Below are 112,739 nucleotides of genomic sequence, written 5' to 3'. Positions count from 1 at the left end.
ACCAGAAGCAGCACCTGGAGCTGACCCGCGATATCTGCACCCGTTTCAACAACCTGTACGGCGAGGTGTTCACCATGCCGGAGCCCTTCATTCCGACCGAAGGGGCGCGGGTGATGAGCCTGCAGGATCCGACCAAGAAGATGTCCAAGTCAGACGACAACGAGGCCAATTTCATCGGCCTGCTGGAAGACCCCAAGCAGATCGTCAAGAAGATCAAGCGTGCGGTTACCGACTCCGACGATCCTGCCGTGGTGCGTTTCGATCCGGAGAACAAACCAGGAGTCTCCAACCTGCTGACCCTGATGTCCGGGGTGACCGGCCGCTCCATCCCGGAGCTGGAACAGCACTTCGAAGGCAAGATGTACGGTCACCTCAAGACCGAAACTGCCGAGGCCGTGGTGGCCTTGCTGGAGCCCATCCAGGCCCGTTTCCACGAACTGCGTCAGGATGAGACTCATCTGATTGCTATTTTGGCGGAAGGCGCACAAAAGGCGCGCGAAAGAGCTGAAAAAACCCTGACCAGCGTATATGATGTAGTCGGCTTCGTTCCTCGAGCCTGACATACTGGGAAGGTGTAGTAGAAGAGAGCTGGGTATTTGCCTGGCTTTCTTTATTTTCCCTGCTGTTAATTGTTTAATTATTTCCCTTTTTCAACCCGGGTTATTTCCCCAAGAGCAAGTATGTCCGTTCAATCAAATGTCTCCGTTGAAGAGCTGAGTGACAAGGGTCACTGGCTGCGTAAATTCCGCAAGGCTAAAAACCTCAATACCCTGCAACTGATGGTTTCCAATGCCATCGACAAGCATCACAAAACTCCCGCCATTGCTGCCGCCATCTATCTGGCCGAATGCCAGCGTGAACGGGAAATGGAACAGGGTCGTTTTCTCGACCGTTAATTCTCGGCCACTGGTTATCACATGCTGTTATTGATCGATAACTACGATTCCTTTACCTGGAACCTGGTGCAATATTTTGGCGCCCTGGGACAAGAAGTAGTGGTCAGGCGTAATGATGAGCTGACTCTGACCGACATTACGCAATTATCTCCCCGCTATCTGGTTATTTCTCCCGGCCCCTGCACGCCCAACGAGGCGGGTATTTCCCTCGCCGCTATTACCCATTTTTCCGGCCGATTGCCCATTCTCGGTGTCTGCCTTGGTCACCAGTCCCTGGCACAGGCGTTTGGTGCCCGCGTGGTGCGAGCCCGTCAGGTGATGCATGGCAAGACCTCGCTCATTCGCCATCGGGGCGAGGGGGTCTTCAAGGGGCTCAAGGATCCGCTGCGGGTGACCCGCTATCACTCGCTGGTGGTAGAGCAGGCAACGCTACCCGATTGCTTCGAGATCACCGCCTGGAGCGAGCATGCCGATGGCTCGTTTGACGAGATCATGGGGCTGCGCCACAAGACGCTTGATGTCGAAGGAGTTCAGTTCCATCCGGAGAGCATTTTGAGTGAGCAAGGCCACCAGTTACTGGCCAATTTTCTCGCTCGTTCGTAAAAATTCGTGATCACCCTCTCAGAATCGAGAGAAGGCAAAAAAAATTTCCCTGATAGTTTATTCACTGCCCCTCCTGCCCAAATTATCTCTTGCCAAGCCCCCTTGATACGTTATGCAATGCGGTTGCCTAAAATCTCAAGGCTAATCGAAGATTGTTCCCCATAGTCCGTTTTGTTACAGACTTTTTACTTTATTTCTGTGATAATCCCGTCACGTTTACACGGATTTAACTTTTGGGCGGTGGATTATTCTGCTGCCAGTTCGAAGGAGAGCTATATGTCAGAGTTGTTGGCAGTGACACGTGAAGTGTTTGATGAAGTGATGGTTCCCAACTATGCGCCGGCCAAGATCATCCCGGTGCGTGGTGAGGGGTCGCGTGTCTGGGATCAGGAAGGCCGTGAATATATCGACTTTGCCGGCGGTATCGCGGTCAATGGTCTGGGTCATTGTCATCCCAAGCTGGTCGACGCCCTGAAAACCCAGGGCGAGAAGCTGTGGCATCTCTCCAACGTGATGACCAACGAGCCGGCCCTGCGTCTGGCCAAGAAGCTGGTCGCCGCCACGTTTGCCGACAAGGTCTACTTCTGCAACTCGGGCGCCGAGGCCAACGAGGCGGCCCTCAAGCTGGCCCGTCGTTACGCCATCGAGAAGTTTGGTCCCCACAAGACCCAGATCATCGCCTTCCATCAGGGTTTCCACGGTCGTACCTTCTTTACCGTGAGCGTGGGTGGCCAGGCCGCCTACTCCGACGGTTTCGGTCCCAAGCCTGCCGACATCACCCATGTGACCTACAACAATCTGGAAGAGCTGGCTGCCGTCATCTCCGACAATACCTGCGCCGTGGTGATGGAGCCGCTGCAAGGTGAGGGTGGCATCATTCGTCCCACCGACGAGTTTGCCAAAGGGGTGCGCGAGCTGTGCGACAAGCACAATGCACTGCTGGTTTACGATGAGGTGCAGTCCGGTGTCGGTCGTACCGGTGAGCTCTACGCCTATATGGGCCTGGGCGTGACGCCGGACATCCTCACCAGCGCCAAGGCCCTTGGCGGCGGCTTCCCCATCGGCGCCATGCTGACCACTACCGAGATCGCCTCCTACCTGAAAGTGGGCACTCACGGCTCTACCTACGGCGGCAACCCGCTGGCCTGTGCCGTCGCCGAGGCAGTGCTCGACGTAGTCAACACCCCGGAAGTGCTTAGCGGCATCAAGCAGCGCGAGCAGCTGTTCCGCGACGGCCTTGAAGCCATCAATGCCAAGTACCGTTGCTTTAGCGAAGTGCGTGGCCAGGGCCTGCTGCTGGGCGCCGTGCTGAACGAAGACTACAAGGGGCGCTCCCGCGATTTCCTGCTGGCCTCCATCGATCAGGGGTTGATGGCGCTGGTCGCAGGGACCAACGTGGTGCGTTTCACTCCGTCTCTGGTGATCCCGGAAGCGGACATCAAGGAAGGGTTGGCCCGCTTTGAGAAGGCGGTTGCCCAGGTGGTTAACGCCTGATCCAAATTGAGGTGGGGAGTCCTCCCGGCTGGAGCCGGGGCCCCACCTGTCGTCAATGAAAGGGAGTTGTCATTTATGTTGGTTATCCGTCCCATCGAGCAAAAAGATTTTGCCGGGCTCAAGACCTGCGCCGTCGAGTCCGGCACCGGCATGACCTCGTTGCCCGTCAACGATGAGTTATTGCAGCGCAAGATCGATGCCTCGACCCAGACTTTTTCGGACAAACCGGCGGGCAAGGGGGATTGCCTCTACTTCTTCGTGGCCGAGGATCTGGAGACCGGCGAGATGGTCGGTACCTGTGCCATCGACGCCGCGGTCGGCCTGTCCCAGCCGTTTTACAACTATCACATCGGCAAGGTGGTGCACTCTTCCCCCAAGCTCGGTGTCTACAACGTGGTGGAGACCCTCACCCTCTCCAACGACTACACCGGCAATTCCGAGCTCTGCACCCTGTTTCTGCGTGAATGCGCCCGCGAGGGGCTCAATGGCCGCCTGCTCTCCAAGCACCGTTTCCTGTTCATGGCCGAGCACCCAGAACTGTTTGACGAAACCGTCTTCGCCGAGATGCGCGGCGTTTCGGACAGCGATGGCCACAGCCCCTTCTACGAGTGGCTGCAGACCCACTTCTTCTCGATGGATTTCCCCACCGTCGACTATCTGACCGGTATCGGCAAGAAGCGCTTCATCGCCGAGCTGATGCCCAAGTACCCCATCTACGTCAACTTGCTGAGCAAGGAGGCGCGTGCCGTCATCGGCCAGACTCACGAGAAGACCCGCCCGGCCATCAAGATGCTGCAGGACGAGGGGTTTGTGAACCGTGGCTACGTCGACATCTTCGACGCGGGCCCGGCGGTGGAGTGCGAGCTGAAGAACATCCGCAGTGTGCGCCGCAGCCAGAAGCTGCGCGTGCTGATCGGCGAGCCCATCGGTGGTCACCCTTACCTCCTTTGCAACACCCGCTTCGAGCAATACCGCGCCTGCTACGGCAATATCCGGGTCGATCACGACAAGCAGGAAGCCATCATTCCACCCAAGATGGCGGCGGCGCTCAAGGTGCAGGATGGCGACATGGTGCGAGCCGTCGATCTCGACTGATCCGGCTGGCGGCAATACCGAATATGAAACAGGCAGCCTCGGCTGCCTGCACACCACAGGGAGTGAATGGATGAGTCATTTAGTGCAGTTTATCGATGGCCAGTGGCTGGCCGGTGAAGGCAAGCCGTTCGAATCAAAGGATCCGGCCAAGAATCAGGTGATCTGGCAAGGGGAGGCCGCCAGCGCCGCCCAGGTCGATGCCGCCGTCAAGGCCGCCCGCCATGCCTTCTATCATTGGTCCGATCTGGCCCTCGACGAGCGTCTGGCCATCGTGCGCCGCTACGCCGACCTGCTTGGCGAGCACAAGGAGGCACTGGCGCTGACCATCGCCCGCGAAACCGGCAAGCCGCTGTGGGAGACCCGCACCGAGGTCGCCGCCATGCAGGGCAAGATCGCCATCTCCATCCGCGCCCATGACGAGCGCACCGGCACGGTCGAGAATCCCATGCCGGGTGCCAAGGCCTTCGTGCGCCACAAGCCTCACGGCGTAGTCGCCGTGTTCGGCCCCTACAACTTCCCGGGCCATCTGCCCAACGGTCATATCGTTCCGGCGCTGATCGCCGGCAACACAGTCGTGTTCAAACCCTCCGAGCTGACCCCCATGGTGGCCGAGGCCATGGTCGAGGTGTGGCAGGAGGCGGGGCTGCCCAAGGGCGTGCTCAACCTGGTGCAGGGTGAGGTCGAGACCGGTAAGGCGCTGGCGGGCAACCCCGGCATTGACGGTCTCTTCTTTACCGGCTCTTCCCGCACCGGCCACCTGCTCCATCAACAGTTTGCCGGCCAACCCGGCAAGATCCTGGCCCTCGAGATGGGCGGCAACAACCCGCTGATCGTGAAAGACGTGAGCGACATCGACGGTGCCGTCCATGCCATCGTGCAATCCGCCTTCATCACCTCCGGCCAGCGCTGCACCTGCTCGCGCCGCCTGTTTGTCGAGCGTGGTGAGCGAGGCGATGCCTTGGTTAAGCGTCTGGTGGAGGTGGTCGGTCAGATCAGGGTCGGCCATTACGATGATGCGACTCAACCCTTTATGGGCGCCATGATCAGCGAGAAGGCGGCGCTGGGCATGGTGGCGGCACAAGCCAACCTGCAAGCGCTGGGGGGAGAGAGTCTGCTCACCCTCAAGCACCTGGAAGCGGGTACCGGCTTCGTCTCCCCGGGCATCATAGACGTCACCGGTGTCGCCGCGCTGCCGGATGAAGAGTACTTCGGCCCACTGCTGCAGCTCATTCGTTACGACGACTTCGATGCCGCCATCGATCAAGGGAACGCCACCAGTTTCGGCCTCTCGGCCGGCCTGCTTGGCGACAAGGAAGCTGACTGGCAGCACTTCTTCAAGCGCATCCGCGCCGGCATCGTCAACTGGAATAAGCCCATCACAGGCGCCTCCAGTGCCGCGCCGTTTGGCGGTATCGGAGCCTCCGGCAACCACAGGGCAAGCGCCTATTATGCCGCCGACTATTGTGCGTATCCGGTAGCCTCCGTCGAAGACAGCAAGGCGAGCATGCCGGAGCAGCTGTCCCCCGGCCTGACTTTCTGACAATAACGAAAAAGGGGCACCCTTTGGGTGCCCTTGTCTGTACCCGCAATCAAAGGAAAGAGAGATGCAAAAGGATATCGATACCCTGTTCAGTCATCTGTGGGACAACTACATCAAGGTAACGCCGAGCGCCCTCAAGGTGCATGCCCTGCTGGGCGGCGGCGAGCCCATCATCAACGACCATGTGGCGTTTCGTACCTACAACCTGCCCACGCTGGGGCTGGAGAAGCTGGCGGCCCACTTCCTGGCGCTCGGTTACGAGCAGAAGGGGGAGTATGAGTTCAAGGCCAAGAAGCTCTACGCCAAGCACTTCGAACATAAAGATCCGGATGCCCCCAAGGTATTCATCAGCGAGCTGAAGGTGGAGGAACTCTCCCCGGCGGCCCAGGACATCATCCACAAGCTGGTGGATCAGGTCCCCGCTCACCTGACCGATACCCATGCCTTCCTCTACGCCGGTGCGCCCTGGCAGGTCTCCTGGGCCGACTACCAGACCCTGCTGGCGGAAAGCGAGTACGCCGCCTGGATGGCGGCCTGGGGCTATCGTGCCAACCACTTCACGGTCAACATCAACCAGCTCAAAGAGTTCGACACCATAGAGCAGGTGAATGCGGCGCTGAAAGCGGCCGGGTTCGTGCTCAACTGTGTGGGTGGCGAGGTGAAAGGGGATCCGCAGGTGATGCTGGAGCAATCCTCCACCATGGCCGACAAGGCCGATGTGGCCTTCAGCGACGGTGTGCACACCATCCCGAGCTGCTTCTACGAATTTGCCCTGCGTTACCCGCAGGCCGACGGCACCCTCTACCCGGGTTTCGTCGAGGCGTCGGCCGACAAGATTTTCGAATCCACCAACGCCATGTAATGGCGCTCTCGTCGCACATGTGGCGATAGCCAGAGTGACATAAGCAACGCCTCCTTTCGGGAGGCGTTTTTATTGCTGGCGATAGAATGGGGACAGTTGTCGAGAATGGGAGAGAGGGAAAGGCTCCTGCACTCCTGCAAGTGTGTCCATTTTGTTGGCCAAATTGTGAAGGGGATCACCAATTGCGTCCCGGGCAGGGATGGGAAAAGGGGTAGAATGGCGCTTTCTTTTTAGGGGGTCGTTCGATGCCTTATTATCATTTTTTCAAGCAAGGTCAGGCTCTTACCTATCTCGATGCCAATGCGCCCAGCTATGGTGACGAGCGTGGCCATCTGATTGAGCAGGGTTTTTCTCCCCTTGCGGCCCCTACCTTTGCCGACAGCCCGGCAGCCGCCCTGGCGCAACTGCAAGGTCAGGAGGAGATGGAGAACGCGCTCGGGGCACATGACGACTTTTATGTGGCCAACTCGCACCCTGCTACCATAACCGGCGTGTCGGGAGTCTGATCCCGCCTTCCCGGCCAACCGCCGCTCTTTTCCTCGCTTGTGGGGAGCATTCGCTCAATCTGTACTATCGCGGATCCGGCTCTCCCTCAATCACCAGCATGGTTTCCATCCCTGCCGCCTTGCCGGCTTCGATCCCGATCTGGGTGTCCTCAAAGACCAGGCAGTTGGCCGGATTGACCCCAAGTTGTCTGGCCACCTCCAGGAAGGTGTCCGGATGTGGCTTGTGGTTACTCACATCATCGGCGCTCACCACCACCTGGATATAGGCATCAAGCCCGGTGCTCTTTAAGATCGACTCCGCCTGATTGCGCGGCGACCCTGTGCCAATGCCCATAGGTATCTTGCCGTGGCACTGCCGGACCAGCTCCCACATGGCAGGAAAGACGCTGACCCGATCGATCTGTTCCAGATAGAGAGCAATCTTGCGCCGGGCGAAGGCCTCGACGTCGACCGTCAGCCCCTGCTGCTCGGCCAGCATGGCGATGATCTTGCGGGTCGGAATGCCGCCATACTGGTAGAGCTGAGCGCGCTCGAAGGGGATGCCGAATTCGGCGCAGGTGAGCGCCCAGGCGTCCAGATGCAGGGGCATGGAGTCCACCAGGGTGCCATCCATGTCGAAGATCAGGGCGTCGTAATGAGCAAAACTGTCGTAGGCATGCATGGCGGTTCCTCGGAGCAAATGGAGCAGACTAGCAGATTGGGTGCGGCATGAGTGGGATCTGCTTCATGGTTGTGCGGGAGAGGGCCATTTTTGTCCTCTTGCTGATTTGTGTGACAATGATCTGCCCGTGATAGGCCGAGTTGGCCAGCCTGAATAGCGAGTCGTTCCATGTCCCCAAAAACCATCTTCTCGAGCGTGGCGCTGGTGATCGCCCTGGGCTCACTGGAAAAGAGCATAGTCACCACGCCGCTGCCGATGATAGGCGCCGAGCTGAACGCCGGTGCCGCTCTCACCTGGGTGGTCACCGCCTACTTGCTGGCTGCCACCGCAGTGCTCCCTCTCTACGGCAAGCTGAGCGATCAGTTCGGCCGGGTGAGAATGCTCAACATCGGTATTGGACTGTTTCTGACAGGTTCCGTCGCCTGTGCCCTGGCCCAGGATCTGCCGACCTTGCTGGCTGCGCGAGTGCTGCAGGGGATGGGAGGAGGGGGGCTGATTGCGCTCGCCTTCACCGTCATCGCCGACACCATACCGCCGCGGGAGGTGGGCAAATATCAGGGCTATATCTCGATGGTCTATGCGGTTTCGAGCATCGCCGGGCCCCTGCTCGGCGGCTACTTTACCGAGCAGCTGAGCTGGCGCTGGATCTTCTGGATCAACCTGCCACTGGGGGCGCTCGCCCTCTGGCTCATCAACCGCAACCTCAAGCAGCTCAATGTGCGTCGCCACAGTCGCTTCGACTGGAAGGGGGCGGGCCTGCTCATCACGGTCACCACCCTGACTCTGTTGCTGCTGTCGCCCGAAACCGCCCTGCCCGCCATCTGGCTGGCCGCCGCCCTGGTGCTCGCCCTGTTGTTGCTGATCCAGATCGAACGCCGTGCCCACGACCCCATACTGCCGGCCCATCTGGCGCGGCTGCCCGGTTATCTGGTGAGCGTGCTGCTGGCGATGCTCTCTCAGCTGCTGATGTTCGCCATGCTGGTCTATCTGCCCCTCCAGATGCAATGGCAAAAGGGGATGAGTGCCAGCGAGAGCGGGGTGAGCCTGGTGATCTTCATGGTTTGCATCACCGTCGGGGCCTTTGTCGGTGGCAAGCTCATTAGTCACACCGGCCGCTACAAGCGCTTCGTGGTGGTCGGGTTTGCCCTGGCGGCGCTGGCTCTGTGGCAAATCCACTTCGACGCCTGGGTCAGGTTGGCCCTCGGCTTTGCGGGCCTGGGGTTGGGACTGGTGCTGCCCGCCCTCTCGGTGGTGGTGCAAAATGCCCTGCCACGGGAGGATCGCGGCATCGGCATGTCGTTGTTCAACTTCGGCCGGGAGCTGGGGGGCGCGGTCGGGGTTGCCATCTGCGCCGTGCTGTTCCATTCCGCCCTGCCAACGGGCTCCAGCCACAATTTGGCCAGCCTGAGCCCGACCGTGCTGGCCCCGGGTTTCAGCACCACCTATATCGGCATGGCGCTGATCGCCAGTGCCGCACTGCTCATCACGCTACTGGCGTTGAAACGCCACGAGCTGGCCGACATGCACGCCTGATGGCAAGGCAATAGATAAAAAGGGCTCCTGCGGGAGCCCTTTTGTTATGGTGTCGGCACCAGGCTGTTGCACTCAGCCGGCCAGTCGCACCGGGCGCAGGGCGAGGATAGCCCCGCCAAACAGCAGCAGGGCCAGCAGGGCCATGGCCATGAGGCCGGCGCTGTAGGCAAAGCCGGCGACGGCGGACCAGAGCGCCACCCCGAGGTGCATCAGGGTCATGGCCAGCGACATCAGCATACCGCGCTGGGCCGGGGCGAGCTGGGCGATGTAGCCCTGCAGTGCCGGCGAGCCGATGCCGCCGGCCAGCGCCCACAGACCCAGCGGCAGGGCGAGGCTGGCCAGGCTGCCGGCCGGATAGAGGTAGAAGAAGGCGCTGACCAGGGCGCACACCACCAGGGCGCCGCGCATCAGGGGGCGGCCGCTCTCCACATAGCCGGCCAGGCGCGGCATCAGCACGTTGCCGACCACGCTGATCACGCCAAGGGCGCCGTAGAGCAGCCCCACCGACCAGACGGGCAGCCCCTGGCTGTCGTGCAGGTGCTGGCCGACCAGGTTGAACAGGCCGATGCCGCCCCCCAGCCCCAACCCCATGGCGAGCAGGGCGCCGAGTGCCCCCGGAATGGCCAGCACCGAGCCTTGCGGCGCGGGGGGCGTGCCGTTCGCATGAACCTGCGGCGTGCGCGCCGTGAGCCAGGCCAAGGCGCCGGCCACGGCCCAGGCGCAGAGGCCGAGCACGATGAAGGGGGTGCGCCAGCTGCTGAGCTGGGCCAGCAGGGCGCCCACCGCCGGGCTCGAGATCATGCCGAGGGTGAGTCCCGACTGCACCCAGGCGATGCGCTTCATGGCGTCGGCCGGCGCGCCGTCCGCCGCCATGGCGAAGGCGATGGGGAGCATGCCGGCGCTGGCCAGCCCGGTGATCACCCGGGTCGCCAGCCCAACCTCGAAGCTCGCCACCAGGCCGGTGGCCACCGAGGCGGCGCCAAACAGCAGGGAGGCCGGCAGCATCACCCGCAGCCGGCCGTGGCGATCCGACAGGCCGCCGAGCAGGGGGGCGATGAGGGCCAGCGCCACGCTGTAGGCGGTGATGAACAGGGTCACCCGTTCCGGGGCGACGCCCAGCTCGGTGCCGATGGGGGCGAGCAGGGGGCCCAGCATCAGCTCGTCGGCCCCGACCAGAAACGCAATCAAAAACAGCAGTACTTTCAGTAACATAATTTTTATTCCTTAAGCTTGGGTCGACACGGCGGCGAACTGCTGGATGTCCACCACCCGATCCGGCCAGTCGGCCACAAAGGCCGGCTCGTGGCAGACGGCGAGCACGCTACCCGGGTAGTCGCACAGGGCCTGACGCAGGGCGGCCTTGGTGCCGGCATCCAGGTGGGTGGTCGGCTCATCCAATATCAGCAGATGAGTGGGCTGCAACGCCAGTCGGCACAGCTTGACCCGGGTCTGCTCACCGCCGCTCAGGGCACTGATGGGCTGGATGGCCAGCTTGCCGCCGATGCCAAGGCGCGCCAGCTGCTGGCGGGCACCCTTGTCATCCAGCCCGGGGGCGACGGCCTTGACCAGAGCCAGCGGGGTGGCCGCGGGATCGGGCCAGTGCAGCGCCTGCTCGAAGTAACCCGATTTGAGGCCGGGGGCCAGGGCCAGCTCACCGGCGAGCGGGACGAGGCGGCCGGTCAGGGTGTTGAGCAGGGTCGACTTGCCGATGCCGTTGAAGCCGGCGATCACCACCTTCTCGCCGTGGCGCAGCTGCAGGCTGAGCGGCGCCAGCAGGGGCTGGTGGTAGCCGATCTCCAGCTCGCTCGCGGCCAGTAGTTGCGGGTGGCCTCCCTGGGCGGCGCGAAAGCTGAGGGTGACCGGTTTGGCCTGCTCGGGGGGCGCCAGGCGCTCGATGCGCGCCAGCTGCTTCTTGCGGCCGTTGGCGATGCTGGCGTTGACCCCGGCCCCGTTCTTGGCGATGAACTGCTCGAGCCTGTCGATCTGCCGCTGCTGGGCCTGGTATTGACGGGCGTGCAGCGCCTCGGCTGCGCCCTTCTGGGCCAGCGCCTGGTCGAGGTTGCCGCGATAGGTGTGGATCTGCTGGCGGTCGATGTCGGCGATGGCGGTGGCGATGCGATTGACGAAGGCGCGGTCGTGGGAGACCACCAGGAAGGCGCCGGGGAAGCGCTCCAGGTAGCCCGCCAGCCAGTCGACGTGGGCCGTGTCCAGGTAGTTGGTCGGCTCGTCGAGCAACAGCACCTCGGGCGTGCGCAGCAGCAGGCCGGCCAGCATCACCTTGTGGCGCTGGCCGCCGCTGACATTGGCGAGCAGGGTCTGCATGCCGAGCTGGGTCAGGCCGAGGCCGGCCGCCACCTCGTCGATGCGCGGATCTAACTGGTAAAAACCCTGGCTCTCCAGGTGCGCCTGCAGATCGGCCGCCCGGGCCAGCTGCCGCGACCCCAGTTCGGGGTCGGCGTAGAGGGCCAGCATCTCGGCTTCCGCCTCATAGAGATCGGCGAACACCGACTGCAGGTAGCCCCGCAGGGTGAGGTGGCCATCCCGCGCGGCGTGCTGATCGAGATAGCCCGCCTTGATGCCGGGCTGCCAGAGGATGTCGCCGCCGTCTGGCAGGCGTTCCCCCTGGATCAGCTGGAGCAGGGTGCTCTTGCCGGCGCCGTTGTGGCCGGTGAGGCAGACATGCTCGCCGGCGTGGAGACGAAAGCTCGCCTGCTGGTACAGGGTCTTGTCGCCGATGTGATAGGTCAGGTTGTGGATAGTGAGCACACTCATGGTTGTAACATCCATAAAAAACGGGGGGCAGGTACGCGACGTACCGGCCCCCCGTCTCAGCAAGGTGAAACGCTGCCAAATGGCAGAGACAAAAAGGCCGGCGATGAAGCATCTCGCCGGCCTGTGTCTCCTGTTTTCATCAGATGCGGGGCGGCCTCCCAAAGAGAGGGCATTCGCGCAGCTGATGAAGATTCAGTCGATGGGCTCCGGGCAACACTTCATCGTGTTAGTGCACGGAGCACAGCCTCCTGACCGAGCATTTGAACAGGATGTACAACATTGAAAGCAGTCCTACAAAAATTCTGGTCGCAAAATACCCAGCTTGCGCCCGTGCGTCAACCCGTGAGTTTTTTCGCCGCCAGGTTCGGGGTGGCAAGGCTTGCCGCCATATCAGGTTTTCTGCTGCTCGCGCTGCTCCTCGAGTTCCTTGCCGAGAAAGTAGTTGAGAAAGGTGCGGATCACCGCGATCACCGCCAGGCGGATCAGCTCTTCCTGGCTCGGGGCTATGGTGGTGGCCAGGATATCGGCGGCGAGCTGGAACTCCAGCGCCAGAATGAGCCAGCTGCCGAAACAGAGGCGAATACGCGGAAAGCCGGGTTCATGATCCCGTTCCCGGGCCGCCAGCCAGAGGGTTTTGCCAAGGCCGATGACCACGCAGGCCACCGAGATAAGTTCGAGGGAAAACTGAACCAGCTCCACGCCGTGCAGCATGCCCTCCTTCCACTGGGCTAACGCCAACCAGTCTGTCACTTGGCATCCTCCTGATAAAAATGAGTCCAATGTTATTAACATATTGATCCATAAAGGCCAAATGCCGTACGGCTCGGAAAAGGACAATGAGGATGAGCAAAAGGGCTCAAAGATAGAGTTCCACTTGACTGCGAACAATCTCCATCGCGACAATCCAGATTCTGAAATGGACTCAACATACGTAGAGGTATCGTCATGACAGCGGTTCCGACGCCGGCCATCGGCATCGATCTGGGGACAACCAACAGCGCGATTGCCGTGTGGCGGGAGGGCAAGGCTCACCTCATTCCCAATGCCCATGGGGAGGAGCTGACGCCATCGATCGTCTGTATCGGTGAGGACGATACCCTGCTGGTGGGCCAGGCAGCAGCCACCCGCTTGCTGACTCATCCCTCCAATACTGCCTCCCACTTCAAGCGTTTTCTCGGCAGCGAGCGGCGCTACCGGTTGGGCAAGGAGCAGTACAATCCGACCGAATTGTGCGCCTTGATACTGGGTAGTCTGAAGGCGGATGCCGAGGCCTGGCTTGGCCACGGGGTACGCGAAGTGGTCATCTCGGTGCCGGCCTATTTTGGCGATCAGCAGCGCAAGCAGGTGCGGCTGGCGGCCGAGCTGGCCGGGCTTGATGCCGTGCGCCTTATCAACGAGCCGACGGCCGCCGCCATGGCTTACAGCCTGCACGAGCAGCACAGCCGCCGCTTTCTGGTGTTTGACCTGGGGGGCGGCACCTTCGACGTGACCGTGGTGGAATATCAGGATGGCATCATGGAGGTACGCGCCTCGGCGGGGGACAACCGGCTCGGTGGCGAGGACTTTACCCAGGATCTGGTCGATGCGGTGCTTGGCAGGCTCGACACCGATCGCGGCGAACTGACGCTCTCCCAACTCGGGCAAGTTTATCTGGCCTGCGAGCGGGCCAAACGTCATCGCAGTGGTAGCGGCCTTGAGGTCGAGCTTGGTGCGGAGTGGAACCGGACGCTCGGGTTCTCCGAAAGCGAGCTGGCCGACATCTGGCGCGAGACCCTCAACCGGCTGCGCAAGCCGCTGAGCCAGGCGCTCTCCGATGCGCGCCTGCGGCCCGACGAGGTCGACGAACTGATTTTTGTCGGTGGGGCGAGCCGCCAGAGCGAGGTGCAGCAAACGGCGGTGCGCCTGCTCGGTCGCTTTGGCCGCCACGAGCTGGATCCGGATCGGGTGGTCGCCATGGGGGCCGCTATCCAGGCAGCCTGCCGCCTGCGCGACAGTGCGGTGGAGGAGCTTATCATGACCGACGTCTGTCCCTTTACCTTGGGGATTGCGGTTAATCAAGGGGATCAGAGTGGCGTGTTCAGTCCCATCCTCGAGCGCAATATAGTGGTGCCGGCCTCACGGGTAGAGCGCTACCACAGCGGCCATGAACAGCAAAAGTCCGTCTGCATCAGCATCTATCAGGGGGAGCGGTTCTGGGTGCGGGACAACCTGCATGTGGACGATCTCGAGATCCCGTTGCCGACCGGCAAGGGCATTCAGGAAGTGGACGTGCGTTTCAGCTATGACATCAACGGCATGCTGGAGGTGGACGTGACCCTGGTGAGTTCGGGTGAGCAGTTCCAGAAGGTGATAGACCGAAGTCCGGCTGGCGTGACCGAAGAGGGCAAGCGCGAGAGTCGCGAGCGGCTCGCACGCCTCAAGCAGCATCCGCGCGATGCGTTACCCAATCTGACCCTGAGCGAGCGATTACAGCAACTCTATGAAGAGAGCATCGGTGACGAGCGGCGCCAGGTCGAACAGTGGCTGCTGCAGTTTGAACGGGTCCTGGCCAGCCAGGACCCGCAAGTCATCAACTCGTTCCGCCAGCAGATGAACAAACTGCTCAAGCAGTGGCACTAGTCGAGGATGTCGCTCAGCGACATCCTGCCCTGCTTGTAGAACTCCCTGGGCCAGCCACGGTGCAGTGCGCCCGGTCTTAGCCGGCTGCTCATGACGAGGTGGCCGAGCCACAGGGGGACCGCCAGCCAGGCGCTGTTGATGTAGAACGCGATGGCTAGCCAGATCAGGCTCCAGAGCAGATAGTTCCGACTGGTACGCGGACGTGTCTGGGCTCGGCAGATATGCCACATCAGATAGAGATTCATGAACAGCATCGCCGCCATATCCAGACCGAGGGAATAATATTCCACCCAGTAGGGGGAGCCGGAGGCGAGGACTTCGCGCAGGGATGGTTCCAGTGGAAACACGAAGTAGGGCAGGATGGCGGACAGTATGCTGACGAACATCAGCTGTGCACCGCTTTGTAGCCTGAAACGCTTTCTGGCGTGTGCCCTGTCATGTTCAAGCTGGGCGTTGAGCTTGTCCTCCAGATAGCCCTGCACCAGAGAGCGCACCTCCTGCTGGGCTGGCGTGAGGTCGTCCCGTTGCTTGTAAAGCGGGTCGAGCTGACGGGCCTGAAAGCCATTTCTGCCAAAATCATGAGCCAGCATGGCCAGAGCATAACAGACGGGATAGACAAACTTGGCCGCCGCTTCGTTCGGGTGGTGTTTCTCAAGTTCTTCCAGCGTGGTGATATTGTCGGGGTCCTGTTGCAGGTAAGCGTAAATCAGCGACTCTTCGGCGTAGGGGTAGACTTCCAATGCTAACCCCTGTGCCTGGCGCAGTTTTTCGAGCCGTTCGCGCAGCGGTGTCAAAATGTAGCCATAGGACTCGTTGCTTGCCTTGTGGCTGAGCAGCAGGTTCCACAGCACTATGGTGCAGGCCAGATCCGGTTCGTTATCCAGTCGTCGGTCGATCAGGGCGGCCAAGGCGGGCAGTTCGTTCAAGCGTGCGCGTTCGAGAAGCGCCTCGTCGCCGACATCGGAGCGTTTGAGGAGTTCGGTCTGGTTGCGCAGCTCCAGCGACAACACGTACTGCTGCGGCCAGCGGGCGCAGGCGTCCATGATGGCAGCCTGGTATAGGGTGGGCTGGGCACAGAGACGCAGGAGGGTGGAGAGCGGCGTGTCCTCCTGACTGGCCGGCAGTGAGCCCATCGACTGGCGAATGGCGTCGAGATGCTGTTTCGGCGTCCAGGGCCGGGCATAGTAGAACTGCGCCCAGCGAAAACAGCCTGGCCAGCTCTCGCCATGCCAGGCATCGCTGAGCACCGTTTCGCTGTAGTAGCGTTGATGGGAGAGACGGGCGCCCAGATGCATCCCCTGCATCATCCGCTCATCCCATCCTTCATTGCTGGCACGCTGGGCGATGGCTTTGAACCAGGCGTCCGGCAGCAGCGGATAGCGGCGCAGGCACTCGAGCCACTGCTCCGGCGTTGCGCAGGCAATCTGTTCGGCACTGGGTGGCGAGGTGGCTAGCCAGTCATCGCTGCCATAGCGGGCAAGCAGTGCGTCAAGCAGGGGCAGTGCTGGCCGCTCGGCCAGTTTGCGGTGAGCGTGGCGTTGCAGCAGGCGTGCGAGGTACTGCCAGCCGCCCTCGGCCTCGGTCAGCTCGGGCTGTGTCAGTGCCGCTTCCAGTGCCTGCCAAGTGCCGTATTCGCTGTGCCACCAGAGGCGGGCCAGGGCACCGCGTGTGCCGGGTAGTGCGTCCAGCGCCAGGGCGGTGAGCGGCATATTGTCAAACCCCAGCATCTGGTCGTGCAGCCACTCTTCCACTGGGTCCGGTTGCTGCCAGGGCAGCATCAGCCACTGGGGCTCCCAATAGGCGCTGCGCGAGGTGGGCCACTTCTGGGCGGTGGCAAATGCCTGCAGCCAGCGGGACAGCGCCTGATCGCTGCCCAGGTGCCACTGGATGAGGTGATTGGCGAGCAGCGCCTCGTGGCCCTTTTCTTCCAGTGCCCCGGCAACCTGCATCACCAGCTGTTCCTTGCCGCAGCGCAGGCTGGCGTCGGAGAGCAGGTGCCAGTCATCTTCGCTGAGGTGATCCTGCTCGAGCAGAGCCAGGGTGAGCGCAAGGCGGTGGGTGGCATCACCGTCAGTACCGGCGGTATGGAGCGCGCGCAACTGCAGCCGGAGCAGATCCGGGTGGTCACCGACGATGGGCAGGGCATAGTGATAGATGAGCCCCAGCACGCCGTTGCGATCACCGGCCTCCAGTGACAGCAGCAGTGGTTGATAGAAGGCCAGCACGGCGCGCTGACGGGCGTGGTCCAGGGTGGCAAGCCACTCCAGAGGGGCTGCCAGCGGCGCCTGACGCCACCAGTCGAGAAATTCCCCCTTCTTTTGCATGTCGCCGGCGAGGCGCAGCAGTGACGCCCAGTCGAGCGCTTGCCAGAGACGCTCGATCACCGGTGCTGGCAGCCATTGCCATTGAAAGATGCGTTGCAGCACCTCGTCCGACAGCTGGCTCTGCTGGACCAGCGAAAGCGACTGCAGCGATGTCTGCCACTTATCCCACTCGGTCATGACAAAGCGCCGGCTGGCATCGCCAAGCAGTTCAAACAGGGCGGTCAGTTCAGCAGCGTCGGCCGGACGAACCAGCTCGGTCTGTGGCTTCGAGGCGTCACTCATGGCCGGACGCGGCCGGCTGGCTTCTTCATAAGCCTCACGCAGCAGGCGGAAGCCTTCGGGATCGTCTTCCGGGTGGCAGTCACGCAATTTGATATGGTAGGCGCGCTTGATAGCGGCCAGATCGTCGGTCTCTTGAAGCCCGAGTCGTTGCCAGATATCCATGATTTATTCCTGCGGCTCGCTGTTGAGGAGGTCAATGAGGCTTTGGGGCTGTTCTATGTCGGGTAGGGGGACCTCGTACCAGCTCTGTCCGTGGATCGGGTTCTCCTTATCCCTGAGCGCATCGGCCAGCATTGTCCTCATCTCCCTGGCAATCCAGCCGTGCAGCAGAGCCTGGGCGGCTTGCTCCGGCTCCCCCTCTTCATGACTGAATTTCCATAGGCAGCGGCCGGCATACCAGGCCTGGGTGTACTGTTCCCAGGAGCCATAACGCCGACGAGCCTGGTGGGCGAGATGGTTGTGGATAAAGCCGAACTCCTCCTCGCTTACCCAACCTAATCTAAGTCCTTCCCGGGTCAGATAGGATGCGCGCCCATAGTCCCACGCCTGCACACCATGAGGGCCGATATAGGGGGCGGTACGAGCCACGAAGTCGAGTGAGGCGCGGTGACGCGGCGAGGTTGCGCGCTCTCGCATGGCTTGCCACTGGCTTGGTTGCAGGCAGTGAAAGGCGCCGTACTCCTCGAGCATGAGATGCCCGTGACAGTCGCCAAAGGCCAGCTGACGGACCTGCCGGTGCAAGTCGAGACGATTCTCAATGCCCCAGTCCTCTGCGAGTGTATCGGGTTCTTCGAGCCCCTCTCGCAGGGAGGTGGGCTTGAGGTATTCCCGCCACTCGGTCTGGAAGGCGATCTGCGGCGAGGTCAAAGTCAGCCACCATCTTTCGTGGGGAGCAAGGTTGGCACTATTAAGCATGGTCGGAAGCCAGTCGCGTTTGGAACAAGTTGTAGACTATAAAGTCGGACCAAAATGGATGCAATTGCAGCTGTTTTATAACTCCTTTATCAGTGCCGCGAGCCGGGCGATAAGTTGGCGAGCCGCCGGGCTGACTCCTGCCAGCTGGAAGAAACCATGAATCACTCCGAGTTGCCGCTGGCAGGTGGCGCTCACTCCTGCTTGCAGCAGCTTGTGATAGAGGGTCTCTCCTTCGTCCCGCAGGGGATCGTATTCGGCGGTCACTATATGGGTCGGGGGCAGGCCTTGAAGGGCGGGGTGGCGAAGCGGACTCACCTGATGGTCACTAGCGGGCAGTTTGCCCAGATAGGCCTGAAAACCGCTTAACAGCATGTCGCGGGTGATGAGGTAGTGGTCACCGAATTGGCGATAGCTTTCGCTCTCTCCCAGGGCATCGAGCATCGGATAGATGAGGATCTGGGCGGCCGGCAGCGGGGCGCCTCTCTTCTTGAGGCGCAAGGTGGTCACGAGGGCAAGATGGCCGCCTGCGCTGTCCCCGGCGAGCGCGATGCGGTTCGGGTCTCCCTGCCACTTTGTGATATCGGCCATGATGGCAAGGGTTGCCGCCAGGGCATCATCATGGGCGGCCGGATAGGTATGCTCGGGGGCGAGGCGGGTGTGTATGGCAAACACCAGCGCATTGGCCCGGTTGCATAACATCCGCATCTGGCGGTCGTGGGTTTCGAACTCTCCGCTGACAAAGCAGCCGCCATGAAAGTAGATCAGCGCAGGAGAAGGGGAGTGTGAGGGAGCGACAGGCTGGTAGAGGCGGATGGCGTAATGCTCTGCCAGCCACTCTTCGATGCAGCCTACTTCCTCCCGTTCGCCACCCAGTTCGGCAGAGGCGAGGTAGCCTGCCCGCCTCTCTTCCCAGCTCAGATCACTCGCTTTGGGGCAACCCGCTGCAATGAAGTCTGCCACCATGGCCGCAATGGCCGGTTCAAGTTGTTTCTCCATGATGCACAATGCCTGTATATAAAAACAGGTATTGTGCGCTTCCTATTCGGGAGCACAAGCGAAGCGGCATGCGGCGGTTCACAAAATCAGGCTTCAACCAGTTTGAATTCAATTACATAGAGTGGCGGCAGCGCGGGATAGATGGCGCGGATCACCTCTTTCAGTTCGGCCAGGGTCATATTCTCCTGGCGGGCGTGTGCCTCGCTCAGGGCGTCGAAGGCCACCGGCGTGACCGACAGCACCTCTATGGTGCCAAACGGCTGGTGCTCCGGGTTGGTGAAGAGGGCGAGGTGCTGGCCCGGTTGCCAGCCCGCCTCGCTCTCGTCGCGGATGGTGATGGTCTTGCGGCCCGCCTGGATATCGGCCACGAAACGGCTGAAGAAGGTGAACTCGGGGTAGCTGGAAACAGACATGGGGACTCCGATGGTGATTAAACGTCAAAGGTCGAGATAGGCGCGCAGCTTGGCGAGATCGGCGATGGCGGGTCCGTCGGGCCCCTCGCTCAGGATCCCCTGCTCGATCAGCTCCTTGAGGGCGCGGCGATAGACCCGCTCCGTGGTGCCGAAACGCGCCGCCTCACGGGCCCGTTTGCGCGACCCCAGCATGGGGGTGCGCTGGCGCTCGCGCCATAGCTCGAAGGCGATGTTGTAGGCGATGGGGTGCAGCAAGCGGCTGGTGGTGATCTCCAGGGTATCCAGGTAGTCACTGGCCAGGGCCGAAGCGAAGAAGAGGGTCAGTGCAGGTTCGTCCAGCAGCCGCTGGGCCAGCTTGTGAGCGCAGATCACGCTGGCATCCAGCTCGGTCTCGGCCACCACGCTCCACTGCACCGGGGTGGCGCTGAAGAACTCCATCTCGCCGAAGATCTGGTGATGGCAGGCGATTTCCCCGAGCTGGAAGATGCGCCCCGAGTGCACAGTGCTGTTGAGGGAGACCCGCCCACTCTCCACCAGATAGAGGCATTCACTCTGCTCCCCCTGGCACATGATGGCTTCCCCCGGCAGGTAGCGGCGTAGATGCAGGCTGCACTCGGCCAGCGCCGCGGCAAAGCGGGGTTCGAGGGCCTTGAGTTCGGCGTGAAAGCGCCCGATGGGGTAGGGCTGTCGCTGCATGGCAAACCTGATGAACCTGATGAAGGGGCATGAGGCTAGCAAGAGCGCGGGCCGGATACCAGCCCGCGTCAGGCGGGATGTGCCGCAGTTAACGGTTTGCGGCGTTATTGCACCAGTGCCTCGAGGGCAGCGGTGGCGGCGAGCCGCTCGGCAGCCATCATGGCCTGCTCGGCGCTGGCGTAGTCGCCCACACCCTGCTGCACATCCTGTTCGAACGGCACCACGTTGCAAAGCACGGCGGCGACCCGCACCTGGCGAAGGCGCCCCACCGTCAGGAGCGATGCGGTCTCCATGTCGGCGCCGAGCACGCCCCGCTGATGCCAGTAGCGGCACACTGCCAGCTCGTCATCCCGGTAGAAGCTGTCGTGGGAGCGCACCAGCCCGTGCCAGTGGGGATGACCGCTGGCGGCGATATGGTCGAGCAGGGCGGCTTGCAGCCGAATATCGGCGCAGGCGGGGTACTCGGCGGGCAGATAGGCCAGGGAGGCGCCGTCATGACGAATGGCCCCTTCCACCACGATAAGATCCCCCAGCGCTATCTTATGCTGCAGGGCACCGGCGGAGCCGACCCGGACTAGAGTGCGAGCGCCGGATTGCACCAGCTCCTCCAGGGCGATGATGGCAGAAGCCCCGCCGATGCCGGTACTGCAGACGGTAATGGCTTGCCCCCGGTAGTGACCGTTGATCAGGCGAAATTCCCGATGCTGGCCGAGCGACTCGCACTGCTCTAGCTGGCTGGCGATGCGGTCGACCCGGGCCGGGTCGCCGCACAGCACCACCCGTTCGGCAATCTGATCCGGGCGGCATTGCAGATGGGGTAACAGGGTCATGGCTCAGGCCCCTTGTTGCTGGCGTTTGGCGGCCAACACCCAGAGGCGGGTGCCGTTGGCGGCGATGAACAGCAGGATCAGGTACTCCAGGGACATGGCGTAGACCCCCTGGGCGGCATAGATGCCGACGCTGATGATGTTGATGACGACCCACAGGATCCAGTTCTCCACGTATTTGCGGGTCATCAGGATCTGGGCGACCACGGAGAGCACCGTCATGGTGGCATCCCAGAACGGGAAGGCGTCGGGCTGTGGCTCCGGCAGCGTCAGACCGGCGCCGAAGGCGTTGAGCAGGGAGACAGAAGTGCGAGCCAAGGCGGCAAAGACAGGGTCGATATAGCGGGTCAGCAGGGCGATGGCCAGCACGCTCACCAGCGCAGTGGCGATGAGCTTGGGTTTGCTGAGCCAGCGGATCTGCAGGTGGTCACCCTGATCGTTGGTCGGGCGGGTCCAGGCGTACCAGCCATAGAGGTTGGCGCAGAAGAAGAACAGTTGCAGCAGCAACAGGCCGTAGAGCTGGATCTGGAAGAAGATGATGGCGAACAGGGTGACGTTGATGAGACCGAACAGGTAATTGATGGTCTTCTCCTGGCTGGCCAGCCAGATGCAGGCCAGGCCGAACAGGGTGCCGATGGCCTCGATCCATGACATGGCGTAGCCACCGCCCAGGGGGATGGTCACCAGGGTGTGATTGATACTGAACCACTCGAATATGCTCATTTGCTTGTCCTTGGCAGTGTGGAATGACGCGAGGTGGCCATTCTAGGGCCGATGCGGATCGCGGGGCAGGACTTTTGTCCGCCCCCGGCTTGCGTCATATCAAAGAAATCGCCAGTGATGTTCCTATTCAAGCCTTGATGAGTTATGGCTCATCAGGGGCCGGGGTTTATTGATATGTAACAAGACGATAGCGCTCAGGCTGTGGTCTGATAGAGTCCACTCTTCGGGAGGATAAACCGGGCGGTAAAAAGGAGGTGTCATTGAATTCCGAGTTGATCTGGGTGCTCTGCCTGCTGGCCGGGGCCATCTATCTCTTCATGACCAACAAGGTGCGCATGGACGTGGTCGCCCTCGGTGTGGTCATCCTGTTCGTGCTGAGCGACACCCTGACCCTGCAGGAGGCGCTGGCAGGCTTCAGCGACCCCAACGTCATCCTGATCGCCGCCCTGTTCGTGGTGGGGGAGGGGCTGGTACGCACCGGCATCGCCTATCAGGTGGGTGACTGGCTGGTGAAGGTGGCGGGAAACAGCGAAACCCGCTTGCTGGTGTTGCTGATGGTGGCAGTGGCGACCCTCGGCGCCGTGATGAGTTCGACTGGCGTGGTGGCCATTTTCATTCCCGTGGTGCTGAGCGTGGCGAACCGGATGGAGATACCGGCAGGCCGGCTGATGATGCCGCTCGGCTTTGCCGGCCTTATCAGCGGCATGATGACGCTGGTGGCGACGCCCCCCAACATGGTGGTCAACAGCGAGATGATGCGCCATGGCATCCACGGTTTCACCTTCTTCAGCTTCACCCCTCTTGGGGCCCTGATTCTGGTGTGCGGCCTGGGTTACATGTTGCTGGTGCGTGACTCTCTGGTGCGGCAGGGGGAGTCCGGCGTCAGCAAGGGGCCGGGGCGGCGAACCCTGCGCGACCTTATCCGCGACTATCGCCTGACCGGTCGGGCCCGCCGGCTGGGGCTGAGGCCCGATTCCCCCCTGATTGGCCATACCCTGGACGAGCTGCAGCTGCGCGCCCGCTTTGGCGCCAACGTCATCGGGGTGGAGCGCTGGCGCAAGTTTCGCCGAGTGATGGTGCCCGTCTCCGGCATCAGCGAGTTTCAGGCCCGGGACGTGCTGCTGATCGACATGTCCGATCCCGGGGTGGATGTCCGTCACTTTTGCAGCGAGGCGCGGCTCGAACCCATGATACTGCGCGGCGAATACTTCTCGGATCAGGCGCGGGAGGTGGGTATGGCGGAGGTCTCCCTCATTCCCGAATCCAATCTGCTGGGCAAGAGCATCCGCGAGGTGGCGTTTCGCTCCACCTATGGCCTGAGTGTGGTGGGGATCCGCCGCGACGGGGAGGCGCTGGCGGGCAAGCTGGTGGACGAGCCGCTGCTGATGGGGGATACCCTGCTGGTGGTGGGCAACTGGAGCCATATCCGGCAGTTGCAGACCCATAGCCGCGATTTTCTGCTGATGGGGCTACCGGCCGAGGTGGACGAGATGGCGCCCGCCCGCAGCCAGGCCATTCACGCCCTGATCGCGCTCGGGGTGATGATTTTGCTGATGGTGACCGATCCCGTGCCAAACGTGATTGCAGCCCTTATCGCCTGCCTGTTGATGGGCAAGTTCCGCTGCATCGACATGGAGAGTGCCTACAAGTCCATCCACTGGCCAACCCTGATCCTTATCGTCGGCATGCTTCCCTTTGCGCTGGCACTGCAAAAAACCGGTGGGGTGGATCTTATCGTCGATGGCCTGATGGCGCTGGTGGGCAACATGGGGCCCAGGGTGATGCTGGCCAGCCTGTTTGCCCTGTGCGCCGTGATCGGGCTATTTATCTCCAACACGGCGACGGCGGTGCTGATGGCACCCATTGCGCTGGGGACGGCCCAGCAGATGGGGGTTTCGCCCTATCCGTTTGCCATGACCATCGCTATTGCCGCCTCGGCTGCCTTCATGACGCCGGTCTCGTCACCGGTCAACACCCTGGTGCTGGGGCCGGGCAACTACAGCTTCGCTGACTTCATCCGCATCGGCGTTCCCTTCACCCTGCTGGTGATGGGGGTGAGCGTGGTGGCGATCCCCTGGTTTTTCCCGTTCTGAACTAGAACCTGAACGATGGCGGCCTGCGGGCCGCTTTTTTATGGACAAGCCGGACGATGGGCGTCGTGACAATCGAAAAGGAGAAAAAGAGAGAACAGGGGGGAAGAGGCAACTGCCAGATACAAAAAAACCAGCCTGGGCTGGTCTGTTTGATGACGCTTTTCAATGGTGCGGAAGGAGAGACTCGAACTCTCACGCCTAGGGCGCCAGAACCTAAATCTGGTGCGTCTACCAATTTCGCCACTTCCGCAAATTGATGGTGGCTATGACGGGATTCGAACCTGTGACCCCCGCATTATGAGTGCGATGCTCTAACCAACTGAGCTACATAGCCGTTTGTTATCGACCACAGACGTGGAAGAGAACAGAAAAATGGCTGGGGTACTAGGATTCGAACCTAGGAATGGCGAGATCAAAACCCGCTGCCTTACCGCTTGGCGATACCCCAACAGCGTTCTTCACAATCATGAGATTGAAAGGAACATTTTAAAATGGTGGCTATGACGGGATTCGAACCTGTGACCCCCGCATTATGAGTGCGATGCTCTAACCAACTGAGCTACATAGCCATTTGTTATCAACCACCTGAGTGGAAGAGAACAGAAAAATGGCTGGGGTACTAGGATTCGAACCTAGGGATGGCGAGATCAAAACCCGCTGCCTTACCGCTTGGCGATACCCCAACAGTGATGCCTGACAGAGACTATCAAACATCTTTCAAAAATGGCTGGGGCACTAGGATTCGAACCTAGGTATGGCGAGATCAAAACCCGCTGCCTTACCGCTTGGCGATGCCCCAACAGCGATGCCTGACAGAGTCTATCAAACATCTCTAAAAAGTGGCCGGGATACCAGGATTTGAACCTGGACACATTGACAAGTTCAACACTCATCAATGCTTCCCTTGACCTGTTACCGGCACCTGAATGCCGACAACTGAAATAATGGCTGGGGTACTAGGATTCGAACCTAGGAATGGCGAGATCAAAACCCGCTGCCTTACCGCTTGGCGATACCCCAACTAGAGATGGTGGCTATGACGGGATTCGAACCTGTGACCCCCGCATTATGAGTGCGATGCTCTAACCAACTGAGCTACATAGCCAACCTTGCTTCCGGTGAGTCGTTACCTCGTCACCGTGCGGGCCGAATTATGCGTATCTGGCTCTGGGGCGTCAACCCTTTTTTTGCCAGAAAAACTCAATTTGAGTGCGTTTGACCAGTTATTGGCCTCTGTTGCGCAAAAGCCCAACAATCTGCATTTTTTTAAATCATTCCCACTCTTTCGGCAAGCAGGATACAGCAAAACTCGGGCGTGGAATTGCTGCACTGTCATGAGGTTAGGGTGAAGAGAGCGAGCTTGCAGCCCTTTGCCATGGATTCTGTCGTCACAATGATCATTCTCCATGAGTCGCATCGTTTAAAATCAGCCGTTTGGTGCCTCCGGCTGGGAGATAAATGCGCTTTGTATCGGGTTGCTGTAGGCAAATATGCTGTGAGGCCGTTTTTGCCTGCTTCAATCGGGCAGAGGGGGTGGGGATTTTCGCTGCTCCTCTGGGCAAGGTAATAGAGGGCTCAGTGGCAGGGGGGCGGATCCCGTGCTGGCCTGCTGTTGGATGTCGCTCTCATCCGTAGGGCTGTCCTCACAGTAAACGCAGGGTAGCAGGGGTTGCTCAAGGGGCTGGGGGATAGGGAGGATGGAGAAGAAACAGGGGGAATCGCTAAAGAAGAAGCCCATCCGTTGCCGGATGGGCTTCTGGTTGTCTGCCGTATTACCTTGGTCCGGGCCTGTTGACCCGTAGTAAAGGGAAACGCGATTAGACGTTGAACAGGAAGTTCATGATATCGCCATCCTTGACGATGTAGTCTTTCCCTTCGGCGCGCATCTTGCCCGCTTCCTTGGCGCCCTGCTCACCCTTGTAGGTGATGAAGTCTTCAAAGGCGATGGTCTGGGCACGGATAAAGCCCTTCTCGAAGTCGGTGTGGATCTTGCCTGCCGCCTGCGGGGCAGTGGCGCCGACCGGGATGGTCCAGGCGCGAACCTCTTTCACACCGGCGGTGAAGTAGGTCTGCAGGTTCAGCAGCTGGTAGCCGGAGCGGATCACCCGGTTCAGGCCCGGCTCTTCGATACCCAGATCAGCCATGAATTCGGCGCGGTCTTCATCATCCAGCTCGGCGATGTCCGCCTCGATGGCGCAGCAGACCACGACCACGACCGCGTTCTCGGCGGCGGCGATTTCACGCACCTTGTCCAGATAGGGGTTGTTCTCGAAACCATCTTCCGCCACGTTGGCGATGTACATGGTGGGCTTCAAGGTCAGGAAGTTGAGGTGGCTGACGGCGGCCAGCTCTTCCTTGTCCAGCTTCATGCCACGGATCATCTGACCGTTTTCCAGGGCCACCTTGATCTTCTCCAGCACTTCCACTTCCAGCTTGGCATCCTTGTCGCCGCCTTTGGCCCGCTTGGCCTGACGGTGGATAGCGCGCTCGCAGGCATCCAGGTCGGAGAGGGCCAGCTCGGTGTTGATCACCTCGATGTCGTCGGCAGGGGAGACCTTGCCGGCAACGTGAATGATGTTTTCGTCGTCGAAGCAGCGCACCACGTGGCCGATCGCTTCGGTTTCACGGATGTTGGCCAGGAACTGGTTGCCCAGACCTTCGCCCTTGGAGGCACCGGCAACCAGACCGGCGATGTCCACGAATTCCATGGTGGTTGGCAGGACACGCTGGGGCTTGACGATCTCGGCCAGGGCATCAAGGCGGGGATCCGGCATCGGCACCACGCCAGTGTTCGGCTCGATGGTGCAGAACGGGAAGTTGGCGGCTTCGATACCGGCCTTGGTCAGCGCGTTGAACAGGGTGGATTTGCCTACATTGGGCAGGCCCACGATACCGCATTTAAAACCCATGGATTGTTACCTTATTGATGGATGCTGTAAGGGACGCCCGCAGGCGGCCCGTGTCATGCTTTATTCGGCCTTGAAGCTGTGCAAGCGGTTCATGGCCTTGGTCATATCTTGTTTGAACAGGATGTCGGTGGCGCGCAGGGATTCATCCAGCGCGGTGTCGATCAGGTTCTGTTCGCTGCTCGGTGCCTTGGTCAGCACGAAACCGGCAACTTGCTCCTTGGCGCCGGGATGACCGATCCCGAGGCGCAGCCGGAAGAAGTTATTGTTGTTGCCCATCTTGGCGATGATGTCCTTGAGGCCGTTGTGGCCGCCGTGGCCACCGCCCTGCTTGAACTTGGCGATGCCCGGGGGCAGGTCAAGCTCGTCGTGGGCAACCAGAATTGCTTCCGGTTCAATCTGATAGAAGCGTGCCAGCGCGGCGACCGCCTTGCCCGAGAGGTTCATGTAGGTGTTCGGGATGAGCAGCCGCACATCCTGCCCCTCGACCTGGATACGGGCTGTGTGGCCGAAGAACTTGGGCTCTTCACGCAGGTTGGCATTGTGCCAGCGGGCCAGTTGCTCCACGTACCAGGCACCCGCATTGTGGCGGGTCTTGGCATACTCCGGGCCGGGATTGCCCAGACCCACGATCAGTTTGATTTGGCTTGTCACGCTTGATGTCTTCACTCGCAGCTGTCCTGGGTACACTACCCAGGGCAATAGGACGCAATATTCTAGCCGCCGAGTGGCGATCACTCAACCGATGTGCACGGGGTGCCCATGAAATGGCGGGATCTGCCCGCGATTTGGCGGCCAACGTTCGGCAAACGGGCCTCTTGCAAGAGGCCCGTGCCGGTTCATCTCGTGGCGCCTTTATTTGGCGCGCAGCAGGGTGACCGTCTCCTCGTCCAGGGCGGTCAGGTTGGGGCGCGCCTCGCGCACGTACTGCACGAAGGAGGCGGCGTCAGTGCCGCAATCCACCCCTTTTGCCTTGCAATCGAGCGCCTTGCCGTCGGCATAGATGGCATTGAGCCGCTCGCCGCTTTGCCCCACCTTGAGCACCGGGAAGGCGGCCAGCTTGCCGTCGACGCTGGCGATGTCGACCCGCTCGCTCTGCTGGCGCTGGGCATCGGCCAGGGCCTGCCAGCCATCATTGCCATTGGCGCTGTAGGCATTCATTACCACCCGGTAGCGCTGGTCATCCATCAGATCCTGCCACTGGCCATCGGCCGTCTGGTATTGCAGTTGGGTGAGGGTGCCCGCCTTGCCTGTCTCTGTCTCCTGGAAGGTGTAACGCAGGTGGCCGCCATAGGGGAACTTGCCGGCGTGGGCGCTGGCGGGCAGGGTGGCAGTGATGGTTTCGCTCAAGAGGGCACGCACATCGGCACCGGTCAGGCTCAGCACCGCGAGCTGGTTCTTGAACGGCAGCAGGGTGAGGGCACTGTCCCCTTCGCGCCATTCGCCGGCCGGCAGATCGGCGCGCACGCCACCCACCGCCACCAGGGCGAAATCCACCGGACCACCGGTCAGGGCTTGCACCGCCGGGGTGTTGGCCCAGTAATACTGCCCTTCGGCGACCAGGGGGGCGACATCCGAGCCGTGGCTGTCGCTGCCGTTGTCGCCGGGGCGACGGGCATTTTGCAGCTGGGCGGGGATGGTGCCGATCACCGGGCCATAGGCTTTATCCAGTGCCGGTTTGTAGTGGCTGTCGATGATGCCGCGCAGGCGCGGATCCTCATCTACGGTCACCAGGTTGGGCTGGTTGTCGATGAACTGGCTAGCCTTTTTACTGCCCTGCTTGTCGAGGGGTTGGCTGCGGGCCGGATCGGCGAAGAAGTCGTGGCTGGCCAGCAGGCTGTTGTTGCCCTGGCAATCCTGCACCTGCCCCTGGCTGTCGAAACTTACCTGGGCCAGACCGATGGCCTGGGCGTAGGAGCCCGCCTGCACCACGCAGGTCTTGCCGATGCCGTCCGGATTGGTCACCAGCTTGGCGTACTCGCCGGTCTTGCCCCAGCCGATATTGCGAAAATCGCCGAGCAGGCTGTGGGAGTGGCCGCCGACGATGGCATCAATACCGTTGACCTTGGCCGCCAGCGCCAGATCCCGCTCGTTGCCGATGTGGGTCAGGGCGACGATCTGGTGAATGCCTTTGGCCTGCAGCATGTCGACCGTGGCCTGGGCCGAGGCCACTTCCTTGTCAAAGCGCAGTTTCCCCACGTTGGGGGCGATATTGCCCATGTCTTCCAGCACCAGTCCCATCACGGCGACCAGTTGCTTGCCTTGCGGCAGGTTGTTGAGATCGGTGACCGGGCTTTTCTGGTTGCCGTCGAAGGCATAGACGACAAAGGGCTTGAGATTGCTGACCTTGCTCAGGGCCGGATCGTCACGGGTATCCAGGTTGGCAGCCAGCACCGGGAAGTTGACCCCCTCGATGAAGCGGGCCAGCTTCTGGTTGTCGAGATCGAATTCGTGGTTGCCGAGCGCCATGGCATCAAGGCCGAACTGGCTTAGCAACTCGGCGTTGGCCATCCCCTCGTTGAGCTTGAAGTAGCCGCTGCCCTGCCAGGCATCGCCGCCGTGCAGCAGCAGCAGGGGCTGGTTCTTGGCCAGCGCTTCGGCCTGGTAGGCCTTTGCCATGGTGAGCAGGCGCGGATAGCCGCCAAAGCGGGTGTAGAGGGTGTCCGTCTCCTCGTCCTTGTTGAAGATATGTCCCGTCAGCTCGGCGTTGACCGGATCGAACTGGGAGTGGGTGTCGTTCATGTGTGCCAGGGCCAGCACGAAGGGCTGGTTCTCTTTGGCTGGCTGACAGGCGAACAGGGCGGAGGTGAGGGTTGCGAGCAGGAGAGGACGCAAGCAATTCATGGACAAATCCTTAATCCTGCCGGGGGCAGGGTAGTACCAGATATCAGGGTGCTAGAAAGACGAAAACCGCCGGTAGGCGGTTTTCGTTGATACAGCATCCATCAATGCTCGAACATGGCAGAGATGGACTCTTCGTTGCTGATGCGACGAATGGCTTCGGCCAGTACGGTCGAGAGGGTCAGTTGCTTGACCTTGCCAACCGCCTTCATCTCCGGGGTGAGCGGGATGGAGTCGGTGATGATCAGTTCGTCGATCACGGAGTTCTTGATGTTGTCGACGGCGGAGCCGGAGAAGACCGGGTGAGTCGCGTAGGCGAATACGCGCTTGGCACCACGTTCTTTCAGGGCTTCGGCGGCCTTGCACAGGGTACCGCCGGTGTCGATCATGTCATCGACGATGATGCAGTCGCGGCCGGCAACGTCACCGATCAGATGCATGACCTGGGAGACGTTCGGGCGGGGACGGCGCTTGTCGATGATGGCGATGTCGGTGTCATCCAGCAGCTTGGCGATGGCACGGGCACGGACCACGCCGCCGATGTCCGGAGAAACGACAACAGGGGCCTCGAGGTTCTTGGACTTCATGTCTTCCAGCAGCACCGGGCTACCGAACACGTTGTCTACCGGAACGTCGAAGAAGCCCTGGATTTGCTCGGCATGCAGGTCAACGGTCAGCACGCGATCCACACCGACGCTGGAGAGGAAGTCGGCGACAACCTTGGCGGTGATGGGCACACGGGCGGAGCGGACGCGGCGGTCCTGACGGGCATAACCAAAATAGGGGATAACGGCAGTGATACGGCCAGCTGAAGCACGACGCAGTGCATCCACCATGACGATCAATTCCATCAAATTGTCGTTGGTCGGGGCACAGGTGGATTGAATGATGAAGATATCGCCACCACGTACATTCTCGTTGATCTGTACGCTGATCTCGCCGTCGCTAAAGCGACCTACGGCAGCATTGCCGAGTTTGATAAACAGGCGATCTGCGATCTTCTGGGCTAGTTCCGGCGTTGCGTTACCAGCAAACAGCTTCATGTCAGGCACGGTTTGAAACCTCGGGGTTGCATCCAGTATGTGGGGGAGTCTGAAATCAGACCCGGATCGTTTGGGAGCAAACGATTTATCAAGATAACGAGCAAGATGTCTGCCGCAGTGAAACGGAGCACTTCAGGTCGGTGGGCGAGCACGACATCGCCCACGCTTCCTCGCTCAAATTGGCTGGGGTACTAGGATTCGAACCTAGGAATGGCGAGATCAAAACCCGCTGCCTTACCGCTTGGCGATACCCCAATCATTTGAACTGTTGCAAAGTGACAAAGAGTGGTGATATGTTCTCGCCCTTGGCGACAAACCCATCCAGCCCCTTCGGCACTTTGGCCAACACTTCCCGAGCAGTCACTTCGTCTTCAAACTGAGCAAAGACGCAGGCTCCTGTGCCCGTCATTCTTGACGGCGCGTATTCTAGCAACCAGCCGAGCGCATTGGCAACCTCGGGGTGGCGCTTTTTCACCAGTAATTCGCAATCGTTTTTCCACTCCCCTTCCAGCAGATTGTGCAATGCCATCTTCGGGGTATCTCTCGGCAGGTCCGGATCCTGGAACACGGCGGCGGTTGCCACATGGCAATCTGGCTTGAGCACCAGATACCAGGCAGAGGGCACCTCGACCGGTTGCAGCCGCTCGCCCACCCCCTCGGCAAAGGCGGCTCTGCCGCGCACAAACACCGGCACGTCGGCTCCCAGCTGGACGCCGAGATCCGCCAGCTCGTCTTCGTTCAAACCTGCCTGCCAGAGATGGTTGAGGGCCACCAGGGTAGTGGCCGCATCCGATGAGCCGCCGCCGATGCCGCCGCCCATAGGCAAGACTTTTTCCAGCCGGATATGCGCTCCCTGCGGGCTCGGCAGTTTTGCCTGCAGCAGGCGGGCGGCGCGGATGATGAGGTTCTGTTCATCGGGTACGCCGGGAATGGCCGGGCTCTGGGTCAGCAGAGTGGTGCCGGGGAGCGGGTCGAATTCCAGCCAGTCGCCGTGATCGAGGAAGATGAACAGGGTCTGCAATTCGTGATAGCCGTCCGGACGACGGCCATTTACGTGGAGAAACAGGTTGAGTTTGGCCGGTGCCGGCCAGCGGGTCGGGTTCATCAGCGAGCGAGAGTCCATTGGTTGATCTGAAGCTTGAGGCGGCTGCCCTGGCCGGTCATGGTGAGCTGGTGCGGCAGGCGGTAGCCATCCTGATCCCGATAGTCGCCATAGGCTATCTGCCACTGACCGTCACGGACGCTGGCCAGGCTGGCGTCGGGATTGAGCTCAAATTCGGCCTGGCCCGGCAGCCCCTTGATCCACTCCGGCAATCCGGCGACCGGGATGTGCCAGCCGGTGAGCTGATAGACCAGCGCTTCGGCATCCTGGCTCTGGTGGCGGTTGCCATCGCTGTCCAGCAGGGTGATCTCGCCCTTGCTGCGGGAGAGCTCCAGAATGCTGGTGCCGATCAGGCTGGTGAGGTTGAGGCGATAGTCATCGCCGTCCTGCTGCCAGTTGAGGCGGGCGCTGCCCTTCTGCTGGGGGGTGATGATGGCCATCTTGCCGGAAAGCTGCCAATGGGTCAGCTGCTCGAGCCGGGTACGCTCCTGGTTCCAGTTCACCTGGTCCCGCTGGGGCTGGGTGGTGGCACAGCCGCCGAGGATCAGCAGGCAGGCGAGGGTGAAAATACGTAGCAGCAAGGCAAGGCTCCAGAGAGGGGAATTTGCCACAGTATACGGGGCGGCCGTATTGCTTTTAAAGACTTACCCTTTCTCGTACAATTGGCAGCCTTTGCACCCAGCGTATGAAATGACCGTCGCCCACTCATGAGTTTGCTTGCCCTCGGAATCAACCACAACACCGCCAGTGTCGCCTTGCGAGAAAGGGTCGCCTTTGGCCCGGACTGCATCGATCGCGCCCTGCGTGAGCTGGTGAGCCAACCCGGCGTCAGCGAGGCGGTGATCGTCTCCACCTGCAACCGGACCGAACTTTATTGCAATCTGGACGGGGAGCAGCAAGAGGCAGTATTGCGCTGGTTGCAGCAGTTTCACGGGCTGGATGCGGCCGAACTGGTCAGCGCCATCTATCAGCACCATGACGAAGAGGCGGTGCGCCACCTGATGCGGGTGGCCTGCGGTCTCGACTCCCTGGTGCTGGGAGAGCCGCAGATCCTGGGGCAGATCAAGCAATCCTACGCCCATGCCCAGCAGTCGGAAGCGATCAAGGGGGCACTGGAGCGCCTGTTCCAGAAGTCCTTCTCGGTGGCAAAACGGGTGCGTACCGATACCGAGATCGGGGCCAGCGCCGTGTCGGTAGCCTTCGCTGCCGTCAGCCTGGCGCGGCGGATCTTCTCCGATCTCTCCCAGACCAAGGTGCTGCTGGTCGGCGCCGGCGAGACCATCGAACTGGTGGCCCGCCATCTGCGCGAGCAGGACGTCACCCAGATGATGGTGGCGAACCGCACCCTGCAGCGGGCCCAGACCCTGGCGGCCGAGTTCGGCGCCCAGGTGATGACCCTCGAAGAGATCCCGGATTACCTGCACGAGGCGGACATCGTCATCAGCTCGACCGCGAGCCCCTTGCCCATCATCGGCAAGGGCATGGTGGAGCGGGCCCTCAAGGCGCGCCGCTTCAAGCCCATGTTCCTGGTGGATATCGCCGTGCCGCGGGATATCGAGGCCGAGGTGGACGAGCTTTCTGACGCCTATCTTTACACCGTGGACGATCTGCAGGGGATCATCGAGCAGAACCTCGAGACCCGCAAGCGGGCGGCCGCCGAGGCGGAACTCATCGTGCAGGAAGAGCGCGACGAATTCATGGGCTGGTATCGCGGCCAGAATTCGGTGGATCTCATCCGCGACTATCGTCAGCACTCCCAGCAGGTCGCCGACGAGGAGCTGCAGCGGGCCCTGCAGGCCCTGGCCCAGGGCGAGAGTGCCGAGCAGGCGCTCAAGGCGCTGGCCCATCGCCTTACCAACAAGTTGATCCACGCGCCGACCCAGGCTCTGCGCCAGGCGGCCTCCCAGGGTGACGAGAGCGCCCTGTCCCGGTTGCGCCAAGCGCTGGGGTTGTCACAAGAGTCATAGTGTTCGGGCGGCCAGCCGGTCGTCCTCTCCTCCATTGAGATTGCAAGAGTTATGAATCCGTCACTGATCAGAAAGCTGGAAGGCCTCATCGAGCGCCACGAAGAAGTACAGGCCATGCTCGGCGAGCCGGACGTGGTCTCGGATCAGGAGCGTTATCGCGCCCTGACCCGGGAATATGCCCAGCTGGAGGATATCGTTCACGCCTTCCAGCGTTTCCGTCAGGCCCAGGAGGATCTCGAGACCACCCAGCTGATGCTGGAGGAGGAGGATGCCGACCTGCGCGAGATGGCGCAGGAGGAGCTGCCGGTCGCCAAGGCGGCGCTGGAGGCACTGGAGCAGGAGTTACAGGTGATGCTGCTGCCCAAGGATCCCAAGGATGACAACAACTGCTATCTGGAGATCCGCGCCGGTGCCGGTGGTGACGAGGCGGCAATTTTTGCCGGCGACCTGTTTCGCATGTATTCGCGCTTTGCCGAGCGCCAGGGCTGGCGCGTCTCCATCGTCAGCTGCAACGACGGGGAATATGGTGGCTACAAGGAGGTGATCGCCAAGATCGATGGCGAGCACGTCTACGGCCGTCTCAAGTTCGAGTCCGGTGGTCACCGGGTGCAGCGGGTACCGGAAACCGAATCCCAGGGGCGGGTGCACACCTCCGCCTGTACCGTCGCCGTACTGCCGGAAGTGCCGGAGGCCGAACAGATCGAGATCAACCCGTCCGAGCTGAAGATCGACACCTTCCGCGCCTCCGGTGCCGGTGGTCAGCACGTCAACAAGACCGACTCCGCCATTCGCATTACCCACCTGCCGACCGGCCTGGTGGTGGAGTGCCAGGACGAGCGCTCCCAGCACAAGAACCGCGCCAAGGCGATGTCGGTGCTCTCTGCCCGTCTGCAGGCGGCCGAGGATGAGCGCCACCGTGCCGCCGAGCAGAGTACCCGTCGTAACCTGGTGGGGTCGGGGGATCGCTCCGAGCGCATCCGCACCTACAACTATCCCCAGGGGCGTCTCTCCGAGCACCGCATCAACCTCACCCTCTATCGCCTCTCCGAGATCCTGGAAGGGGATCTGGACTGCGTCATCACCCCGCTGGTGCAGGAGTATCAGGCCGATCAGCTCGCCTCCCTGGCCGAGAGCAATTGATGCAAATGCAGATCCGGCAAGCTCGCATTCAGAGTGGGACGAATAAGGTGGGGGGAAACTGATGCAAATCCAGCAAGCCCGCGCCCACATCATGGCGACCCTGGCGGGGGGGGAATCTCCCCGCGCCGATGCCGATGTGCTGCTCTGCCATCTGCTGAAGTGCCGGCGCAGCTACCTGATGACCTGGCCCGAGCGCGAACTCGATGACGCCCAGCAGGCGACCCTGCAGGGCTGGCTCGCCCGTCGCCTCAATGGCGAGCCCATCGCCCACCTGCTGGGGGAGCGGGAGTTCTGGTCGCTGCCCCTCAAGGTGAGTCCGGCGACCCTGATCCCGCGCCCCGATACCGAGGTGCTGGTCGAACAGGCGCTGGCACGGTTGCCCGCTGGCCCCTGCGCCCTGCTGGATCTGGGCACCGGCACCGGCGCCATCGCATTGGCGCTCAAGTCCGAGCGGCCCGATGCCGATGTATGGGCGGTGGACAGGATGGCGGATGCCGCGGCCCTGGCCCGCGAGAACAGCGCCGCGCTGGATTTGCCCATCCAGGTTCGCGACGGCAGCTGGTTCGCGCCGCTTTGCGATCCGCTCTTGGGTAAGGCCCCCCGTTTCGCGGTGATTGTCTCCAACCCGCCCTACATCGACGGCGCCGATCCTCATCTCGAGCAGGGGGATGTGCGCTTCGAACCCCGTTCGGCCTTGGTGGCCGACGAGGCGGGGCTGGCGGATATTCGCCACATAGTGGCCGAGGCGCCCGCTCATCTGCTGGCGGATGGCTGGCTGCTGCTGGAGCATGGCTGGGAGCAGGGTGCCGCCGTGCGTCAGCTGTTGCTGGCGCGTGGCTATCGCGCCGTGACCACGGTGCGCGATTACGGGGACAACGAGCGGGTAACCCTGGGCCAGTGTCCGGCCTGCTAAATCCTTTACAACCGGTTTGACGAGTCGCTGGGTGATGACCCAGCGGCCAAGGATTGAATATGTATTTTGTGCTCAAGCATCTGCACCTGACCCTGATTGCCGGGGCCGTGCTCTTGTTCATGGTTCGCTTTTACTGGGTTCAGGCCGGCTCTGACCGGGCCTATAGTGTCCCCGTGCTGAAGGTGAGCGGCCTGCTCAATGGCCTGGTAGTTCTCTCGGGCGTGCTGCTGTGCATGGTGCTGGATCTCAACCCCTTCAACAACGGGACTCCCTGGCTCAGCGAAAAGCTGATGGGCATCCTGGTGCTGGTGTTCCTGGCCGCCATGGCGTTGCGGCTGGCCAAAAGCAACCTGGTGCGCTGGTGCTCCTTTCTCGGGGCACTGGGATGGATCTATTTTATTGCCAAGCTGGCACTGCTCAAACAGGCGAGTTTGTTCGGTTAAGGCATGAAGACGATGTTACGTATAGACGAATGGACCGACTTTGAAGCCCATGACCTCACCGAGCTGGCGCTGGCGGTGAGTCACGAGGTATATGGCTCGGCCGGGCAGGGGCTGCGCGAGCTGGACTTGCTCGACGAGTGGCTGGATGAACAGATAGCCGAAGGCACCTGTGACGAGGTGCGCCAGCAACTGCTTGAAGGCTTCTACCACAGCCTTGGCTTTTACGGCGACTGGCAGGATTATTTCTCGGCGCAGAACTGCGACATCAACCAGGTGCTGATGCAGCGCAAGGGGATCCCGGTCAGTCTCGGTATCCTCATCATCCAGCTGGGGCGCAAACTCGGGCTGGATGTGGAGGGGATCTGCTTCCCCGGCCACTTCCTGGTGAGCTTTGCCGGTGGTGAGGGGGAGGTCTATGTCGATCCCTTCACCGGTGACGAGTTGACCCTGGCCCGTATCGAACTGCTGCTGCGCGGTGCCCTGGGGGATCTGGCGACCCTGACCCCGGATTATTTGCAGCCCTCCGGTCAGTGGGAGATCATCGAGCGGCTGCTCAACGTCAGCAAGGGAGCCCTGCTGCGGGAAGATCGCATGGCCGAGGCCCTGCGCTGCAGCGAACTGCTGCTGCGGATGAAACCCGGCGATCCCCTGGAGACGCGGGATCGCGGCTTCATCTACGAGCAGCTCGACTGCCCCCGCCAGGCGGCGGAAGATTTTGAATATTTCATTGAACAATGCCCGGATGATCCGGTGGCAGATGTGCTGAAGGCACAGCTGGCCGCGCTGGATCTGACTCCCAAGCCCCTCCATTGAGGGGGGCTGGGAATTGAAACAGAAGAATATCAAGGCCGGTGTGCCCAAGCCTCTTCACTTAAGGATGCCCGAGATGGAACAGAAGAATATCAAGATCAACCAGATCGACGTCGCCAACGACAAGCCGTTCGTGCTGTTTGGTGGCATGAACGTGCTGGAATCCCGCGACATGGCGATGGCGGTGTGCGAGAAGTACGTGGAAGTGACCAGCAAGCTGGGCATTCCATTCGTGTTCAAGGCGAGCTGGGACAAGGCCAACCGCTCCTCCATCCACTCCTACCGCGGTCCGGGTCTGGAAGAGGGGATGAAGATCTTTGAGGAGCTGAAAGCGACCTTTGGCATGCCGGTCATCTCCGATCTGCACGAGCCGTGGCAGGCCAAACCGGTGGCCGAGGTAGTGGATGTCATCCAGCTGCCCGCCTTCCTGGCGCGCCAGACCGACCTGGTGGAGGCCATGGCCCGCACCGGCAACGTCATCAACATCAAGAAGCCGCAGTTCCTCAGCCCGAGCCAGATGAAGAACATCACCGACAAGTTCGAGGAGTGCGGCAACGATCGCCTGATCCTGTGCGAGCGCGGTGCCAACTTCGGTTACGACAACCTGGTGGTGGACATGCTGGGCTTGGGCGTGATGAAGAAGAGCACGGGCGGCTACCCGGTCATCTTCGACGTGACTCACTCCCTGCAGTGCCGCGATCCCATGGGCGCCGCATCCGGTGGTCGCCGCGAGCAGGTGACCGAGCTGGCCCGCGCCGGCATGGCGGTAGGTCTGGCGGGTCTGTTCATCGAATCCCACCCGGATCCGAAGGTGGCCCGCTGTGATGGCCCGAGCGCCCTGCCGCTGGAGAAGCTGGAAGGTTTCCTCAAGCAGATGAAGGCTATCGACGATCTGATCAAGGGTTTCGAGCCCCTCGATACCTCTGCCTGATATTGGCAATGGATAGCAAAAGGCCCCGCGATGCGGGGCCTTTTTGTTTGGCGAGCCTGGCTTGTGGCCATGAAAAACGGCCCCCGGGGGCCGTTTTTGAGGGCAGGCTGTGCAGCCCGCCGTCACGACAGAGTGTGGATCACAGGCTCTGGGTGAAGGTACGGGTTACCACGTCACGCTGCTGTTCCGGGGTCAGGGCGTTGAAGCGCACTGCGTAGCCGGACACACGGATGGTCAGCTGCGGGTATTTTTCCGGGTTGGCGATGGCGTCTTCCAGGGTTTCGCGACGCAGCACGTTGACGTTCAGGTGCTGGCCACCTTCAACGGCCGGCTCGGCCTGAACCGGCAGCTCGCGGTATTCGAACTGGCCCAGCTCGGCGATCTGGACTTCCTGATCGGCAGTGAAGGCATCGCCTTTGGCGCAGATGCAGCGAGCCTGTTGCTTCTCTTCGTCCAGCAGCCAGAAAGAGTTCAGCAGAGCGGTGTTGGCGGCCTGGGTGATTTGAATGCCTTTGATCATGGTATGACTCCTCAATGGGAAGCGGATCCGACTGTAAGGAAATTACCCTGATGTAGTTAAGCTACCGCGAATTTCGATGGCTTAAAGGGGCCTTGCCTTACACCTTTACTTTGATGGGGTCATATATACCACGGTGGGATTATTACGAAAATTGATCCAAATCAATAAAATCCCACTTAGCTTGCGCCAAGTAGGATTAAATTATTGAGTTGAATCAAAAATAGGTCATTTTTCTGATTTCGTAAGATATCCAAATCATACATCTTTTATCTGTTTAATCTAGTAATTTAACTACATGTTTTGTCTTGTTTTTAAGATAAACGGGTAGCCGGCAGATGGCTGATGGAAAGGAAATTGGCGGTGAAGGAAGCGGTTGCAGCGCGCGACTCCATCTGCAGCGGTTGCCAGGGAGAAAACCCGATATCTCCTGATCGGATGGGGCCTGTGTGTGGTGATGTCATGTGATCGCAGGCAAATGATGCTGTCCATCATGCCCTGCCACGGTTGCGTCTTGCGGGCTGGCCCCCTATCCTGAGCCCTTCGCCGTATCAAGTGAGGAGTTCGGGGTGCTGACCTGGAGTGATGTGATTGGCTCGGAAAAAGAGCAGGACTATTTCAAGAGTACGCTGGCGACGGTGCGCAGTGAGCGGGAAGCGGGCAAGGTGATCTATCCACCCGCAGCCGATGTCTTCAACGCGTTCAAGCTCACCGAACTGGATCAGGTCAAGGTGGTGATCCTGGGCCAGGATCCGTACCACGGCCCCAATCAGGCCCATGGTCTCTGTTTCTCCGTGCTGCCCGGGGTGCGCACCCCGCCCTCGCTGGTCAACATCTATAAAGAGATGCAGCGGGATCTGCCAGGGTTTGTCACACCGGATCACGGCTTTCTCGAATCCTGGGCCAAACAGGGGGTGCTGCTGCTCAATACCGTGCTGACGGTGCAGGCCGGCCAGGCCCACTCCCACGCACATCTGGGCTGGGAAACCTTCACCGACCGGGTGATCGAGCAGATCAATGCCAGCTGTCAGGGCGTGGTCTTCCTGCTCTGGGGTGCCCATGCCCAGAAGAAGGGGCGTTTCATCGACCGGCAGCGCCATCACGTGCTGACCGCCCCCCATCCCAGCCCGCTCTCTGCCCATCGTGGCTTCATCGGTTGTGGCCATTTTTCCGAGACCAACCGGCTGCTGGAACAGCAGGGCAAACAGCCCATCCAATGGAATTCAGTCTGCGGCTGACTTGATTGAGTGCAAAGTTTGGTCGGCAGATGACCGTATACTCAGGGAAGTGACAGTTTATTTCAGCGAAGGAGTGCCTATGTTATCCAGTCTGCACAAGGATCATCTCAACATCGCCCGGCTACTGGGGCTGCTCAAGCACAAGCTGGCAGCCATTCAGGCCGAGCAGCCCATCAGCTACTTTCTGATCCGCGATGTCATCGACTACCTACGGGAAGTGTCTGACAAGTACCATCACCCCAAGGAAGACATGATCTACGAGTACTACCTCAAATACCGGGTCGTGGAGGGAGAGGTCGCCAATCGTCTGCAGGAGGAGCACGCCAAACTGCTGGAGGCGGGCACCGAACTCAAGGAGATGGTGGAGATGATCCTGATGGATGCGGTGATCCCGCTCGACCAGTTCACCGGTAAGCTGGAACGTTTCGTGGCGCTGCAGGAGGCGCACATGAACTACGAGGAGGGGGTGATCTTCCCCCTGCTGCGGGACACCCTGACCGAAGATGACTGGCGTCATCTGGAGCAAAACTGGCAAAACCGTGCCATCGGTGATCCCCTGTTCGGGGCCGAGGTGAGCCAGAACTTTCAGGCGCTGGCCCAGCGTCTCTCGCTGCCTCCGGTGAGCGTGTAATAAGGCCAGGTTGCACCATCAACAAATAGATAAACGGCAAAAGGCCTCCATCCGGAGGCCTTTTCATATCTGGCAAACACCAAGCAGCTTGGCCATCTCGACTACCCATGTGCTAGCCGGGGGCGTCTTTCTCGGGGCCGGATTGCGGGGGAGGGACAGGTTTGTCGATATTGGTGCGGGGTCAGGCCGAACTCCTGCTTGAAGCGGGCGGCGAAGCGACTGGGGGAGTCGTAGCCGCAGGCGAGAGCTACCTCCAGCGGAGTGAGGGATTGCTGCAGCAAGGTGAGGGCATGACTCATGCGCACCTGGGCCAGCAGTTGGCGAAAACTGCGTCCTTCGCTGGCCAGCTTGCGCACCAGGGAGGCGCGACTCATGGCGAAGTGGGGAGCAACCCCCTCCAGAGTATGGTCGGCGCCGGGCTCCACGCCGAGATAGCGGGCCAGCCGCTCCCCCAGCGTTATGGTGCGGGCCGGATAGAGCAGATCGAGAGCCCGGGCGGCGTGCAGTTCGGCATAAAAGCCCTGTAGCAGCTCGGCTTGGGTTGCCTCGCTCACTCCTCGCTCGGCCATGGTGGTGACCAGTTCGAAGCAAAATGCCAGTCCGGGGGTCACTTTTACCCTGGGTTCTCGCAGCCTCTGTGGAACCGCGGCGATGGCCGATAGCCAGGCATCGGGCGGCTGCGCCAGCAGGGTCAGGGCATGGGAGCGGAATGTGCCCTGCTCCGGCTGGTTGACGAAGGTGAGCTGGTGGCCCGCCGGGATCAGCAGCCAGCTCTCCCTGTCAAACGTCAGGCGCCGCTCTTTCCACCACAGCTGCTTGTGCCCTTGTTTCACCCAGATGAGGGTTGGGGCATAGATGAGCACCCGGTGCAGGGGCTGCTGGCGGATCCCGAGGTAGTGGTGCTGTTGCAGCAGGGGCGTGCTCATCCGGCGGACTCCTAGGGGGTGACGAAGGTGGCGGTCAGGGTAGCCTTGCCAAGGGCCATGGCGTTGAGCATGTAGCCTACCATGGCGGGCGGGGTATCTGCCTTCACCTCCAGATCCTGGGGCAGGGCCCAGGCGGTGAACTGGTAGCGGTGCATGCCGTGGCCTGCGGGCGGGCAGGGGCCGCCGTAGCCCTGGCTGCCGAAGTCGGTTCTCAGCTCCAGCCCCTGCTTGAGCTTGCCGGAGGCGTTGGTCGGCAGCTCGCTCTGGCTGGCCGGCAGATTGACCACCAGCCAGTGCCACCAGCCGCTGCCGGTGGGGGCATCCGGATCATAGGTCGTGATGGCGACGCTTTTGGTGCCGGCGGGCAGATCCTGCCAGCTCAGCTGGGGCGAGCGGTTCTCGCCGCTGCAACCAAAGCCGTTGAAGCTGAACACCTTGTCCATCGGCTGGCCTTCGCGGATGTCGGTGCTGTTCAGGGTCATGGCACCTGCAGGCAGGGCGGCCAGACAGAACAGGGGCAGCAAAGCGGAACGCAGGGGTAATCTCATAAGGTGACTCCTCGTGTGGTAACGGGTTCACTTTAGCCAAACAGGGATAAATGGAAGTTACGTAACGGCTCAATGAGGCGCTATCCAGGCCATTATATGAGTCGATATGTCGTTTGTGAGATTGGTGAGGGGGAAGAGAGAGATAAAAAAACCGGCATCCAGAATGCCGGTTTTTATGTGCCGAGAGGGCGGGCGACTTAGCGCAGGATCATCTCGTCACGACCCGGGCCGACGGAAACCATCGGAACCGGTACGCCGAGCAGCTGTTCGATGCGCAGCACGTACTGCTGGGCAGCCTTGGGCAGCTCTTCGAAGGTGCGGCAGCCGCTGATGTCTTCGCTCCAGCTTTCCATCTGCTCGTAGACTGGCTTAAGGGCGGCAGTTTGCGGCCAAATCGGGTTTTCGGTGTGGGCACCTTCGTAGGCCACGCAGATCTTCAGATCCGGCAGACCGGTCAGGCAGTCCAGCTTGGTCAGGGCCACTTCGGTGGCGGCCTGCAGCTCGACACCGTTCTTGGTGGCCACGGCGTCGAAGTAGCCGACGTCACGGGGACGGCCGGTGGTCGCGCCGAACTCGTTGGTGATCTTGCGGAACTCGTCCTGGTTCTCCATGGCGGTCAGCAGGGTGCCGGTACCGACGGAGGAGCTGAATGCCTTGGCCACGGCGATGACGCGCTCCGGGCGCAGACCCGGCAGGCCGCCACCGATGCCGGCGTAGGCGCCGGAAACGTGGGAGGAGGTCACCCAGGGGTATTCGCCGTAGATGAGGTCACGGCCGGCGCCCAGCTGGGCTTCGAACAGCAGGGTCTTGCCTTCGGCCTGCAGGGCCTTGAGCGGCATGCTGACGTTGCAGACGGCGTCGATCCAAGAGGCGGAGACTTCCAGCAGCCAGTCGGCCATTTCCTGGGCGGTCTGGGCAAATTCGAAGTCCGGGTAGAGGGCCTTCATCTGCGGCAGTTTCCAGTCCAGCATGAACTGGATGCGCTCGACCAGCACGTCCGGCTGTTTCAGCCAGCCAACCAGGATCGCTTTCTTCATCACGCGATCGCCGTAGGCGGGGGCAATGCCCTGACGGGTGGAGCCATAGGCGCCGTCACCCAGACGCTGCTCTTCCAGGGTATCTTCCAGTGCGTGCAGCGGCAGGCACAGGGTTGCGCGGTCAGAGATGGCCAGCTTGGGAGTGATGCCGGAGGCTTTCACTTCGTCGAGTTCGGCGGTGAGCTTCTCGGGGCTGATCACCATGCCCGGGCCGAGCACGACCAGGCAATCCGGGTTGAACACGCCACTCGGGACCTGGTGCAGCTTGAAGGTGCCAAGATCGTTGACCACGGTGTGGCCGGCGTTGTTGCCGCCCTGGAAGCGAATGCTGGCACCGGCTTGGCCTGCCAGATAATCCACGATGCGGCCCTTGCCTTCATCACCCCAGTTGGCACCTACGACTACGATAGACGACATGACTCTTTCTCCTAAGACGTTAGGCATCCATCCTAGGAGCCTGATGTGGATTAGAAAAATTAATTATCTTTATAATTCCGATAATAAAACCATATAATTGTGGCCATTTTAGCGGCAACCTCTCCCGCTGTTGCCGTGCAAAACCCCGCAAGACGGGAGTGGAGGAGCCACATGCTGGATATTCACTGGCTGCAAACCTTTGTCACCCTGGCCCGGTTGCAGCACTTTGGCCAGACCGCCACCGAGCTGCACATGACCCAGCCCAACGTCAGCCTGCACATCAAGCGGCTGGAGCAGGCGACCCGGGTACGACTCATCGAGCGCAGCCCGTTTCGCCTGACCCAGGCGGGGGAGCGACTGCTGCAAAGCGCCGAGCGTGCCATCGCCGAGTTGCAGCTGTGCCAGTCCGACCTCAATGCGCTCAATCAGTTAAGCCAGGGGACGCTCGCTATCGCCGCCAGCGACATCATTTCCCGCCTGTTGCTGATCCAGCCGTTTCAGCGCTTCAAACGGGAGTTTCCCGGCATCGACCTCACCCTGTTCAACACCACCTCGGATCAGGCGGCGGAGCTGGTCAAGGCGGGCAAGGCGGATCTCGGCTTCGTGATGGCGCAAAAGCGCAGCGAGCCGCTCTTCTATACCGAACTGCAACAGGTGACCTGGTGCGCCCTGGGTCACGGGCTGGCCCGCTGGCAGGCGAGGGCGCAGGTCGGGGCTGGGGGGGATGAGAGAAAGAGCGATCCCCTCGACGAGCCGACCCTGATCCTGCTGGGGCACGATACCCGCACCAGGGCGCTTATCGACCCCTCCCTGCCGCTGCTGGGGTTGCCCCCCTGCCGCATCATGGAAGTTGGCAGCGTGGATGCCCAGCTGGATTGGGCCGAGGCGGGATTTGGCGTGGCCATAGTGCCCGACTTCTCGCTGCACCCCAGGCTCAACCTGACCGCCCCCGTCACCAGCCTGACCGATTTTCCCGGTACCAGTCTGGGGTACGTGGTGCGCCAGAATCAGGTGCTGTCGCGGGCCATCAAGCAGTTGCTGGTCTGGGTGGAGGAGGAGATCCAAAAACCCAACCCCTATCTGGCGCGAGAGGCGGGGCAGTGATCAGAACGTCATAAATCAAAGGGGCAGCTGTGGCTGCCCCTTTGATTTTATTGGGTTTGCCCGTTTCAGGGCTGCGACGGCGTCGTGTCGCCGGCGGCAGCTTCCGGCACAGATTCATCTGCTGGAGTCGTCCCTTGCGCCGCGCTGGTGGTTGCTTGTTCCCTGTTATCCGGCGTGACGGCCTCTGACGGCGCCGCTGCCGACACCGTATCCGGAGCCTCGGTATTTGGGGCAACCTCGTCCGGGGTCGCCCGGGTAGGTGAGGTTTCGCTGGCGGGCTCGGTGGCAACGGCGGCGCTGGCGACATTGCCTGCGTCGGCAGGGGGCTCAGTGGTGGTCGGTTCGGGAGTATCCCCTTTCGGGGCATCCTGCAGCGAATCATCCGGCATCAGCAGTTCAGGGGCCAACGGCAGGGGCTCGGGCGCCTGAGCCGACATGCCGGCATGGAGGGGCAGCTCGGTCTGCGCCTGCAGACGCTCCACGGTAATCTTGCTCAAGGCCGGGTGTAGCCGGCTGAACTGCTTGACCCGTGCCAGCAGGGTGTCACGCACGGTGCGCACTATGGGATCCGGCAGGCTGGCCAGCGCCACCAGTTCGGCGCTCATGCCGATGTTGTTGATGGCGGAGATCTGCCCCGGATAGAGGTTGGCAGCGATGCGGCTGCGCTGGTAGTAGGGATGCTCCTTGAGCAGGCGATCGATCTGATCCCCCTCGATGGGGATGAGGCGCACCTTGCAGCGGCCGGTCAGATCGCCGATCGCCAGGCTGGGGTGCCCGGCAACGATAAAGGCGGCATCCAGGCTGCCATCGCACAACCCTTCCAGCGGATCCCGGCCCGGGGTGAGCTGATAGGTGGCAAACTGGCCGGAGTGCCACCCCATGGCGTTCATCAGGGCCTGGCTGGTAGTGGGCTCGCCGGCGCCGGGTTCACCCGGATAGACCCGCTTTCCTTCGATATCTGCCAGGGTGGTGATGCCGCTGGTGGGGCTGGCCAGCAGGGTCAGCGACTCCTGATAGAGGCGAAACAGACTGCGCAGTTTGTGGTTGGCGCCTTGTCCGCTGAAAGGTCCGGTGCCGTGCAAGGCGTGGTGGAGGATATCGGACTGCACCAGCGCCAGCTGCACGTCCCCCTCTTCCAGCGCCTTCAGGTTGGCCAGAGAGCCGTGGGTACTCTGTACCGTGCAGCGATCGCCGCGCAGGGCATGGTCTGCATTGAGCACCCGACAGATGGCGCCTCCGGTGGGGTAGTAGACGCCATTGACCGGCCCGGTACCTATAGTCAGCGCCTGGCTGGTGACAGGCAGCAGGGCGCAGAGGGGGAGCAGAAGGTGACGCAAGATCCGTAAATGCATAGTTGACCGTCAACTGGGGAGTGGGATGAAAGGGATGGGCCATGCCCATCCCGCTTGCTGGGGTATCAGGCTTTGCCGCGACTCAGGATCGCTTTTTCCATTCGGGCCAGCGCCTTGGTCAGGGTAGCACGGGTACAGCCGAAGTTGAGACGCACGAACTGGCCGTCGCCAAACTGGGCGCCCGGCGAGAGTCCGACCCCGGCCTGCTCGAAGAAGGCGATGGGATCATCGAGCCCAAGGCCACTGACGTCGAGCCAGGCCAGATAGGTGGCCTGATGGTTCGCCAGGGTGACACCGAGCCAGCGGGCGACGGCCTGTTCGATCAATGCCAGGTTGGCGGCCAGATACTCGATCTGCTCGCTGAGCCACTGCTCACCGCCCTCGTAGGCGGCCTCGGCTGCCACGAAGCCCAGCAGGTTCACGTCGGCGCTGATGCCGCGCATCGCCTGCTGCAGCTTGAGGCGCAGACGGGCATTGGGCACCACAGCAAACGAACAGCACAGACCCGCGATATTGAAGGTCTTGCTCGGGGCCATCATCACGGCCGAGCGTTCGGCGGCGTCCGGGCTGATGGCGCCGTAGGGGATGTGGCGGGCGTTTTTATCCAGCAGCAGGTCGCAGTGGATCTCATCGGAGCAGATCACCAGATTGTGGCGCGCGGCGATGGCGTCGATGGCCAGCAGCTCTTCGCGGGTGAAGACGGTGCCCCCCGGGTTGTGGGGGTTGCACAGCAGCAGCAGATCGGCGGAGGGGGCCTGACGCTCCAGCTCTTCCAGATCCAGTACCCAGCGGCCCGCCTCTTCTACCATGGGCACGGTGAGCAGGGGGCGGTCATTGAAACCGGGGGCCTGCAGGAAGGGGTAGTAGACCGGCTTGGGGGTGATGATGCCGCGGCCATGCTGGCTCCAGGCCTTACAGGCGAGGTTCAGCCCCGGCACCACGCCGGGCAGGAACACCAGCCACTCTGGCTGTATGGTCCAGCCGTAGCGGGTCGCCAGACGTTCGATGATGAGTTCGATCAGGCGGGGCGAGGGGCGTGAATAGCCGAAAATGCCGTGGGCGACGCGCCGGGTGAGCGCCTTGATGACGGCGGGAGGGGCGGAAAAATCGGTGTCGGCAACCCACATGGGCAGCACGTCCTGACCCTTGTACTTGTCCCATTTCAGGCTCATGGTGCCACTGCGGTCTATTTCCCGATCAAAATCAAACATGCGAACTCCTTGTGCTGGCCGGATGGGCTTTCACTCTACGGGGTCGCGGCCTTGCTCGCAAGGCGCAAGCGGCGGGAGGCCAGCCTTGAGTCGCCTGTTGATAATGGCATAAGATGACTGGCGTTATTTTGAACGGCGACAGCCGTGAATCCCTTCCTTAGATTCTCCAGCCAGTGGTAATGCTATGAGCTTGTCGATAGCGGCGGTTAAACGCCCGGATCCCGTTTCCCTCTCGTTTCTGGCCGTGACTTTCATGACCGGGGTCACCGTCGCCCTGCAGGTGCCGACCCTGAGCCTGTTTCTGGCCGAAGAGGTGCAGGTGCGCCCGTTTTTGGTGGGGGCATTCTACACAGTCAATGCGGTGATCGGCATCCTCATCAGCCAGTGGCTCGGCCATCGCTCCGACAACAGGGGGGATCGCAAGCAGCTGATCCTGCGCTGCTGCTTTGCCGGCGTGGCGCTCTCTTTGCTGTTTGCCTGGAACCGCAACTACTGGCTGCTGGTGAGCCTGGGGGTACTGCTCGCCAGTCTGGCCGCCACCGCCAGTCCCCAGTTGTTTGCCTTGGCGCGGGAGTATTCCGACAGCCGCAACAAGCGGGCCGACATGTTCAGCTCGGTGATGCGGGCCCAGTTTTCCCTGGCCTGGGTGATAGGGCCGCCCATCGCCTTTGCCCTGGCCATCGGCTATGGCTTTGAACTGATGTACCTCGCCTCCGCCCTGGCTTATCTGCTCTGTGCCCTGGTGGTGTGGCGCTGGCTCCCCTCACTGCCCCTGCCTGCCGCGAGCAGTGACCAGGAGCGGGTGAGCAGCTGGCGGGATCCGGCAGTGCGCGCGCTCTTCATCGCCTCCACCCTGATGTGGACCTGCAACAGCATGTACCTCATCAATATGCCGCTCTACATCACCCGGGAGCTGGGGCTGGACGAGAAGCTGGCCGGCATCCTGATGGGCACGGCGGCGGCGCTTGAAATTCCCTTCATGCTGCTGCTGGCGGTAATGGCTGGCGTCGCTTTTTACGGCGGACTGGTGACCCTCTCCAGTCAGTACGCCCTGATCGCGCTGCAGCTGTTCAACGCCATCTTTATCGGGATCGTCGCCGGGATCGGGATGTCCTACTTTCAGGATCTGATGCCGGGGCGGGCGGGGGTGGCGACCACCCTGTTTGCCAACAGCATACGGACCGGCTCCATCATGGCGGGGGCCATCGCCGGTACGGTGGCGGAGCTGTGGGGTTTTCACGCCGTCTTCATGGTGGCGCTGGGATTGGCGCTGGTGGCACTTGCCGCCTGCTGGCGGGTACCCGAGGTCTGAGGGTTCAGCCCTCTTGCCGGGTGTCGCTCTGGTATTCACTGCGCAGGCAGCGCAGCAGCAACTCGGTGGCGGGGCCCAGGGAGTCGGGAGAGAGGGTCAGCAGATAGGTATAAAGATGGCGCTCGCCGCCATTTTTCAGATCCAGCTGTACAAGGGATCCTTCGCTTAGTTCGCGTTCCACCAGATGGCGCGGCAGCCAGGCATAGCCCAATCCCTGGTGCAGCATGGCGATCACCTCGTGGTAGTGGGTCGCATTCCAGCCGGTATCGTCTGCATCGTTCCAGTCCACCGAGCGGTGAATGGGCGGATGCAGGCTGATCCGGTTATGACCGGTCAGGGCATCGTTGCCCAGTGGTTGTGGCAGGGTGGCCAGGGGGTGATGGGCGGCGCACAGGGGGATCAGGCAGATCTCATCGAGCAGCAGACCGGTACGATCGCCGGGCAGGTGCTCCGAAATCATCAGATCGCCGGGTTGTAACGCATTGAAGTGACAGTGAATACGTTCATGCAGGTTGACGCGGCAGCCACGGCTGCGGGGGTAGAAGTGGGCCAGTGCCCGGTAGAGCCGCTCCCTTGGCTGCAGCGCCGAGACATAGAGGTTGATCTGCGGCTCCCACTGGCGCTCCAGGTTGTTGGCCAGGTTCTCCAGCTCCTCCACCTGCTGGCTCAGCTGGCGGGCACGCTTGAGGAAGATCTCCCCCGCCGCGGTCAGCACCGCCTTGCGCCCGCGCACCTCCAGCAAGGGCACCCCCAGACTCTGTTGCAGCTTGGCGACTGCATGGTTGAGGGAGGACTGGCTCTTGTTCAGGGCTTCTGCGGCCTGGGCGTAACCACCACAATCGACCACTGCCTGAAAGATCCGCCATTGCTCAAAGGTGCTTTTGGGACGAAACATAGTTCAACCTGGTTGGGATGGAGTTGCCGGGGAAATCATACAGGGGGCCGTGAACCCCTATAGAATTTAACCCCTGCAACAAGTATGGCTCCGGATATTGTATTGATTTATTTGGGTTGGGCCACGAAGGTCTGGCCGGTTTGACCGCGGCTGTCCGGCCCCATCAGATAGAGATAGAGCGGCATCAGGTCGGCCGGGGTTTTGAGGGTCTGCGGATCTTCCGCCGGGAAGGCGCTGGCTCGCATCCGGGTGCGGGTGCCACCCGGGTTGAGAGTGTTAACTCGCACCTTGGTGTTCTCCAGCTCGTCCGCCAGCACTTCCATCATGCCCTCGACGGCGAACTTGGAGATGGCGTAGGTGCCCCAGTAGGCTCGTCCCTTGCGGCCCACGCTGGAGGAGGTGTAGACGATGGAGGCATCGCCGTGCTCCTTGGCGGTCTGGCGAATGAGCGGCAGCAGCGCCTGGGTCAGCAGGAATTCGGATTTGACGTTGACCTGCATCACCTCGTCCCACTCCTTCTCCTGGATGTGTTCGAATGGTGACAGGGTGCCCAGCAGGCCGGCGTTGAACAGCACGCCATCGAGGCGACCAAACTGCTGGGCAAAGGTCTCGGCCATGCCGCGATAGTGGGCGGCGGTGGCCCCTTTCAGATCCACCGGAACGATGGCGGGCAGGGGATAACCGGCGGCTTCAATCTGGTCATACACGGCCTCGAGCTTGGCGCTGGTGCGGCCGAGCAGGATCACGGTGGCGCCGTGAGCGGCGTAGGTGAGGGCCGCCTCGCGGCCGATCCCGTCTCCGGCACCGGTGACCAGAATGACCCTGTCCTTGAGCAGATCGCGGGGTGCCTGATAATCGAGCATGACAACTCCTGTTAACAAATTCTGGGCATAAGTGCATGGCAATCGGGGGCAAGTGTACTGATCCGGGCGCCTGTTTGGCCAGTCGATGACAAGAAAAATGTGAAGAAAATAGAGAGGTTGTGTTGGTCAAGTTGGTTTTTTGACGCGCTGGCCCAGAGTTTTTGCGCCGCTCTCGCAAACTCCCTAGAATGTGACAAAACCGATCCCTTCTGGAGTCCACAGTGACATTTTTGACCGAATACGGCCTGTTTTTGGCCAAGACAGTGACCTTCTTGCTGGCCATCGGTGCCATCATCCTGATGATCGTTGCCAGCCGTCAGCCCAAGGCTCGCAAGGGAGAGCTGGAGGTGAGCGATCTCTCCGCCGAGCTGGAGCGTGGGCGTTTTCAGCTCAAGAGCGCCCTGGCCGGCAAGGCGGAGCGCAAGTTGCTGGAGAAGCAGCAGAAAGAGGAGCAGAAGCAGCGCGCCAAGGCTGGCGATGAGCGTAGCCGTCTGTTTGTGCTCGATTTCCATGGCAGCATGGATGCCAAGGAGGTCGCCTCCCTGCGTGAAGAGGTGAGCGCCGTGATTGGCGTGGCCCAGCCCGGTGACGAGGTGTTGCTGCGGCTCGAGTCAGGTGGTGGCGTGGTGCACGGGTATGGCCTTGCGGCCTCCCAGTTGCAGCGTCTGCGCGACAAGGGCATCAAGCTCACCGTGGCCATCGACAAGGTGGCAGCGAGTGGCGGCTACATGATGGCTTGCGTGGCGGATCAGATCCTGGCTGCTCCCTTTGCCATCGTCGGTTCCATCGGGGTGATCGCCCAGATGCCGAACTTCAACAAGCTGCTGAAAAAGCACGATATCGAATTCGAGATGCACACTGCGGGTCAATACAAGCGCACCATCACCATGTTCGGTGAGAATGACGATCTGGGGCGCGAGAAGTTTCGCGAGGAGCTGGCCGCCATCCACGAGCGCTTCAAGGCATTCGTGGCCGAGCACAGACCCGCGCTCGAGATCGACAAAGTCACCACGGGCGAGCACTGGCTGGCGAGCCAGGCCAAGGGGCTGGGATTGGTGGATTCCCTCTGCACCAGCGATGACTATCTGCTGGCGCAGGCCGGTCACCACAAGGTGGTGGGCATTCGCTATCGCAAGCCCAAGAGCCTGACCCAGAAACTGGGTCAGCAAGGCGCGCAGGCGCTGGAAGCGGGCCTCGGCCGCCTCTGGCAGCAGAGTCCCTGGCGCTAGCTCGGGTGCTTTGCGTGTGCGTCTGGGGGGCGGACACGCGGACCAACCAGCAGGCCAGTCGGAGAGATCCGGCTGGCCTCTCTTTTTATTGAGGGGAAAGCTGGGAATGAAGTTGCCTCCATTGAATCCCCTTGCTACAACTGAACGCTTTCCCCTCTTCATCGTTGCCCCCGTAGGGCAGGGAGCATAGGCCATGCAATGGAGCACCTTAAGGCAATTTACCCCTCTGGTCTGGATCGTCATCCTGGGTACCTTCATGGTGCGTACCAGCTACTACATGGTGTGGCCGTTTCTCTCCATCCTGCTCTATCGGGACTATGGGTTGTCGGCCACCCTGATAGGTTTGCTGCTGGGGGGCTCGATGGCGCTCTCCACCCTGGTCAGCTTCTACGGTGGCTGGCTCTCTGATCGCTTCGGGCGTCGCAGCATACTGCTGGCGGGCTGTCTGGTGGCGATGCTCTGCTTCGGGCTGCTCGGCTTCTCCCACGCCGTCTTCTGGCTCGGCGTCGGGGTGATGGGCAGTGGCCTCTCATCCGGGCTCATCGATGCCCCCGGCAAGGCGCTGATGGCCGACAGTCTGGCGTCGGCCAAGGCGCGGGAGCTGGCGCTGCATCTGCGCTACTTCCTGCTCAACCTGGGGGCGGCACTGGGGCCGCTTCTGGGAGTGACTCTCGGCATCAATGCCCAGCAGGAGACCTTCGTGGTGCTGTCGCTCAGTTATCTGCTGCTGGGGCTGGCCTTTGTCTGGGGCTTTCGTCAGGTGGCCGCCACCGGCAAGCGCAGCATGGGCGGCCCGGGTCTGCGCGATGCCATCAGGGTCTTGTTGGCAGATCGGGCCTTTTTGCTGCTGGTGATGGCCAACCTCCTGATGGTGCTCGTCTACTCCCAGTTTCACTCGCCACTGGTGCAGTATCTCACCCGTGCCGGCATGCCCGAGGTGGCGGAGCTGGTGGCCCTGCTGGTGACCACCAATGCCTTGACCGTGGTGGTGCTGCAGTTCCCGCTGCTGCGGCTGCTCTCGCGCTGGCCAGTGCGGGTTCGGTTGCATATCGGCATGGCCCTGTTTCTTGCGGCCCAGCTGTTGTTTGCCATGGGGGATCCCCTGGTGCGCAGCCACTGGTTTGCGGCCGTGCTGCTGCTCAGTCTCGGTGAAACAATCCTGTTTCCGCTGCTCAACGTGCTGATCGATCAAATGGCGCCCGGCCACCTCAAGGGCAGTTACTTCGGGGCCAGTGCCCTGGCGGGGTTGGGCGGTGCGGCGGGGGCCTTGCTGGGGGGCTGGATCATCGAGCGGTGGAGCGGGCAATGGCTCTACCTGCTGATGACCCTGCTCTGTGTCGTGACCTTCATGCTCTATGAATGGGGAGCCAGGTTGCAGAGGCGCAGGCCGTCGTCCCCCGTGCTGGAGCAGGGTTAAGAGATCAGTGGGTGTTGCCCGGGGTGACCTCCTTGAGCGCCTTCTTGGCGGCATACATGCGTTCGTCGGCAAGGCGGATGAGACTCAGGCCATCGTCGTAGCGCTCCGGGCCTGTCTGCACTATGCCGATGCTGAGGGTGATGTCTTCCAGCTGTTCCTTGAGAGTCTTGGTGAGCCGCTTGAGGTAGATGTCGCGGGCCTGTGATTCGCTGCAGTTGGGCAGGATCAGGCAGAATTCGTCCCCGCCATAGCGAAAACAGCTGTCTTCGGTGCGAGAGACTTTGCGAATGCAGTTACCCACGACCCGCAGGATCTCGTCCCCCCGCTGGTGCCCCTCCGTGTCATTGATTTGCTTGAAGTTGTCTATGTCGAGATAGGCGATGGCCACAGGCTCGGCCCGGCGCTGGCAGGTGCGCAGGGTCAGCAGCAAGCGCTCCTGCAGATGGCGCACATTGAGCAATCCGGTCAAGGCATCGGTGCGATTGAGCTCCTCCAGCTGCTGGGTACGCTCGCGCACCTTCTCCTCCAGCAGTCTGGCGTAGTTGTCCGATTTCTCCTTGGAGGATTCGATCTCCGATACCAGGCTGCGGATATAGGTCTCGAATACCAGGGTAATGTCGAACAGAAACAACTTGTCGAGAGCGGTCAGCATGGCGACGCGATCCGCCTCTTCGCCTATCTGGTCGAAGATGTCTTCAATGAGCAGCGCCTTGAGGGTGTTGATGGCGGCAAGATAGAGCTTGGGTTCCACTCCGATCCGCTTGTGTACCAGCCCGATCCGCAGCCGGTTGTTGACGTACTCCAGATCGTAGAGGCCGCTGAACAGGTCGAGGATGTAGCGGCGCTGGGCCGTGCGCAGCCGGGTCAGGGTATCGGCGTCGCCGATCAGCAGGGCAATCTCGGTGATGGCAGTTTGTTGCTGGTAGAACTGATCCACCAGGGTATCGATACGGGGTTCTATATTGCCGTGATAGCTGCCGAGCAGGTTGGCATCCCGTTCGGTGAACAGCAACAGCGCTTTGCGATGGGCAATTTCGAATTCGGTGATGCGCATCTGTTCGAGCAGGGTCTGTTCGGTTGGATTCATTGTTGTCCTCTGTCCATGGCGACGCCGTCGTCCGGCGGGGAATGCGGTGCAGATAAAGCCGTGATGGCAATTGATATTGTAGTCAGTTGAATGAGGGGGGGCCTTAATGACCCCCAAACTATGAGGGCCATGGTGTGGACTATAGGGGGGATGGAAGATAAAAAGTAATTAAAAACAGAGCATTAGAAAGTAAGTACCTTGTCGGCGGCGAGCGTCCACTGGGCCAGCATCGGCAGGGTTCCCACCTCGATCCCTTCGATGAGCGGCAGCGCCGTAATGCCGCGCGCATCGGTACAGGTCTTGCACAACCGTATGATCACCCCCTGGGCCAGCAGGATCTCCAGCATCTGGCGCAGATTGTACCCCTCGGCCGGGGCCTGACCCGCCAAGGCTGCGCTCACCGCGTCCGACATCAGAAACAGTTTCAATGTGGCGCCACCCTGTTCATTCAGGGCGATGGCCAGTCGCAGGGCATTGAACAGGGATTCGCTGCCGTAGGGGGCACCGTTGGCGATCACGACAATATCTTGCTTCATAACAGACTCCAGCTTGCAAAAGCGACATTGTAGAACCAACGGGAGAGGGATGGCGTGACTCAGTACAACTTCTGTCGCACCTGTTTCCCGTCGTCTTGACCCGGCCCCGGATCGAGGTTTTTATGGGCAGCTCGAAAAGCAGATATAACCGGGTGGATCCTGATGTGGAAGATGATAGGTGCGAGCCTGCTGTTGCTGGCGGGCCAGGCCTATGGCAGCCAAGCTGTCGGCTGCAAGGCTCGTTTGAAGGCGGTCGATGAACAACTGGTTGAGGCTAAAGCTCAAAAAAATGGCGACAGAGTAGCTGGGCTGGAGCGGGCAAAACGCAATATTCAGGCCTACTGTAGCGACGAAGGGCTTTACCGGGAGCAGCAACAACGGGTGGCAAAGATGCAGCAAGAGGTGGATGCGTATCTGAGTGAATTGCAACAGGCGCGTGTTGCCGGCAGACCGGACAGGGTAGCCGACAAGCAGGGCAAGCTCGATGCCTCCCAGCTTCGCCTGCTGGAGGCTGAACGCGAGCTGCTGGCGCTGCAGCAGCTGATTGGAAAGTCCTGAGCAGTAGCCGAAAGACACAATGAACAAGGCCGGGATATCCCCGGCCTTGTTGCATTCTATTGCCTGTGCATCCGCACAAACTTTTCCATCAGCTGTTCTTCCGTTTCCACATGGACGGGGTCCCGGAGGATGCAGTCCATGTGGCGCAGATGCTGATGCCGGTGTTACTGCCGGTGCATCCGTACGAACTTCTCCATCAACTGATCTTCGGTTTCCACATGAGCGGGATCCCGGATGATGCAGTCCGTGAACTGCAGACGCTGATGAAGGCGTTACTGCCGGTGCATCCGCACAAACTTCTCCATCAGCTGCTCTTCGGTCTCCACATGAGCGGGATCCCAGATGATGCAGTCGATAGGGCAGACACTGATGCAGGTCGGCTTCTCGTAGTGACCGACGCACTCGGTGCAGCGACTGGGGTCGATCTCGTAGATCTCCTCACCGAGGCTGATGGCCTGGTTCGGACACTCGGGATCGCACATGTCACAGTTGATACACTTGTCGGTGATGAGCAGGGACATCTCAGGCGGCCGAGTGGGGCTGACGGGTGTCCTCGCGCTCGCCGAGGTTGCGCAGCAGGATGCCGTAGTTCACGTCCACTTCCTTCGGTACCGGCACGTAGACCACGTGGCCGTTGCCCGGCGCGGTGTCGATAAGCTCGCCCTTGCGGTTCTGCATCTGCTCCAGATTGAAGCTGAGGTTGCCCTGCGGGGTCATCAGCTCCAGGCTGTTGCCCACCAGGAACTTGTTCTTCACCTCGACTTCCACCATGTCACCGTTGCGACCGGTGATCTCGCCGACGAACTGCTGGGTATCGGAGACCGAGTAGCCGTAGTCGTAGTTCTGGTATTCGCTGTGGTTGTGACGGCGCAGGAAGCCTTCGGTGTAGCCGCGGTGGGCCAGGTTCTCCAGGGTACCCATCAGGCTGCGGTCAAACGGGCGGCCGGCTACCGCATCGTCGATCGCCTTGCGATAGACCTGGGCGGTGCGCGCGCAGTAGTAGAAGGACTTGGTACGGCCTTCGATCTTCAGCGAATGGACGCCCATCCTAGTCAGGCGCTCCACGTGCTCGACGGCGCGCAGATCCTTGGAGTTCATGATGTAGGTGCCGTGCTCGTCCTCGAACGCGCTCATGTACTCGCCCGGACGGTTGGACTCTTCCAGCAGCACTAGGGCATCGGTCGGTTTGCCGGCGCCCAGGGTCGGGTCGACTTTCTGTACGGCGATGGGCTCCTGACGGTGGACGATCTGGCCCACCTCGTCTTCCTTGCCCTCGTGCACCTTGTACTCCCAGCGGCAGGAGTTGGTGCAGGTGCCTTGGTTAGGATCGCGCTTGTTGATGTAACCGGAGAGCAGGCAGCGGCCGGAGTAGGCCATGCAGAGGGCGCCGTGGACGAACACCTCGAGCTCCATCTCAGGCACCTGCATGCGGATCTCCTCGATCTCGTCCAGCGACAGCTCGCGAGAGAGGATGGCACGGGTCAGGCCCATCTGATGCCAGAACTTGACCGTGGCCCAGTTGACCGCGTTGGCCTGCACCGAGAGGTGAATGGGCATGTCGGGGAAGGCTTCACGCATCATCATGATGAGACCGGGGTCGGACATGATCAGCGCATCCGGGTTCATCTCCACCACAGGGCGCATGTCGCGGATGAAGGTCTTGAGCTTGGAGTTGTGGGGCTGGATGTTGGCCACCACGTAGAACTGCTTGCCGAGGGCATGGGCTTCGTTGATGCCGAGCTGCAGATTCTCGTGATCGAATTCGTTGTTGCGCACCCGCAGGCTGTAGCGGGGCTGGCCGGCATAGACGGCATCGGCGCCATAGGCGTAGGCGTAACGCATGTTCTTGAGGGAACCTGCGGGGGAGAGCAATTCTGGTTTAAACATGTCGGACTCTTATGTCTGATTGCAAATCAGGACGGCGCCACCTGATGGCGTCGTATGGGTTGAGCGGGGCTCGAGCAGCTTCTCGATGCGCCACGACCCGGCGGTGTCTCCATGCTGCACGTTCACAGGGGAGGCACCGGAAACACGGGGTGCGAGATTGTACTCGTCCCTACGTCATCATGCAATTTAGCAGGGGACGCCGGGAAGGCGCGAGCTGGCATGCCAGCCGCGTTCTGGGGACAGAGCCTGGGGGCAGATCAGTGAGCGAGGTGCACTCGGGGAAAGTGGCTGTTCATGAAGTGGCGGGGGACGCGGCCATTGCCGGCCTTGGCCAACCATTCCCAGTTCAGCTTCGGGGAGCCTGCCTTGAAGCGCTGGTAGGCAACCCCCTGATGCACCGTCAGGAACAGGGTGGTAGGCAGCCCCAGCTTGTTGCTGTAACGCACCATCAGATCCCCCTGATAGCGGCTGACCCTGAGCTTGAGTGCCTGCAATGTGAGTCCGTTGGCATGACCATCCTGGTCCCAGACTTCAAACATGATATGAAGACTCCAATGAAGATGTATCCACGATGCGCAATAGCCAGGGTTTTGACAAGTGTCAGATCTGACAGCAAGCAGAGGATAGGTGAGGAGCCAAAAAGCGAAAACCCGGCGCAGGGCCGGGTTTTCTTGAATGATGGTGGAGGGAGAAGGATTCGAACCTTCGAAGGCAGAGCCGTCAGATTTACAGTCTGATCCCTTTGGCCGCTCGGGAACCCCTCCACAGGGGCACTACACAAATTGTTCAGGAAGATGGTGGAGGGAGAAGGATTCGAACCTTCGAAGGCAGAGCCGTCAGATTTACAGTCTGATCCCTTTGGCCGCTCGGGAACCCCTCCACGGGGTATTTTCCTGATTGTTGCACTTGAATGGTGGAGGGAGAAGGATTCGAACCTTCGAAGGCAGAGCCGTCAGATTTACAGTCTGATCCCTTTGGCCGCTCGGGAACCCCTCCCCAAGTGCGAGGCGCATACTAACAGATCCTTGGGCTTTGTGAACCCCTTGCGCACCCTTCTGGCAGTAAAAAGTGACTGTTCGTCGATTTTTTGATACATCCCGCTCAAATTTCATGCTTATCAGCAAGTTGTGTGCTGTTTTTCTGCACAATATGCATCGGTTGCCTGTTCTGCGGGAATGAAAAACAGCATAAAAAAACAAGGCCGCCCTTAATCGGCGGCCTTGTGCTGCAAGGCAGGCTCAGCGCTGGAACGGGTAGACGGAGCCGAGTTTGAGGATCTGGGTCAGCTCGTCCAGTGCATTGCGGGACTCCAGCACCAGGGCCGGATCCCGCAGATCGTCCAGGGTCAGGCGATCGCGGTAGTGACGTTCCACCCAGGCGTCCAGACGGGCGAACTGGGCATCGTTGATGAGGCAGGCCGGATTGACGGCGGCCAGCTCCTCGTCATTCATGGCGACCCGCAGTCGCAGGCAGGCGGGTCCGCCGCCGTTGCGCATGCTCTGCTTCACGTCCATGTAGTGCACCTGCTTGATCGGGGTGCCCTGAGTCAGCAGCTTGTCCAGATAGGCTGACACAGCCGGGTTGTCGCGACACTCGGTGGGGGCGATGATGGCCATTTCGCCCGAGGGCAGGGTCAGGATCTGGGTGTTGAACAGATAGGATTTCACCGCATCCAGCACGGAAACTTCCGCCGTCGGCACCTCGATGAAGTGCAGGTCCCCTTCGCCAAACTTGGTGCGCACCTCGGCCAGCGCCGACTCGGTATTGAGGAACGCCTGCTGGTGGAAGAAGAGCACGTTCTGGTTGCCCACCGCGATCACGTCGTTGTGGAACACCCCCTGATCGATCACATCCGGGTTTTGCTGGATGAACACCACGCTCTCGTCACCAAGGCCATGGAGACGGGCGATGGCCTGGCTCGCTTCCAGGGTCTGGCGGGCCGGGTAGCGCTTGGGCGCGGGGTGGGAGAGATCAAAGGCGCTGCGACCGTAGACGAACAGCTCGACCCCCGCCTCGCCATAGGCGCGGCACAACCGGGTGTGATTGGCGGCCCCTTCATCGCCGAAGTGATCGTTTTCCGGCAGGTGGAGGTGGTGGCTGAAGTGGCGCTCGTTGTTGAACACGGCGCGCAGGATCCGGCCGGTAACCTCGGGCTCCAGAGAGCGGTGGAATTTGTTGGTCAGGTTGGCGGGGGTGAAGTGGATTCGGCCATCCTGGGTGTCGGCACTCGGTGATACGGTGGCGGCGTTGGCTGTCCACATGCTGGAGGCCGAATAGCAGGCCGCCAGTACGGCAGGGGCCTGTTTGGCAGCCTGTTCCAGCACTCTGGCATCGTTGCCGGTAAAACCGAGGCGGCGCAGGGTGGCGAGATCCGGCCGCTCCTGCGGGGCCAGCACCCCCTGGGTCATGCCAAGTTCGGTCAATGCCTTCATCTTGCGCAGCCCCTGTTTGGCCGCCTCCTTGGGATTGGAGGCTTCCTGGGCATTGCTTTGGGAGGCGACGTTGCCGTAGGAGAGGCCGGCGTAGTTGTGGGTCGGGCCGACCAGACCGTCGAAATTGACCTCGAAGTGCTTCATTGAGTACATCCTTTCGATTTTTATGATGGGTAGCGGTTCCTTCCGCGCGCAATGCGTCGGGGTGGGGCCATTATAAAGAGATTTTATGTTTTTGTAACAACCCGATAACCATCCTCTGTTTTTATGTCGTTTCAGATATAAAAAGAGGAGCGGTATGGCAGAAAATTGAAAAAGCGGTTGCGTCTGGCCCGCACCCTTCGCATTAATAAATAAAGAAGCATGGTAGTTCGGGCTGGTCTGGCAAATTTGTTCACAAGATTGCTTTTTCTCGTCAAATCTCTTATACAGCCCCACAAAACCGCACACCAACCCCGTCGGGTGCAATGAGGATAATAGTTACAGCATGGGCAAATCACTGGTCATAGTGGAGTCTCCGGCCAAGGCCAAGACGATCAACAAATATCTGGGCAAGGACTACGTGGTGAAATCCAGCGTCGGTCATGTTCGCGATCTGCCTACCAGCGGCAGTGCCAGCACCGAGCCCAAGAAACCTGTCATTCGCGGCATCAAGTTGAGCGAATCCGAGAAGGCGGCCAAGGAGCGCAAGGCCCTGTTCGCCCGTATGGGTATCAATCCGACCGCGGGCTGGCAGGCCAACTACCAGATTTTGCCCGGCAAGGAAAAGGTGGTCAGCGAGTTGCAGAGTCTGGCCGAGAAGGCCGACACCATCTATCTCGCAACCGACTTGGATAGAGAGGGGGAAGCGATCGCTTGGCACTTGCGCGAGATCATCGGTGGCGATGACAGCCGCTACAAGCGCGTGGTGTTCAACGAGATCACCAAGAGCGCCATCCAGGAGGCTTTTGCCCAGCCGTCCGAGCTCAACATCGATCGCGTCAACGCCCAGCAGGCCCGTCGTTTCCTCGACCGGGTAGTGGGTTACATGGTCTCTCCGCTCTTGTGGAAGAAGCTGGCTCGCGGCCTCTCCGCCGGCCGGGTGCAGTCGGTCGCGGTGCGTCTCATCGTCGATAAAGAGCGCGAGATCAAGGCGTTCGTGCCGGTGGAGTTCTGGGATCTCAACGCCGATCTGCTGACCGGTGATAAAGCTGATCTGCGGATGGAAGTGGTCAGCCGCAATGGCGCCGACTTCAAGCCGGTGACCCAGGCCGAGACCTTCGCCGCCGTGGCCGCCCTGGAAGGGGTCGACTACAAGGTGGTGAACCGGGAAGACAAGCCGACCGGCTCCAAGCCGTCCGCTCCCTTCATCACCTCTACCCTGCAGCAGGCGGCCTCCACCCGTCTGAGCTTCGGGGTGAAGAAGACCATGATGATGGCACAGCGTCTCTATGAGGCGGGTTACATCACCTATATGCGTACTGACTCCACCAACCTCAGCAAAGAGGCGGTCGACGCGGTGCGTGAATACATCGGCGAGCAGTATGGCGCAGCCTATCTGCCGGCCGAGCCGAATCTGTACGGCGCCAAGGCCAATGCCCAGGAAGCCCACGAGGCGATCCGTCCCTCCAGCGTGCAGGTGACTGCCGAGATGCTGGAAGGGATGGAGCCGGACGCCATGCGCCTCTACGACCTCATCTGGCGCCAGTTTGTGGCCTGCCAGATGACACCTGCCCAGTACGACTCCTCGACCCTGACCGTCAAGGCGGGCGAGTTCGAGCTCAAGGCCCGTGGTCGCACCCTGCGTTTCGCCGGTTGGACCAAGGCATTGCCCCCCATGGGCCGCAAGGGCGAAGACAGCCAGCTGCCGGCGGTGACCGTGGGCGAGGTGCTGAAACTGGTCAAGCTGGATCCGCGCCAGCACTTCACCAAGCCGCCCGCCCGTTTCACCGAAGCGGCGCTGGTGCGCGAGCTGGAGAAGCGCGGCATCGGCCGTCCTTCCACTTACGCTTCCATCATCTCCACCATCGTCGATCGCGGTTATGTGCGGGTCGAGAGCCGCCGTTTCTTCGCCGAGAAGATGGGGGAAATCGTCACCGACCGTCTGGTTGAGAACTTCGTCGAGCTGATGAACTACGAGTTCACCGCCAAGATGGAAGACAAGCTCGATGGCATTGCCGAAGGGAGCCTGGAGTGGAAGAAGGTGCTGGATGCCTTCTACGCCGAATTCACCCAGGAATTGGCGCAGGCCGACAAGGCACCGGAAGAGGGGGGCATGCGTGCCAACCAGATGGTGCTGACTGACATCGACTGCCCGGATTGCGGCCGCAAGATGGGGATTCGCACCGCCACCACCGGCGTCTTCCTCGGCTGCTCCGGTTATGCCCTGCCGCCCAAAGAGCGCTGCAAGAAGACCATCAACCTGGTCTCCGCCGACGAGTTCGTCTCCGCCACCGATGGTGACGAGGCGGAAACCGACGCCCTGCGCGCCAAGCACCGCTGCGGCGTTTGCGGCACCGCGATGGATGCCTACATCATCGACGACAGCCGCAAGCTGCACGTCTGTGGCCGCAACCCTGATTGCGACGGCTACGAAATCGAGAAGGGCCAGTTCAAGCTCAAGGGCTACGAAGGGCCGAGCATCGAGTGCGATCGCTGTGGTTCCGAGATGCAGCTCAAGAACGGCCGCTTTGGCAAGTACATGGGCTGCACCAACGAGACCTGCAAGAATACTCGCAAGATCCTGAAAAACGGCGATATCGCACCACCGAAAGAGGACCCGGTGCCGCTGCCCGAACTGAAATGCACCCAGTCCGACGCCCACTTCGTGCTGCGGGACGGGGCGGCCGGTCTGTTCCTGGCGGCCAGCAATTTCCCCAAATCCCGCGAAACCCGCGCTCCCTTGGTGGAAGAGCTCAAGCGCTTCAAGGATCGCATCTCGGCCAAGCACAAGTACCTGGCTGAAGCACCGCAGACCGACCCGGACGGCAACCCCGCCATCGTGCGCTTCAGTCGCAAGACCAAGGAGCAATACGTGATGAGCGAGGTCAACGGCAAGGCAACTGGCTGGACCGCCCACTACGACAACGGCACCTGGCAACAGAGCTTGCCAAAAGCGAAGAAAGCCTGATGAACAAGAGGCCCCGATACGGGGCCTCTTTGTTTATTGGAGGCGATATACTGAGAGCCGGCTGCAAGGAGTGCAGCGTTGGAACAAGGAGGTTGTGATGGAGATTAGCGAGATCCGTCCGGGCATGAATTATCTGACCCGGGAAGGAACCGCCTATGTGCTGGAAGTGGACAGGCAGAGCCTGCTGGTGCTGGTGCAGCGCGAGGATGAAACCATTCCGGTGCAAGTGCGCAGCGATGCCATCCTGGCCCTGCTGGAGTAGCGTCGCCCCGTCGTCTCGTCAAAACGGTAACAGAAAGAGCAGCTCGGCGAGATCGGGCTGCCACTGCCACTCCCGCATCCTGACTCGCCCGCCTATCACCACGACGCCCTCCTCTTGCAGGCGCCCGGTCTGCTCTGCAAATCCGTTCGATCCTTTTGGCAGCGAAATGGTGCCGCCGGCCCCTATCACCCTGTGCCAGGGCAACACCTTGTCGGTTTCCCGCAGCACCTTGCCCACCAACCTGGCGCGCCCTGGCAGGCCGGCCAGATCGGCAACCTGACCGTAGCTCGCTACCTTTCCCGGCGGGATCAGGGCGATGATGGCCTCGATACGGGCGACCTTGTTGGTGGGCAAAGGGGTGGTGATGGACATGGTGTCAGGTTCCCAAAAAGCAGAAGCGCCATTGTGGCGCTTCTGCTGCTTGCCTGACAAGCCGCTCAACCAAAGGTCTGGCTGATCCGCTTGAGCTGCTTGGCCCGTTCCAGCAGTTGCTGGCTCGACGCGTCCACGCACTGGATCTGCTCGCTGTTGGCCCGGGAGTACTGGGAGATCTGGTTGATACTGCGGCTGATATCTTCCGCCACCGCCTGTTGCTGCTCGGCGGCAGCGGCGATCTGGGCTGAAAACTCCGACACCTGCTCAATTTCATCAAGTACGTCGTGCAGGCTGCTGGAGCCCTGGCGGGTCATCTCGGCACAGCGCCGGGTCTGTTCCAGATTGCTCTGCATCATGACTTTCCACTGTCCCAGGGTTTGCTGGATCTGGGTGATGCTGCCCTGGATCTGCTCGGTCGCCTTGTGAGTGCGGGTCGAGAGGGTGCGTACCTCGTCGGCGACCACCGCAAAGCCGCGCCCTTGCTCGCCAGCCCGGGCTGCCTCGATGGCGGCGTTGAGCGCCAGCAGATTGGTCTGATCGGCGATGCCCTGGATCTCCACCATCACGGTACCGATCCGCTCAGACTCGCTGGCCAGCTCCACGGCGGAGTGGAAGGCCTGCTCGGCCTGGCGAGTGAGCTGTTCTATCTGCTGTTCGGTCTGGCCGAGCTGTCGATCGGTATCCATGCAGTGGTTGCGGGCCTCGCTCACTTGCTGATTGGTATCCTGGATGTTGCGGGCGATCTCCTGAGCAGTGCTGGCCATCTGGGTCATGGCGGTGGCCATCTGCTGGGTCTGGGCATCCTGCTCCGTAATGTCGTGATAGGCCTGGTGGGAAGCCTGTTGCAGATTGGTTGCCAGGGTTTGCAGCGGATGGGTGGCATCATTGACTCGTCCCAGCACGGTCCGGATGCGGGCCTGCCACATCTTGAGGTGGAAGTCGGCGATGGCGCCGGGTTTGTCCCCCGAATAGATGAGCCGGGTCAGGCTGTCATATTCGTGCTCCAGCTGACGCAGGTAGCGGGGCAGGGCGAACAGCTCGCGCCAGTAGGCGACGGAGAGCAGCAGCAGGGGCAACAACATCCACAAAGCACCCAGCCAGCCATGCCAGTGGACGGCCGCCGCCAGGATGGCCAGCAGCAGGGCGGGCACCAGCAGATGACGCACCCTGGTCAGCGAGACGTTCAATTTGGCATGACCCTGTTCGCTTCTGAGCAAGTTGCGATAAGTGAGGGTGGCAATCTCCTTGTGACGGGGATCCGGCCGGGTTCGTACCGACTGGTAGCCGCAGATTTGATCCCCTTCGTAGATGGGAGTGACATAGGCATCGACCCAGTAGTAGCGGCCATCTTTGCAGCGATTTTTCACCATGCCGCGCCAGGGTTTGCCCTCCTTGAGACGCAGCCACAGATCGGCAAACGCGACCTTGGGCATATCGGGATGACGCACCATATTGTGGTTCTGGCCCAGCAACTCTTCGCTGCTGTAGCCGGCGATCTCGCAAAAAGCGGGGTTGGCGTAGGTGATCACGCCGCGGAGATCGGTCGTGGAGACGAGCTGCACATCGGCAGGAACGTCCACTTCTCTATCCACAGTGTGGACCTCTCGGTGAGTCATGATCATGCGCCCCTTTTGTTATTGATAATGAAGTTTTTTAAGTGTGGCATATCCGACCCGGAGTGCTTCTTTTCCATATGAAGGGTGGGGTGGTTTCGTTGGGCGCCGAATTTTGTCAGGATATGGTGAGAAAAGGTAGAGGAAAGTTGTATTTTTGTTGGTTGTTTATAAAAAAAGGCGGCCAGCAGGCCGCCCAAAAAGAGACAACATTACCTCTGTGGCATCCGGTAGCGCACCTGCTGCTGGTCGAGGATCTGCAACTGTCCCGGCAGACGGGCAGCGAAATGATCCCATGCCTTGTGGACCGGATTGCTCCAGGCCACTTCGGCAGTCGCCAGCATGCGCGGAAACAGCATGTAGTCGAGGCGATCACGGGAGGTGATCAATTCTGACCACAGGGGGCTCAATACCCCGAGGATGTTATCGTTGGCATGGAAATCTGCCGGAGCCGGGTCGCATGCGTAGACCTGCTCCAGATTGAGGGTGCCCGCCCAGTAGAGGCCAGGCTCATGAATGTCCTGGCTCCAGGCCAGATCGAGATAGAGATACTGGGCCGGCGCCATGACCACCGGATAACCGGCGGTGGCGGCATCCAGTCCGGCCTGGAAGCTGGTCCAGGCGAACACGGCGGCATCCCGGCTCACCTTGTCGCCATGCAGTATCTCCTCCCAACCCAGCATCTGCTTGCCCTTGCCGGCCAGATAGCGCTGGCAGTGGCGCAGCAAATGACCCTGCAGCTCGCGGCACTCCTTGTATCCCTGTTGTGCCATCAGTCGCTGGCAGGCCGGGCTGTCGGTCCAGACCCCGGTCGGCACCTCGTCTCCGCCCATGTGTACCTGGGGGCCCGGGAACAGCTCGCACACCTCGTCAATCACCGTCTCCAGGAACTGGTAGGTACCCGGCAGCGCCGGGTTGAGCACGTTGTCGTCGAAATGTTGTACCGACAGGTAGCGGGAGCGATCTTCTTCCTCAGTCAGCAACTCGGGCAGTGCCTTGATGGCCGCATGGCAATGACCCGGAATGTCGATCTCCGGGATGATGGTGATGCCGAGCCCGGCGCCGTAGGCCACCAGTTCGCGCACTTCGCTCTGGGTGTAGTAGCCACCGTAAGGTTCGGGGCCGCCGCTCAGCTGGGGATCCACCGCCAGCCCATGGCCCCGCCAAGCACCCTGTTCGGTGAGCGCCGGGAAGGCCTTGATCTCGAGGCGCCACCCTTCGTCATCGGTGAGATGCCAGTGGAAGCGGTTGAACTTGTAGAGACTCATCAGCTTGAGCAGACGCTTGATGGTCGCGGTGCTGTGAAAGTGGCGGGCGCAGTCGAGAAAGATGCCGCGAAAGCCAAAACGGGGGGCATCCTCCAGCTTGACGCAGGGCAGGCTCTCCCCGTGTTGCAGGTACCACTGAGCGAGGCTGACCAGACCGTGACGCCAGCCCGCCTCGCCCGCTGCACTGATCACTATCTCCTCTGGCGTGATGGCCAGATGATAGGCCTCGGGGGGGAGGGGGGCCTCGATGAGGCGGATCCCGGCATCGTGATCCTGATCCAGGGCCAGCCCGGTGAGCTCGTTGAAGTGGGCCAGCAGGGCGCTCAGGTTGCCCGGTCCGCTGACGTGGGCACGCTCCGCCAGCCTGAAATTCCCCTCCAGCAGGGCGAACTGGGCCGGTTGCGGTACTATGCCGCACAGGGGCTCCACCGGTGGCAGGTCGGGTTCACTGACGGCGGGGGCATCCAGCGCAATATCCTGCCCGGCCAGGGTGACGGGTTGCAGGCTGGCGCCCGTGGCGGCCTCCGGCAGGCTCAGGAAAAATCCCTGCGGCATGTCGGAGAGCCGCTTGATGGGGGTATTGCGGCAGCAAAAAGTCAGCTCGCTGCTGCCCCCTTGGGGCGCCAGTACCTTGTAACTGCCGCTCTGGCGCTCAAGCCGGCCCCCTTGCACCGACGCGGGGTCGATGTGACGCGCCAGGCAGAAGTGGAGCTTCCACTGGGCGTCCGGCAAGTGGGAGAGATTGAACCGGAACCAGACATCTTCGCCATCACGTCGGACGACCTGGGTGTGGATCAGGGGTGTAGACATGGATATTCCTCCGATTGGGCAAACAGGATGGCGCCGTCAAGGGCATCGGCCTTGGGGGTCGCAAGGTTGAAACGGGCGAGGCGGGGGGCGAGACGCATGCCGATGCCACCAAGCAGGGCGATCCGGTGCGCGCCAAGCTGCTGCATGCCATCCAGCAGCTGCGCCAGCTGGGTACAGGTTTCGTCAAGCAGCTGGCAGGCGAGCTCGTCGCCATCGCTGGCAGCATCGAATACCCAGGGGGCGAAGTAGCCATATTCGGCCGGGATGGCACGGGCCGCCCAGCGCACCACCTGGGCCTGATCCCGCTTGAAGTGATCCATCAGTCGCACCGCCAGGGTGCTGGGGGGCAGGATACCGTCGTGGCAGAGCAGAGATTGCTGGAGGGCACGCAACCCCAGCCAGGCACCGCTGCCGAGATCCGAGATGGGAAAACCCCGCCCCGAGCAGGTGCGGATCTGCCTGCCCTGATAAATGAGGCCGGCCGAGCCGGTACCGGCGATGAGAATAGCCCCCTCCTGGCCGCCGAAGGCACCGAGACAGGCACCGAAGGCATCGGAAGTCAGCTTGACGCTGGCAAAGGGAAAGGGCATGGCCAGCATGGCGTGATAGCAATCCGCCAGCTCGGCGGAGGCGAGCGCGAGGCCCACTCCCATCTGCTGTTCACACTCGGGGCCAAGTCCGGCCGCCTGCCGGGCGCTGACGATTGCCGCCAGCACGTTGGCGTGGGCATGCAGGATGCCGAGCTCCAGATTGGAGCCGGCGGCCCGTCCCTCGCCCAGGAGTTTGCCCGCCCGGTTGCGAATACGGGCGCGGGTGTGGGTGCCACCGCCATCTACCCCGACCCAGTACTCAATCATGGTGGCCTCCCAGCGCGCTTTGCCAGCTGATGGCCAGGGCAAACCAGGCGGAATGTATGGAGGATCCACTGCTCTCCCCACTGCCAATGATGCTTGAGCCGATCTCAATCATGGTGACCTCCCAGCGCGCTTTGCCAGCTGATGACCAGGGCAAACCAGGCGGAATGTATGGAGGATCCACTGCTCTCCCCACTGCCAATGATGCTTGAGCCGATCTCAATCATGGTGGCCTCCCTGTGCGCTTTGCCAAGTGATGGCCAGGGCGAACCAGGCGGCGTGGGGGATCCACTGCTCGCCCCAGCGCCAGTTTTGATCGAGCCGCTCCTTGTACTCTTGCGGAATAAAGGCGACATCAGCCTCGTCGTCGAAGCCGGCAGTGATGCCGTTGCAGATCCCGCCCTGTGCATTGGGGTAGCCTGCGGTGTAGCTCGGGTTGTTGATACCGTGGCCCGCCAGCATGCAGGCATTGAAGGGGTTTTGTCCCAGGATCCAGTCGAGCTGGTGCTGACCGAAATTGAGCAGGAGCTTGCGCTGGCGAGGCAGCTGGGTGGCGGCGGCAAAGGCAAAGGCCATGGTGGCTAGAGAGGCCAGTCGGGCGTTCTCCCCCTGCCACCAGTAACCGGATTCGTTGTGGTGGGGCATAAAGAAGCTGATACGTGGCGCTTCGCCAACCCCTTTCACATACTGGCGAGCAAGGGAGAAGGGGTTGCCCGCCCGGGCGCACAGCGCCAGCTCGGCGGCCAGTGCCTGCTCGATCACGCTCTGCACCGCGGCCTTGCGCTCCCGATCCGGCTCTACCCCCAAATATTCAAGCAGCGCCAGCACCGGCAAGCCCGCTTCGGCGGCGTGGTAGTAGGGGCGCGAGCCATCCTCGTTGGCGGACCAGTAGTGGCCAAGATCCGGGTGGCTGTGCTGGCGGGCGCACAGCTTGCCGGCCCGATCCCGCACCTCGCCGAGCCACTCGGGCCCCAGCGTTTTGGTCAGCTCGACCGCCGCCAGCAGGGCGCAGTAGTCGTCGATGATGTTCTCGCAGCCATCGTCCAGATAGGCGTGGTTGTGCTCGCGCAGGTGCAGGTAGCCGCGCCGCGCCGCCTCGGCATAGCCGCTTGCATCGATATCGCCGCTGATGCTCTCGCGCGCGGCCCGGGCCAGGGCGGCAATGGTCATGCCCCCGCCCTGACGAAAGCCGGCCTGCCAGTCGGCGGATTTGATCCCCTGCTGGGTGGCGTAGGCGCACAGTTCCCGCTGCTCGGGATCCTTGCTCCACTTGTCGAACAGGGTCATGTAGAAAAAGCCGCTCTCATCCTGCATGCGGCAGAGGAAATCGGCGCCGTGCAGCGCCTCGTCATTGAGCCGCTTGCACAGGTTGATGCCGTCGATGTCGCGACGTGTCGCCAGCAGCTCGCGGCACTTGAGCAGGGCCCACACTACCATGGGGGTCTGCTGGGGATTGAGGTAGTTGGCGTAGGAGAGGTGGCTCAGATACTTGCTCATGTCACCGCTGGCGTCGAACCAGCCGCCGTGCACATCCCGGCGCTTGTCAGTACCAAACAGGCGGGCGTTGCGGTCGGCCCGATCGAAGGTGCCGCTGGCGCGCTGTCCCTTGAAATAGTGAATGACATCGGAGAGGCAACGGCTCGCCAGCAGATCGGGGCCGATGGCAAAGCGGGCGGAACGTACTATGCCCTGGGCGGTGATCGCCTCCAGCCGGTAGTGGCCGGGCTCCTTGCAGGGGGAGAAATCGGCTTTCCAGTAGGCCCGCCCCTGCCACCCATCCACCCGACCGGCCGGTTGCAACGGGGTTTCAAACAGCGTCTGGCCATCATCGAGGCGCTGCAGCCGGACATAGCCGCCGAGATCGTGGGGGGAGCTGGTTTGCAGCAGGGCGATCTTCTGGGCGTCGCAGTCGTAACCCACCTGATTGATCAAAAGTTCCATCAAGGTTTACTCCAAAGGTTCTGCGGTCGGGGGGATGCATGGCCCAGGGCCAGAGTCCCCGAATCGAGGCAGGCCGGGCAAGGCTGCCCGGCCAGGGTGTGGCACATCACTCGTACAGGTAGCAGCGGACAAAATGGTTGCTGGCAAGTTGGGTGATGGGGGGCAGGCTCTCCTTGCAACGGGGCATGGCCTGGTTGCAGCGCCCGGCGAACGGGCAGCCGCAGGATTCCGGCGTCCAGAGCGGGATCTCCCCCTTGCGGCCTCCCTCCAGCTCGGCGTGGATGCTCTTCTCGGGATCCGGCACCGCCGAGATGAGCAGCTGGGTGTAGGGGTGCTGGGGGTGGTGCAAAATTTCGTCCACCTCACCCCACTCCACCATGTGGCCCACATACATCACCGCCAGATCCTCGGCCACGTAGCGAGCGGTGGCGATATCGTGGGTGATATAGAGCATGGAGACGCCGAGCTCGTTCTTCATCTGCTCCATCAGGTTGAGGATGCCGATGCGAATGGAGACGTCGAGCATGGAGGTGGGCTCGTCCGCCAGCACCACTTCCGCCTCCACCGCGAGGTTGCGGGCGATGTTGACCCGCTGGCGCTGGCCGCCGGAGAGCTGGTGCGGGTACTTGGCCGCCGTCGCCTTGGCCGGGGTCAGCCCCACTTTTTCCAGCAGGGTGTAGACCATCTCGGGCAGATCTTTTTTGTCGATCACCTTGCTGTGCAGCAGCAGGGGACGGGCGATGTGGTGGTAGATGGTGTGGGTCGGGTTCAGTGAACCGAACGGATCTTGCCATACCATCTGCACGCTCTGGCGATAGTCGAGCAGGGCGGTGCCCTTGTTGAACTCCTCCAGATCCCGGCCGCGATAGAGGATGCGGCCAGCGCTCAGCTTGTACATCTTGGCGATGATCTTGGCGATGGTGCTCTTGCCGGAGCCCGACTCACCCACCACCGCCAGGGCGCGGCCCCGGTGCAGGTTGAAGGTGATGTCGGAGAGGGCCCGCATCTTGCCACTCTTGATGGCATTGGAGTTGATGGGGAAGTCCTTGTAGAGGTGCTGGACTTCGATGATGGGGGCATCGGTGTTGGCGATTTGCATGACAGACATCCTTAACAGCCAGCGGCCTTGTCCAGATAGAACACGGGCTCTTGTTGTTCATCCTGCGCCTCATGGAGGTGGCAGGCAGTTTGTTGACCGGGGCGGATCTCGGCCAGCCGGGTGTACTCCTGGCGGCAGCGATCGTGCACCTTGCTGCAACGGGCCTGGAAGCGACAACCCACCGGCACCTCAAGCAGGTTGAGCGGGGTGCCCGGGATCCCCTCCAGCACTTTCTTCGGCCCGTGCAGGGGCGGGAAGGAGTTGCCGAGCCCCTTGGTGTAGGGGTGCAGCGGCGCGGTCAGGATTGCCTTGGACGGGGCCACTTCCACCAGCTCGCCGGCGTACATGATGCCGATGCGATCGCAGAACTCGACCATGAGTGAGAGGTCATGGGTGATGAACAGGATGGAGAAGTTGAACTTCTCTTTCAGGGCATAGACCTTCTGCAGGATCTCCCGCTGCACCACCACGTCCAGCGCCGTGGTCGGCTCGTCCATGATCAGGAGCTCGGGGTTGAGCGCCATGGCGATGGCGATCACCAGCCGCTGGCGCATGCCGCCGGAGAACTGGTGCGGGTAGTCCTTGAGCCGGCTCGGGTGGATGTCGACTATGGTGAGCAGCTCCTGGGCACGCTTGATCGCCTCGTAGCGGGTCATGCCCCGGTTGTGGGCCAGCAAGACGTCGCAGAACTGCTCTTCCATGCGCAGCACCGGGTTGAGCGCGTTCATGGCGGACTGGAACACCACAGAGACCTGGCGCCAGCGGTAGGAGCGCAGCCGCTCGTCACCGTAATGGAGGATGTTCTCCCCCTTGAACAGGATCTCGCCGCCACTGATGTAGGCGGGCGGCTTGTGCAGCCGGGCCACCGAGAAGGCGACGGTGGACTTGCCGCAGCCCGACTCGCCGGCGAGACCGAAGATCTCGCCCTGCTTGATATCGAAGCTCACCGAATTGACGGCGCGCACGTCGCCGTTTTCGGTGATGTAGTCGACGCAGAGATTGCGTACCGACAGCAGGGGTTGCTGGTTCATGCTGTCTTCTCCTGTGCTGTGGCAACCGGTGTGGTGACCGGGGCCGCGAGTTTCTTCCAGCGGCTCAGTCCTTTGTGGGAGCGCAGCTGCGGGTTGGCGATTTCATCGATGGCGAAGTTGAGCATGGCCAGACCCGCGCCCAGAGTAGCGATGGCAAAGCAGGGGGCCAGGATCTCCCACCAGGCGCCGATCAGGATGGCGCTCGAGGTCTGGGCGTTGTAGAGCATGATGCCCCAGCTCACTACGGTCGGATCGCCCAGACCCAGGAACTCCAGGGTTGCTTCGGTGACGATGGCGTAGATGATGGAGCCGATGAAGCTCACCCCGATAATGGAGATGAGGTTGGGCAGGATCTCCACCAGGATGATGCGCCAGGCCGGCTCCCCCAGCACTTCGGCGGCGATGACGAACTCTTTCTCCCGCAGGGCCAGGGTCTGGGCCCGGATGACGCGTGCGCCATAGGCCCAGGAGGTTAATCCTATGATGACGGCAATCACCGTCGGCGACGCCTCCCCGATAAAGCTCGCCAGCACCAGTAGCAAGGGGAGGTTGGGGATCACCAGTACCACGTTCATCAGGAAGGTGAGGCACTCGTCCACCAGGCCGCCGAAGTAGCCGGCGGTGATGCCGATGGCGACCGCCAGGGCGCAGACCAGCAGACCCGCGCTAAAGCCCACCATCAGGGAAACGCGCGCCCCGTTGGTGAACTGGGCCCAGATGTCGTGGCCCATGCGGGTGGAGCCCATCACGAACTCGGCACTGGGGGGCTGGTGGGGGCGTGCCACCCGCTTGGTCGGCTCGTTGCTGGCCAGCAGGGGGGCAAAGATGGCCATCAGCACGAAGGTGACGACGATGGCGAGGCCGAAGGCTGCCTTCTTGTTGCCCAGTAAAATCTTGAGAATGGTCGGCATACGCATCTTATTTGCCTCCTGTACGCAGACGGGGATCCAGGAAGACGTAGAGCACGTCGGCCAGGAAGTTGAAGCTGAGCATGGTGATGGTCATGATGAGCAGCTGCCCCTGAATGAGCGGGTAGTCGCGAGCCAGAATGCCCTGATAGAGGGTCAGACCCAGCCCCGGGTAGTTGAAGATCACCTCGGTGATGAGGGAGCCACCGATGACGAAACCGAGCGCCATGGAGAGGGCGGTGACGCTGGGCAGGATGGCGTTGCGGGCGCCGTAGTTGAAGATCACCCGGTTGCTGGAGAGCCCCTTGGCCTTGGCCATGGTGATGTAGTCCTCGCCGAGCAGGTTGATCATGTTGTTGCGCATGGTGATGAGAAAGCCCCCCACCTGCACCATGGCCAGGGTGCCGACCGGCATGATGGCGTGGAGCAATATGCTCTTGATGTGCTCCCAACCCCAGTCAGGCTTGATCTCCGGACTGTAGGCGTAGCCGATGGGCAGCCACTCTAGGCTCACCCCGAACAGGAAGAGGGCGAGCAGGGAGACCACCACCGGGGGGATGGCCTGCATCACCAGGGTGAGCGGCGAGAGGATGCTGTCCATCCGGCCACCGCGATACCAAGCGGCGAAGATGCCGACGATGGAGCCGATGGAGAAGCTCAGAATGGTGGAAGTGCCCACCAGAAACAGGGTCCAGCCGATGGCGCGACCCAGCACGTCAGAGACCTGCTGCGGGTAGAAGCGTACCGAGGTGCCGAGATCCCAGGTGAAGACGCTCTTCACATAGGTCAGAAATTGGGTGCCGATAGGGCCATCCACGAAGCCGAAGGTGGCTTTGAGGGCCTCCAGGGCGGCCGGTTCCATCATGGCGCCGGCGCGGGCAAACATCACGGAGACAGGATCGCCTGGCATGGCGCGGGGTAGCAGGAAGTTGATGGTGGCGGCTACCAGGAAGGCAACCAGATAGAAGGAGAAACGTCTCAGTATGAATCCCATGATAGTACCTTTTACTGCAAGCCTGCCCCGCATCGGGTATAGCTACCCCAACCCCGGCAGAACCGGGATAAAGGGGGATGAACGGGGAAGATGGCCCCCCGCAGGGGGCCGGGATTGATTAGCTGTTTGGCTTGAGGGACAACACGTGCAGCAGACGCTCGGGTGTGTCCGGGTGGAGCTGGGGTTTGGCAACCGGGTTGTCGGCACTGAACCAGCCATTGAAGCGCTTGGTGCTGTACTCGTACCAGGTCGGGTTGTTGAACACAGGGATGATGGTCTGGTTGGCACCGACCTTCTCCTGGATGGCGAACATGATCTCCTTCTGCTTGGCCGCATCGGCGGTCTGGGTGAAGTCGTCGATCAGCTTGTCCAGCGCCGGATCCTTGTAGCGGGGGGCCGCGAAGCGGTTGCCACGCTCACCCATGTTGCGGGAGTGGAACGCGGTCTCGAAGTACTTGTGCGGGTTGGCACCGGCAAAGTAACCCTGCAGCGCTACGTCGAAGTCGCCGGTGATCAGGTTCTCGGTCCATACGGTGGCTTCCGGGGTGGCGGTCTTGGCATTCAGGCCCAGAGCCTGCAGCCCTTCCACGCCGATCTGGACGGTATTGACCCAGTCGGTCCAGCCGTTCGGTACCAGCACCTTGAACTCGATCTTCTTGCAGCTCGGGGTGTCGAGGAACTTGTCGCCGTCACAATCCTTGTAGCCTGCTTCCTTCAGCAGTGCCTTGGCCCCTTCCAGGTCGAACTTGTTGAACTTGCCGTACTTTTTGTCCACTTCCGGGTTGTTCCAGGAGTCGAATGCCTTGCCAAGGCCTGACGGGTATTCGTTGACGGTCGGGTAGCCGTAGCCCGCGATGTCCACCATGGACTGGCGGTCCATCGCCATGGAGAAGGCGCGGCGGAAGTTGATGTCGTTGAAGGCTTCGTGGTTGCCCGGGTTCTTGGTCTGGAAGTTGACGTTGAACGCCACTGTACCGGAGGCCGGGAACCAGTATTTGTTGTTCTTGGGATCGTTGCCGACGTAGAGACGCTCGATATCCGGCACGAAGGAGCCGAACCAGTCGATGTCGCCCTTCATGACGGCGGCCAGCACCTGGTCGTTGGTCGCCATCTGCGGCATGCGGATACAGTCGATGGCGAGGTTGTCGTTATCCCAGTAGTGCGGGTTGCGGCACTGGGTGTAGAGCTGGGCGGAGAAGTTGTCTACCTCGGTGAACGGGCCGGTACCGACCGGCTTGTCGTTGGTGAAGGCGACCGGGTCTTTCACCGACTTCCACTGGTGCTCGGGCACGATGGGCACCAGCACTATGTCGTTCACCACGTTGGTGTTGACCTCGGTCAGGTCGAAACGGACCTTGTTGGGGGCCAGCTTCTCGACATTCTTGATCTGGGTCCAGATAGAGCGCTCATCCAGTGCCTTGTTGGCCTTCACCAGATTGAAGGAGAAGAGGATGTCGTCTGCATCAAAGGCTTCGCCGTCAGACCACTTCACCCCGTCACGCAGATCGAAGGTGACGGACTTGAGGTCATCGCTGAACGCATAGTTGGTGGCCAGACGATAGACGGGTTTGCCACCCTGCATATCGTTGAAGATCACCAGCGGCTCATAGATGAAGTGACGGGTGGTGTGCAGCAAGCCCGCTTGCAGGAAGGGGTTGAAGTTCTTGACCCAGGCGGTTTCCTGTTGCGCGACCATGGTCAGCACGGTTTTGTTTTCTGCGGCCATGGCGTTGCCGGCGGCGCCGGCGAGCATCATGGTGCCCAGCATTACAGCGGTAGAGATTTTGGATACTTTGGCAAGCATATGTTTTCCTTTCTTATTTTTTGGCATTCCTGAGGGATTCGCCTTGTTTTGTGTGAGCACCGGCTTCGCATGCTGAGGAAGTCGGCCCTCCATGTTGGTCGGGCTGTGCACCCTTGTCGTTCTGTTTTCCAACGCTCTTAGCAAAACAGAGTTAACAGGAAAACAACAACTATTGATTTCGTCGTTTTCGTAAAAATTGACGGGGTTACGTCAATTTCGTCAAAACTCATTTTTATGTGATTAATATCATATGGTTAAATTATTTGGTTTCGCGTAAAAAGTGCCCGTTATCAGGCCGGTTATGACAATTTTGTGAATTGGATCCGCTCGCTGTGGCGGCGTGGGCGGAACCTTTAATTTGTGCAAAAAAGAAACGGGATGGGCCGGTGTGAGCCGGCTCACATCCCGTCTTCCATCACGGCTTGCGATTGGCCAGCTGGCGCAGGGTCTGGGCGCTGTGTTGCAGCTGCTGGCGCTGCTGTTCGTTTAGCGGGCAGTGTCCCAGCACGAATTCCGTGGTGGCCACCACCGTCTTCCAGCGCGGGGATTTGGGCAGGGTATCCAGGCTCAGATACTTGTCGAGGGTGCGGGTCTGCGGGCTGGATCTGTCCATATAGACTCGCCACAGCTTGCTCTTCTCCGCCAGCACTATCTTGCCCTTGCCGGTGCCCTGCTGCCAGGCGTCCAGCGTCAGCTGCATGGTCTCGACCAGGGCGCGGCGCAGGGGTTCGTCATCCTGCTGACGAATGAGATTGTCAGCCAGGGAGCGGAACTCGCCGCCGAGCCGGCTCAGCTCGCCAAGCAGTTGATCGTCCTCGATGATGGCCTGGCGTGACAGGTTCTTGAGGGCGTTTTCCAGCGCCATCACCCGGTTGTCATCCTGGCGCTGGCCTGTGCTGAGGGTGAGGGCGATGGCCGCCTGTCCCCCCAGACTGATGGGCAGGGCGCGGGCGTTGAGCCTGTCCTCGACCCCCGCCACCAGGAAGGTCAGATCCCGCTCGCCGGCCGGTTCCGGCCACTGCTGCTTGAGCGGGCTTGCCAGCCACTCGTCGAGGACATGCCCCTCCATGGCTTCGGGCTCCTGGCCCAGCAAGCCGGCCAGCACCCGGGAGGCAAACAGCACTATGCCCTGCTGGTCGATGAAGATCATGGGGTCGGCCCCTTCCCCGAGCAGGGTCAGCAGCCGCTGCTGATCCTGATGGAGCCGCTCCTGCAGGGTGAGGCGGTGCTCTATCTCTTGCTTGAGCAGGCGGTTTTCCACCAGAGAGGCGCGCCCCGCCTTGGCCTCCAGCAGCGCCTTGACCCGGGCGAACAGCTCCTCCTTGCAGAAGGGTTTGACCAGATAGTCGCTGGCCCCGGCGCCAAACCCTTCCTCGATATCCTTGGGCTGGTTGAGGGCGGTGAGCAGCAGCACCGGCAGCTTGTCCTTCGGGTGCAGCTCGCGCAGCCGGCGGCAGACATCGAAGCCGGAGAGGGTGGGCATCATCACATCGAGCAGCACCAGATCGACCGGCTCCCGGGCCAGCTTGGCCAACGCGTCGTGGCCATCGCCGCTCGGCAGGATACGGTAGCCACAGGGCTGCAGCAGGTGGCGCAGGATGTGCAGGTTGATGGGCTCGTCGTCCACCACCAGGATGAGGGGGGCATCCTGCGGAGGCGGGGGCAGATCCTCGCTATCCCACTCCGGCAGGATCAGGGGCTGCTGGCGCACCAGCTGGTGCTCAATCTGGCGATTGCCCTGCAGCTGGCCGGCGGTCTGGCCGATGGCCAGCGGCAGGGTGAAGGAGAAGGTGGAGCCGACGCTTGGCTCGCTCTCAACCAACAGCTCTCCGCCCATCAGATGCACCAGCTGGCGGGTGATGGAGAGGCCAAGGCCGGCCCCCTGCTTGCCTGCCTCCGGGCTCATCTGCACCAGCGGCTCGAAGATGTGTTCCAGATGTTCCGGTGCGATGCCGATGCCGGTATCGGTCACCTTGATGCGCAGCATCTGCTCCTCGACGACCGCACTCAGCACCACCTTGCCCTGAGGCGTGTATTTGATGGCGTTGCCCACCAGGTTGTAGAGCACCTGTTCGAGGCGCTGCTCATCAGCCAGCACCGGCGGCAGCTCGGCGGGGCTGATGTCCACCAAGGTGAGGGGCTTGGCCTGCACCAGGTGCTGGCAGAGATCCAGCACCAGCCGGATGACCCCTTTCGAGGAGACGGGCTGGGGGTGGATCTCCAGCTGGCCGTAGCGCATCTGGTGATAGTCGAGCAGATCGTCCACCAGTCGGGCCAGACCGTCGGCACTCTTGATGATGAGGCCAAGCTGTTTCTGCTGGCCTTCGGTCAGGTCCTGCTGGCTGGCGAGCATGGATTCCGCCATCCCCTTGATACCGTGAATGGGGGTGCGCAGTTCATGGGAGGTGTTGGCCAGCAGCTCATCCTTCAGCTTGTCGGCCTGCTGCAGGCTGAGGTTCTGCCTGTGGGTCAGCTTGACCTGCTGCTGCAACTCCTGGGTTTGCCGCTCGATGAGCTCTATCTTCTCCTTGACCGAACGCTGCATGTGGCGAAACGACTGGGCCAGCCGATCGATGTCGTCGTCGGTGCGGGCGATGGTAATGGGGTGATCCAGGGCGCCATCGGCCACCTGCTCCGCCGCCGCAGTTAAAGAGCGTAGCGGCGCCGTGATGGAGTGGGAGAGCCAGCGGGAGAAGAGGATGAGCAGCAGCAGGGAACCCGCACCCAACAGGACCACCAGTGCTTCGAGCTGGCGGATGGGGGCATAGGCTTCCCGGGTCGAAATCTCGGCGATAAAGGCCCACTCGGTATCGAATACCTTCACCTGGGTGTAGGCGGCCAGCACCTCGTCTTCATGGTAGGAGAGAAACTGGCCAACTCCCTGCTCGCCGGAGAGGGCCTTGGTGACGAGGGGGGTCTGCAGTGGCCGGAAGTGGGGACTGAAGCTGTTCTCGACGCTGAACTCGGGGGCCAGCCAGGCATCGGCGCGCATCCGTTTGTCGGGGCCGATGAGGATGGTTTCACCGGTCTCCCCCAGTCCTTCCCGCTCCGCCATGATCTGGTTGAGCTTGTCCGGCAGCAGCTCGAAGATCACCACGCCGCGCACATAGTCGTACTGCATCACGGGGGCAGCCAGGTAGGCGACCACCTGACCGGTCAGCTCGTTGCGACCAAAATCGGTGAACTCGAAGATCTGCTGCGGCTTCTGGCCGCCGTCGAGGCGACGCTTGATCTTGGCGAAGGTCTGGCCGAGGCCGCTGCCCTGATAGGGACCGGAGAGCAGATTGGTGGCGAAGTTGACCTGTTTGGTGACCGAATAGACCACATCACCATTGAGGTCCACCAGAAAGATGTCGCTGTAGTCGGACTTGCGCACCATGTCGGCATAGCCGCGGTGAAAGCGCTGGTGGACCCGGCCATACATCTCGTCGGCCAGGATCAGGGCGCTGATGGAGGGCTCGGTATTGACCTTGGGGTCCGGTTTTTGCAGTTGATCCCAGGATCCGGGCACATAACGGGACTGGGCCCGGGTACGCGCCTCCTGGGAGCTGGTGCCCAGCTTTTCGAAGGCGCCGGTAAAGCCGTAGAAGCGGCCGATACTGTTGCCCGCGAAGTCCTGCTGGGAGAAGTTGATGATCTGCTCTTTGAGGTTTTTGAAGTAATCCTCGAGCTGACTCTTCTTGATGTTGCGAACGGAGACCAGATGGTTGGAGGTCTGGGTGGTGAGATCCTTGCCGTGGCTGTAGAGGAAGAAGAGAGTGATGACCAGGAAGGGCACCATGCCCAACATGAAAAAAGCCAGCATTAACCGCGGTCTGAGTCCACGCAGCGTGAAGATCCATTTCATCTTGTGATTTTCAATTGAGAATCCGGTTACTAAGCTGTGCCAGTCTCGAATGAAAGCATAATCATTTCAATGGCTTTATCCCAAATTCGCTTGTCTGGTCACAGCCTGACGGGGAAAATTTCAGCAACCCGTTTAAACCCTGAGCAAACAGTCGCGGGCGGGGTTAAAAGTGCGAAAAAAGGGTTGTGCTGACGCTCGGGGTACGTATAATGCGCCTCGTTGTCAGGCAACTGGCAAGAAAGCAGTGACGCGGGAATAGCTCAGTTGGTAGAGCACGACCTTGCCAAGGTCGGGGTCGCGAGTTCGAGTCTCGTTTCCCGCTCCAATCTTCCATCGCACCAACGATGGATATCACTTTCAAGACAATCAGTCTTGTCAGCATGGCGCGTTAGCAAAGCGGTTATGCAGCGGATTGCAAATCCGTTTAGTCCGGTTCGACTCCGGAACGTGCCTCCATCTTCTTCCTGTTTTCATCCTTATCGCACCATGCCGCGATAATCGATCCAAGATCAATATCCTTGTTGCATCAGCAGCTGTTCGCAGCCCATCTGCTTCCACTCGCGCTGCAGGTAGTGGGTCACCTCCGTCATATCCTGTCCCCGATATTGAAACTGTATGTCTGCCCTGTGCGCATCTATATCCGCCATTCGCTGTTTCAGGGTGCCGCATTGCCATACGCTGACGGCGGGAGCGCCCTTGTAGGCGAGCTCGATGGCGTCATCCCGGTTCAGTTGCCAGTCCTGCCACTCTGACCAGAGCAAGATGCCCATGATCCCAATCATCACCACTTCTGCGGGTTTCATCGTACCAACTCCATTTTGACGACCAGCATATTAACTCTGGTCAAGGGTGGCCGTTTTGTCAGCTTTTGTTGCTTTTAGGTTAAGCAATGTAACTTAATTTCAATTTGTCATTTATGGTGCATTAATTGAGAAAAAATGAGCAAATTGATGTAGTAATCCTACAAATTGTGGAGTAATCTTTACTCGGTGGTCTTACCAGTGAGGTGTCATATCATGTTTCATCCTTATTCCCTGACTCAGATTATTCTTCGTCGCACCTTTGTGCTGCTGGTTGGCATCCTGGCATTTCCCGTGATGTTGTTTCGTCGCGATCGTGCGCGCTTTTACAGCTATCTGCACCGGATCTGGAGCAAAACCAGCACCAAGCCGGTGTGGCTCAAGATGAGTGAGCGGGGCAACCGGATCTTCTACTAAGGCCCTACCTTGATGACAAAAGAGACAGCTTCGGCTGTCTTTTTTGCATTTATGGTATCTGGAAGCGCAAATCGCGCCCAAAAGGGTGAAACAAGGTCTGTATGGCGCCCTTGAAGCGTTTGGATCGATACCAGTCAGAGGCGGGCGAGTGGCGCAGCGGTACAATCCGGCCTGCGGGATCCTGGGTAGAGTGGCGATTCATTCATCCGAGGAGCTTTTTATATGTCCGATATTTTCAAGGCCGCATTCATCTTCGTCGCCCCGGGGGCTGATCCTGCCGAGCACGCCTCCTGGGTCCAAACAGAGAAAGTCCATGTGAAGACGATCGCCGTGCCCGATTACCAACGAGGCTGTGAACTGCTCGATGAGCTCTATCGGGAGGGGATCCGGGCGGTGGAGCTGTGTGCCGGGTTCGGCCACCTGGGGGTTGCCGCCATGGTCGAGGCGGCTGCAGGGCGCATGGAGATCGGCGTGGTGCGCTTTGATCGCCATCCCTGTCTCAATCATGTCAGCGGTGATACCCTCTTCCTGTCCGCGTCTGAACCGAGCCAGTGAGAAACATCACCTTTCATCATGCAGTGCCGTAAATTTCAGCCCGCTCCCGATCTGGCTCCCTGGCTGGCGCAAGGTTGGGAGTGGCGCCTTGGCCAACATCAGCCGATGCCGGAGATCTTCCCCGGCACCGGAGCCGAGATCCTGTTCAATCTGGGGGATCCCCTCACCATCACGATCCTCTCGTCAGCAGACTCGCCCCGCACCGTCACCGTGGCCACGGGGGCGGCCGTGTTGCTCTGCCCACGCCATGCTCGCCTGCGCTTTGCCGCCCATGGTCAAATTCATCTGCTGGGGCTGCGGCTGCGCTCTTCGGCCTGCTTCGACCTGTTTGGCGTGCCTATGGAGCATCTTTGCGATCAGGTGCTGTCGCTCGATGAGCTGGGGATTGTTGCCCCTGAGGTTGAGCCCTTGGTAGAGCAGGGGCATGGGGCTCTGGGCCACTGGCTACGCCAGCGAGTCGCAAGGTGCCCGGAGCGGGATCTTGCGCTGGTGCGAGCCATAGAGCGGCTCTATTACGGCACGTCGGCGACCGAGTTGCAGCAGCAACTGGGGATGAGCCCGCGCACCTTTCAGCGGCGGTTGCGCAACCATGTCGGGGTGGATGCCCGCTATTTTCTGCGCACCGCTCGCTTTCAAAGAGCGCTGCGCCAGCTGCTATCGGGCGCTCCGTCGCTCGATACCCTGCTGGATCAGGGGTATTGCGATCAGCCCCATTTCATCAAGAGCTGTCACTTCTTTACCGGTCGCTCGCCCGGGCAACTGCTCACCCCGGAACACAAGCGCCTCAACCACTACAACCCGCAAGTAAACCGGCTGGCCGGTTATCTTTGAAAGCGCTGATCGTTCGGTGCTTTCCCGTATGTTTCATCTTGCCCATTCGTTTTACCTTGTGACCTTGTCACCTCTATTCGCACTGCGCTTGTCAGGATGTGCTGGCAGACCCGTTTTGGGATGGCCGGGGATGACGCCCTATTTACCTTCCCGGTGGTAATGCCAGCACCTTGGGTGTCGCCTTCTTGTTAATGGCCCGGAGCAATGAAAAATCAGCATATTCCTTTTAAAACAGCGTGTTGCTTATTGTGATTTTTGTAGATGTCTTCGTTTTGCATTTTTTTTGAAATCTTTTGCCCGCCACGCCGGTTCTATTGCAGGTAACCGGTCACGACAGGCTGGAGACATCACACTCAACAACAAGGAATAGCAACATGAACGTTAAAAAAAGCACTGCCATTGCTTCTGCCATGACTGGCTTGCTGGTACTCGGAACCCAGTTCATCGCGGCCCCGGCGATGGCGGCCGAGGCAAAGGAGAAATGCTACGGCGTGGTCAAGGCCAGCAAGAATGATTGCGCCACCAAGACCAGCTCCTGCGCCGGTACGGCAAAGGAAGATGCCATGGGTGATGCCTTCGTGGTGATGCCAAAAGGGCTGTGCGAGAAGCTGGTCGGCGGTTCGCTGCAACCCAAGTAAGCGCCATGCGGCAGGGGGCTTCGGCCCCCTGCGTTCTCTCTGGCAGGTGAAAGCGAGTGTTGCCATGAATCCTTTGATTGGAATCGGATTGAGAACCCCCCATTACGACGGGATCCGGCAGACACTGCCGGTAGTCGGCTGGCTGGAGGTCCACAGTGAAAACTACTTCGAGCGCCACAGCCACGGCTTTCAGGTACTAAGCGAGCTGGCCGGGCACTATCCCGTCAGTCTGCATGGGGTCGGCATGTCCCTGGGCTCGGCCGACCCGCTCGACCGGCGCCACCTTCAGCAGCTTGCGGAGCTGGTTGCGGCCATCAAGCCGGTCAGGGTATCCGAGCATCTGAGTTGGGGCAGCATAGACGGGCGTTATTTCAATGATTTGCTGCCAGTGCCCTATACCCGGGAAGCGCTGGCCAGGATGAGCGACAAGATCCAGCAGGTGCAGCAGACCCTGGGTTGCCAACTGCTCATCGAAAACCCTTCTTCCTACCTGCAACTGGCGGGCGAGATGAGCGAATGGACGTTTCTGGCCGAGCTGCAGCGGCGCAGCGGCTGCGGCATCCTGCTCGATCTCAACAATCTCTACGTCAGTGCCTTCAACCACGGCTTTTCCTGTGACGACTACCTGGCGGCCATCGACCTCGACACAGTGGGCGAGATCCACCTGGCCGGGTTTACCGAGAAAAAGCTGCCCGAGGGCTCTCTTTACATCGATACCCACAGCGCCCCCGTGGTTGCCCCTGTCTGGGAACTTTACCGCGATATTTGCCGCCAGCGGGCCATCCCGACCCTAATCGAATGGGATCTGGCGATCCCGCCGTTGCCGCAATTGTTGGCAGAGGCCCAACGGGCCAGCGACATACTGGCGCAGGCACAAGCCGTGACGGCCGCCCGGGAGGTGTGCCATGGCTGAGCTGGCGCAGGTGCAACAGCTGTTCGCCGAGGGCCTGCTGGGGGAGGCGAAGGGGATTGTGCCCCATATCTCGTCGCGGCTCTTTTCGGCCGAGTCGGTGCTGCAGGTTTATCGCAACCACTTCATCCTGAGCCTCGGCGAGGTGCTCACCAGCAGCTACCCCGCGGTCAAGGCCATGGTGGGGGAGGCGTTTTTTGCCGCCGCTGCCCGCGGTTTCGTGCTGGCCGAGCCGCTGGAGGAGGGCAGCGTGATGCACTATGGCGCCGGTTTTGCCGACTGGCTGGCCGCCCTGCCGACCACGGCGGCCCTGCCCTGGCTCGGGGAGCTGGCCCGTTTCGAGTGGTTGCTGGAGCGGGGGAGTCTGCTCCCGCTCGACTCCCGCAGCTGGCCCGCCGACCGTATCGCCAGCCTGAGTGAGCGCGACTGGGAGAGGCTGGTGTGTCTGCCCGCCAGTGATCTGCTGCTGATGGCGAGCGATTATCCGGTGCTGGATCTCTGGCAGATGGCCATTCATGAGAGGGCCGAGGTGACGGCGCTTGATGCGCCGGCCTGGCTGGCGCTCAAGAAGCAGCCTGACTGCCGGGTGATGCCGCTGTCGCTGGCCGTCGGTGAGTGGTCCCTGTTGCAGGCTTGCCTCACGGGCCGGCGGCTGATTGAGCTGCTCGAAGACGATCCCGGGGCGAGCGAACATCTGGCTCGCCTGATCACCCTTGGCCTGCTGGTCGACGTGGAGGTGTTGCCATGATGGCAAACAAATGGATGCCGATCGCGCTGGGCGAGCGGGGGCTACCCGGCTGGCTGACCGATGTCGTGTTGTTGCTGGCCAGATGCTGGGTGGCCCTGGTGTTTTTCAACGCCGGCTGGCTCAAGCTGACGAGCTGGGACTCCACCCTCTATCTGTTCGAATTCGAGTACCAGGTGCCCCTGCTGCCCTGGTTGTGGGCGGCCTGGCTGGGCACGGCGGCGGAGCTGGTGCTGCCGCTGTTTCTGCTGGCCGGCCTGCTGACCCGTCCGGTTGCCCTGCTGTTGTCTGGCTTCAACATCATGGCGGTGATCTCCTATCCGGCCTTGTGGGCCGGGGGCTTTCACGATCACCAGTTGTGGGGCTGGATGCTGCTGACGCTGGTGATCTGGGGGGGCGGCAGCCTGAGCCTGGATAGCTGGTTGAGCAGGCGCAGGGGGTGACCCTTCTCACACTTCTGCCATGACAAAGAGCGCCTGATGGCGCCCTTTGTCATGATGGCGCGGGCGCAAGAGGCGCCAGGCAAGATCGGGTGACAAGGAGAAAGAGATGAACATTCGTCAGGCAAGGGCGGCGGATATTCCCGCCCTGGTGAGGCTGCGCATGGCACTGTTTTGCGAGGTGGGGGAGCTCATCTCACCCGACGCGGATCCTTCCCTCTTTCACGCCACCCTGGATTATTTCACCCGTGCCAGTGAGGAGGGGAGCGCCCTCTCCTGGGTAGCGGAGTTCGATCATCAGATAGTGGCCGCCGGCACCTTGGCGCTGTTCGTGCGCCCGCCCTATCCCGGCAATCTGGCGGGCCGTGAGGCCTATCTGCTCAACATGTATACCCTGCCGGCGTGGCGAGCGCGGGGGATCGCCACCGCTCTGCTCGATGCCATGACGGCCCATGCCCGGGCAATGGGACTTGGCAAGGTGTGGCTGCATGCCAGCGATGCCGGGCGCCCTCTCTACGAGCGGATCGGTTTTGTGGCCAATCCGGCCTATATGGAGTGGCAATCGCTCGCAATATGAGGTATCAAGCTCCCCCCTTGTTTCCCGTGGCGCTGACGGTTGGCACGACCTCGCAGGCAAGGTATCGGATAAGCGGGCGACTATGCTCATGGAACAAACTGCCACCCTCTCAACTATCCATTGTGATATCCACTGAGAGGTTTGGCCGGGTGGGGCCAGTCTGGAGGATCATTTTCGATGTTCAATAGCAAACTGAAAGCCGAGCTGCAGCAGTGCCGGGAGCAACAACTGGAGCAGCAGGGATTTTTCGAGGCGGTGCATGACAGCGTGGCCACCATCACCTTCACGCCGGACGGCACTGTGCTGGCGGCCAACGATCTCTTCCTCGACGTGATGGGCTTTGCCGAGTCAGAAGTGGTTGGTCAGCATCACAAGATGTTTTGCGACAAGCAATATGCCCAGAGTACCGAATACCAGCAGTTCTGGGCCGAGCTCAAGCAGGGGCGTACCCGCTCCGGGGTGTTTATGCGCCTCAACCGGCGGGGTGAGCCGGTGTGGCTCGAAGCGACCTATTTTCCGATGAAGCTGCGGGGTGTGGTGACCCGGGTGATCAAGATAGCCAGCGACGTGACCGATCAGCATCAAAAGTTGCAGAGTCAGCAGGCAGTGGCTGCGGCCCTGGAGCTTTCTTTGGCAGTCATCGAGTTTACCCCGCAAGGGGAGGTGCTGACCGCCAACAGCAACTTCCTGAACACCATGGGCTATACCTTGGCGCAGATCAAGGGCAAGCACCATCGCCTCTTCTGTGACGATGCGTTCTTGCACGAGCATCCCCACTTCTGGGATGAGCTGGGCCGTGGCCAGTTCAAGTCCGGCCTCTTCTGCCGCCTCAACAGCCAGGGTGACAAGGTGTGGCTGGAAGCGACCTACAACCCGATCCTGGATGAGCAGGGCAAGGTGGTGAAGGTGATCAAGTTTGCCAGCGACGTCACCGAGCGGATCAACCAGAGCCACGCCGTGCGCGAGGCCACCATGCTGGCCCACGAGGCGGCGCACGAGACCCTGAGTCGTGCCGAGCGGGGAGCGAGCCTGCTCTCTGGGGTAGTCGATACCTCGAACCTGATCGCCAGCCAGCTGGCCCACTGCATAGAGCTCATCAACCGGCTCAACGAGCAGTCGCGCAGCATAGAAGCCATCGTTGCCACCATCAGCAGCATTGCCGATCAGACCAATCTGCTGGCTCTCAACGCGGCCATCGAGGCGGCCCGGGCCGGAGATCAGGGGCGAGGCTTTGCCGTGGTGGCCGACGAGGTTCGCCAGTTGGCGGCGCGCACCTCTCTCTCGACTGACGAGATTGCCAAGGTGGTGCAGAACAACCGCGATCTGACCAGCTGGGTCACCGCCGAGATGAGCGGGGTGGCCGACAGCGCCGAGCTTGGCAAGCAGCAAGTCGGCGAGGTCAACCAGGTGATGAGCGAGATCCGCCGGGAGGCGAACAACGTCTCCCGCACCGTCTCGGATCTCGCCATCTGATCCCGTTTCCGGATTGAGGGATGGCCAAAAAAACATCGGTCAGCCCCTCAATCTGAACGCCTCCTGTATCGCCTCCTGATTGAGAATTGTCCTCCTGTCATGGCTTGATTAGGCTTGCGCCCTCATTAATCCGGAGCAGGAGAAGAACAAGATGGCGTTACAACGCAAAGGGCGGGCAATGGCCCTGTTGGCAGTGGTTGCAACCATGGGGCTGAGTGGCTGCATGGGGCAGATGGGTCTATCCAGCATGGTGACCAAGGGCAACCTGAGTGTGGTGGATAACCGCTACGGCCGCGCCGGCGTCTTCATCCTGCTCTCCCCTGTCTATGGTCTGGCGGCCACCGCCGATCTGTTCGTGTTCAACACCATCGAATTCTGGACCGGCAAGAACCCCATCACCGGCAAGTCGCCGGCCCTGGTGGATCAGAAGCTGGATGCGGTGATCAAGGTGAACCAGCATCTGGACTCCTCCCTCAAGACAGTGCCGCTGGCCATGCTGCCGCAAGGGGTGAGCGAGGTGGAGATAAGCTACCTGGACGAGACCACCGCCCAGATGGAGGTGCACTATCTGGATGGTCGCAGCAGCATGATGCGCGGTGAAAAGCGCGGCGAGCAGCTGGATATCTACTTCGATGGCCGCCTGGTGTCGACCCTGAACCAGGCCGAGCTGGAGAAGATGAGCGCCGCCCAGAAAGCCGCCGTCTGATCCCGGCGCGAGCCGACAAGCGGGCACCTGGCCCGACAAAAAACGCCCCGCTGTTGCGGGGCGTTTTGCATGGTGACTAGCGGGTCTGCTTGCGGTGGGGCGGGGTGAGGATCAGCCCCAGCAGGCGGCGCAGATGGGTGAGCTGTTCGGTCAGCTGGACATTGAGCCAGAGGTAGCCATTGATGGCTGCTTCGTCGTTGGCGGGCAGGGCTATCTCGCGAGCCACCTGGTGCAACTGGGCGATGGCGGCCTCGGCGCCGCGGCCATCGCCGCTTTTCACCATCAGGGAGAGCTGGTGGAGCACCTCCTCGGTGGCCTGGTGACAGGCCTGCAGCTGGGCCGTGCTCTGCATCAGAAAGTGGCTCTGGCGATCGTTCCAGTAGGTGTTGGCCAGCATCTCCAGGGTGCAGAGCAGGTTGCGCATGCTGGTCTGCACCGCCTCGAACAGCGGGGCACCGAGGCGGGTCTCCTTGGCCGCCGGAGCCAGCAGGGGGCGCAGCCCGACCATGGTGGCCAGCAGCTTGGAGTGACTCTGCTTGAGCCTGGGTCGCTCCAGAACGTTGGGGGAGAGGTGGGTGTGATAGAGGCGACCGGATTGTTGCAGGATCTGGTGCATCTGCAGTCGCCAGTGGCTGTAGGCGCGCTGGGGGTAGATGCTGCAAAACAGCAGCGCCAGCAGGGAGCCTAGCACCACGTCGCCGCTGCGCCACAGGGCGGTCTGGATCTCCCCCGGCTGGGCCCCGATGGTGACCGCCAGGGTGATGCCGATGAGCAGTCCCACATAGGGGCGTTTGCCCAGCGCCAGATAGCCGCACAGGAACATGATGGCGCCGCACCAGGCCAGGGTCAGCGGCAGGGAGTAGATCTCCAGATAGAGCGCCACCACCCCGCAGCTGGCGCCGAAGATGGTGCCGATGACCCGTTGCAGAGCGCGGGCCAGCACATTACCCCAAAAGGAGATGGGTCCCATCACCACCACCAGGGTGATAAGGGGCCAGGTGCTTTCGGGCAGTTCCAGCTCGCGGGTCAGCAGGAAGGTGAGCATGAAGGCGAGCGCGATGCGCAGGCCGTGGACGATGCGATAGTGGCCATAGACCAGGATGTCGAGGCGGGAGAGGGGAGTATCAAGACGCACTGTCAGTCTCGTGTCAGGTTGATGGCGGGGCCCGGCTCCTCCCTGCTGCGGGCCCCGCGCTTTCTCAGGCCAGCCGGCCCTGGAGCGGGTGGATCCAGACCCGCTCCCCGATGGCAATCCCGGGTTGGGAAGGCACGATTTCGATGAGGCAGTTGGCATCGCTCATGGAGCTCAGGATGCCTGAGCCCTGGGGCCCTGTGGTGCGCACCCGAAGCTCTCCGTTGCCATCCTGATGGAAGACGCCGCGCAGAAACTCGGTGCGCCCCGGTCGGCTCTTCATCCGCTCGCAGGCGAGTGCCGACAGGCGCAGCGGTTGCCAGCTGCGCCCCTGCAGGCGGGCGATGGCGGGCTCGACAAACTGCAGGAAGCAGATCATGGCGGCCACCGGGTTGCCCGGCAGGCCGAAGAAGGGGGTATCCCCCAGCTTGCCAAAGGCCAGCGGGCGGCCGGGGCGCATCTGGATGAGCCAAAAATCAATGTGGCCGAGCTCTGCCAGCACCCCCTTGATGTAGTCGGCGTTGCCCACCGAGACACCCCCCGAGCTCAGCACCAGATCGGCGCTGGCGGCCGCCTCGGCGAGGCGCTGGCGCAGCACGGCCTGATCATCGGGGATGATGCCAAGATCCATCACCTCACAGCCGGCACCGCGGATCTGTGCCATCAGGGTGAAGCGGTTGCTGTCAAAGATGTGGCCGGGGGCGAGCGTTTCGCCCGGGGCCTGCACCTCGTCCCCGGTACTGAACAGGGCGACCTTGAGGGGCGTGCGCACCGGCAGGGCTGCCTGACCCAGGGAGGCCGCGAGCCCGAGCTGGGGGGCGCCGAGGCGGGTACCGGCCGGGATGGCGACGGCCCCTTTGGCCAGATCCTCTCCGGCCTGGCGCACGTTCTGCCCCGCCTTGATGGGGGCCTGAATGGTGACCCAGCCATCGGCCATCACCGTCTCTTCGCGCATCACCACCGTATCGACCCCGGGAGGCACGGGGGCGCCGGTCATGATCTGCACCGCCTGACCCGCCAGCACCGACTCGTGGCGCTGCTGGCCTGCCAGCACTTCCCCTACCAGTTGCCAGCGGCCGGCGGCGAGATCGTCACTGCGCAGCCCCACCCCGTCCATCGCCGAGTTGGCGTGGGGCGGCACATTGATGGGACTCACCAGATCGGTGGCCAGCACGGCACCGTGGCACTGCGCCAGCGGCGTGAGGGTGCAGCCACTGCTCGGCGTCAGGGCCGCCAGTATGGTGTCGCGGGCGGCCTCGACCGACAGGAAGCCGTTGCCGGCACTCTGCTCCCTGGTCTGGCAGCCTGCCAGGTAGTCGCAGACGAAGTCGGCGATGGCATCGAGATCATTGATGTCGAGCCTGGGCAGGGGGGTGTCTGTCGGCTGATCGCTTGCCACGGCGATGATGTCCCTGTCGTCGGGGAACAGCAGGGGCTTGCCGATCGCCGCCCGGTGCAGCTCTATCTTGGGGAAGTGCTCGTGTTTGAACCCTTCCACCAGCAGCAGATCGAGGCTGGTCTGGTCGAAGCTGGCCAGCAGCTCGCGAAAATCGGCCTCTGCCAGCTCGGTCTCAATGATGCGTGCATGGCGGCGGCGGGAGGCGACCATCATCTGGTTGGCCCCCGCCTTGCGCAGGCGATGGCTGTCCTTGCCCGGCTGATCGATATCGAAGTCATGGTGGGCGTGCTTGAGCACCCCGAGGCGCAGGCCCCGTGCCACCAGCAGGGGGATCAGCTGTTCCAGCAAGGTGGTCTTGCCGGTCCCGCTCCAGGCGGCGAAGCCAAGCAGGGGGAGGGTCGGGGCTGGGGTCATTGGGCGGCTCCTTGTTGGGATTCGGTGGCCGGGGTCAGCAGGCGCGTCTCGTAGGCGGCCAGTTCGGCCGGGCTGTTGAGGTTGATGAAGGCATCCGGCTGATCGGCAAAGCTCACCACTGCCATCTGGTGGCGAGCGAACCAGATATCTATCTTGCGCTCCCCCTCGGCCAGGGCCTGGCTGAGGGAGGGGAGCAGGGATTTGTGCAGCAGCGCCACCACGGGTTGCAGCCAGTCGCCGTCATGGGCCACCACCAGTTCGGTGGTCGGGGTGAGGGCGGCGCGAAAGCGGCTCATCAGATCAAGGGGCAGGGCCGGGCCATCGCAGGGGACGAACAGCACCCAGTCGTGGCGGGCGGCGGCCAGGCCCACCTGCATGCCCGCCAGCGGGCCCAGATAGTCGTTGTTGTCATCGCTGATGACGGGGGCCAGCGCCTGGTAGCGGGGCTGGTTGCGGTTGGCGTTGATCAGGATCTCGTCGACCTGGGGGCGCAGCCGGCACAACACGTGGTCGATGAGGGGACGGCCCGCCAGCTGGACCCATCCCTTGTCGTCCCCCCCCATGCGGGTGGCGCGGCCACCGGCCAGGATCACGGCCGAAACGGGGAAGGGGTCAGAGTGGGGTTCGCTTCTTGAAGTCATGTCGCTCGATGATTTTTAAAGGGGTGGTCTCTTGCAGTTGACCGCGAGCGAGAGTCCACTCTCGCTCGCACAGATCGGTCAGGGCGTTGCTCTGGTGACTGATGACCACCAGGCCGCAGCCATGTTCCCGCAGATCTTGCGCCAATGCGGCCATCAGGGCAACCGAATGTGTGTCCAGGTTGGCGGTGGGTTCATCCATCAGCAAAAAGGCGGGCTGCAGCGCCCAGGCCCGCGCCATGGCCAGGCGCTGGCGCTCGCCGCCGGAGAGAATGCTGATGTGCTCACGGGCCAGCCCTTCCAGCTCGACCCGGCGCAGCGCCTCGAACACCCGGATCTCGCTCTCCGCCTGCTTGCCAAGCGCCCAGGCGATATTGTCGTGCACGCTGCGATCGAACATGTAGGGGGTCTGGTGCAGATAGGTGACCCGGCCGGGGCCCACGTCCCGCTTGAGCAGTTGGTTGAGCCGGCGCTGCCAGCGGCCGGGCAGGTTGGTGTGGCCCCGGGTGGGGCGCAGCAGGCCGGCCAGGATCTTGAGCAAGGTGGTCTTGCCCACGCCGTTGGCGCCGTGTAGCCAGATGGTGTCCCCGCGGGCGATGGCGAGCCGCTCGATCTCGAACAGCTGGCGTTCGCCAAAGCACATGGAAAGGTGATGGGCGGTCAGGGCCATGGGCGGGCTCCGTCAGCGTTCAGCAACAAGGGGAACCTCTTTCTCAATTCTTCAGATAGCTGTGGCCGCGGCAGGCGGTCAGCAGCAGGTTGAGCAACAGCGCCAGACTGAGCAGCACTATGCCGAGCGCCACCCCCTGGGTAAAGGCGCCCTTCTGGGTCTCCAGCGCGATGGCGGTGGGGATGTTGCGGGTAAAGTGGAGAATATTGCCCCCCACCATCATGGAGCAGCCCACCTCGGTGACGATGCGGCTGAAGGCGCCGATCACCGCCGCCAGCAGGCCAAAGCGGCACTCGTGCATCAGGCCGAGCAGCGCCTTGGGCCAGGAAACCCCCAGGGTGAGGGCGGTTTCCCAGGCGCGGCGATCGCTCTGGATAAAGGCGGCGTGGGCCATGGTGGCGATGACGGGGAAGGCGATCAGCATCTGGCCCACCACCATCGCCTGCTGGGTGAACAGCATCTTCCAGTCGCCGAAGGGGCCGGCCCGCGACAGCAGCATGTAGAGCAAGAGGCCTATCACCACGGTCGGTACCGATTGCAGGGTATTGATGCAGGAGAGCCAGAGCCAGCGGCCGGGCAGCGGCAGGTAGGCCAGCGCGAAGCCCAGCAGCAGGGCCGGCAGCAGCACCAGCAACAGGGCGAGCCCGGAGACGGAAAACGAGACCCCCACCACCTGCCACAGTTCGCTATCACCGCTGAACAGCAGGGCGAGGGCCGCCAGAGTCGTGTCGAGGAGCGTCGGCATCAGCGCGCTCCCCGACAGGGGAGCAGAGCCCCCCTCATATCACACAGGGAGGTCATCACTTCCCGTTGGCATCGGCCACGAACAGGGCCTGACCGGCCACCTTGAAGTCACCGATCAGCTTCTGGCCGTGGTCGGAGACCAGCCAGTTCTGCAGGGCACGGGCGCCGTCGGTGTTGAGGTCGGGATAACGGGTCGGGTTGACCAGGATCACCTGATAGGGGTTGAACAGACGCTTGTCCCCTTCCAGCAGCACGGCGAGATCCAGCTTGCTCTGGTAGGCGAGCCAGGTACCTCGGTCGGTCAGGGTGTAGGCGCCAAGCTCGGAGGCCATGGTGAGGGTCGGGCCCATGCCCTGGCCGATGGATTTGTAACCGGCAAACTCGGGTTTGACGTCAGCGGCCTGCCACAGGGTCTTCTCCTTGATGTGGGTGCCGGACTCGTCACCGCGGGAGATGAAGGTCTGGCCCTTCTCCTTGATGGCCTGCAGTCCCTTGGCGGCATCCTTGAGCTGGCCCAGACCCGCCGGATCCTTGACCGGACCCACGATGACGAAGTCGTTGTACATCAGAGGGGTTGGATTGATGCCAAAGCCGGCATCGACGAAGGCCTTCTCGGCGGAAGGGGCGTGGGTCATCACCAGATCGGCGTCGCCGTTTTCCCCCATCTTCAGGCTCTGGCCGGTACCGGCGGCCATCACCTGCACCGGGTAGCCGGTCTCGGCGGTGAATTTGGGTAGCAGCCAGCCCAGCAGGCCGGACTGTTCGGTGCTGGTGGTGGTGGCGAGGCGAACCGGCGGTTTCGGGCTCTCGGCCTGGGCGGCCGTAGTCAGCAGCAGGGCGGCGCAGAGGGAGAGTGCGGCGCGTTTCAAATTGGCATTCAGGGTCATGGTGATGCAACTCGTTCGGGTGAATGGGAGGCCTCTGACTAGCAAACAGGGTGCCAAACATGTTCCACGCCCCCCTTTTTTCATCTTTTGCTGAGTGAAAACAGCAGTTTATTGTATCTTTTCAGATTATCTGACGGGCGTTATTTACTAATTGGTATTGGTGCTTCGTTCCGGGTAGGACAAAATGTCTCACTCGCGTTCCGACTATCGGGACATTCTCCGACCTTGAGTGCATTTGAGGAATTTTTTTCATGACAGCCCCGCTCAACCGCTGGTCCGCCCTCTCCCTGCTCATCGTGGACGATGAACCCGGCATGCGCAGCTTTCTGGCCAAGGCACTGGCCAAGCGCTTCGCTCAAATCGAGACGGCCGCCAGCGTGGAAGAGGCCGAAGCCCTGCGCAGCCGCCTCCATTTCGATCTCATCATCGCCGATATCCGATTGCCGGGCCGCTCCGGCATTGAGTGGCACGAGGCGGTCGATCCCGGTACCCGCCGCAGCGACATCATCTTCATGACCGGCTTTGGCGACATGGAGACCGCCCTCAAGGCGCTGCGTCTCGGCGCCAGCGATTTCATCCTCAAGCCGTTCAATCTGGAACAGATGATCCAGGCGGTGGACCGGGTGATCGAGCGCCGCCAGATGGAGCGGGAGAACCTGCTGCTGCGCCGGGAGGTGAGCAAGCTCTTTCCCCCCACCCTGATCGGCGATAGCGCCAAGACCTGCGAGCTCAAGACGCTCATTGCCAGAGTGGCCCCCTCCAACGCCGCCGTACTGGTGGAGGGGGAGTCCGGCACCGGCAAGGAGCTGGTGGCCAGGGCCCTGCACCAGCTATCCGGCCGCATGGGGGCCTTCGTGCCCCTCAACTGCGCCGCCATCGCCCCCGAGCTGCTCGAAAGCGAGCTGTTTGGCCATGTGCAGGGGGCCTTCACCGGTGCCCGCAAGGGGCGCGACGGCCTGTTTAGGGTTGCCCATCAGGGCACTCTCTTTCTCGATGAAATCGGCGAGATGCCGCTCGCCATGCAGGCCTCCCTGCTGCGGGCGCTGGAGCAGAAGGCCATTCGTCCGGTCGGCGCCGAGCGGGAGCTCGCGGTGGATGTACGCATCGTGGCAGCCACCAACCGCAACCTCAAAACAGAGGTGGATGCCGGGCGGTTTCGCGAGGATCTCTTCTACCGCCTCAACGTGGTCGCCCTGCAGGTGGCGCCCCTGCGCGAGCGGATCGACGACATCCCGGCCCTGGTACACCACTTCACTCGCCAGCTCACCGCCGAGATGGGGATGGGGTCGCTGAACTGGACCCACGAGGATGTGGTGGCCATGCAGGCTTATCCCTGGCCCGGCAACGTGCGCGAGCTGCGCAACCTCATCGAACGCTGCCTGTTGCTGGGCAAGCCTCCCGCCGAGTATTGGCGCAGCAGCCAGCCTGACAGTGCCGCCGGCAAGGGGGAAGAGGGGTATCCGCTGGAGTGGCCGCTGGCTGAGGTGGAAAAAGCCCACATCCTGCAGGTGGTGGCAAGCTTTGATGGCAACAAGTCGGCCGCTTCCCGGGTACTGGGGGTGGCGCGCAAGACCCTGGAGCGCAAGTTCAAGGAGTGGGCCATCGAATGATCCCCAAGAGCCGCTGGTGGCTGCCATGAGGTGGTCCCGACTCCCGCGCTGGCTGCGTACCAAGGTGCGCTGGCGCCTGCTGCTGCTTACCTCGGTGCCCATCATGCTCACCCTGGTGGGCCTGATGGGGCTCACCCTCTACTGGACTCTCACCTACAGCTGGCAGAACCTGCTCACCAATGTGCGCGGCGATCTCGGGGTGGCCCATCATGCGGTGCGCGTGCAGCAACAGCGCCAGGCCGAGCACCTGGAGCACCTGCGCGATGCCTGGACTTTCCAGACCAAGCTGCGCCAGAACCCGGCAGAGCTGCAATCCTGGGTGATGCCGCTGGCGGCCAACTACGACCTCGATTTTCTGCACCTGCGCACGGGGGCCGAGCTGGATCAGCTGGCCCCGAAACAGCGGGCCACCCTGAGCACAGGGCGCAGCATCAGCCACTTCGTGGTCTGGTCGCGGGAGCAGTTGCTGGCCCACTCGCCAGCCCTGGCCAGCCGCGCCGTGCTGGACAGGGAGTACAGCGCCGCCAACGGCCAGGAGACCCGGGGGCTGGTCAGCCTGACCCTGACGCCGGTGATGGCGCGGGACGGCTCACTCTGGGCCGTGCTGGAGGGGGGCGAACTTATCAACGGTAGCACCCGGCTGGTGGACGAGCTCAAGAGCCAGGTGTTTGCCAAAAATACCCTGCCGGAGGGGAGCATAGGCACGGTCACCCTGTTTCTCGGCGATCTGCGGGTCAGCACCAATGTGCCCGCCAGCAGCAGTCGCCAGATAGGGCGGGCGCTCGGCACCCGGGTCTCGGCCCCGGTGCGCGAACAGGTGCTGGAGCGGGGGGAGGTGTGGATCGATCGCGCCTTCGTGCACGACGCCTGGTATGTCTCTGGCTATGAGCCGCTGCTGGGGGCCAATGGCGAGCGGATCGGCATGCTCTATGTCGGTTTTCTCGAGTGGCCCTTCATCCGCACCTACCTCACCAACCTGCTGGAGCTCGGCTCCGGCGTGGTGTTGCTGCTGCTGATCTCGGGTCTCCTGGTTTATCGCGGTGCGCGGGATCTCTTCACCCCCATCGAGCGGATGCACCGGGTGGTGCGTCAGGTGCAATATGGCAAGTCAGCCCGGGTGGGGCCGCTGGCGCTCGATCCCGATCATGAACTGGCCCAGCTGGGGCGCCAGTTTGACGCCATGCTGGACCGCCAGGAGGCTCATCAGCAGCAGATGGCCCGCAGTGCCGACGAGCTGGAGCAGAAGGTGGCCGAGCGTACCCGAAGCCTCGAGCAGAAGACCGCCGAGCTGGAGGAGCACATCCATATGCTGACCCAGGCGCGCCAGCAGCTGCTTATCAGCGAGAAGCTGGCGGCCCTTGGCGAGCTGTGCGCCGGGGTGGCCCACGAGATCAACAACCCGCTCGCGGTGATCCTCGGCAACGTGGAGTTGATGAAGCTGGAGTTGGGGGAGGCTGCCGAGCCCGTCAGCGAGGAGCTGGCGCTGGTGCTGACCCAGATCGAGCGCATTCGCGCCATCACTCGCAGCCTGTTGCAATACTCCCGCCCCGGCGATTACGAGACGGCGCCGGTGTGGCAGCACCTCAACCCCATTATCGAGGAGAGCCTGACCCTGGTGCGCTCCGCCCTGCGCCAGCAACAGGTGGAGCTGGTGGCAGATCTGCAGGCCCAGCAACCCATAGAGGCGGATCGCCAGCAGTTGCTGCAGGTGTTGATAAACCTGCTGGTCAACGCCAGCCACGCCCTGGGCGAGCGGGGCCAGATCCGGGTCGAGAGCCGCGACTGGCACAGTGAAATGGGCCAGTTGCTGGGGGCCGAGGTGCGAGTCATCGACAACGGCAGCGGCATCGAGGCCGCCATCATGGACAAGATCTTCGACCCCTTCTTCACCACCCGCGCCACCGGCACAGGTCTCGGGCTTGCCCTGAGCCACCGCATCATCAGTCGCTGGGGCGGGGAGCTGTTGGTGGACTCCACCCCGGGAGAGGGGAGCTGCTTTACTATCCGCTTGCACAGCCATGCCCTGCTGCCCGCCGGCCGCGAGCCAGACCAGCTGGAGGGGTGGCGCATCGCGCTGGGAGCGGAAGGGCGTGAGCCCGATATCGCCGGGGACGAGCCGGCCGCAGGGCAGGCAGGTTCATCAGAAGGCGGGCCAAGGGAAGGGCCAAAAGAAGGGTAAGCGTCTTTCACTCCATCAAACAAACGGGCCTGCCAGATTGGCAGGCCCGTTTGTTTGATGGAGGCAAGGGATGACGAAAGCGGATGGCCCTATTGCGGGCTCCACACCAGCTTGCCAGTCTGGGTCAGATCGTAGCCGCCAAGGCGGGAGGCCAGCTCGCGTCCCTCGGGGGATTGCAGCCAGCCGATGAGTTGCTGCAACAGGTTGCGAAAGAAGACCCCTTGCGGCATCACCAGATCGAAACATTCCTGGGAGAGCGGCATAAACTCGAGGCCAAACTCGGTCGCCGTGCTCTGGGCCCCCGGCCCCACGTCGGCATCGCCGCGGCTGATGGCGGCGGCCAGCTCCCGCTCGCTGTTGACCTGCACAGTGCTTTCGATCCGGGTCAGGGACTCCCCCTGGGTTTGCAGCCACTCAAACAGGGCCCGCTGGCTGCCGGCCCCCTCCTGGCGCAGTGCCCAGCGCCACTCAAGGGTCTCTCGGGCCTCTCTCGGTCTGGCCCCGCGTCGCAGTACCAGCCCCTGGGCGCGGCGAAATCCATGAACGATCACCCATTGGCGATGGCCCTGATACTGCTGCACCAACGCCGGGTGGCGCAGGTGGGCTTCTTCGGCCTGACCCCAGTGGATGGCGCACAGATCCACGTGGCCGCGGGCCAGCATTGCCAGCCCCTGGCGAGTGCCGCAGGGGGTGTACCCCACCAGCGCCTGGGTGCCAAGCTGCTGGGCCAGCCGGCTGCTGGCGTAGTGGAGCAGCACGTCGTCCGAGCCTGCCAGCAGCAGCCGGTCGTTCATCACCCCCTCGTGGCAGCTGCCGAGCAGCCAGCGATCCAGCAGGGAGCGCGGAAACAGCCACTTGCCGGTGGCCTTGGTGGCGGGGATGCGCGCCTCGTTGGCCAGCTGATAGACCTTCTTCTCGTTGAGATCGAGGTATTCGGCCACCTGCTTGACGTTCATAAACTCATTCATGGTTCAGTCCATCAGCCTGTTGCATGGCGGGTAGAAAACGGATCTTGCTCATGATCAGCCGAGCTCAATCTCGCTGACCACGGCCGGACGGCCCCTGGGGCAGCACCGGCGGTTTGTCATCCAGCACCAGATGCTGCTGGCCGGTAAAGACCTGGAAGTGGCGCCCCTTGGCGCGGGCAATCATGGTGATGCCGAGCTGGCGGGCGAGATCCAGCCCCATCTGGGTGACGCCGGAGCGTGACAGCAGCACGGGAATGCCCATCTGTGCCACCTTGATCACCATCTCGGAGGTGAGCCGCCCCGTGGTGTAGAAGATCTTGTCGGCGCCGGTATCGCCCGCCATCCAGAGCTCGCCGGCCAAGGTATCCACCGCATTGTGGCGGCCCACGTCCTCGACAAAGGAGAGGATCTCGGCTCCGCGGCAGAGGGCGCAGCCGTGCACGGCGCCAGCCATCTTGTAGGTTTCGTTATGGGCGGAGAGCGCCTTGAGCAGGGCATAAAGGGTGCTCTGTTTAAGTTCGGGCGCGGGCAGCACCACCCCTTCGAGCTTCTTCATCACGCTGCCATACATGGTGCCCTGGCCGCAGCCCGAGGTGACCGTCTTCTTCTCCAGTGACTTGTCCAGATCCTCGGCCTGCTGGCTGCTGACCACGGCGGCGGCCTCGCTATCCCAGTCGACGATCACCGATTCGATGGCCGAAATATCCTCGATAAAGCCCTGGTTCTTGAGATAGCCCAGCACCAGCGCCTCGGGGCGGGCCCCCAGCGTCATCAGGGTCACTATCTCCTTCCAGTTGAGGTAGACGGTGAGTGGGCGCTCACAGGCGATCTGCTGGGTCTGCAACTCCCCCTGCTCATTCATCACCTCGACGGCCATGGTGAGCTGGGCGGCAGCATTGCTTTTGATAAAGGTCGGTGTCATGGGGCCCTCGTGACCGGTTGCTGGGAGCTAAGGAGAGGAATAAAGCAAGTTTTGTTCCAGATTATTTTTGAGTAGATAGAAACTGACTTCAGTAAAAATGCACATTTGAAACTTGGATAGATTCATATTATTTAGTTCTTTTTCTTTTATCTCAGCAAGATAAAGTGTTCATGCTTGGCACCAAAGCCCTTACTGGAAAGTGTAACTATGAATATTACTAAGCAAGAATTTGAGTTGTTTGAACAATGGAAACGGAATCGTTCTGGATTTGTGTTTGATGGTGTGGTTTCAGAGTATGATTATATAAAATCAAATATTAAATTATGTTTTGTATTAAAAGAGGTAAATGATGAAGGTGGTGGGGACTGGGACTTGAGAGAGTTTATCCGACAAGGGGCTCGCCCTCAGACTTGGGATAATATTACCCGTTGGGTAAAATGCATAAGGAGTAGTAGCGGTGAAATTAAGTGGAATGATTTAGAGAGCATTACGAAAGAAGATAGAGTTGAAGTATTAAAATCAATATGTGCCATGAACATGAAAAAATCTCCTGGAGGACATACAACTGAGAGAGCAAGTTTCAACATGGTATTGAATGAAGATAAATCATTTATTCAAAGTCAATATGATATTTATGACCCAGAAATCACCATATGCTGTGGAACTGGTTGGGACTTAAGATGGGCATTGAATTTAAATGATAACGAGGTTTTTGAAACAAGTCGGGGTGTGAAATGGTTTAAAAATAAAAACAACAAACCCGTAGTAATATATTCACATCCTGCGGCACGAGTTCAAGACGCTCTACTTGTTTATGGTTTGGTCGATGCAATTAGAGAGATTGAAAATATGGTGTAAAGTTATTTTAAAAGTGAATGTTCTGAAATTATTGCACCGTAATTGGCTTAGGCAATAACCAAAATTTATGGTTGTTGCCATATCTACTGAACTGGAGTTAACTTTATCTAATCAAAAATAAAACATCGATGGGCATCTATATTACACTGAAGCTATGCGTAATTAAATTGTACAAGTATGAGGTCAAAGAAATCAACATCACAATAGATGGCAATATTGCATCAGCGAAATTTGGTTTAAAAAATGCGTTTTTAACAAAGCTGCACCAATAAATAAAAACAAATGACACTCTTTCTTGCAAGTTTTTAAGATACATTTCATATGAGGTTATATCATTAGGGTTATATCGATTAGAATAAGTTACCCACAAGTATATGTTACATAAGCCAAACCAATTTGCGCCTAATGATATATAGTCTTCTCCTGGAAGTTTTTCTTCGTAGGTGGCTTCAAATCCTACAGGATAGCTATTTATAGGTTCATGTAATACGCAACCATTTTTTGCACCTTTATCTCTAATTACTTCCCGCATCCATATAGGAATAACCATGGTTGCATAAGCTTGAATTTTAACCTCATGTCTGACTTTTGTACTCAGTTGAAAATGGCGCCACCAGAAATAGATCATGATTATAGCAATAGCATGAACAATATTTTCTGGAGAGTTGAAGATTACTTTTGAACCCCAAAGCCCAATTTCAGGCATGAACTGACCTCCTGAGATTGAATATATAAAAAGCATGGAAGAGATCAACATTACTTTGTTTCTATACTTTCTTTCCAGCTCAACGTCTGATTCCATATTTATCTCAAAACTAATGAAAAATGGTCAATAAAGTTAATCGTACAATGATTATTCATGACTTTGCTAGCCACATACCCTGTAGATTTTCATGTCAATCTTGTCTTGGCCCCACTCTTGCTATGTTTTCTCCCATTAAGGCCGTGGCCGCCTTGTTCTTCCCGCTGTGATTGCCCCAAGCAAGGGCGAAACAAGGGGGGAGGGCGGCCCGGCAGAGACCTTCTGATGGGAGTCGCTACTGTGCAAGACACTATAAATACCCTGTCCCACCAGCGCTGGCTGCGGGTCGAATTGCAGGCCATCGACAGCCAGGTTGGCCGTTGGCAGAGCCGCCGTTTCGAGATTGCGGCGCTCCACCCCGCCGAGCCCGAGGCGGCCGGTGCCTTGCCCCTCACCCTGTTTCGCGACGAGCGGGGGGATTATCGCTTCAACCTGAGCTCCGGCGCGCCGCGCCTCTTTGTCACTGGAACCCGCGTCGATAATGACTTTGTCGCCGATGGCCTCACGCTGAGTCAGACCGTGGCCGCCGCCTATATGGACGGCGAGCGCCAGGTGCTCTCCTGCCCGCTGCCGGAGGCGCTGCAGGCATGGACCGAGGCTTTTATCGGCCGCCACGGCGAGCTGCTGGAGGCCCGTCGCAAGGGCAAGAAGGGCAAGGGACGAGCCCAGGATCAGCTGGGGGTCGATGGCGCACCCCGGGGCAACTGCGGCGCCGTCGAGGCCACCGGCCCCGATGGTCGCGAGCATGGCAGCGACACCGGAAGCCGCTCCCATGAGTGAGTTTTTCAAGCGCTGGTCGGCCCGCAAACGGGAGGCGCAGCAGGCTGCAAACGAACAGCCGCAGCCGCTCGATATGGAAGGCGTATCCGCACCCCAATCCGACCTTGTCGAGCCGAATACATCAGAAAATACGCCACCTCCAGCTGAAGTAAGCACTGACAAGGGGAGTGCCCCTTGTGCCGGTTCCGATCCCGCCGCCGCGCCTTCCACCGCCGTACCTGGCAAACCCGCCTTGCCGGACAGGGAGGCGCTGCGCGCCATGTTTCGCAGCCATCAGCCCGATGGCCTCGATGACTACACCCAGGATTTCAGCCAGCCAGAGCTGTTGCCTGCCGCCCTGACCGTGGGGCTGCGCAACTGGCTGGTGGCCCCTACCTCTGAGCAAGAGGCCGACCAGACTGCACCATCGCCAACCACGCCAGGTGAAGAGGCGGATGACGCAGCTTCACCCGTAGCGGCGTTGCCACAAGACCATGACAAGGGTCGGGACATTTTGACTAACGAGATGGGACAAAATGTCCCTACCAATAAGGCGGGAATGGAACCTCTGGGATCCTGACTCCCTGTCAGTCACTTTTTTTCCGGGGGAGTTGGCTCGTCTCTTGCTCTCCCATGAGACCAACAAGCACACCATCCCATGAGGTGGTGCGCACAGGAGTGCATGTGAGCATCGAACAATACAACTCAAGCCTGAGCCCCGCCAGCGCTGCGGGGAGCAATGAGCGAGCGCGCGCCTATGCCTTGCGCCACACGGTCAAGACCGACAACCTGATCCCGGCCACTGTCTCCTACCAGAGTCAGGGCCGCCTGCTGCTGGTAGGGCCGGAGGATCGCATCCGCCGCGCCGCCAGCCTCTTGCCGCAAGGGGCGATGCCGACCTTGCTGGTGAGCGAACAGGTCCATGACGCCGGGGCGGCGGATCTGGAGGCCATCTTCGCCGCTACCGCTTCCCTCGAGGCGCTGACCCTGCGCGAGCCGGCGCTCAAGGGCTATCTCGGCCAGTTTCAGTTGACCGGCCTCAACGGTCAGGGGGAGCGTATCTCTTTGGCCGAGCTCTGCTTTCCGGCCCAGGCCGCCGGTGGCCACGCCAGCTTTGATCTGGTGGCCGATCTGGGGGCGACTCCGCTGTTTGCCCTGGAGCGCCCGCCCGTGGGTTATCAGCATCTGGCGGATGATGCGGGTCTGGCGGAGCAGCTTGGCGAGCTGTGCGCCCTTACCGGAGTGTTCGACAAGCCGCGCTATTTTCGCCTGGACTCGGAGGCGTGTGCCTTCACCGCCCGTGGCGTGCCCGGTTGCAGCCGTTGTCTTGATGTCTGCCCGACCGATGCCCTCAAGCCCATCAATGGGCGCATCCAGATCGATCCGCATCTTTGTCAGGGCTTTGGCAGCTGCGCTTCCGCGTGCCCGACCGGGGCGATCGCCTATCACCAGCCCGATGCCAATACCAGCGGTGACTATCTGTTTCGCCTGCTCAAGCACTATCGGGAGGCGGGCGGCGAGCATCCCGTGCTCTTGATCGCAGGGGAGAGCGAGCGCAGCGACGTCGAGGCGAGCCTCGCCGCCCTGCCCAGCCACTGGCTGCCGGTCTGGGTGGAAGAGGTGGCGAGCCTCGGGCTTGAGAGCTGGCTGGCGGCCCTGGCCTATGGCGCCAGCGCGGTGCGCATTGCGCTCGGTGACGATACCCCGGCCAGCGTGCGCGCCCTGGTGGAGCGGGAGCTGGCCAGTGCCGCCGTGCTGCTGGCCGGCGCCGGATTGAGCGGGGATCGCATCGCCATCCACTCCCTGCAGGCGGTGGTACAGGCGAGCGACCAGGGGGCGGCCAATGTGGCCGGCTCCTTGCTGGACAAGCCGCTCAAGGGGGAGAAGCGGGAGACCCTGTTTGCCGCCTTCGACGCCCTCTGGCTGGCCCACGAAGGGGGCCGCGAGCCCCTGGCGGTGCCCCACGGCGCCCCTTATGGCGCAGTGGCACTGCAAGAGGCGGATTGCACCCTCTGCATGGGCTGCGTGGCGGTCTGTCCGACTCGCGCCCTGCATGCGGTGGGTCACGAGCCCGGCCTCAACTTTATCGAGCAGGACTGTATCCAGTGCGGCATGTGTGAAAAGGCATGCCCCGAGCAGGCCATCGTGCTGGTGCCGCGTCTGCAGCCTGTGCCCGAGGCGCGCCGCGCCGTGCAACACCTCAAGGCGGAAGAGCCGGCCTGCTGCATTCGCTGCGGCAAGGCGTTTGCGCCTGCCTCCCTCATTCGCCGCATCCAGCAAAAACTGGCCGGTCACTCCCACTTTCAGAACGAGGCCGCCAAGCGCCTGCTGATGTGCGAGGACTGCCGGGTCAAGGATGTGTTTGAAGCCATGGCGGCGGATCCCGCCGCCCAGCTCAAACTGTGAGGGCCAATATGTATCAGCAACAAGATGACAACCAGAGCACCCTGCCCATGACAGATGCCATGACCCCTCTCGAGAGCAACAGCGCCGAGCTCTATGCCCTGCTGGCAAGCCTGTGGCGCGCCGCCCCCAAGGGCGAGCAGTTGCAGTGGCTGCGTGACCTTGAGCCGATGCCGGGCCCCTTTGCCCGGGGCCTCGGGCTGGTGCAGCTCGCCGCCAGCAGCCACGACGAGGGCACCCTGGCCGAGGAGTATCAGGATCTCTTTATCGGTATCGGCCGGGGGGAAATCGTCCCCTTCGCCTCCTGGTATCTCACCGGCTCCCTGATGGAGCTGCCGCTCGCGGTGCTGCGTGCCGATCTGCAATCCCTGGGCTTCGAGCGCCAGAGCGGGGTGTGCGAGCCCGAAGATCACCTGGCGGCCCTGTGCGAGGTGATGGCGGTGCTGGTCAGCGAACAGCACCCGGAGCGCAACCGCTTCTATGAGCGCCACCTCGCTCCCTGGGTGATTAAGTGCTGCCACGATCAGCAAAAGGCCAAGGGAGGCTGTTTCTACCGTGCGGTGGGGCTACTTGCCGAAGATTTCTTCAAGCTGGAAAACGAATTGCGCCTGCCGTTTGGCGCCCGGGTGGTAACTCGCCCATAACCATATGACAGATACCGTTCGTAGCAATGTCGGCCCCCGGGCCGGCCATAACAAAAACAAGAGTCGGAGAGAACAAGATGAGCGATGACAAGCTGCAAGATCCGTCACGACGCAACCTGATCAAGGGTGTCGGCGTGGTCGCCACCATAGGGGTATTGGCCGGTGCCACCGGCCGGGTGGTGGGTAAAGAGGTGCTCACCCACGACACCGAGCCGGACAAGGGCTATCGGGAGACCCCCCATGTTCACGACTTTTATCGCACCCTGCGCGGCACCGACTGAGCCGGCTCAGTGAAGGAGATCTTATGAAACTGACGAAACGTGCCGAGCCGGCAACTTCCGCCGACCAATCCAGTGCCGCCACCTCCCGTGGTCAGGGGCTGACTCGCCGCGCCTTTATGGTCAACTCCGGCCTGGTGGCAGGTGGTGCCGTAGCCGCCGGCTGGCTGGCACCGGCCATGATGCAGCGAGCCGAGGCCAAAACCGTGGCCGCCGACGTACCGGTCGAGGTGAAACGCACCATCTGCTCCCACTGCTCGGTGGGCTGCGGCGTTTACGCCGAGGTGCAAAACGGGGTCTGGACCGGTCAGGAGCCAGCCTTCGATCACCCCTTCAACCTTGGCGGCCACTGCGCCAAGGGGGCAGCCCTGCGCGAGCATGGTCACGGTGAGCGTCGCCTCAAGTACCCGATGAAGCTGGTGGGGGGCAAGTGGCAGCGCATCAGCTGGGATCAGGCCATCGAAGAGGTGGGCAACGAGGTGCTGCGTCTTCGCAAGGAGTCCGGCCCGGACAGCGTCTTCTGGCTCGGCTCCGCCAAGCACTCCAACGAGCAGGCCTACCTGTTTCGCAAGATGGCCTCCCTGTGGGGCACCAACAACGTGGATCACCAGGCGCGTATCTGCCACTCCACCACGGTGGCTGGTGTGGCTAACACCTGGGGCTACGGCGCCATGACCAACAGCCTGAACGACATGCACAACAGCAAGTCGATCATGTTTATCGGTTCCAACCCGGCGGAGGCCCACCCGGTCGCCATGCAGCACATCCTGCTGGCGAAAGAGCGCAACGGCTGCAAGATCCTGGTGGTGGATCCGCGCCGCACCCGCACCGCCGCCAAGGCGGACATGTACCTCTCCCTGCGCCCGGGCACCGACGTGGCCTTCATCTGGGGCATGTTGTGGCACATCTTCAAGAACGGTTGGGAAGACAAAGAGTTCATCCGCACCCGTGTCTTTGGCATGGACGAGGTGCAAAAAGAGGTAGCGCGCTGGACCCCGGCGGAAGTGGAGCGGGTGACTGGCCTCAGTGAAAAAGAGGTCTATGGCGCCGCCAAGCTGCTTTCCGACAACCGCCCGGGCTGTGTGGTCTGGTGCATGGGCGGCACCCAGCACACCACCGGCAACAACAACACCCGCGCCTACTGTATCCTCGAGCTGGCCCTTGGCAACGTGGGCAAGAGCGGTGCCGGTACCAACATCTTCCGCGGCCACGACAACGTGCAGGGCGCCACCGACTTTGGCGTCACATCCGACTCCCTGCCCGGCTACTACGGCCTGGAAGAGGGGGCCTGGAAGCACTGGGCCCGGGTGTGGGATGTGGACTTCGAGTGGCTCAAATCCCGTTTTGATAACAAGGCCTACAACGGCAAACTGCCGATGAACAACAACGGCATTCCGGTCTCCCGCTGGGTGGACGGTGTGCTGGAGAACGCCGACCTTATCGAGCAGGGCACCAACATTCGCGCCATGTTCTACTGGGGCCATGCGGTCAACTCCCAGACCCGTGGTCCCGAGATGAAGAAGGCGATGCAAAAGCTCGACATGATGGTGATTGTCGACCCGTACCCGACCGTGGCGGCGGTGATGAACGATCGCACCGACGGCGTCTACCTGCTGCCGGCCACTACCCAGTTCGAGACCTATGGTTCCGTCACCGCCACCAACCGTTCCATGCAGTGGCGCGACAAGGTGATCGAGCCGCTGTTCGAGTCCAAGGTCGACCACGAGATCATGTATCTGTTGAGCAAGAAGCTGGGCTTTGCCGATGAGCTGTTCAAGCACATCAAGGTGGAGAACAACCAGCCGCTGCTCGAAGACATCACCCGCGAGTACAACCGTGGCATGTGGACTGTCGGTTACACCGGCCAGAGCCCGGAGCGCCTCAAGGAACACCAGCAGAACTGGCACACCTTCCACAAGACCAGCCTCAAGGCCGAAGGTGGCCCGGTCAGCGGCGAGATCTACGGTCTGCCCTGGCCCTGCTGGGGTACCCCGGAGATGAAGCACCCCGGCAGCCACATCCTCTATGACACCAGCATCCCTGTGTCAGAAGGGGGCGGCGGTTTCCGTGCCCGTTTCGGTCTCGAATATCAGGGTGTCTCCTTGCTTGCAGAAGACTCCTGGCCCAAGGGCAGCGAGGTGGAGGACGGTTACCCCGAGATCACCGCCGATCTGATGAAGCAACTGGGCTGGTGGGACGAGCTGACCGAGGCCGAGAAGAAAGAAGCCGAGGGCAAGAACTGGAAGACCGACCTTTCTGGCGGTATCCAGCGCGTCGCCATCAAGCACGGCTTTGTGCCCTACGGCAACGCCAAGGCGCGCTGCGTGGTGTGGACCTTCCCGGATCAGGTGCCCAAGCACCGCGAGCCGCTCTACACCCCGCGCCGGGATCTGCTGGCCGACTATGCCACCTGGCCCGATGCCAAGAGCCTGTGGCGCCTGCCGACCCAGTACGCCTCGGTGCAGGAAAAAGATGTCAGCAAGGAGTTCCCCATCATCCTCACCTCCGGCCGTCTGGTCGAATACGAGGGGGGCGGTGACGAGACCCGTTCCAACCCCTGGCTGGCCGAGCTGCAGCAGGAGATGTTCGTCGAGATGAACCCGGCGGATGCCAACGATGTCGGCGTGCGCGACGGTCAGGATGTCTGGGTCGAGGGGCCGGAAGGTGGCCGCGTCAAGGTGAAAGCCCTGATCACGCCGCGGGTGAAGCCGGGCCTTGCCTTTATGCCGTTCCACTTCGGCGGTCATTTCGAGGGCAAGGATCTGAGATCCAAGTATCCGGAAGGGTCAGACCCTTACGTACTGGGAGAGTCGGTCAACATAGTCACCACCTATGGTTATGACCCGGTTACCCAGATGCAGGAGACCAAGGTCACCCTGTGCCGTTTTCGTAAAGTAGGAGCCTGATCCCATGGCCAGAATGAAATTCATGTGTGACACCAAGCGCTGCATCGAGTGCAACGGCTGTGTGACGGCGTGCAAGAACGAGAACGACGATGCCCTGGAGTGGGGCATCCAGCGTCGCCGGGTAGTGACCCTCAACGATGGCCTGCCGGGGGAAACCTCCATCTCGGTGGCGTGCATGCACTGCACCGACGCCCCCTGCATGGCGGTCTGCCCGGCGGACTGCTTCTACCACACCGACGACGGCATAGTGCTGCACAACAAGGATCTCTGCATCGGCTGCGGCTATTGCCTGTTCGCCTGTCCGTTCGGGGCGCCCCAGTTCCCGAAGACCGCTGCCTTTGGCGATCGGGGCAAGATGGACAAGTGCACCTTCTGCGCCGGTGGCCCGGAGGAGGATCACAGCGAGGCGGAGCGCCAGAAGTACGGTGCCAACCGCATCGCCGAGGGCAAGCTGCCCATGTGTGCCGAGCTCTGCTCCACCAAGGCGCTGCTGGCCGGTGATGCCCAGGTCATCTCCGACATCTTCCGCGAGCGGGTGGCCTATCGCGGCGCACCTCACGCGGCCTGGGGCGGGGATGAGCAGGATCTGTTCCACGACGCCAGCAAACCCCGCGATGGCAGAGGCAAGGGGCTCAAGCTTGGCAAGCAGGAGGGCGGCCAATGAGACACTGGCTGACAGCGCTGCTGACAGCCTTGCTGCTGTTCAGCGCGCCTGGCTTCGCCGATGCCCAGAAGGAGACGATCGGCTTTGCCGGCGCCGACTACTGGCGCGCGGTGAAGGACGGGCAGGAGGGGACCACCACCTCCCGCTCGCCGGAGCACGGGGTACTCATCTCGGTGCCGGGTCAGCTCTGGTTCGAGGTGAAGACCAAGTGGGTATCGCCGCTGGGGGCCATCGCTATTTTCGGGTCGCTCGCCATGTGCGGCCTGATGTTCTGGGTGGTGGGGCCGACCAAGCTCTCCAAACCCAGAACCGGGCGCAAGCTCAAGCGCTGGAGCAGGATGGACAGGGCCCTGCACTGGACCACGGCTGCCATGTTCCTGACCCTCTCGGGGTCTGGGCTGGCGATCATCTACGGCAAGTACTTCATCAAGCCGGTGGTGAGCATGGGAGTGTGGGAGAACTGGATCTGGTTCGCCAAGGTGTTCCACAACTACGTGGGCCCGCTCTTCTTCCTCTGCCTGCTCGGGGTGCTCATCAAGTGGTTCCGCCACAACATCGTCAATATGGTGGATGTGCAGTGGTTCCTGAAATTTGGCGGCATGCTGGGCAAGCACAAGGGGAGTCACCCCTCGGCGGGCTTCTCCAACGGCGGCGAGAAGGCGATCTTCTGGCTGCTGATCTGGTTTGGCGGCATAGTCGTGGCGACCGGGCTGTTTCTGGACTTCCCCATCTTCGGCCAGCTGCGCCGCCAGATGGAGTGGGCCAGCTTCATCCACATCGTCGGGGCCCTGATCCTCATCTGCGGCTTCATCTTCCATATCTATATGGGCCTGTTCCAGCTGGAAGGGGCGCTGGAGGGGATGGTGACCGGCGAGGTGGACGAGACCTGGGCCAAGGAGCACCACGATCTCTGGTATGAAGAGGTCAAACACAAGCTGGATGAGCCCAAAGAGGGCAAATCCAGTTAAACAGACGTTGTTTAAACAGGGGCGCTGCGGCGCCCCTTCTTTTGCTCTCCATCCGGGGAAACAAGGCCATGTCGGTCTGCTGGTTGGATAGTTCGGCGCAACTTTCTCGCCCTGGCCCCTGGCAGGAGGGCAGGGGTATGCCCAAGCTCACAAAATCGAATTGATAAACGTCATATGATTGATTTCATTATGTGTCTCGCTCTCCTGCCGAACGGCAACTTCATGTAAATCAACGAGAATGACTATGGCTACCGGACAATATCTGCTGTGGAAAGATGCACAGGGACAAGATTTTCGCCCCGTTGCACTGACAGGCACCGATCTGCTCAACGATCGCAATCTCAACAAGGGCACCGCCTTTACCGAACAGGAGCGGGCCGACTTCGAGCTCGACGGCCTGCTGCCACCCCAGGTGCAAACGTTTGAAGCCCAGCTGGAGCGGGTCTATCAAGGCTTTCTGAGCGCCTGCAACGATATCGAGAAATACCAGAACCTGCGGGCATTGCAGGATCGCAACGAGACCCTTTTCTATGCCCTGCTGTCGCGCCATGTGGAGGAGATGACCCCCTACATCTATACCCCGACCGTGGGCAAGGCGTGCCAGGAGTTCAGCCACCGCTTCCAGAAGCCGCGTGGCCTTTACATCACCCCGAAAAACGTCGAGGACATGGGCTCCTTGGCCCGCCATCTTGATGCCAAATCTGTGCGCATTATTGTCGTGACCGACAGCCAGGGGATCCTGGGGATCGGCGATCAGGGGGTGGGCGGCATGGGCATTCCCATCGGCAAGCTCTCCCTCTACACCCTGGGCGCCGGGATCCATCCCGCCTGCTGCTTGCCCATCGCGCTGGACGTGGGTACCGACAACCAGGCGCTGCTTGATGACCCCATGTATCTGGGTCAGCCCCACAAGCGCATTCGCGGCAAGGAATATGACGACTTCATCGACAAGTTCGTGGCCGGGGTCAAGCGCCACTTCCCCAATGCCGTGCTGCAGTGGGAAGACTTCAGCAAGTCCAACGCCTTCAACAATCTTTCCCGTTACCAGCAGTCGCTGCCCTCCTTCAATGACGATATCCAGGGCACGGGGGCCGTGGTGCTGGCCGGCATCATAGGGGCGGTCAAGGCCAAGGGCGAAAGCCTGGGTCAGCAGAACTATCTGGTCTATGGCGCCGGTGCCGGCGGGGTCGGGGTGGCGGATCAGATCTGCGCCGGCCTCATCCGCGAGGGCATGGATCCCCAGGCGGCGCGGGATCGCATCTATATCCTGGATACCCAGGGGCTGGTGTGTGACAACCGTGAGGGGCTTGACGAGTACAAGCGCCGCTATGCCAAGCCGGGCCTGTTGCTGTCGGGCTGGGACACCGAAGTCCCCGGCAAGGCCAACCTGACCGATGTGCTGCGCCATGTGCCCATCACTGTGTTGCTGGGCACCAGCGGCGCCGGTGGTGCCTTCAAGGAGCAGCATATCCAGCTGATGCTGACCCATTGCGAACGCCCAATGGTGTTCCCGCTCTCCAATCCGACCGCCAACTGCGAGGCGCTGCCGGAGGACATCTATCGCTGGAGCAAGGGCAAGGCCATTGTCGCTACCGGCAGCCCGTTCAAGGATGTGCACTATGAGGGGCAGGATTACCGGGTGGGGCAGGGCAACAACGTCTTCATCTTCCCGGGGGTGGGGCTGGCGGCCATCGTCAGCCAGATCCGCGAGATAAGCCCCGACATCTTCACCACCGCCGCCTTTGCGCTGGCCGAATGTGTGAGCGAGGTAGATCTGGCGCAAGGGGCGGTTTATCCGCGCATTCGCGAGCTGCGCAGCATCTCGGTGCACGTGGCGACCGCCGTGCTGAAAGACATAGTGCGCAAGGATCCCGGCCATCCGCTGATCGGTCAGGATCTGCAGCAGCACATCCTGAGCCACATGTGGGAGCCGGTCTACCTGCCCTATCGCCGGGTGTGATCCGGGCAAGCTTGAAATGAAAGGGGGTGGCCATGGCCACCCCCTTTGTTTTGATACCCAGGCTGTCACCGGCGCGGTCAGCTGCGCAGTGGCAGCCAGTGCCCTGCCTTGTTGCGGCAAGCGGTGTCCTGCCACTGCTGGCTGGCTTGGCCTATGTAGAGCTGCTCGCGGTAGTCGCGGCACCAGAGGCCATTGGGGTGGCGAAAGGTGCGCAGCGGCGTGACGCTGCCCGAGTGGCGGTTGGTGGGGTTGAACCAGGTGAGACTCTGGCCCTTGGGACGGGTTTGCAACGCCTCGGCCAGCGCCTGGTTGGCCAGCGCCACGTCCTGCTTGTCCATCTGATGGTAGAGCTGGGCGGGTGGCTGGGTGGCGCAGCCGAACAGCCACAAGGAGAGGCAAATCAACAGATAACGGTTCATGGTTGCTCCTTACTGTTGAACCCTTGCTGGATCAGCGCTTGTTCCTGCGCATCGGTCAAGGTCTGGTCGCGATCGTCTACCGTGTCGTCATCCCGCAGCTTGTTGCCGTTGGCATCGATGGCATCCACGCCGTTATCGTCGAGACCGCTGTCATCCAGGCCGTTGCCGAGGCCACGACCACCGCCATGACGCTCACCGCCGGCGTGACGATCCCCTCCGGCATGTTGCTCGCCACCGGCATGGCGATCTCCTCCTGCATGTTGTTCGCCACCGGCGTGTTCACCCTGACCATGGTCATCGCCGCCATGGCTACTGCCGCCGCTGTTGCTGCTTCCACCGCTGTTGCTGCCACCACCGCTATCGCTGCCTCCGCCGCTGTCGCTATCGCTGCCGCCACTACCACTGCTGCTGTTTCCACCACCACCTCCGTTGCCACCCCCACCGCTATTACCATCGCCATCCTTGTTGTGAACGATCAACTCATTGGCGATATAGCTGTGGCTGCCATCGAGGATCAGGTTGAACAGTGCCGTGGTGGGCGGGGCGTCAATCCAGCAGAGGGACTCCACCAGCAGTAGGGCGGGCTGCGGGGCCAGCGCCAGGTTGCCTGCACTGCCGGTTTCCGACCAGCCCAGCAGGTGCATGCCGGTAAAGAGCGGCAGCACGGCGAGGGTCGGGTTTTCGGTGCGGGTCATGGCCGGCGCGATGGCAGCCCAGCCGCGGGTGGTCAGGAAGGGGTGCTCGGCGGTGAAAAAGGGGGCCAACTGGTTGAGCCCGTAGAGCCGGCGCTCCCCCAGCAGTACCCGCTCGACCGCCAGGATGCGGTTGCTGCGGCCATATTGATCCCGCACCCGTTCACCGGCCTGCAGGGTTTCGATGGGACGCTCCTCCCCATCGGCCATCAGGATGCGGGTGCCGGCCACGAAACAGGACTTGGCATAGGCCTGATTCACCTGCCACTGATGGTGGCTGAAGTCATAGCTGTACGGGGTGGCAAACAGGGCCAGGGCGATGGCCGAACCCACCAGCAGTCTGCGCTGGCTGGGTTTGAAAGCGGGCAGTGACATGGGGGACTCCTTGTCCGGCTGGGTTCACGTCATCAAGTATAGAGCGGGCTGATGGAGGGGTCGGGGAGCCATTGACAAACAAAACAGCATGGAAAAACGATTGGCGTCGGCCATAAAAGTGCGTAAAATCGCTTCCTTGATGCTTGTAGCAACGAATCCCGCCTAAAAAGCCAGTTTCATGCCCTCCCCAAGCAGTAAGAGGCTACAAATGACGCCGAATAGCTCATTCAGTGCCTTGAAAAAGTCTTGTGATAACTGAAAAGTGTCAAATATCCCTGTCAGTTATCAAAAAATTAAG

At 61.4% G+C, this 112,739-nt stretch carries 101 protein-coding genes, 14 tRNA genes and 1 pseudogene (1 of these 116 only partly in view); 50 read left to right on the top strand and 66 right to left on the bottom strand.

The features are described from left to right. The 8 genes from trpS to ACB028_RS02575 form a co-directional block, all read left to right on the top strand. Positions 1–560: the 3' portion of a tryptophan--tRNA ligase gene (trpS, locus tag ACB028_RS02610; protein ID WP_342010376.1), read on the top strand. Its footprint begins 445 nt before the window's first position; the window shows 560 of its 1,005 coding nt (coding positions 446–1,005); its start codon lies beyond the left edge, outside the window; the stop codon is at positions 558–560. Positions 561–680: 120 nt separating this feature from the next. Then, complete coding sequence (locus ACB028_RS02605) at positions 681–896, top strand: hypothetical protein (protein WP_026455946.1); 216 nt, start codon at positions 681–683, stop codon at positions 894–896. Between the two features lie 21 nt (positions 897–917). Further along, a complete protein-coding gene (locus tag ACB028_RS02600; protein WP_042025665.1) occupies positions 918–1,499 on the top strand; it encodes an aminodeoxychorismate synthase component II in 582 nt (193 codons plus the stop codon). A 276-nt stretch (positions 1,500–1,775) separates the two neighbouring features. Further along, on the top strand, positions 1,776–2,993 hold the full coding sequence (locus tag ACB028_RS02595) for an aspartate aminotransferase family protein (RefSeq protein ID WP_042025664.1): 1,218 nt from the start codon (positions 1,776–1,778) through the stop codon (positions 2,991–2,993). A 75-nt stretch (positions 2,994–3,068) separates the two neighbouring features. Further along, complete coding sequence (gene astA / locus ACB028_RS02590; protein WP_124239825.1) at positions 3,069–4,088, top strand: arginine N-succinyltransferase; 1,020 nt, start codon at positions 3,069–3,071, stop codon at positions 4,086–4,088. Positions 4,089–4,158: 70 nt separating this feature from the next. Then, the gene (gene astD, locus ACB028_RS02585; RefSeq protein WP_371143419.1) at positions 4,159–5,628 is read left to right on the top strand and encodes a succinylglutamate-semialdehyde dehydrogenase; all 1,470 of its coding nucleotides are present in this window, start codon (positions 4,159–4,161) and stop codon (positions 5,626–5,628) included. 64 nt (positions 5,629–5,692) lie between these two features. Then, a complete protein-coding gene (locus ACB028_RS02580) occupies positions 5,693–6,490 on the top strand; it encodes a DUF1338 domain-containing protein (RefSeq protein WP_371143418.1) in 798 nt (265 codons plus the stop codon). A gap of 245 nt (positions 6,491–6,735) precedes the next feature. Then, positions 6,736–6,996, top strand: a complete 261-nt coding sequence (locus ACB028_RS02575; protein WP_371143417.1) for a hypothetical protein — start codon at positions 6,736–6,738, stop codon at positions 6,994–6,996. Positions 6,997–7,060: 64 nt separating this feature from the next. Here the strand turns inward: ACB028_RS02575 and ACB028_RS02570 are convergent, their stop codons facing one another. Next, positions 7,061–7,657: an HAD family hydrolase gene (locus ACB028_RS02570; RefSeq protein WP_371143416.1), complete on the bottom strand. Its 597-nt coding sequence runs from the start codon at positions 7,655–7,657 to the stop codon at positions 7,061–7,063. 168 nt (positions 7,658–7,825) lie between these two features. Here ACB028_RS02570 and ACB028_RS02565 point away from each other — a divergent pair, with 168 nt between their 5' ends. Further along, positions 7,826–9,190 carry an MDR family MFS transporter gene (locus ACB028_RS02565; RefSeq protein WP_371143415.1) on the top strand — a complete coding sequence of 455 codons (1,365 nt, stop codon included), beginning with the start codon at positions 7,826–7,828 and terminating at the stop codon, positions 9,188–9,190. A 72-nt stretch (positions 9,191–9,262) separates the two neighbouring features. Here the strand turns inward: ACB028_RS02565 and ACB028_RS02560 are convergent, their stop codons facing one another. From ACB028_RS02560 to ACB028_RS02550, 3 genes are all read right to left on the bottom strand, one after another. Then, on the bottom strand, positions 9,263–10,402 hold the full coding sequence (locus tag ACB028_RS02560; protein ID WP_371143414.1) for an MFS transporter: 1,140 nt from the start codon (positions 10,400–10,402) through the stop codon (positions 9,263–9,265). Positions 10,403–10,414: 12 nt separating this feature from the next. Then, positions 10,415–11,962, bottom strand: coding sequence for an ABC-F family ATP-binding cassette domain-containing protein (locus ACB028_RS02555; protein ID WP_371143413.1), 1,548 nt, complete (start codon positions 11,960–11,962; stop codon positions 10,415–10,417). Positions 11,963–12,352: 390 nt separating this feature from the next. Then, positions 12,353–12,673 carry a DUF1622 domain-containing protein gene (locus ACB028_RS02550; protein ID WP_371143495.1) on the bottom strand — a complete coding sequence of 107 codons (321 nt, stop codon included), beginning with the start codon at positions 12,671–12,673 and terminating at the stop codon, positions 12,353–12,355. Positions 12,674–12,907: 234 nt separating this feature from the next. On the opposite strand from ACB028_RS02550, the gene ACB028_RS02545 reads away from it, so the two are divergent. Next, a complete protein-coding gene (locus ACB028_RS02545) occupies positions 12,908–14,581 on the top strand; it encodes an Hsp70 family protein (protein ID WP_371143412.1) in 1,674 nt (557 codons plus the stop codon). Here ACB028_RS02545 and ACB028_RS02540 read toward each other — a convergent pair. The 7 genes from ACB028_RS02540 to pnuC form a co-directional block, all read right to left on the bottom strand. Then, a complete protein-coding gene (locus ACB028_RS02540; protein WP_371143411.1) occupies positions 14,578–17,349 on the bottom strand; it encodes a J domain-containing protein in 2,772 nt (923 codons plus the stop codon). The genes ACB028_RS02545 and ACB028_RS02540 overlap by 4 nt on opposite strands. 3 nt (positions 17,350–17,352) lie before the next feature. After that, a complete protein-coding gene (locus ACB028_RS02535; protein WP_042025645.1) occupies positions 17,353–18,102 on the bottom strand; it encodes a DUF1266 domain-containing protein in 750 nt (249 codons plus the stop codon). 75 nt (positions 18,103–18,177) lie between these two features. Beyond that, entirely contained in the window at positions 18,178–19,098 is a 921-nt protein-coding gene (locus ACB028_RS02530) for an alpha/beta hydrolase (RefSeq protein WP_371143410.1), read from the bottom strand. Between the two features lie 86 nt (positions 19,099–19,184). Then, positions 19,185–19,511 carry a N(4)-acetylcytidine aminohydrolase gene (gene yqfB, locus ACB028_RS02525; RefSeq protein WP_371143409.1) on the bottom strand — a complete coding sequence of 109 codons (327 nt, stop codon included), beginning with the start codon at positions 19,509–19,511 and terminating at the stop codon, positions 19,185–19,187. Between the two features lie 24 nt (positions 19,512–19,535). Further along, positions 19,536–20,207, bottom strand: a complete 672-nt coding sequence (locus tag ACB028_RS02520; RefSeq protein WP_371143408.1) for a Crp/Fnr family transcriptional regulator — start codon at positions 20,205–20,207, stop codon at positions 19,536–19,538. A 104-nt stretch (positions 20,208–20,311) separates the two neighbouring features. After that, entirely contained in the window at positions 20,312–21,037 is a 726-nt protein-coding gene (locus ACB028_RS02515; RefSeq protein ID WP_371143407.1) for a nucleoside phosphorylase, read from the bottom strand. Between the two features lie 3 nt (positions 21,038–21,040). Beyond that, positions 21,041–21,757 (bottom strand): nicotinamide riboside transporter PnuC, encoded by a 717-nt coding sequence (gene pnuC, locus ACB028_RS02510; RefSeq protein WP_026457987.1) that lies wholly within the window; start codon positions 21,755–21,757, stop codon positions 21,041–21,043. A gap of 260 nt (positions 21,758–22,017) precedes the next feature. Here pnuC and ACB028_RS02505 point away from each other — a divergent pair, with 260 nt between their 5' ends. Continuing rightward, positions 22,018–23,850, top strand: a complete 1,833-nt coding sequence (locus ACB028_RS02505) for an SLC13 family permease (RefSeq protein WP_371143406.1) — start codon at positions 22,018–22,020, stop codon at positions 23,848–23,850. A gap of 166 nt (positions 23,851–24,016) precedes the next feature. Here ACB028_RS02505 and ACB028_RS02500 read toward each other — a convergent pair. The 15 genes and pseudogenes from ACB028_RS02500 to lolB all read right to left on the bottom strand — a co-directional run bounded on the left by ACB028_RS02500 (position 24,017) and on the right by lolB (position 32,323). Next, positions 24,017–24,100: transfer RNA gene (locus ACB028_RS02500), tRNA-Leu, on the bottom strand. 7 nt (positions 24,101–24,107) lie between these two features. After that, positions 24,108–24,184: transfer RNA gene (locus ACB028_RS02495), tRNA-Met, on the bottom strand. Positions 24,185–24,223: 39 nt separating this feature from the next. Then, positions 24,224–24,298: transfer RNA gene (locus tag ACB028_RS02490), tRNA-Gln, on the bottom strand. A 44-nt stretch (positions 24,299–24,342) separates the two neighbouring features. Further along, positions 24,343–24,419, bottom strand: a tRNA-Met gene (locus ACB028_RS02485). 39 nt (positions 24,420–24,458) lie between these two features. Beyond that, positions 24,459–24,533: transfer RNA gene (locus ACB028_RS02480), tRNA-Gln, on the bottom strand. A gap of 41 nt (positions 24,534–24,574) precedes the next feature. Beyond that, positions 24,575–24,649 (bottom strand) — tRNA-Gln (locus tag ACB028_RS02475). A 146-nt stretch (positions 24,650–24,795) separates the two neighbouring features. After that, a tRNA-Gln gene (locus tag ACB028_RS02470) sits at positions 24,796–24,870 on the bottom strand. An 8-nt stretch (positions 24,871–24,878) separates the two neighbouring features. Further along, positions 24,879–24,955 (bottom strand) — tRNA-Met (locus tag ACB028_RS02465). A 712-nt stretch (positions 24,956–25,667) separates the two neighbouring features. Then, positions 25,668–26,759, bottom strand: coding sequence for a redox-regulated ATPase YchF (gene ychF / locus ACB028_RS02460; protein ID WP_026457962.1), 1,092 nt, complete (start codon positions 26,757–26,759; stop codon positions 25,668–25,670). A 60-nt stretch (positions 26,760–26,819) separates the two neighbouring features. Next, complete coding sequence (pth, locus tag ACB028_RS02455; protein ID WP_371143405.1) at positions 26,820–27,410, bottom strand: aminoacyl-tRNA hydrolase; 591 nt, start codon at positions 27,408–27,410, stop codon at positions 26,820–26,822. 201 nt (positions 27,411–27,611) lie between these two features. Further along, on the bottom strand, positions 27,612–29,600 hold the full coding sequence (locus tag ACB028_RS02450; RefSeq protein WP_371143404.1) for a bifunctional UDP-sugar hydrolase/5'-nucleotidase: 1,989 nt from the start codon (positions 29,598–29,600) through the stop codon (positions 27,612–27,614). A 101-nt stretch (positions 29,601–29,701) separates the two neighbouring features. Beyond that, positions 29,702–30,649, bottom strand: coding sequence for a ribose-phosphate pyrophosphokinase (locus tag ACB028_RS02445; protein ID WP_026457470.1), 948 nt, complete (start codon positions 30,647–30,649; stop codon positions 29,702–29,704). 171 nt (positions 30,650–30,820) lie between these two features. Continuing rightward, positions 30,821–30,895 (bottom strand) — tRNA-Gln (locus tag ACB028_RS02440). Next, a pseudogene (gene ispE, locus ACB028_RS02435) lies at positions 30,875–31,745 on the bottom strand (4-(cytidine 5'-diphospho)-2-C-methyl-D-erythritol kinase). The gene ACB028_RS02440 and the pseudogene ispE overlap by 21 nt, the downstream one beginning before the upstream one ends. Next, positions 31,745–32,323 carry a lipoprotein insertase outer membrane protein LolB gene (gene lolB, locus ACB028_RS02430; RefSeq protein WP_216992838.1) on the bottom strand — a complete coding sequence of 193 codons (579 nt, stop codon included), beginning with the start codon at positions 32,321–32,323 and terminating at the stop codon, positions 31,745–31,747. The pseudogene ispE and the gene lolB overlap by 1 nt, the downstream one beginning before the upstream one ends. A 126-nt stretch (positions 32,324–32,449) precedes the next feature. Here lolB and hemA point away from each other — a divergent pair, with 126 nt between their 5' ends. The 6 genes from hemA (at position 32,450) to kdsA (ending at position 37,946) form a co-directional block, all read left to right on the top strand. Beyond that, positions 32,450–33,709: a glutamyl-tRNA reductase gene (gene hemA / locus ACB028_RS02425; RefSeq protein ID WP_042025634.1), complete on the top strand. Its 1,260-nt coding sequence runs from the start codon at positions 32,450–32,452 to the stop codon at positions 33,707–33,709. A gap of 51 nt (positions 33,710–33,760) precedes the next feature. Next, the gene (gene prfA, locus ACB028_RS02420; RefSeq protein WP_026456914.1) at positions 33,761–34,849 is read left to right on the top strand and encodes a peptide chain release factor 1; all 1,089 of its coding nucleotides are present in this window, start codon (positions 33,761–33,763) and stop codon (positions 34,847–34,849) included. A gap of 61 nt (positions 34,850–34,910) precedes the next feature. Further along, entirely contained in the window at positions 34,911–35,762 is an 852-nt protein-coding gene (gene prmC / locus ACB028_RS02415; protein WP_371143403.1) for a peptide chain release factor N(5)-glutamine methyltransferase, read from the top strand. A gap of 59 nt (positions 35,763–35,821) precedes the next feature. After that, entirely contained in the window at positions 35,822–36,205 is a 384-nt protein-coding gene (locus ACB028_RS02410; RefSeq protein WP_042025632.1) for a SirB2 family protein, read from the top strand. 12 nt (positions 36,206–36,217) lie between these two features. Further along, positions 36,218–37,018: a SirB1 family protein gene (locus ACB028_RS02405; RefSeq protein ID WP_268855063.1), complete on the top strand. Its 801-nt coding sequence runs from the start codon at positions 36,218–36,220 to the stop codon at positions 37,016–37,018. A 73-nt stretch (positions 37,019–37,091) separates the two neighbouring features. After that, positions 37,092–37,946 (top strand): 3-deoxy-8-phosphooctulonate synthase, encoded by an 855-nt coding sequence (kdsA, locus tag ACB028_RS02400; protein ID WP_042025631.1) that lies wholly within the window; start codon positions 37,092–37,094, stop codon positions 37,944–37,946. A gap of 139 nt (positions 37,947–38,085) precedes the next feature. Here kdsA and grcA read toward each other — a convergent pair whose 3' ends face one another. Beyond that, positions 38,086–38,466 (bottom strand): autonomous glycyl radical cofactor GrcA, encoded by a 381-nt coding sequence (gene grcA, locus ACB028_RS02395; protein WP_026456909.1) that lies wholly within the window; start codon positions 38,464–38,466, stop codon positions 38,086–38,088. Between the two features lie 566 nt (positions 38,467–39,032). Between grcA and ung the strand changes: the two genes are divergently transcribed. Together ung and ACB028_RS02385 are read left to right on the top strand one after the other, a co-directional pair. Next, entirely contained in the window at positions 39,033–39,701 is a 669-nt protein-coding gene (gene ung / locus ACB028_RS02390) for a uracil-DNA glycosylase (protein ID WP_042025629.1), read from the top strand. A gap of 79 nt (positions 39,702–39,780) precedes the next feature. Continuing rightward, a complete protein-coding gene (locus ACB028_RS02385; protein ID WP_042025628.1) occupies positions 39,781–40,332 on the top strand; it encodes a hemerythrin domain-containing protein in 552 nt (183 codons plus the stop codon). 101 nt (positions 40,333–40,433) lie between these two features. On the opposite strand, the gene ACB028_RS02380 is transcribed toward ACB028_RS02385, so the two are convergent. The 3 genes from ACB028_RS02380 to ACB028_RS02370 form a co-directional block, all read right to left on the bottom strand. Then, positions 40,434–41,258, bottom strand: coding sequence for a helix-turn-helix transcriptional regulator (locus tag ACB028_RS02380; protein WP_371143402.1), 825 nt, complete (start codon positions 41,256–41,258; stop codon positions 40,434–40,436). Positions 41,259–41,269: 11 nt separating this feature from the next. Continuing rightward, a complete protein-coding gene (locus ACB028_RS02375) occupies positions 41,270–41,806 on the bottom strand; it encodes a YbhB/YbcL family Raf kinase inhibitor-like protein (RefSeq protein WP_371143401.1) in 537 nt (178 codons plus the stop codon). A gap of 197 nt (positions 41,807–42,003) precedes the next feature. Next, positions 42,004–43,260: an adenylosuccinate synthetase gene (locus ACB028_RS02370; RefSeq protein WP_371143400.1), complete on the bottom strand. Its 1,257-nt coding sequence runs from the start codon at positions 43,258–43,260 to the stop codon at positions 42,004–42,006. A 171-nt stretch (positions 43,261–43,431) separates the two neighbouring features. On the opposite strand from ACB028_RS02370, the gene ACB028_RS02365 reads away from it, so the two are divergent. Beyond that, positions 43,432–44,364 (top strand): LysR family transcriptional regulator, encoded by a 933-nt coding sequence (locus ACB028_RS02365; protein WP_371143399.1) that lies wholly within the window; start codon positions 43,432–43,434, stop codon positions 44,362–44,364. Between the two features lie 65 nt (positions 44,365–44,429). Here the strand turns inward: ACB028_RS02365 and ACB028_RS02360 are convergent, their stop codons facing one another. Next, a complete protein-coding gene (locus ACB028_RS02360; RefSeq protein WP_371143398.1) occupies positions 44,430–45,701 on the bottom strand; it encodes a TAXI family TRAP transporter solute-binding subunit in 1,272 nt (423 codons plus the stop codon). An 80-nt stretch (positions 45,702–45,781) separates the two neighbouring features. Next, positions 45,782–46,927 (bottom strand): MalY/PatB family protein, encoded by a 1,146-nt coding sequence (locus tag ACB028_RS02355; RefSeq protein WP_371143397.1) that lies wholly within the window; start codon positions 46,925–46,927, stop codon positions 45,782–45,784. Between the two features lie 184 nt (positions 46,928–47,111). Between ACB028_RS02355 and ACB028_RS02350 the strand changes: the two genes are divergently transcribed. Continuing rightward, positions 47,112–48,239 carry an MFS transporter gene (locus ACB028_RS02350; RefSeq protein WP_371143396.1) on the top strand — a complete coding sequence of 376 codons (1,128 nt, stop codon included), beginning with the start codon at positions 47,112–47,114 and terminating at the stop codon, positions 48,237–48,239. Positions 48,240–48,243: 4 nt separating this feature from the next. Here ACB028_RS02350 and ACB028_RS02345 read toward each other — a convergent pair whose 3' ends face one another. Both ACB028_RS02345 and ACB028_RS02340 read right to left on the bottom strand, forming a co-directional pair. Next, positions 48,244–49,134 carry a LysR family transcriptional regulator gene (locus tag ACB028_RS02345; protein ID WP_371143395.1) on the bottom strand — a complete coding sequence of 297 codons (891 nt, stop codon included), beginning with the start codon at positions 49,132–49,134 and terminating at the stop codon, positions 48,244–48,246. A gap of 107 nt (positions 49,135–49,241) precedes the next feature. Continuing rightward, positions 49,242–49,997 (bottom strand): YciK family oxidoreductase, encoded by a 756-nt coding sequence (locus ACB028_RS02340; RefSeq protein ID WP_371143394.1) that lies wholly within the window; start codon positions 49,995–49,997, stop codon positions 49,242–49,244. 221 nt (positions 49,998–50,218) lie between these two features. Between ACB028_RS02340 and sohB the strand changes: the two genes are divergently transcribed. Together sohB and ACB028_RS02330 are read left to right on the top strand one after the other, a co-directional pair. Beyond that, positions 50,219–51,226 (top strand): protease SohB, encoded by a 1,008-nt coding sequence (gene sohB / locus ACB028_RS02335; protein ID WP_371143393.1) that lies wholly within the window; start codon positions 50,219–50,221, stop codon positions 51,224–51,226. Positions 51,227–51,419: 193 nt separating this feature from the next. Further along, a complete protein-coding gene (locus tag ACB028_RS02330; RefSeq protein ID WP_342010397.1) occupies positions 51,420–52,643 on the top strand; it encodes an MFS transporter in 1,224 nt (407 codons plus the stop codon). 4 nt (positions 52,644–52,647) lie between these two features. Here the strand turns inward: ACB028_RS02330 and ACB028_RS02325 are convergent, their stop codons facing one another. Further along, the gene (locus ACB028_RS02325; RefSeq protein WP_042072222.1) at positions 52,648–53,730 is read right to left on the bottom strand and encodes a protoglobin domain-containing protein; all 1,083 of its coding nucleotides are present in this window, start codon (positions 53,728–53,730) and stop codon (positions 52,648–52,650) included. 182 nt (positions 53,731–53,912) lie between these two features. After that, complete coding sequence (locus ACB028_RS02320; RefSeq protein WP_042072221.1) at positions 53,913–54,266, bottom strand: DsrE/DsrF/TusD sulfur relay family protein; 354 nt, start codon at positions 54,264–54,266, stop codon at positions 53,913–53,915. Positions 54,267–54,428: 162 nt separating this feature from the next. On the opposite strand from ACB028_RS02320, the gene ACB028_RS02315 reads away from it, so the two are divergent. Beyond that, a complete protein-coding gene (locus ACB028_RS02315; protein WP_042024771.1) occupies positions 54,429–54,824 on the top strand; it encodes a DUF1090 domain-containing protein in 396 nt (131 codons plus the stop codon). Between the two features lie 272 nt (positions 54,825–55,096). Here ACB028_RS02315 and ACB028_RS02310 read toward each other — a convergent pair whose 3' ends face one another. From ACB028_RS02310 to astB, 7 genes are all read right to left on the bottom strand, one after another. Continuing rightward, positions 55,097–55,345, bottom strand: coding sequence for a YfhL family 4Fe-4S dicluster ferredoxin (locus tag ACB028_RS02310; RefSeq protein WP_005303946.1), 249 nt, complete (start codon positions 55,343–55,345; stop codon positions 55,097–55,099). 1 nt (position 55,346) lies between these two features. Further along, positions 55,347–56,711 (bottom strand): tRNA 5-hydroxyuridine modification protein YegQ, encoded by a 1,365-nt coding sequence (yegQ, locus tag ACB028_RS02305; protein WP_005303943.1) that lies wholly within the window; start codon positions 56,709–56,711, stop codon positions 55,347–55,349. 257 nt (positions 56,712–56,968) lie between these two features. Further along, entirely contained in the window at positions 56,969–57,250 is a 282-nt protein-coding gene (locus tag ACB028_RS02300) for a hypothetical protein (RefSeq protein ID WP_042072218.1), read from the bottom strand. Between the two features lie 140 nt (positions 57,251–57,390). Then, positions 57,391–57,475 (bottom strand) — tRNA-Tyr (locus tag ACB028_RS02295). Positions 57,476–57,506: 31 nt separating this feature from the next. Further along, positions 57,507–57,591: transfer RNA gene (locus ACB028_RS02290), tRNA-Tyr, on the bottom strand. 31 nt (positions 57,592–57,622) lie between these two features. Beyond that, positions 57,623–57,707 (bottom strand) — tRNA-Tyr (locus ACB028_RS02285). 242 nt (positions 57,708–57,949) lie between these two features. Further along, complete coding sequence (gene astB / locus ACB028_RS02280) at positions 57,950–59,287, bottom strand: N-succinylarginine dihydrolase (protein ID WP_042072216.1); 1,338 nt, start codon at positions 59,285–59,287, stop codon at positions 57,950–57,952. A gap of 343 nt (positions 59,288–59,630) precedes the next feature. Here astB and topA point away from each other — a divergent pair, with 343 nt between their 5' ends. After that, a complete protein-coding gene (topA, locus tag ACB028_RS02275; protein WP_061475589.1) occupies positions 59,631–62,252 on the top strand; it encodes a type I DNA topoisomerase in 2,622 nt (873 codons plus the stop codon). A 97-nt stretch (positions 62,253–62,349) separates the two neighbouring features. Continuing rightward, positions 62,350–62,514, top strand: coding sequence for a hypothetical protein (locus ACB028_RS02270; RefSeq protein ID WP_167335334.1), 165 nt, complete (start codon positions 62,350–62,352; stop codon positions 62,512–62,514). An 18-nt stretch (positions 62,515–62,532) separates the two neighbouring features. On the opposite strand, the gene ACB028_RS02265 is transcribed toward ACB028_RS02270, so the two are convergent. The 11 genes from ACB028_RS02265 to ACB028_RS02215 form a co-directional block, all read right to left on the bottom strand. Continuing rightward, entirely contained in the window at positions 62,533–62,886 is a 354-nt protein-coding gene (locus tag ACB028_RS02265) for an MGMT family protein (protein WP_124240354.1), read from the bottom strand. 65 nt (positions 62,887–62,951) lie between these two features. Further along, positions 62,952–64,505: a PAS domain-containing methyl-accepting chemotaxis protein gene (locus ACB028_RS02260; RefSeq protein WP_268855048.1), complete on the bottom strand. Its 1,554-nt coding sequence runs from the start codon at positions 64,503–64,505 to the stop codon at positions 62,952–62,954. Positions 64,506–64,714: 209 nt separating this feature from the next. Next, complete coding sequence (locus ACB028_RS02255; protein WP_371143392.1) at positions 64,715–66,580, bottom strand: beta-N-acetylhexosaminidase; 1,866 nt, start codon at positions 66,578–66,580, stop codon at positions 64,715–64,717. Then, positions 66,565–67,437: a BadF/BadG/BcrA/BcrD ATPase family protein gene (locus tag ACB028_RS02250; RefSeq protein ID WP_371143391.1), complete on the bottom strand. Its 873-nt coding sequence runs from the start codon at positions 67,435–67,437 to the stop codon at positions 66,565–66,567. The genes ACB028_RS02255 and ACB028_RS02250 overlap by 16 nt, the downstream gene beginning before the upstream one ends. A gap of 216 nt (positions 67,438–67,653) precedes the next feature. Then, positions 67,654–69,375 carry a glycoside hydrolase family 9 protein gene (locus ACB028_RS02245; protein ID WP_371143390.1) on the bottom strand — a complete coding sequence of 574 codons (1,722 nt, stop codon included), beginning with the start codon at positions 69,373–69,375 and terminating at the stop codon, positions 67,654–67,656. 106 nt (positions 69,376–69,481) lie between these two features. Continuing rightward, positions 69,482–70,474 (bottom strand): ABC transporter ATP-binding protein, encoded by a 993-nt coding sequence (locus ACB028_RS02240; RefSeq protein WP_042024780.1) that lies wholly within the window; start codon positions 70,472–70,474, stop codon positions 69,482–69,484. An 11-nt stretch (positions 70,475–70,485) separates the two neighbouring features. Next, positions 70,486–71,505 carry an ABC transporter ATP-binding protein gene (locus ACB028_RS02235; protein ID WP_042024781.1) on the bottom strand — a complete coding sequence of 340 codons (1,020 nt, stop codon included), beginning with the start codon at positions 71,503–71,505 and terminating at the stop codon, positions 70,486–70,488. Further along, positions 71,502–72,422, bottom strand: coding sequence for an ABC transporter permease (locus tag ACB028_RS02230; RefSeq protein ID WP_042024782.1), 921 nt, complete (start codon positions 72,420–72,422; stop codon positions 71,502–71,504). The genes ACB028_RS02235 and ACB028_RS02230 overlap by 4 nt, the downstream gene beginning before the upstream one ends. Position 72,423: 1 nt before the next feature. Beyond that, on the bottom strand, positions 72,424–73,407 hold the full coding sequence (locus tag ACB028_RS02225) for an ABC transporter permease (protein ID WP_026456977.1): 984 nt from the start codon (positions 73,405–73,407) through the stop codon (positions 72,424–72,426). 118 nt (positions 73,408–73,525) lie between these two features. Beyond that, positions 73,526–75,211: an ABC transporter substrate-binding protein gene (locus tag ACB028_RS02220; protein ID WP_042072207.1), complete on the bottom strand. Its 1,686-nt coding sequence runs from the start codon at positions 75,209–75,211 to the stop codon at positions 73,526–73,528. Between the two features lie 415 nt (positions 75,212–75,626). Next, complete coding sequence (locus ACB028_RS02215; RefSeq protein WP_371143389.1) at positions 75,627–79,058, bottom strand: ATP-binding protein; 3,432 nt, start codon at positions 79,056–79,058, stop codon at positions 75,627–75,629. A gap of 249 nt (positions 79,059–79,307) precedes the next feature. On the opposite strand from ACB028_RS02215, the gene ACB028_RS02210 reads away from it, so the two are divergent. Continuing rightward, positions 79,308–79,383: transfer RNA gene (locus ACB028_RS02210), tRNA-Gly, on the top strand. Positions 79,384–79,440: 57 nt separating this feature from the next. Continuing rightward, a tRNA-Cys gene (locus tag ACB028_RS02205) sits at positions 79,441–79,514 on the top strand. A gap of 53 nt (positions 79,515–79,567) precedes the next feature. On the opposite strand, the gene ACB028_RS02200 is transcribed toward ACB028_RS02205, so the two are convergent. After that, entirely contained in the window at positions 79,568–79,861 is a 294-nt protein-coding gene (locus ACB028_RS02200) for a hypothetical protein (protein ID WP_026457176.1), read from the bottom strand. 213 nt (positions 79,862–80,074) lie between these two features. Here ACB028_RS02200 and ACB028_RS02195 point away from each other — a divergent pair, with 213 nt between their 5' ends. The 10 genes from ACB028_RS02195 (at position 80,075) to ACB028_RS02150 (ending at position 87,150) form a co-directional block, all read left to right on the top strand. Then, positions 80,075–80,275 (top strand): YbfA family protein, encoded by a 201-nt coding sequence (locus ACB028_RS02195; protein ID WP_042024786.1) that lies wholly within the window; start codon positions 80,075–80,077, stop codon positions 80,273–80,275. 222 nt (positions 80,276–80,497) lie between these two features. Beyond that, positions 80,498–80,830, top strand: coding sequence for a DUF6506 family protein (locus ACB028_RS02190; protein WP_342010410.1), 333 nt, complete (start codon positions 80,498–80,500; stop codon positions 80,828–80,830). 18 nt (positions 80,831–80,848) lie between these two features. Next, positions 80,849–81,661 (top strand): helix-turn-helix domain-containing protein, encoded by an 813-nt coding sequence (locus ACB028_RS02185; protein ID WP_371143388.1) that lies wholly within the window; start codon positions 80,849–80,851, stop codon positions 81,659–81,661. 374 nt (positions 81,662–82,035) lie between these two features. Continuing rightward, the gene (locus ACB028_RS02180; RefSeq protein ID WP_026457179.1) at positions 82,036–82,299 is read left to right on the top strand and encodes a DUF2282 domain-containing protein; all 264 of its coding nucleotides are present in this window, start codon (positions 82,036–82,038) and stop codon (positions 82,297–82,299) included. Between the two features lie 64 nt (positions 82,300–82,363). Continuing rightward, entirely contained in the window at positions 82,364–83,212 is an 849-nt protein-coding gene (locus ACB028_RS02175; protein WP_371143387.1) for a DUF692 domain-containing protein, read from the top strand. Continuing rightward, positions 83,205–83,957, top strand: coding sequence for a putative DNA-binding domain-containing protein (locus ACB028_RS02170; RefSeq protein ID WP_371143386.1), 753 nt, complete (start codon positions 83,205–83,207; stop codon positions 83,955–83,957). Before ACB028_RS02175 ends, ACB028_RS02170 begins: the two co-directional genes overlap by 8 nt. Next, the gene (locus ACB028_RS02165; protein ID WP_371143385.1) at positions 83,954–84,397 is read left to right on the top strand and encodes a DoxX family protein; all 444 of its coding nucleotides are present in this window, start codon (positions 83,954–83,956) and stop codon (positions 84,395–84,397) included. Before ACB028_RS02170 ends, ACB028_RS02165 begins: the two co-directional genes overlap by 4 nt. A 106-nt stretch (positions 84,398–84,503) precedes the next feature. Then, complete coding sequence (locus ACB028_RS02160) at positions 84,504–84,971, top strand: GNAT family N-acetyltransferase (protein ID WP_371143384.1); 468 nt, start codon at positions 84,504–84,506, stop codon at positions 84,969–84,971. Between the two features lie 177 nt (positions 84,972–85,148). After that, positions 85,149–86,444, top strand: coding sequence for a methyl-accepting chemotaxis protein (locus ACB028_RS02155; RefSeq protein ID WP_371143383.1), 1,296 nt, complete (start codon positions 85,149–85,151; stop codon positions 86,442–86,444). Positions 86,445–86,595: 151 nt separating this feature from the next. Next, entirely contained in the window at positions 86,596–87,150 is a 555-nt protein-coding gene (locus ACB028_RS02150; RefSeq protein WP_042072195.1) for a DUF3332 domain-containing protein, read from the top strand. Positions 87,151–87,226: 76 nt separating this feature from the next. Here ACB028_RS02150 and ACB028_RS02145 read toward each other — a convergent pair whose 3' ends face one another. The 6 genes from ACB028_RS02145 to ACB028_RS02120 all read right to left on the bottom strand — a co-directional run bounded on the left by ACB028_RS02145 (position 87,227) and on the right by ACB028_RS02120 (position 93,034). After that, the gene (locus ACB028_RS02145) at positions 87,227–88,285 is read right to left on the bottom strand and encodes an FUSC family protein (protein ID WP_371143382.1); all 1,059 of its coding nucleotides are present in this window, start codon (positions 88,283–88,285) and stop codon (positions 87,227–87,229) included. 64 nt (positions 88,286–88,349) lie between these two features. Continuing rightward, on the bottom strand, positions 88,350–90,095 hold the full coding sequence (locus ACB028_RS02140) for a bifunctional molybdopterin-guanine dinucleotide biosynthesis adaptor protein MobB/molybdopterin molybdotransferase MoeA (RefSeq protein WP_371143381.1): 1,746 nt from the start codon (positions 90,093–90,095) through the stop codon (positions 88,350–88,352). After that, on the bottom strand, positions 90,092–90,736 hold the full coding sequence (gene mobA, locus ACB028_RS02135; protein ID WP_371143380.1) for a molybdenum cofactor guanylyltransferase MobA: 645 nt from the start codon (positions 90,734–90,736) through the stop codon (positions 90,092–90,094). Before mobA ends, ACB028_RS02140 begins: the two co-directional genes overlap by 4 nt. Beyond that, positions 90,708–91,403, bottom strand: coding sequence for an energy-coupling factor ABC transporter ATP-binding protein (locus tag ACB028_RS02130; RefSeq protein WP_042024798.1), 696 nt, complete (start codon positions 91,401–91,403; stop codon positions 90,708–90,710). Before ACB028_RS02130 ends, mobA begins: the two co-directional genes overlap by 29 nt. Positions 91,404–91,446: 43 nt before the next feature. Then, positions 91,447–92,148, bottom strand: coding sequence for an ABC transporter permease (locus tag ACB028_RS02125; RefSeq protein ID WP_042024799.1), 702 nt, complete (start codon positions 92,146–92,148; stop codon positions 91,447–91,449). 55 nt (positions 92,149–92,203) lie between these two features. Next, positions 92,204–93,034, bottom strand: coding sequence for a substrate-binding domain-containing protein (locus ACB028_RS02120; RefSeq protein WP_216992809.1), 831 nt, complete (start codon positions 93,032–93,034; stop codon positions 92,204–92,206). A 251-nt stretch (positions 93,035–93,285) separates the two neighbouring features. Here ACB028_RS02120 and ACB028_RS02115 point away from each other — a divergent pair, with 251 nt between their 5' ends. After that, the gene (locus tag ACB028_RS02115; protein ID WP_026457779.1) at positions 93,286–94,644 is read left to right on the top strand and encodes a sigma-54 dependent transcriptional regulator; all 1,359 of its coding nucleotides are present in this window, start codon (positions 93,286–93,288) and stop codon (positions 94,642–94,644) included. Between the two features lie 25 nt (positions 94,645–94,669). Further along, a complete protein-coding gene (locus ACB028_RS02110; protein ID WP_371143379.1) occupies positions 94,670–96,823 on the top strand; it encodes a cache domain-containing protein in 2,154 nt (717 codons plus the stop codon). Positions 96,824–96,912: 89 nt separating this feature from the next. Here the strand turns inward: ACB028_RS02110 and ACB028_RS02105 are convergent, their stop codons facing one another. Further along, a complete protein-coding gene (locus ACB028_RS02105; protein ID WP_026458090.1) occupies positions 96,913–97,779 on the bottom strand; it encodes a helix-turn-helix transcriptional regulator in 867 nt (288 codons plus the stop codon). A gap of 76 nt (positions 97,780–97,855) precedes the next feature. After that, the gene (locus tag ACB028_RS02100) at positions 97,856–98,713 is read right to left on the bottom strand and encodes a formate dehydrogenase accessory sulfurtransferase FdhD (RefSeq protein ID WP_201940305.1); all 858 of its coding nucleotides are present in this window, start codon (positions 98,711–98,713) and stop codon (positions 97,856–97,858) included. Positions 98,714–98,920: 207 nt separating this feature from the next. On the opposite strand from ACB028_RS02100, the gene ACB028_RS02095 reads away from it, so the two are divergent. Beyond that, positions 98,921–99,571 (top strand): hypothetical protein, encoded by a 651-nt coding sequence (locus ACB028_RS02095; RefSeq protein ID WP_201940303.1) that lies wholly within the window; start codon positions 98,921–98,923, stop codon positions 99,569–99,571. A 136-nt stretch (positions 99,572–99,707) separates the two neighbouring features. Here the strand turns inward: ACB028_RS02095 and ACB028_RS02090 are convergent, their stop codons facing one another. Continuing rightward, entirely contained in the window at positions 99,708–100,277 is a 570-nt protein-coding gene (locus ACB028_RS02090) for a hypothetical protein (protein WP_371143378.1), read from the bottom strand. A 321-nt stretch (positions 100,278–100,598) separates the two neighbouring features. On the opposite strand from ACB028_RS02090, the gene ACB028_RS02085 reads away from it, so the two are divergent. The 9 genes from ACB028_RS02085 to ACB028_RS02045 all read left to right on the top strand — a co-directional run bounded on the left by ACB028_RS02085 (position 100,599) and on the right by ACB028_RS02045 (position 110,955). Beyond that, a complete protein-coding gene (locus tag ACB028_RS02085; protein WP_201940299.1) occupies positions 100,599–101,153 on the top strand; it encodes a DUF3305 domain-containing protein in 555 nt (184 codons plus the stop codon). After that, a complete protein-coding gene (locus ACB028_RS02080; RefSeq protein ID WP_371143377.1) occupies positions 101,146–101,712 on the top strand; it encodes a DUF3306 domain-containing protein in 567 nt (188 codons plus the stop codon). Before ACB028_RS02085 ends, ACB028_RS02080 begins: the two co-directional genes overlap by 8 nt. Before the next feature lie 104 nt (positions 101,713–101,816). Continuing rightward, entirely contained in the window at positions 101,817–103,538 is a 1,722-nt protein-coding gene (locus ACB028_RS02075; protein ID WP_371143376.1) for a 4Fe-4S binding protein, read from the top strand. 8 nt (positions 103,539–103,546) lie between these two features. Continuing rightward, positions 103,547–104,179, top strand: coding sequence for a molecular chaperone (locus ACB028_RS02070; RefSeq protein ID WP_371143375.1), 633 nt, complete (start codon positions 103,547–103,549; stop codon positions 104,177–104,179). Positions 104,180–104,256: 77 nt separating this feature from the next. Beyond that, on the top strand, positions 104,257–104,460 hold the full coding sequence (locus ACB028_RS02065) for a transcriptional initiation protein Tat (RefSeq protein WP_026457913.1): 204 nt from the start codon (positions 104,257–104,259) through the stop codon (positions 104,458–104,460). Positions 104,461–104,483: 23 nt separating this feature from the next. Then, complete coding sequence (locus ACB028_RS02060) at positions 104,484–107,363, top strand: formate dehydrogenase subunit alpha (RefSeq protein ID WP_201940296.1); 2,880 nt, start codon at positions 104,484–104,486, stop codon at positions 107,361–107,363. 4 nt (positions 107,364–107,367) lie between these two features. Further along, positions 107,368–108,027 (top strand): formate dehydrogenase FDH3 subunit beta, encoded by a 660-nt coding sequence (gene fdh3B, locus ACB028_RS02055; protein ID WP_026457829.1) that lies wholly within the window; start codon positions 107,368–107,370, stop codon positions 108,025–108,027. Further along, positions 108,024–108,995, top strand: a complete 972-nt coding sequence (locus ACB028_RS02050) for a formate dehydrogenase subunit gamma (RefSeq protein ID WP_371143374.1) — start codon at positions 108,024–108,026, stop codon at positions 108,993–108,995. Before fdh3B ends, ACB028_RS02050 begins: the two co-directional genes overlap by 4 nt. Before the next feature lie 244 nt (positions 108,996–109,239). Then, positions 109,240–110,955 (top strand): NAD-dependent malic enzyme, encoded by a 1,716-nt coding sequence (locus ACB028_RS02045; RefSeq protein ID WP_042024810.1) that lies wholly within the window; start codon positions 109,240–109,242, stop codon positions 110,953–110,955. A gap of 77 nt (positions 110,956–111,032) precedes the next feature. Here the strand turns inward: ACB028_RS02045 and ACB028_RS02040 are convergent, their stop codons facing one another. Further along, on the bottom strand, positions 111,033–111,374 hold the full coding sequence (locus tag ACB028_RS02040) for an RT0821/Lpp0805 family surface protein (protein WP_223380157.1): 342 nt from the start codon (positions 111,372–111,374) through the stop codon (positions 111,033–111,035). Next, complete coding sequence (locus ACB028_RS02035) at positions 111,371–112,441, bottom strand: hypothetical protein (RefSeq protein ID WP_371143373.1); 1,071 nt, start codon at positions 112,439–112,441, stop codon at positions 111,371–111,373. Before ACB028_RS02035 ends, ACB028_RS02040 begins: the two co-directional genes overlap by 4 nt. Positions 112,442–112,739: the final 298 nt, after the last annotated feature.

This window comes from Aeromonas sp. S9(2024) (assembly GCF_041403185.1).
In the GTDB taxonomy this organism is placed as follows: Bacteria; Pseudomonadota; Gammaproteobacteria; order Enterobacterales; family Aeromonadaceae; genus Aeromonas; species Aeromonas enteropelogenes.
The sequence above is the reverse complement of the archived record's forward strand: the minus strand, read 5'-3'. Positions and strand labels throughout refer to the sequence as shown.

What these genes read in the sequence shown, in the direction of transcription:
- ACB028_RS02300 (WP_042072218.1), bottom strand. Translation starts at nt 57,250, where the DNA reads ATGTTTGAAGTCTGGGACCAGGATGGTCATGCCAACGGACTCACATTG.
- ACB028_RS02140 (WP_371143381.1), bottom strand. Translation starts at nt 90,095, where the DNA reads ATGACCCCAGCCCCGACCCTCCCCCTGCTTGGCTTCGCCGCCTGGAGC.
- ACB028_RS02605 (WP_026455946.1), top strand. Translation starts at nt 681, where the DNA reads ATGTCCGTTCAATCAAATGTCTCCGTTGAAGAGCTGAGTGACAAGGGT.
- ACB028_RS02065 (WP_026457913.1), top strand. Translation starts at nt 104,257, where the DNA reads ATGAGCGATGACAAGCTGCAAGATCCGTCACGACGCAACCTGATCAAG.
- ACB028_RS02345 (WP_371143395.1), bottom strand. Translation starts at nt 49,134, where the DNA reads ATGTTTCGTCCCAAAAGCACCTTTGAGCAATGGCGGATCTTTCAGGCA.
- ACB028_RS02225 (WP_026456977.1), bottom strand. Translation starts at nt 73,407, where the DNA reads ATGGGATTCATACTGAGACGTTTCTCCTTCTATCTGGTTGCCTTCCTG.
- ACB028_RS02340 (WP_371143394.1), bottom strand. Translation starts at nt 49,997, where the DNA reads ATGCTCGATTATCAGGCACCCCGCGATCTGCTCAAGGACAGGGTCATT.
- ACB028_RS02040 (WP_223380157.1), bottom strand. Translation starts at nt 111,374, where the DNA reads ATGAACCGTTATCTGTTGATTTGCCTCTCCTTGTGGCTGTTCGGCTGC.
- ACB028_RS02230 (WP_042024782.1), bottom strand. Translation starts at nt 72,422, where the DNA reads ATGCGTATGCCGACCATTCTCAAGATTTTACTGGGCAACAAGAAGGCA.
- ACB028_RS02175 (WP_371143387.1), top strand. Translation starts at nt 82,364, where the DNA reads ATGAATCCTTTGATTGGAATCGGATTGAGAACCCCCCATTACGACGGG.
- ACB028_RS02170 (WP_371143386.1), top strand. Translation starts at nt 83,205, where the DNA reads ATGGCTGAGCTGGCGCAGGTGCAACAGCTGTTCGCCGAGGGCCTGCTG.
- ACB028_RS02350 (WP_371143396.1), top strand. Translation starts at nt 47,112, where the DNA reads ATGAGCTTGTCGATAGCGGCGGTTAAACGCCCGGATCCCGTTTCCCTC.
- ACB028_RS02195 (WP_042024786.1), top strand. Translation starts at nt 80,075, where the DNA reads ATGTTTCATCCTTATTCCCTGACTCAGATTATTCTTCGTCGCACCTTT.
- ACB028_RS02315 (WP_042024771.1), top strand. Translation starts at nt 54,429, where the DNA reads ATGTGGAAGATGATAGGTGCGAGCCTGCTGTTGCTGGCGGGCCAGGCC.
- ACB028_RS02375 (WP_371143401.1), bottom strand. Translation starts at nt 41,806, where the DNA reads ATGAGATTACCCCTGCGTTCCGCTTTGCTGCCCCTGTTCTGTCTGGCC.
- ACB028_RS02045 (WP_042024810.1), top strand. Translation starts at nt 109,240, where the DNA reads ATGGCTACCGGACAATATCTGCTGTGGAAAGATGCACAGGGACAAGAT.
- ACB028_RS02180 (WP_026457179.1), top strand. Translation starts at nt 82,036, where the DNA reads ATGAACGTTAAAAAAAGCACTGCCATTGCTTCTGCCATGACTGGCTTG.
- ACB028_RS02155 (WP_371143383.1), top strand. Translation starts at nt 85,149, where the DNA reads ATGTTCAATAGCAAACTGAAAGCCGAGCTGCAGCAGTGCCGGGAGCAA.
- ACB028_RS02570 (WP_371143416.1), bottom strand. Translation starts at nt 7,657, where the DNA reads ATGCATGCCTACGACAGTTTTGCTCATTACGACGCCCTGATCTTCGAC.
- ACB028_RS02555 (WP_371143413.1), bottom strand. Translation starts at nt 11,962, where the DNA reads ATGAGTGTGCTCACTATCCACAACCTGACCTATCACATCGGCGACAAG.
- ACB028_RS02405 (WP_268855063.1), top strand. Translation starts at nt 36,218, where the DNA reads ATGTTACGTATAGACGAATGGACCGACTTTGAAGCCCATGACCTCACC.
- ACB028_RS02215 (WP_371143389.1), bottom strand. Translation starts at nt 79,058, where the DNA reads ATGAAATGGATCTTCACGCTGCGTGGACTCAGACCGCGGTTAATGCTG.
- ACB028_RS02070 (WP_371143375.1), top strand. Translation starts at nt 103,547, where the DNA reads ATGTATCAGCAACAAGATGACAACCAGAGCACCCTGCCCATGACAGAT.
- prmC (WP_371143403.1), top strand. Translation starts at nt 34,911, where the DNA reads ATGCAAATCCAGCAAGCCCGCGCCCACATCATGGCGACCCTGGCGGGG.
- pnuC (WP_026457987.1), bottom strand. Translation starts at nt 21,757, where the DNA reads ATGAGCATATTCGAGTGGTTCAGTATCAATCACACCCTGGTGACCATC.
- ACB028_RS02220 (WP_042072207.1), bottom strand. Translation starts at nt 75,211, where the DNA reads ATGCTTGCCAAAGTATCCAAAATCTCTACCGCTGTAATGCTGGGCACC.
- ACB028_RS02245 (WP_371143390.1), bottom strand. Translation starts at nt 69,375, where the DNA reads ATGGAACTTTTGATCAATCAGGTGGGTTACGACTGCGACGCCCAGAAG.
- ACB028_RS02240 (WP_042024780.1), bottom strand. Translation starts at nt 70,474, where the DNA reads ATGCAAATCGCCAACACCGATGCCCCCATCATCGAAGTCCAGCACCTC.
- ACB028_RS02550 (WP_371143495.1), bottom strand. Translation starts at nt 12,673, where the DNA reads ATGCTGCACGGCGTGGAGCTGGTTCAGTTTTCCCTCGAACTTATCTCG.
- topA (WP_061475589.1), top strand. Translation starts at nt 59,631, where the DNA reads ATGGGCAAATCACTGGTCATAGTGGAGTCTCCGGCCAAGGCCAAGACG.
- ACB028_RS02260 (WP_268855048.1), bottom strand. Translation starts at nt 64,505, where the DNA reads ATGACTCACCGAGAGGTCCACACTGTGGATAGAGAAGTGGACGTTCCT.
- ACB028_RS02190 (WP_342010410.1), top strand. Translation starts at nt 80,498, where the DNA reads ATGTCCGATATTTTCAAGGCCGCATTCATCTTCGTCGCCCCGGGGGCT.
- ACB028_RS02115 (WP_026457779.1), top strand. Translation starts at nt 93,286, where the DNA reads ATGACAGCCCCGCTCAACCGCTGGTCCGCCCTCTCCCTGCTCATCGTG.
- mobA (WP_371143380.1), bottom strand. Translation starts at nt 90,736, where the DNA reads ATGACTTCAAGAAGCGAACCCCACTCTGACCCCTTCCCCGTTTCGGCC.
- ACB028_RS02385 (WP_042025628.1), top strand. Translation starts at nt 39,781, where the DNA reads ATGTTATCCAGTCTGCACAAGGATCATCTCAACATCGCCCGGCTACTG.
- ACB028_RS02540 (WP_371143411.1), bottom strand. Translation starts at nt 17,349, where the DNA reads ATGGATATCTGGCAACGACTCGGGCTTCAAGAGACCGACGATCTGGCC.
- astA (WP_124239825.1), top strand. Translation starts at nt 3,069, where the DNA reads ATGTTGGTTATCCGTCCCATCGAGCAAAAAGATTTTGCCGGGCTCAAG.
- ACB028_RS02095 (WP_201940303.1), top strand. Translation starts at nt 98,921, where the DNA reads ATGAATATTACTAAGCAAGAATTTGAGTTGTTTGAACAATGGAAACGG.
- ACB028_RS02580 (WP_371143418.1), top strand. Translation starts at nt 5,693, where the DNA reads ATGCAAAAGGATATCGATACCCTGTTCAGTCATCTGTGGGACAACTAC.
- ACB028_RS02520 (WP_371143408.1), bottom strand. Translation starts at nt 20,207, where the DNA reads ATGCAGCGACAGCCCTACCCCATCGGGCGCTTTCACGCCGAACTCAAG.
- prfA (WP_026456914.1), top strand. Translation starts at nt 33,761, where the DNA reads ATGAATCCGTCACTGATCAGAAAGCTGGAAGGCCTCATCGAGCGCCAC.
- ACB028_RS02250 (WP_371143391.1), bottom strand. Translation starts at nt 67,437, where the DNA reads ATGATTGAGTACTGGGTCGGGGTAGATGGCGGTGGCACCCACACCCGC.
- ACB028_RS02410 (WP_042025632.1), top strand. Translation starts at nt 35,822, where the DNA reads ATGTATTTTGTGCTCAAGCATCTGCACCTGACCCTGATTGCCGGGGCC.
- ACB028_RS02035 (WP_371143373.1), bottom strand. Translation starts at nt 112,441, where the DNA reads ATGTCACTGCCCGCTTTCAAACCCAGCCAGCGCAGACTGCTGGTGGGT.
- kdsA (WP_042025631.1), top strand. Translation starts at nt 37,092, where the DNA reads ATGGAACAGAAGAATATCAAGATCAACCAGATCGACGTCGCCAACGAC.
- ACB028_RS02575 (WP_371143417.1), top strand. Translation starts at nt 6,736, where the DNA reads ATGCCTTATTATCATTTTTTCAAGCAAGGTCAGGCTCTTACCTATCTC.
- ACB028_RS02545 (WP_371143412.1), top strand. Translation starts at nt 12,908, where the DNA reads ATGACAGCGGTTCCGACGCCGGCCATCGGCATCGATCTGGGGACAACC.
- ACB028_RS02565 (WP_371143415.1), top strand. Translation starts at nt 7,826, where the DNA reads ATGTCCCCAAAAACCATCTTCTCGAGCGTGGCGCTGGTGATCGCCCTG.
- ACB028_RS02185 (WP_371143388.1), top strand. Translation starts at nt 80,849, where the DNA reads ATGCAGTGCCGTAAATTTCAGCCCGCTCCCGATCTGGCTCCCTGGCTG.
- yegQ (WP_005303943.1), bottom strand. Translation starts at nt 56,711, where the DNA reads ATGTTTAAACCAGAATTGCTCTCCCCCGCAGGTTCCCTCAAGAACATG.
- ACB028_RS02370 (WP_371143400.1), bottom strand. Translation starts at nt 43,260, where the DNA reads ATGTCGTCTATCGTAGTCGTAGGTGCCAACTGGGGTGATGAAGGCAAG.
- ACB028_RS02080 (WP_371143377.1), top strand. Translation starts at nt 101,146, where the DNA reads ATGAGTGAGTTTTTCAAGCGCTGGTCGGCCCGCAAACGGGAGGCGCAG.
- ACB028_RS02060 (WP_201940296.1), top strand. Translation starts at nt 104,484, where the DNA reads ATGAAACTGACGAAACGTGCCGAGCCGGCAACTTCCGCCGACCAATCC.
- ACB028_RS02090 (WP_371143378.1), bottom strand. Translation starts at nt 100,277, where the DNA reads ATGCCTGAAATTGGGCTTTGGGGTTCAAAAGTAATCTTCAACTCTCCA.
- ACB028_RS02535 (WP_042025645.1), bottom strand. Translation starts at nt 18,102, where the DNA reads ATGCTTAATAGTGCCAACCTTGCTCCCCACGAAAGATGGTGGCTGACT.
- ACB028_RS02050 (WP_371143374.1), top strand. Translation starts at nt 108,024, where the DNA reads ATGAGACACTGGCTGACAGCGCTGCTGACAGCCTTGCTGCTGTTCAGC.
- ACB028_RS02355 (WP_371143397.1), bottom strand. Translation starts at nt 46,927, where the DNA reads ATGTTTGATTTTGATCGGGAAATAGACCGCAGTGGCACCATGAGCCTG.
- ACB028_RS02255 (WP_371143392.1), bottom strand. Translation starts at nt 66,580, where the DNA reads ATGTCTACACCCCTGATCCACACCCAGGTCGTCCGACGTGATGGCGAA.
- astD (WP_371143419.1), top strand. Translation starts at nt 4,159, where the DNA reads ATGAGTCATTTAGTGCAGTTTATCGATGGCCAGTGGCTGGCCGGTGAA.
- ACB028_RS02330 (WP_342010397.1), top strand. Translation starts at nt 51,420, where the DNA reads ATGCAATGGAGCACCTTAAGGCAATTTACCCCTCTGGTCTGGATCGTC.
- ACB028_RS02085 (WP_201940299.1), top strand. Translation starts at nt 100,599, where the DNA reads ATGGGAGTCGCTACTGTGCAAGACACTATAAATACCCTGTCCCACCAG.
- grcA (WP_026456909.1), bottom strand. Translation starts at nt 38,466, where the DNA reads ATGATCAAAGGCATTCAAATCACCCAGGCCGCCAACACCGCTCTGCTG.
- yqfB (WP_371143409.1), bottom strand. Translation starts at nt 19,511, where the DNA reads ATGTCTGTTTCCAGCTACCCCGAGTTCACCTTCTTCAGCCGTTTCGTG.
- ACB028_RS02105 (WP_026458090.1), bottom strand. Translation starts at nt 97,779, where the DNA reads ATGAACGTCAAGCAGGTGGCCGAATACCTCGATCTCAACGAGAAGAAG.
- hemA (WP_042025634.1), top strand. Translation starts at nt 32,450, where the DNA reads ATGAGTTTGCTTGCCCTCGGAATCAACCACAACACCGCCAGTGTCGCC.
- ACB028_RS02325 (WP_042072222.1), bottom strand. Translation starts at nt 53,730, where the DNA reads ATGAATCCAACCGAACAGACCCTGCTCGAACAGATGCGCATCACCGAA.
- ACB028_RS02365 (WP_371143399.1), top strand. Translation starts at nt 43,432, where the DNA reads ATGCTGGATATTCACTGGCTGCAAACCTTTGTCACCCTGGCCCGGTTG.
- ACB028_RS02100 (WP_201940305.1), bottom strand. Translation starts at nt 98,713, where the DNA reads ATGACACCGACCTTTATCAAAAGCAATGCTGCCGCCCAGCTCACCATG.
- ACB028_RS02265 (WP_124240354.1), bottom strand. Translation starts at nt 62,886, where the DNA reads ATGTCCATCACCACCCCTTTGCCCACCAACAAGGTCGCCCGTATCGAG.
- ACB028_RS02270 (WP_167335334.1), top strand. Translation starts at nt 62,350, where the DNA reads ATGGAGATTAGCGAGATCCGTCCGGGCATGAATTATCTGACCCGGGAA.
- ACB028_RS02450 (WP_371143404.1), bottom strand. Translation starts at nt 29,600, where the DNA reads ATGAATTGCTTGCGTCCTCTCCTGCTCGCAACCCTCACCTCCGCCCTG.
- astB (WP_042072216.1), bottom strand. Translation starts at nt 59,287, where the DNA reads ATGAAGCACTTCGAGGTCAATTTCGACGGTCTGGTCGGCCCGACCCAC.
- ACB028_RS02320 (WP_042072221.1), bottom strand. Translation starts at nt 54,266, where the DNA reads ATGAAGCAAGATATTGTCGTGATCGCCAACGGTGCCCCCTACGGCAGC.
- ACB028_RS02530 (WP_371143410.1), bottom strand. Translation starts at nt 19,098, where the DNA reads ATGGAGAAACAACTTGAACCGGCCATTGCGGCCATGGTGGCAGACTTC.
- fdh3B (WP_026457829.1), top strand. Translation starts at nt 107,368, where the DNA reads ATGGCCAGAATGAAATTCATGTGTGACACCAAGCGCTGCATCGAGTGC.
- ACB028_RS02165 (WP_371143385.1), top strand. Translation starts at nt 83,954, where the DNA reads ATGATGGCAAACAAATGGATGCCGATCGCGCTGGGCGAGCGGGGGCTA.
- ACB028_RS02560 (WP_371143414.1), bottom strand. Translation starts at nt 10,402, where the DNA reads ATGTTACTGAAAGTACTGCTGTTTTTGATTGCGTTTCTGGTCGGGGCC.
- ACB028_RS02310 (WP_005303946.1), bottom strand. Translation starts at nt 55,345, where the DNA reads ATGTCCCTGCTCATCACCGACAAGTGTATCAACTGTGACATGTGCGAT.
- ACB028_RS02600 (WP_042025665.1), top strand. Translation starts at nt 918, where the DNA reads ATGCTGTTATTGATCGATAACTACGATTCCTTTACCTGGAACCTGGTG.
- ACB028_RS02160 (WP_371143384.1), top strand. Translation starts at nt 84,504, where the DNA reads ATGAACATTCGTCAGGCAAGGGCGGCGGATATTCCCGCCCTGGTGAGG.
- ACB028_RS02110 (WP_371143379.1), top strand. Translation starts at nt 94,670, where the DNA reads ATGAGGTGGTCCCGACTCCCGCGCTGGCTGCGTACCAAGGTGCGCTGG.
- ACB028_RS02125 (WP_042024799.1), bottom strand. Translation starts at nt 92,148, where the DNA reads ATGCCGACGCTCCTCGACACGACTCTGGCGGCCCTCGCCCTGCTGTTC.
- ACB028_RS02130 (WP_042024798.1), bottom strand. Translation starts at nt 91,403, where the DNA reads ATGGCCCTGACCGCCCATCACCTTTCCATGTGCTTTGGCGAACGCCAG.
- ACB028_RS02235 (WP_042024781.1), bottom strand. Translation starts at nt 71,505, where the DNA reads ATGAACCAGCAACCCCTGCTGTCGGTACGCAATCTCTGCGTCGACTAC.
- ACB028_RS02200 (WP_026457176.1), bottom strand. Translation starts at nt 79,861, where the DNA reads ATGAAACCCGCAGAAGTGGTGATGATTGGGATCATGGGCATCTTGCTC.
- ACB028_RS02120 (WP_216992809.1), bottom strand. Translation starts at nt 93,034, where the DNA reads ATGACCCTGAATGCCAATTTGAAACGCGCCGCACTCTCCCTCTGCGCC.
- ACB028_RS02380 (WP_371143402.1), bottom strand. Translation starts at nt 41,258, where the DNA reads ATGAGCACGCCCCTGCTGCAACAGCACCACTACCTCGGGATCCGCCAG.
- ACB028_RS02150 (WP_042072195.1), top strand. Translation starts at nt 86,596, where the DNA reads ATGGCGTTACAACGCAAAGGGCGGGCAATGGCCCTGTTGGCAGTGGTT.
- ACB028_RS02595 (WP_042025664.1), top strand. Translation starts at nt 1,776, where the DNA reads ATGTCAGAGTTGTTGGCAGTGACACGTGAAGTGTTTGATGAAGTGATG.
- ychF (WP_026457962.1), bottom strand. Translation starts at nt 26,759, where the DNA reads ATGGGTTTTAAATGCGGTATCGTGGGCCTGCCCAATGTAGGCAAATCC.
- ACB028_RS02515 (WP_371143407.1), bottom strand. Translation starts at nt 21,037, where the DNA reads ATGACCCTGTTACCCCATCTGCAATGCCGCCCGGATCAGATTGCCGAA.